The sequence below is a fragment of the Serratia sp. CY76391 genome, from assembly GCF_052166695.1.
GTDB classification, from domain to species: domain Bacteria; phylum Pseudomonadota; class Gammaproteobacteria; order Enterobacterales; family Enterobacteriaceae; genus Serratia; species Serratia nematodiphila.
On sequence record NZ_JBJNOJ010000010.1, the window covers coordinates 113,992 to 224,546 of the forward strand.

Below are 110,555 nucleotides of genomic sequence, written 5' to 3' on the forward strand. Positions count from 1 at the left end.
AGGCGCATGTGGTGACCAATGAAGAGAATTGCTACCGCCATATTAGGGAAAATGGCCCACCGCGTTTACTGGTGATCGATTTTTGGCTTTCTTCCGGTACGGCGTTGAAATTACTCAAAGAAGTAAAACAACGTTATCCGCAGGTGCGGATTTTAGTGGTCAGCGGCGACGAGAATAACGATATCTGGCAGAAAGTTAACAATGCCGGCGGGCATGGATTCGTGCTAAAAAACGAACCGCCTGAATTATTCGCCAGGGCGGTTTTTGCGCTGAATAATAATCAGGATTGGTTCCCTGACGGTAATGAAAACATCGTTAAAAGCCATCATGAGCACTTAAATAAATTCAATTTAACGCCGAGGCAAATCGACGTATTAACTATGATGCTGCGCGGCCTGCCAAATAAAAGAATTGCGACGCAACTGTCTATTTCCGAACCCACCGTCAAAGAGCATATCAGCAATATATTGAAAAAGATCGGCGTCAACAGCCGGGTGGAAGCCATCACGCTGTTGCACGGCAAACGGGATCCGTCGTCATGAGGTTTTTCCAGCATTTACAAAATGATGGCATCTCCCCACGCGCGCAGATCCGCCTGCTGGACAACACCTTCATGCGGCTGGTGTTCAGCTTTACCGCCGTGCCTTTCGTCGGCATCCCTTTCGCCATCTGGATTTATTTGCTGGGGGATGAACTTGGCCCAACCATTGCCTGGATCATGGTTTACCTGCTATGCGCCGTGGCGATCAGAATATGGCATCGGCGCTACCTGCGCGAGGCCAAAGAAAATGATGAAGACACCGTGCTGCGCCGCTGGCTACCGCGCATTAATAAGGTGGCCTTTATTCACGGCTTGGGGATCTCCTCACTCTATTTAATTACGCCGCAGACCCATAACTTTGACTTTTTTCTGCTGCTCAATATCAGCATCGCCGCGATCGTCGCCGCCAACGCAACGCACCTGACGCCGGTCATCAGCACCTTTACCCGCTTTTTCTTCGCCTCCTGGGGGCTGCTGAACCTCGGCATCATCTGGCGGCTGGAAGACGTGATGTTCATCGTGCTGATGCTGAACTTGCTGTACGGCTTCGCCATTTACCGCCACGCGTTAACCTCGCATGCGTTCTTTATTCAGCAGGCGCTGCTCGAAGAACAAAGCTCGCGCCTGGCGGAGCAGTTCCGTCAGGCCAAAGAAGAGGCGGAACAAGCGCTGCTGGACAAGAACCAGTTCCTGACCACCGCCAGCCACGACCTGCGCCAGCCGGTGCACGCCATGGGCTTTCTGATCGAGGCCATCATCCACAAAAACCGCGACGACAGCCTGACGCCGCAGCTGCTGGATCTGCAGCAGAGCGTACGTTCGGTGCATTTGATGTTCAATTCGCTGCTCGATCTCAGCAAGATCGAATCCGGCAACGTGCGCACCGCCGCCACCCATGTGGATATCGGCGCTCTGCTCGACTCGGTGGTCACCCTGTTCCGCGAAGAGGCCAACAGCCGCGCCCTGGCGCTGCGCACCTGGCGGCCCAAACGGCGCATCAGCGTGATGGGCGATCCGCTGCTGGTGCGGCAATCGCTGATCAATTTGATCCAAAACGCCCTGCGCTACACGCAACGGGGGGGCGTGCTGATCGCCATCCGCCCGCGCGGCGCTGAGTGCCTGGTGGAAGTGTGGGACACCGGCGTGGGCATCGCCGACGAAGAGAAAAGCAAAATCTTCTCCCCTTACTACCGCCCCGAGCTGGCGTGGAAAATCGACAGCGCCGGCCACGGGCTGGGGCTGGCGGTGGTGGCGCGCTGCGCCAAGCTGATGAAGGTGAAGTACGGCATGCACTCCGTCGAAGGCAAAGGCTCACGCTTCTGGATGCGCTTCACGCAATACATCGGCGAAGACAAAGCACCGGAAACCGCCGCCGCCTACGACAACACCGCCACGCCTACCCGCTATGCACCGCTGCGCGGCGCCTGCCTGGTGGTGGACGACGATCCCTTGGTGACCTCCGCCTGGGAGAGCCTGATGAGCACCTGGGGCATCACCGTGCGCTGCGCGGCCTCCGCCGAGGAAGCCTTCGCCATTGTCGACGGCGGCTTCACGCCGTTCGCCGTGCTGTGCGACCAGCGGCTGCGCTCCGGCGAGAGCGGCTTCGACATCCTGCAGGCATTGTTCGAACGCCTGCCGGACGTGAGCGGCGCGATGGTCAGCGGCGAGTTCAACTCGCAAGTTCTGCAAGAGGCCGAGCAAGAAGGCTATCTGGTGCTGCGCAAGCCGCTGGAGCCGGCCAGGCTGCATGCGCTGCTGACGCAGTGGGGGGCGGGCTAGCGCATATTGAGGGCTATCAGGCCATGATTAAACGCTTAAACAGCAGCTGCTGGATATCCGACCGATGTGACAATGGAGTCAATACAGCGCCTTACGGTACGCGTGTACTCCAAGGCCACCCGCTGTTCCATTGCAATCCCTTAATGCTGAGCACTGTAGTGCTTAAAGCCCATCCAACAGCGGTTCCTTCGAGAATACGCGCCCTTCCGCTTTATCCTTCTCTGACAGCGTCAGCAATTTCAGCAGAGCAATGGCGTTCTCTCGCTCCTGCTGCTCATAGGATTCTATAACGTAGTTGATGGTCTCTACTTTCATTATGCCCCCTGGTGCTACCAATCATACCAAGGTCCGAACATAGGCCATATTTAGACCACAAACAATAATCTGCTTTACCCATGACTGGAACCAGGCGGAAAAGATATGGCCATATAAAGAAAAACCCTCTGTAAAAACAGAGGGCTTTAGTCACTAAGGCCTGGTTACTAACAGGCTGCAGGAAGTGTCAAATCACTCCCACTCAATCGTCGCCGGCGGCTTGCCGCTGATGTCGTACACCACGCGGGAGATGCCGTCCACTTCGTTGATGATGCGGTTGGAGACGCGGCCGAGGAAGTCGTACGGCAGGTGCGCCCAGTGCGCGGTCATGAAGTCGATGGTTTCTACCGCACGCAGGGAGACCACCCAGTCGTATTTGCGGCCGTCGCCCATCACGCCGACCGAACGCACCGGCAGGAACACGGTGAACGCCTGGCTGACTTTGTTGTACAGATCGGCTTTGTGCAGCTCTTCGATGAAGATGGCGTCGGCGCGGCGCAGCAGATCGCAGTACTCTTTCTTCACTTCGCCCAGCACGCGCACGCCCAGACCCGGGCCCGGGAACGGGTGACGGTACAGCATGTCGTACGGCAGGCCCAGTTCCAGGCCAATTTTGCGCACTTCGTCTTTGAACAGCTCTTTCAGCGGCTCGACCAGGCCCAGCTTCATCTCTTTCGGCAGGCCGCCCACGTTGTGGTGCGATTTGATCACGTGCGCTTTGCCGGTGGCGGAAGCGGCGGATTCGATCACGTCCGGGTAGATGGTGCCCTGCGCCAGCCATTTCACCTGCTCTTGCTTGCAGGCTTCTTCGTCGAACACTTCAACGAACACACGGCCGATGATTTTACGCTTGGCTTCCGGTTCGTCCACGCCCGCCAGCGCGGTCAGGAAGCGGTTTTCCGCCTCGACGTGCACGATGTTCAGGCCGAAGTGGTCGCCGAACATTTCCATCACCTGCTTGGCTTCGTTCAGGCGCAGCAGGCCGTTGTCGACGAACACGCAGGTCAGACGCTTGCCGATGGCGCGGTGCAGCAGCATCGCGGTCACGGAGGAATCTACGCCGCCGGACAGGCCGAGGATCACGTGGTCTTCCCCCACCTGCTCGCGGATGCGCTCGACCGCATCTTCGATGATGGTGGCCGGCGTCCACAGGGCTTCACACTGACAGATGTCCAGTACGAAGCGCTCCAGCATGCGCTGGCCCTGACGGGTGTGGGTCACTTCCGGGTGGAACTGCACGCCGTAGAAGCGTTTTTCTTCGTTGGCCATAATGGCGAACGGGCAGGTATCGGTGCTGGCGACGGTCACGAAGTCGGACGGGATCGCGGTCACTTTGTCGCCGTGGCTCATCCACACGTCCAGCAGCGGTTTGCCGGCCGGGCTGATGGCGTCTTCGATGTCGCGCAGCAGCGCGCTCTCGTTGACGATTTCCACCTGCGCGTAGCCGAACTCGCGTTCGTTGGAGCCCTGCACATGGCCGCCCAGCTGCATCGCCATGGTCTGCATGCCGTAGCACACGCCCAGCACCGGCACGCCGGCGTTGAACACGTAGTCCGGGGCGCGCGGGCTGCCGGCTTCGGTGGTGCTTTCCGGGCCGCCGGACAGGATGATGCCGCTTGGGTTGAATTCGCGGATCTGCGCTTCGCTAACGTCCCAGGCCCACAGTTCGCAGTAAACGCCGATTTCGCGCACGCGGCGGGCGACCAGTTGGGTGTATTGCGAACCGAAGTCCAGTATCAGGATGCGATGCTTATGGATATTTTGTGTCATGTGAGGCGAATTCCAGCAACAAGAGAAAAAGAGCGAAAATGTATGTTTTCGGGATGGGGCTTGGCGCCCCACCCCGGCCTCTCACTCAGGAGAGGTTAAGGCATTAGCCCATGCGGTAGTTCGGCGACTCTTTGGTGATGGTCACGTCGTGCACGTGGCTTTCCTGAATGCCGGCGCCGCTGATGCGCACGAACTCCGCCTTGGTGCGCAGATCGTCGATGGTGGCGCAGCCGGTCAGGCCCATGCAGGAGCGCAGGCCGCCCATCTGCTGGTGCACGATGGCTTTCAGCATGCCTTTATAGGCCACGCGGCCTTCGATACCTTCCGGCACCAGTTTGTCGGCGGCGTTATCGGTTTGGAAGTAACGGTCGGAAGAGCCTTTGGACATCGCGCCCAGCGAGCCCATGCCGCGGTAAGATTTGAACGAACGACCCTGATACAGCTCGATTTCGCCCGGAGATTCTTCGGTGCCCGCCAGCATGGAGCCGACCATCACGCAAGAGGCGCCCGCGGCGATCGCTTTGGCGATGTCGCCGGAGAAGCGGATGCCGCCGTCGGCGATAACCGGAATGCCGGTGCCTTCCAGCGCTTCCACCGCGTCGGCGATGGCGGTGATCTGCGGCACGCCTACGCCGGTCACGATGCGGGTGGTGCAGATGGAGCCAGGGCCGATACCCACTTTCACCGCGCTCACGCCGGCTTCAGCCAGCGCTTTAGCGCCCGCCGCGGTCGCGACGTTGCCGCCGACGATCTGCAGATCCGGGTATTTGGCGCGGGTTTCGCGGATGCGCTGCAACACGCCTTCGGAGTGGCCGTGCGAGGAGTCGATCAGCAGAACGTCAACGCCTGCCGCCACCAGCGCGTCAACGCGCTCTTCGTTGCCGGCGCCGGCGCCGACCGCCGCGCCCACGCGCAGACGGCCGTGCTCGTCTTTACAGGCGTTCGGCTTACGTTCCGCTTTCTGGAAGTCTTTAACGGTGATCATGCCCAGCAGATGGAAGCTGTCGTCCACCACCAGCGCTTTCTCTACGCGCTTTTCGTGCATCTTCTGCAGCACCACGTCGCGCGCTTCACCTTCTTTCACGGTGACCAGGCGATCTTTCGGCGTCATGACTGCGGTGACCGGCTGGGTCAGATCGGTCACGAAACGCACGTCGCGGCCGGTGATGATGCCGACCAGCTCGTTGTCTTCGGTAACGACCGGGTAACCGGCGAAGCCGTTGCGCGCGGTCAGCTCTTTCACTTCCTGCAGCGTGGTGGCCGGAGTAACGGTCTGCGGGTCAGTGACTACGCCGCTTTCATGTTTCTTCACGCGGCTGACTTCTTCAGCCTGGCGCTCGATGGACATGTTTTTGTGGATGAAGCCCAGGCCGCCTTCCTGCGCCAGCGCGATGGCCAGGCCGGATTCGGTAACGGTATCCATGGCTGCGGACAGCATAGGGATGTTCAGGCGGATGGTTTTGGTCAGTTGAGTGCCGAGCTCTGCGGTGTTAGGCAGAACCGTGGAGTGGGCTGGAACCAGGAGGACGTCGTCAAACGTCAGAGCTTCTTTAGCGATACGTAGCATGGGCAATATCTCACCAGGGTGGGCTGTGAAAAAGATAAAATATTGCCGCGGCATTATACAGAGCGGAATCGGTTGCCTCCAGCACTTTCTTACAAAAAGTCTTGATTACCTTTTTCAGCCATGTAGTATCGACCAATTAAGTGATTGTTTTGAAATTTGATCTGGGTCACATGTCGCTACCTGTTTCGCCTTCCATTTTTACCGTAAGCCGCCTGAATCAGACGGTTCGCCAACTGCTGGAAATGGAAATGGGGCAGATTTGGCTCTCCGCCGAGATCTCCAACCTCTCCCAGCCCGCCTCCGGCCACTGGTATTTCACGCTGAAAGACGATCGCGCCCAGGTGCGCTGCGCGATGTTCCGCAACAGCAACCGCCGCGTCACCTTCCGGCCGCAAAACGGCCAACAGGTCCTGGTGCGCGCCAGCATCACGCTGTATGAACCGCGCGGCGACTACCAGCTGATCGCCGAGAGCATGCAGCCCGCCGGCGACGGCCTGCTGCAGCAACAGTTCGAGCAGTTGAAACAGCGCCTGAGCGCCGAAGGGCTGTTCGATCAGCAGTTCAAGCAGCCGCTGCCCGCGCCGGCCAAACGCGTCGGGGTGATCACCTCCGCCAGCGGCGCGGCGCTGCACGATATTCTGCAGGTCTTGCAGCGGCGCGATCCGTCGCTGCCGATCGTCATCTACCCCACCTCGGTGCAGGGCGCGGAAGCGCCGATGCAGATCGTGCGCGCCATCGAGGCCGCCAACCGCCGCGATGAATGCGACGTGCTGATCGTCGGCCGCGGCGGCGGTTCGCTGGAAGATCTGTGGAGCTTCAACGACGAACGCGTGGCGCGGGCGATCTTCGCCAGCCGCATTCCGATCGTCAGCGCCGTCGGCCATGAAACCGACGTCACCATCGCCGACTTCGTCGCCGACCTGCGGGCGCCGACCCCATCCGCCGCCGCCGAACTGGTGAGCCGCAATCAGCTTGAGCTGTTGCGCCAGCTGCAGTCGCAGCAGCAGCGGCTGGAGATGGCGATGGATTACTACCTGGCGCAGCGCCAGCAGCAGTTCACCCGCATTCACCACCGTTTACAGCAGCAGCATCCGCATCTGCGCCTGGCGCGCCAGCAGACGCTGCTGTTCAAGCTGCAGCGCCGGATGGAAGACGGCATGCAGCAGCAGCTGCGCCTGGCCGCCCGCCGCAGCGAGCGCGCCCAGCAGCGGTTGGCGCAGGTGCAGCCGCAGGGCCGCATTCACCGCTACCAACAGCGCGTGCAGCAGCAGGAATACCGCCTGCAGCAGGCGATGGAGCGCCAGCTCAACGCCTACCGCCAGCGCTTCGGCGTGGCCTGCAGCCAGCTGGAGACCGTCAGCCCGCTGGCGACGCTGGCGCGCGGCTACAGCGTGACACAAACCCCGCGCGGCGAGCTGCTGAAAACCACCAAACAGGCGCAGGTCGGCGAACTGCTGAAAACCCGCCTGCAGGATGGCTGGGTGGAAAGCGAGGTGAAAACCATCACCGTCGCCAAAAAGCCGCGCAAGAAGCGCGCGGCTGAATAACCCCTATTCCAGCGTAAAACGCTCGCCCGGTTCGCCGTTCACCCACAGCGCGCGCGTTTCGCCTTCCGGCAGGCTGAGCGTCAGCGTGCGCCAGGCCGGACGAAAACGCCCTTCCGTCGCGATGTCCAGCATGATGCGCTGATGGTCGCAGCGCATTTCCCAGCGCAGCCACAGCGCATCGCCCTGCCGCCAACCGTCGCTTTCGCCGTCGTCCTCAAACAACAGCCCGCTGCTCACGCCGCAGCCCTTGAGCGGAAACAGCCGCAGCTCGCGCCGATCGTCGGCGGCCACGTCGACATGCGCCAGCCGCTGCGACAGCGGCAGCGCCGCCCCGGCGCGCACCAGCAGCGGCAGACGCTCCAACGGCGCCGCCAGCGTCACCGTCTGGCCGCCGCCGAACCACTGGCCGCTGTAGAAGCAGTACCAGCCTTCACCGTTGTCCGGCAGATATACCGAACGCCGGCGCTGCCCCGGCTCCACCACGCTGGCCACCAGCAGATCGCGGCCGATTAGAAAATCGTCGTTCTCGCCGAAGGTGCGTGCATCCTGTTCGTGATCGAGGAAGGTCGGGCGCAGCATCGGCTCGTCGTCGGCGCAGGCCTGCCACAGCAGCGTGTAGAAATACGGCAGCAGCCGGTAACGCAGGTTGATCGCCTCGCGCACCGCCGGGGTAGCGGCAGGGTACATCCAGGGTTCGTTGACCGTGGCGTCGTCGTTCCAGGAGTGGATGGTGAAACGCGGATGCATCACGCCGTTTTGCACCCAGCGCACCAGCAGCTCCGCGTCCGGCTTGTCGCCGGAGAAGCCGCCGACGTCGTGGCCGAGGTTATACAAGCCGGACAGGCTCATGCCCAGCCCCATGCGGATGTTGTAGCGCAGCGTCTGCCAACTGGTGCGGTTGTCGCCGCTCCAGGTCTGCACGTAGCGCTGCATGCCGGCGCAGCCGGAGCGTGAGATCAGGTACGGCCGCTTCTGCGGCGCGAAGCGCTGCTGGGCCTCCATCGAGGCGCGCATCATCAGCAGCGGCATCACCGGGCGGATGTGCTTGATGGCGATCGGCCGCCCGAAGCCGTGACAGCGCGCTTCGCCATCCCACACTTCGTACTCGTTGTTGTCGTTCCAGGTGGAATCGATGCCCATCTCCAGCAACTGCTGCGTGACGCCCTGCTGCCACCAGCGCACCGTCGCCGGGTTGGTGAAGTCGAGGTGCGATCCTTCGTCGTCCCAGAAGCTGGAGCGTTCCGGCGCGTCGCTTTGCGAATCGCGGATAAACAGCCCCTGCGCCGCCACCTCTTGATACTGCGGATGATCCTGCAGCAGGCACGGCTTGATGTTGGCCGCCAGCCTGAGGCCGGCGTCGTGAAACGCCTGGCTGAGCAGCTTGGGCTGCGGCACCTTGTCGTAGTTCCAGTTGAACACGTAGCGCTTGTGGTTAATCGAGGTGTAGCCCGACGACAGCTGGAAGGAGTCGCAGGGAATGGCGTGCTGGCGGCACAGCGCAATGAACTGCTGCAGCTGCTGCTGGGCGTCCGGCGCATCGGTATAATGCATGGTCGAGCCGCTGTAGCCCAGGCTCCACTTCGGCCCGAAGTGGGTGCGGCCGGTCAGGCGCACGAAGGCCTTGGTGACGTCTAAAACCTTCGGCCCTAGGAACAGGTAGTAATCCAGATCGCCCGCTTCGGCCTGATAGCGGCGATAGGCCGCGTGGTAATTGTCGATCTCGTTGCCCAGATCCAGCCAGCAGTTGCTCAGGTTGTCGTAGAACAGACCGAAGCTCGCCTCCGGTCCGCGGGTGATGGTGAACGGAATGTGTTTGTACAGCGGATCGGTGCTGGCGGCGTTGTACCCCATGGCGTCCAGATTGCGCATCTCGAAGCGGCGGCCGGTGCGCTCCAGATCGCCGGCTTTCTCCCCCAGGCCGTAATAGCGCTCATCGGCAAAGCGGCGCTGGTAGTGCGCCACGCCGTCGCCGTGCGCATTGAGCAGGTAGGCGCTGGTCGGCCGATCCGCCGCCAGCGGCCGCCACTCGCCGGCGGCATTGCAATGCTCCCATTCCAACCACAGCGGCTGATGCACCGCCACGCGCAGCAGCGGCGTGCTGACCACCAGCCGATCGCTCTCCTGGCGCAGCTGATAGCCCGGCAGGCTGAAACCGGTGACGCTGAGCCGATCGCGCCCTTCCCAGGGCACATCCTCCTGCGGCGCGATGCTCCAGGTGCGATCCAGCGCCAGCTCACCCTCACGTTTGATCAACACGCGGAACAGGCCGTCTTCCAGCACGTACAGGCAGAAACGGTGGCGTTCATCGACCAGCAGCTCGACATGGTCGGCATGCTGCGCCGCCAGCGTCCAATTTTTCAAGGTTTTCATAAATATTCCACTTAGCTGTGTGAAGGGGTTTTCTTACCGCCGCGCTCGGCGATCAGGGCAATCAGGAACACAGCGCCGATCAGATCGAAGAAGCCCATGGCAATAAACAGCGGGTTGAAGCCGATGGTGTCGGACACCGCGCCGATCAGGAGCGTGAACAGGAAGCTGGCGATCCAGGCGCTGGAGCCGCGCATGCCGTTGACCGTCGCCATCTGGTTTTTATCGAACGACTCCACCACCAGCGCGCTGAGCATGCAGGAGATCACCTGGTGGCCGAAACCGCCGATCGAGATCAGCGCGATCGCCACATAGGGATCTTGGGTGATCGCCACGAACGCCAGCGACACCATCAGGAAAGCGCCGGTCACCGAGCTGGCGACCACCGAGTTGACGCGGCTGCAGCCGAACCATTTGCGGTACAGGGTGGTGAGATAGCCGCTGGCGACGCTGCCGATATCCGCCGCCAGGAACGGCAGCCAGGCGAACATCGCGATCTGTTTCAGATCCATGCCGCGTTCGGTGGCCAGGTACAGCGGCACCCAGAAACTGAAGACCGCCCAGGCCGGCTCGGCGAGAAAGGCCGGGATGGCGATGCCGTAAAACTTCTTGTTCTTGCACAGGCTGGCCAGCGAAGTGAGGAACGGCAGCTTCGGCAACACCGGCTCGTTGTCTTCGCGGATCAGATCCAGCTCTTGCTGGCTGAGGTTCGGGTGCTGCTGCGGCGAGTGGTAGAACAGCCACCACAGCACGACCCAGATCAGCGCCAGCCCGCCGGAGAACAGGAACGCCCCCTGCCAGCCGAAGGAGACGTGAGCGATGACGATGATCGGCGGCGCCAGCATGGCGCCGATGGAGAAACCGACGCCCGCCCAGCCGGCGGCGATCGGCCGCTCCTTTTTCGGGAACCAGTCGGAGATCGCCTTGGCGTTGGCCGGGGTAGCCGCCGCCTCCGCGCCCCCCATAAAGAAGCGCAGAATGGCCAGTTGCAGCCAGCTGCCGGCGCCGGCGTGCAGCATGCATACCACCGCCCAAATGCCGGCGCAGATCAGAAAGCCCATCTTCAGGCCGATAACGTCGATCAGCCAGCCGCAGATCGGCTGGAACACCGTGTAGGCCAGCTGGAACGACGCCACTACCCAGGCATATTGCTCGGTGCTCATGTTCAGGCTGGTTTTCAGCTCCGGCGCCAGAATGCCCAGCGAGTTACGGGTAATGTAGTTGACCGTGACGCCCAGCAAGAACAGCGCCAGCATCCACCAGCGCAGCGATTTAAACTTGCGCCGCCCGCTCTGCGCGACCGCCTGATTGATCTCCACACTCATCGGTTCTCTCCCCGCGGCCGCCGGCTATGGCGACGCGCGTTTTGGTAGGGTACGTTGTGCTAGCAAACACGGGACGGTGAAAACGGATCGGTGCCGCATCATTGGCCGACAGCCAATCACAACCCCATGATTTATTTTTTGTTTTCTTTTTCGCACACCGTTAAAATTGGACTGACAGGTCGTTAAAATTGGTGTACCAATGCAGACTACTCAGCGATAGCGCACAGCGAAACGGGGTTTTTTGCAAAGATTTTCACGAGAGGGTGAAAAAATAGCCATAATGACCGATAAGTCCGGTCAAGACGCTGAAAATCCGCAGTGAAAATATTCTCATGGACGAATTTGAAGGAGATCACAAAATGAACGGAAAGCTGAAAATCCAGGAGATCGCCCGCCAAACCGGGCTGTCGATCAGCACCGTTTCCCGCGTGCTGGCCGGCAAGGCCAACACCAGCGCCGAGGCGCGCCGCAAGGTGCTGGACTGTGCGCAGCAAAATGGCATTCTGCAGGGCATTTCCAGCGGCCGGCTGATGCTGAACAACGTGATGGTGTTCGCGCCGCAGCGCGCGTTCGACGTGCGCACCGACATCTTCTACTACAAGGTCATTCAGGGCATTGCCGCCGCGCTGATGGAGCACGAGGTGCGCATCCGCTACTGCGGGCTGGAAGAGCAGCGCAGCGACGGCGCGCTGTTTCTGGAAAAGATGAGCGATCCGCACACCGAAGCGGCGCTGATCATCGGCATCGACGACGAGCATATCCACACCCTGGCGGCCGATCTGCACAAACCTTGCGTGCTGATCAACTGCAGCGATCGGCAGATGCGGCTGGACAGCGTCTCGCCGGATCATCAGTTGATCGGCGATTACTCCGCCAGCTACCTGTTCCAGCAGGGGCACAGCCATATTCTCAACCTGCAGTGTCTGCGCCGCCACACCATGGAGCTGCGGCTGGCGGGCATCCGGCAAGCCTACGCGCGGCATCATCTGCCGTTCGACGACGGCCGCCATCTGGTCACCACCTCCGGCTTCGGCAGCGAAGAGGCCGAGCAGGCGCTGACCACCTATCTCGATGGCATCCACGGCCACGCCCCGCTGCCGACGGCGATCCTGGCCGGCGGCGACTACATGGCGGTCGGGGCGGTCAAGGCGCTCAACAAGCGAGGGCTGAACGTGCCGGGCGACGTGTCGGTGATGAGCACCGACGGCTTCAACCTGGCGGAAATCCATGACGTGCCGCTGACCTCGGTGCAGGTGCCGCGCGACGAACTGGGTTACGAGGCGATCCAACTGCTGCAGCGGCGCATGCTGCGCGCCGACGCACCGCCGTGCAATCTGCTGCTGCACGGCCGGCTGGCGGTACGCGCCTCGGTGCGGCGCATCAGCCCGCATAAGACCGCGCCGGCGGTGAGCACGCATGACCACAGGCTTTATGACGAGTAGGCTACACTTAGGCACAGTGCATTCATTCGATGAGGTAAAATTTTTTGCCTAAGGAGAGCCACTATGCCAGCCCAGCGCATGCGTTCCGTCATTCCTCCCTATATGCTGCGCCGCATCATTGAACACGGCAACGCCCCGCAGCGCGACTGCGCGCTGCACACCCTGAACCACGTGCAAAGCCTGCTCGGCAACAAGCCGCTGCGTTCACCGACCGAGAAAAACGCCCGAGCCGGCGAAGCGCTCCGCGATATCTACGACGCCCAGAACGGCACCCAACTGCCCGGCAAACAGGTGCGTAAAGAGGGCCAGCCCAGTAACCACGACGTAGCGGTGGACGAAGCCTACGACTACCTCGGCGTCACCTACGATTTCTTCTGGCAGGCCTACCGCCGCAACTCACTGGATAACCAGGGGCTGCCGCTGGTCGGCAGCGTACACTACGGCAAGGAGTACCAGAACGCTTTCTGGAACGGCCAGCAGATGGTGTTCGGCGACGGCGACGGCGAGATTTTCAACCGTTTCACCATCGCCATCGACGTGGTCGGCCACGAGCTGGCGCACGGCGTGACCGAGAGCGAAGCCGGGCTGATCTACTACCAGCAGTCCGGCGCGCTCAACGAATCGCTGTCCGACGTGTTCGGTTCGCTGGTCAAGCAGTTCCACCTGCAGCAAACCGCCGATAAAGCCGACTGGCTGATCGGCGCCGGGCTGCTCGCCAAGGGCATCAAAGGCAAAGGGTTGCGCTCGATGTCGGCGCCCGGCACCGCCTACGATGACCCGCTGCTGGGTAAAGACCCGCAGCCCGCCAGCATGAAGGATTATATCCAGACCAAGGAAGACAACGGCGGCGTGCACCTCAACTCCGGCATCCCCAACCGCGCCTTCTACCTGGCGGCGACGGCGCTGGGCGGCTTCGCCTGGGAGAAAGCCGGCTACGTCTGGTATGACACGGTATGCGACAAAGCGCTGCCGCAAAATGCCGATTTCGCCACCTTCGCCCGCGCCACGGTGAAACATGCGCAAGCGCGTTTCGACCAGAGCGTGGCGGACAAGGTGCAACAAGCCTGGCATCAGGTGGGGGTGGAATAATGAAACCGCTGCCGACGCTCAATCAGGATACGGTCATTGAGCTGGCGCGCGAGGGAGGCTTCGCCTACATTCCCAAACTGGCGGGCCAGCGCCGCATCGCGCTGGCCGATATCACGCCGGAGCAGCGGCAGCGCCTGAATCAGCTGCTGAACCAGACGCTGCCCTATGCGCAGGAAGAAGGCCAGCCCAACTCCCCCGGCTGCGGCGACCAGCGCTACTACCGCATACAGATCAACTACACCAGCCCCACCCTGAGCACCGAGATCGTGCTGTTAATCCCGGAAAGCAGCGCGCCGCAGGCGCTGGTGGATCTGTGGAAAACCGGCCAGGTGGATGAGTGAGGGCTTACAGCGGCTGATAGCTGAAATTCACCCGCTTTTTGGAGATCAGCCCGTGCCCGTACTGGCACAGGTAATCCACCGCCCCGCAGGCTTTCAATTCTTGCAGCGGCTGCCCGCACTCCGGGCAGCTCGCCAGCTGCCGATAATCGCGCTGACAGGCGGCACAATGGTAGTGACCCGCTACCCAATTCATGGTCTGACGACAGTGCGGACAGTGCGCGTCCATAACGACTCCCAGGTTAAATCGCGCCCCATGAGCGCAAAAAATAGATCCCCAACGCGGTGGTGAAGAACGATCCGACGGTGGTGATGGCAATAATGTTGGCCGCCAGCGTGGCGTTGCCGCCCATGGCGCGCGTCATCACATAGCTGCCCGAAGCGGTCGGCGTGGCGGAAAACAGGAAGATAATGCCCAGCGCCGCCCCCTGAAACCCGCACAGCCAGCCGGCCAGCGTCATCAGGCACGGCACCAGAAACAGCTTGGCCGCCGACGACAGCGCCGCCACGTTGGACGAACGGAACATGGCGCGAAAATCCAGGCTGGCGCCGGTGCACAGCAGCGCCAGCGGCAGCGACAGCGCGGAGATATAGCTGCCGGTCTGGCGGATCACGGTCGGGATGCCCAGCCCGGTTTGCGCATACAGCAACCCGCACACCAGGCCGATGATCAACGGATTGGTGACGATGCTGCGCAGCAGCGACAGGTGGCTGATTTTCTTGCCCTGCCCGCCCTGCAGGCTGCGCGTAAGGGTGATGACCGACAGTATGTTGAACAGGATCACCGTCACCGTCAGGTACAGCGAAGCGAGCGCAATGCCTTCGCTGCCGTAGGCGGTCATGGCGTAGGCCAGGCCGACGATGGCGGTATTGGCGCGGAAGCCGCCCTGCACGAATACCCCACGCTCACGCGGTTCTTTCACCAACCACCTGGCCGCCAGCTCCAAAAGCAGGAAGGTCGCCAGCGTGCCGACCGCGCCGAACAGCACCAGCGGCAGGTTGCCGAGCAGCTGCGGATGGTTGGTGGCGATGCTGAAAAACAGCAGGCACGGCAGCGCCAGATTGAACACCAGGCGGGTCGCACCGTCGACAAAGCGGTCATCCATCAGGCGCCAATGGCGCAGCAGGATCCCCAGCAGCATCATCAGCAGATTCGGCACGGTGACGTTAAACGCAAAACTCCAGGTTTCCCAGGACATGGTGTTCCTTCAGGCAGGCGAGGTAATCTTCAGATAATAAAACGATTTCGGGCCAATAAAAAAGGGCGCGGCATCACTGCCGCGCCCCTCATGAGCGATTACTTGCTCTTTTTCAGGTGGCTCATCAGGCGCTTGCGCTTACGCATCTGGGTCGGCGTCAGCAGGTTGCGTTTGCCGGCGAACGGGTTGTCACCCTCTTTGAACTGGATGCGGATCGGCGTCCCCATCACATTCAGCGAGCGGCGGAAGTAGTTCATCAAATAGCGTTTATACGAATCGGCCAGATCGCTGACCTGGTTGCCGTGGATCACCACGATCGGCGGGTTGTAACCGCCGGCATGGGCATATTTCAGCTTCACGCGGCGGCCGCGCACCAACGGCGGCTGGTGATCGTCAACCGCCATCTGCATGATTTTGGTCAGCATCGAGGTGTTTACGCGGCGGGTTGCGCACTCGTAGGCTTCCTGTACCGATTCGAACAGGTTGCCGACGCCGCTGCCGTGCAGGGCGGAAATGAAGTGCACGCGCGCGAAGTCGACGAAGCCCAGACGCAGATCGAGCATCTCTTTCACGTGCTCGCGATCTTCTTCGCTCATGCCATCCCACTTGTTGACCGCAATCACCAGTGAGCGCCCACTATTGAGGATAAAGCCGAGCAGAGAGAGATCCTGATCGGAAATGCCTTCACGCGCGTCGATCACCAGCAGCACCACGTTGGCGTCTTCAATCGCCTGCAGAGTCTTGATCACCGAGAATTTTTCGACGGTTTCGGTCACCTTGCCGCGTTTGCGCACCCCGGCGGTGTCGATCAGCACGTACTCGCGTTCGTCGCGCACCATCGGAATGTAGATGCTGTCGCGGGTGGTGCCCGGCATGTCGTACACCACCACGCGCTCCTCGCCGAGGATGCGGTTAGTGAGCGTAGACTTACCGACGTTCGGGCGGCCGACGATCGCCAGCTTGATCGGCAGATCCTGCGGATTGAACGCTTCTTCCGGCTCTTCGTCTTCTTCGCCTTCCAGCGTTTCACCGTTTTGCTCAGCCCAGTAAGCGGCGTTGGCCTCTTCCTCGGTCAGCTCGACGTCTTCCGGTTTTTCCGGCACGAACGGCACCAGCACGTGTTCGATCAGCTGGGTCACGCCGCGGCCGTGAGAAGCGGCGATAGCGAACACTTCACCCAGGCCGAGCGAATAGAAATCGGCGGTGGCGGTGTCCGGATCCAGACCGTCGGTTTTGTTGGCCACCAGGAAGGTCGCCTTCTGGCGGCTGCGCAGGTGCTGGGCAATGCCCTGATCCGCCGGCATCAGGCCGGCGCGGGCGTCGACCATGAACAGCACGATGTCCGCTTCTTCGATCGCCAGCAGCGACTGACCGGCCATGCGCGTTTCGACGCCGTCTTCGGTGCCGTCAATGCCGCCGGTATCGACGATGATGAATTCATTGCCTTCGATTTCAGCACGACCATACTTGCGGTCACGCGTCAGCCCCGGGAAATCCGCCACCAGCGCATCACGCGTATGGGTTAAACGGTTGAACAAGGTGGATTTACCCACATTCGGGCGCCCGACCAGCGCGACGACAGGTATCATTGTTGAAGCCTCATTACTTAATAATCAATGCGTTACTGCACTGTGGATAGACACCAGCGGTGCAGCTTATAAAAATACGAAACGGCCCCTGAACACTCAGGAGCCGTTTTCAAGCCATGCGACGAGCGGCGTTAGCGGGTGAAAGCGTAAACTTTCCCGCCGCGAGCCTGGATGATCAGCTTGTCGCTGGCCACCATCGGCGCAGACAGGAAGCCGGAGCTGTCCACTTCCTGCTGGGCGACAAAACGGCCATCGGTGGTGTTGATCCAGTGCAGATAACCTTCGGCGTCACCGGTCACCAGATAACCATTATACATCACCGGCGGCGTCAGGTTACGGTGCAGCAGATCGCTCTGCGTCCACACGGTCACGCCGCCTTCGGTGCTGAGCGCCACTACGCGGTCGTTCTGATCGATCAGGTAGATGCGGCCCGCGTCGACGATGAAATCATTCACCGAACCCAGCTCGCGTTTCCAGATAATCTGGCCGGAACGCAGATCCAGCGCCGTCAGGTTGCCGTTGTAACCCAGCGCGTAGACCACGCCGTCAACGATCACCGGCGTGGTGTCCACGTCGTTCAGACGATCGATTTCGGTCGCGCCGCTCGGCTGAGAAATACGCTGTTGCCAGATAATCTGGCCCTGCTGCATCAGCACCGCACTGACGCGGCCGTTGTCACCGCCGACGATGGCGGCGCCAAAAGCGACGGCCGGCGCGGATTCACCACGCAGCGACAGCGAAGGCATGTCCAGGTTAACCGTCCACTTCACCGCGCCGTCGGCTTCGTTCAGCGCCTGCAACATGCCGTTGGAGGTGTGCACCAACACCATGCCGTCGCTGACAACCGGACGGGAGATCGCTTCGCCGGCCACTTTGGTCTGCCAGGCGATGGCGCCGTCGGCGGTGTTCAATGCGTAAACCACCGCTTTTTCGCTGCCGACGTAAACCTTGTCGCCCGCGACCGTCAGGCCGCCCGACAGCAGCGCAGACAGGTTGCTGGAGAAGAAACCGGTCTTCTCGGAGAGATTGACCTTCCACTTCTCGTTACCGCTGTCGGCGTCCATCGCTTTCACGATGCCGAAGCGATCGGCGGCGTAAATGGTGCTGTCCTGATAGGCCGGACGCAGGTGGGAGTAATACTCACCGATACCGTCGCCCACCGAGGTGCTCCACGCCTTGCTCGGCGTAAACTGATTTTCAACTTTCGGCAACGGCGACATGGTAACCACGTCTTCTTCGCTGTTAAACAGCGAGCAACCACTCAGCAAGGCAGCGGAAACCAGTCCGACCAAGAGTGTTTTACGCAATTGCATGGGAATTCCCCTTAGCTGGACAAGTTATTCAATTTCATGCGCAGCAGAACCTGCAGCGCCTGAGAAGCATTGGACTCAATGCCTTTGCTGTAAGCTTCGCGCGCGCCCTTGGCGTCGCCCTTGGCCAGCAATACATCGCCGCGCACATCCTGCATCATCGCCACCCAGCCTTCGCCTTTCACGCCATCCAGCGTTTTCAGCGCTTCATCCAGCTTTTTCTCCTGCAGCTGGACGCGCGCCAGACGCAGGTTGATCATCGCCAACAGGTTGTCGTCTTTGGTCTGGCCCTGCGCCAGCGCCAGCTGCTGCTGCGCCTTGGCGAAATCATTCTGTTCGACAAAGTGCTTGGCCAACTGCAGCGCGGCCAATACGCCGTAGCTGTTGCCGTTGGCCTGGACAAATTTCTCCGCGGCAGCCACGTCATCCGGCTTGCCGGCCGCCAGACGATCGCTGGCTTCCTGATAGGATTGCGATGCCGCCATCATGTTGGAGTTTTCATGGCTCTGCCAATAACGCCAGCCAACCAGGGCACCAATTCCGAGCACCACGCCCACCGCCAGCGCTTTGCCGTTCTCGGCAAAGAACCGACGCAGTGCGTCGACTTGTTCGTTTTCAGTGGTATAGACTTCCACGGTGTCCTTCTCCTTAACCTAACATCAAAGCCAGACGCGCAGCGACTTCGCTTTGCGCCAGCGTTTCTTGTTCACCACTGCGCAGGTCTTTCACCACCACCTGCTGCGCCGCCACTTCGCTCTCACCCAGGATCAGCGCGATGCGCGCGCCCCATTTGTCCGCACGGGTGATCTGCTTCTTGAAGTTGCCGCCGCCGTAATTGGTCATCAGCTTCAGCTGCGGCGCCGCGTCGCGCACCTGTTCAGCCAGCCGCATCGCCGCACTCTGGGTGCCCGCGCCGGAAGAAATGACGTACACGTCGATAGCCGACGGCGCCTTGAATTCCGGGTTGACCGCCTGCACCAGCAGCACCAGACGCTCGAGGCCCATGGCGAAACCGACCGCCGGGGTGGCGCGGCCGCCCAGTTGCTCGACCAGGCCGTCGTAACGGCCGCCCGCGCAGACGGTGCCCTGCGCGCCCAGGCTGGTGGTCACCCACTCAAACACGGTGCGGTTGTAGTAATCCAGACCGCGCACCAGGCGCTCGTTAACGGTATATGGGATACCTGCCTGCGCCAAAAGTTCACACAGACCGGCGAAGTGAGCACGGGATTCTTCATCCAGGTACTCGGACAGGCGCGGCGCGTCGTTCAGCAGCGCCTGCACCTCAGGATTTTTGGAGTCCAGCACGCGCAGCGGGTTGCTGTACATGCGGCGTTTGCAGTCTTCGTCCAACACCTCGACGTGCTGCTCCAGGAACGCCACCAGCGCGTCGCGGTAGTTGGCGCGCGCCTCCAGCGAACCGATGGAGTTCAGCTCCAGCTTGACGTGCTCGGCGATGCCCAGCGCTTTCCACCAGCGGGCGGTCAGCAGGATCAGCTCGGCGTCGATATCCGGGCCTTGCAGGCCGAACACTTCCGCGCCCAGCTGATGGAACTGACGGTAACGCCCCTTCTGCGGGCGCTCGTAGCGGAACATCGGGCCGATGTACCACAGACGCTGTTCCTGATTGTACAGCAGACCATGTTCGATGCCGGCGCGCACGCAGCCAGCCGTCCCTTCCGGACGCAGCGTCAGGCTTTCGCCGTTGCGGTCTTCGAAGGTATACATCTCTTTTTCCACGACGTCGGTCACTTCGCCGATCGCGCGTTTGAATAACGGGGTCTGCTCTACAATCGGCAACCGGATTTCGCTGTAACCGTAGCCGCCCAGCACCTGCTTGAGGGTGCCTTCAATACGCTGCCATAATGCCGTTTCTTCCGGCAGGTAGTCGTTCATGCCGCGAATGGCTTGAATGTTCTTTGCCACGTGAGTTCTCTGTCCGTTGTCTGTAAAAATGAACCCGATTATAGGGACTTTGCCGCCCGGTATTCAACGCGGATGCGGTTTTCTGCCCTTCAGGTTCATAAACAAGCGGGCCAACAGGCCCGCCGTGTAGCGATAACGCTTATTTTTCCAGCAGGTTGACCGTGATGCGTTTGCTTTCGTCCATCATCGCGGCCTTGGCGCGAATTTTCGCTTCCAGCTGGTCGATCATCTGTTCGTTGTCGAAACGCTCTTTCTGGCGCACGCCGTCTTCATAGAAGCCGCTCTTCTTGTGGCCGCCGGTTACGCCCATGGTGGACACCAGCGCTTCGCCCGGGCCGTTCACCACGCAGCCGATGATCGAAACGTCCATCGGCGTGATGATGTCTTCCAGGCGCTGCTCCAGCGCGTTCACCGTGCCGATCACGTCGAACTCCTGACGCGAGCAGGTCGGGCAGGCGATGAAGTTGATGCCGCGCGCGCGGATGCGCAGCGACTTCAGGATGTCGAAACCGACCTTCACCTCTTCGACCGGATCCGCCGCCAGCGAGATGCGCAGGGTATCGCCGATGCCTTCAGACAGCAGCATACCCAGGCCGATGGCCGATTTGACCGACCCGCTGCGCGCGCCGCCGGCTTCGGTGATGCCCAGGTGCAGCGGCTGATCGATGCGCGACGCCAACAAGCGGTAGGATTGCACCGCCAGGAACACGTCCGACGCCTTGACGCTGACCTTGAACTGGTCGAAGTTGAGGCGATCGAGGATGTCGACGTGGCGCATGGCGGATTCCAGCAGCGCTTCCGGCGTAGGTTCGCCGTACTTTTCCTGCAGGTCTTTTTCCAGCGAGCCGCCGTTGACGCCGATGCGAATCGGGATGTTCTTGTCGCGGGCGCAGTCCACCACCGAGCGAATGCGCGATTCGTTGCCGATGTTGCCCGGGTTGATGCGCAGGCAGTCTACGCCATATTCGGCCACCTGCAGTGCGATGCGATAATCAAAGTGGATATCGGCGACCAACGGCACGTTGACCTGCTGCTTGATCAGTTTGAACGCCTCGGCGGCGTCCATGGTAGGAACCGAAACGCGGACGATGTCGACGCCCACGCGCTCCAGCGCTTTGATCTGATTAACCGTTGCTTCAACATCGGTGGTACGGGTGTTGGTCATCGACTGCACGGCAATCGGCGCGCCATCACCAATAGGCACCTTGCCGACGTAAATGCGTGTAGATTTTCGACGGTTGATGGGCGCTTGGTTATGCATTACTTACTCTCCATTGCTGCTCTGACATCACGACCGGTGCCGCGCGATTACTGCGCGGCGACGGTCAGGCGAGCAACACGGTTTGACTTAACGAACCGGCTTAAATCAACCGGTTTACCCTGATACTGGATCTGAACTGCCGCCGGCGCACCGATGGTCAGTTTGTACGGCGCAGTGCCGGTCAGGTTCAGCTTGCCGCCTTGCTTCTGGGTGCCGCTGAACAGCGTTTTACCGCTCGCGTCAGTCACCTGCAGCCAGCAGTCGGCGGAGAAATCCATCACCAGCGCGTTCGGATCGGCCGCCGGCGCAGCCACGCCCGCATCGGCGGTCGGCAACGGCGCTTGCGCCACCGGCGCGGTTTCCGGCAGGGTGGTCTGGCTTGGCGACACCACGGCAGGCTGCTGCTGAGCCGCGCTCGGCGCCTGGGCGGTCGCCGCCGGCGCCTGAGCCGCTGCGCCGGTATCAGCCGGCGCGGCGCTGTTGTCGGTCAACGGCACGTTGGTGCCGGCGTCGGCATTGCCGTCGGTCAGCGGCACGGACTGCCCTTCGTTATTCTGTGAAAGCTGCGCCGAGGATTGATCGGCCATGGTGGCGATCTCTTCCTGCTGCGCCTTGTGGTTTTGCCACCACCAGGCGCCGGTCAGGCCGATCACCACGAACACGATAAGCCAGGTGAAGCTCATCAGCCAGCCGTCGCGTTTCTTGCGACGCTTGCCCAGCGAGAAACTTTGCATCGGCGCCACTTTCGCCATCTTCAACGGCGCCTGCTTGGCCAGCATCGGCAGCAGTTCGTCTTCCGGCAGATGCACCAGCTTGGCGTAGGAACGGATGTAGCCGCGCACGAAGGTGGACGCGAGGTCAGCGGACACGCTGTCTTCCTCGATATCGCGCACGGTGGACATTTTGAGACACAGGCGTTCTGCAACGGTCTGTTGGCTCAGCCCGAGTTGCTCACGGGCCTGACGCAGGCGCTGGCCCGTCGTCATGGATACGGTTTTATCTTGGGAGGCTTCAGTATTCATTAGCTAAGAACTGCTGGTACTGTTTGGATTGTGGAAAACTTCGCGCTAGCTGCTTGCCATAGCGTTGAACGCTATCCTGGCGGCCGGCTAACGCGGCGAAACGAATCTGTAACCATAAGCTGCTGGCGCTGGCCGGCAGAACATGCTGATAAACATCCAATAAAAGTTGCGACTGGGCGCGCTTCCCTTCTCCAAATTGCTTTTCGGCCTCCGCCAGCAGCGGAGCGCCTTTGTCCGGATCGACTTTTAGCGCGCGGCTCAACAGCGTGCGCGCCTCATCGTTTTGTCCGGCCTTGAGAAAACAGTAACCTGCGTTTTCCAGGCTGTCGGCGACCTGGCCATAATCGGGCGCCAGCGCCGCAGCGCTAAACTGCTGTTGCGCCGGTACATACTGCCCTAAACCGCAAAGAAACGCACCGTAATTATTCAGTACGGTGCCATTGCCCGGCGCAAGTTTGAGCGCTTGCCGATAACGCTGTTCGGCCTCGGCGTTTTCACCGCTGCGCTGCGCGTAGAGCGCCATGCCCAACTGCGTGCGGTAATCCTGCGGGGCCGCGTCCAGCGCCTTTTCCAGGTTCTGGCGCGCGGCGTTCATGTCGCCTTGCTGCAGGTACTCCAGGCCCAGCTGCAACCGCGTCTGGCCCGCTTCAGAGACCTGTGCTTCCTTTTCCGGTGCTGAACCGGAACACCCGGCCAACAGTCCTGCCGCCAGCCACACCCCCCACAGTTTCAGCTTCATGCCCGCATTCATTTCCTTATCGGCCGCCAGCTAACGCCCATTAGCGTCAATCTTTCGCATAACAGGCTGTTAGATAACAAAAAAATGGTGCTATAGGATTCAGACCGCCCGTACGTTGATAGGTTCCCCGGCCATTTTCTTTTTCAGGGTACGCTTGGTACGGTCGATCACTTCACCCGCCAGTTGCCCGCAGGCGGCGTCGATATCGTCACCACGGGTTTTACGAACAATAGTCGTAAAGCCGTATTCCATCAACACCTTGGAGAAACGATCCACCCGGCTGTTGGAGCTGCGGCCGTACGGAGCGCCCGGGAACGGGTTCCATGGGATCAGGTTGATCTTGCACGGCGTGTCTTTCAGCACTTCCGCCAGCTGATGCGCGTCGTCGGTGCTGTCGTTGATATGATCCAGCATCACGTACTCGACGGTGACGCGGCCCTGGTTGGCGTTGGATTTCTCCAGGTAGCGACGCACCGCGGACAGGAAGGTCTCGATGTTGTACTTGCGGTTGATCGGCACGATCTCATCGCGGATGGTGTCGTTCGGCGCGTGCAGCGAAATGGCCAGCGCCACGTCGATCATGTCGCCCAGCTTGTCCAGCGCCGGCACCACGCCGGAGGTAGACAGGGTCACGCGCCGTTTGGACAAGCCAAAGCCGAAGTCGTCCAGCATGATTTCCATCGCCGGCACCACGTTGTTCAGGTTGAGCAGCGGCTCGCCCATGCCCATCATCACCACGTTGGTGATCGGGCGTTGGCCGGTCACCTTCAGCGCGCCGATGATCTTCGCCGCGCGCCACACCTGGCCGATGATTTCCGACACGCGCAGGTTGCGGTTGAAGCCCTGCTGCGCCGTCGAACAGAATTTGCACTCCAGCGCGCAGCCTACCTGCGAGGAGACGCACAGCGTCGCGCGGTCGGCTTCCGGGATATACACGGTTTCGACCTGCTGATCGCCCACCTTAATCGCCCACTTGATGGTGCCGTCGGCCGAACGCTGTTCTTCCGCCACTTCCGGCGCGCGGATCTCCGCCACGCGCTGCAGCTTGCCGCGTAGGACTTTGTTGATGTCGGTCATCTGCTCGAAATCGTCGCAGCAGTAGTGATAAATCCACTTCATCACCTGATCGGCGCGGAACGGTTTCTCGCCCATTTCGGCGAAGAACTCGCGCATTTGCTGGCGGTTCAGATCCAGCAGGTTGATTTTGGCCGCAGCCGGTTGCTCCACGTTAACGGAGGGGGTAGTCAGCGAATTATTTTCAGACACGGTGTGCTCGGACGTGATGGGTTCTAACATAATGATCTCTGGCCTCGTTATTACACGTTATGGCGCTAAAGAATGGAAAGTAAGTTGTGCATTTCAGCCCGCATGATTCGGGTGGCGGCACTAAAAACACGCCCCTGACAAGTCGTCTTATCAGGGGCGCGGCATTGTACAAATTTTAGTAGCGGGTTTCTATGGCTGAAAGGCATTCAGGGCATTTTTATTGTTTCAGCCGGTGAATGCCTGGCTATCAGCAACGGCACGATTAACGTGCGCAGATTTCGCTTTCGTTGAAGAAGTAAGCGATTTCACGCTGTGCGGATTCAACGGAGTCGGAACCGTGAACGGCGTTAGCGGTGAAGCTGTCCGCGTAGTCGGCGCGCAGGGTGCCGGCCAGTGCGTTGTCCGGGTTGGTTGCGCCCATGATGTCGCGGTTGCGCTGCACGGCGTTTTCAGATTCCAGAACCTGCACCATGATTGGGCCGGAGGTCATGAACTCAACCAGACCGTCGAAGAATGGGCGGCCTTTGTGCTCAGCGTAGAAGCCTTCAGCTTGCTCGCGAGTCAGACGCAGCATTTTAGCGGCGATGATTTTGAAACCGGCGCGCTCGAAACGCGCGTAGATAGCGCCGATGTCGTTGTTGGCTACAGCGTTTGGTTTAACGATGGAAAAGGTACGTTCTACGGTCATGATGGCCTCTGTATGACTTCCAAAACAGGCCGGTCTGCAATGTTGCCGGCCTTCTCAAGTGGCGCAGATTATATGTGCGCCGTTAACGCTTGCCTACGGGAAAATCAACATTTCATTAAAAAAATATGATCTTCATTCGCCACTTTCAGCGGCGCACCGACGTTATTGGGTCTTGTCGGTAGACGGGATCACATTGCGCAGCCAACTGCCCCAGCGGCGCTGATAAAACGGCTGCGTATGGGCGATCAGGTAGTGACTGATGCCCCGCTCTTTCTCCGATACCAGGCAGAAATCCACCGGTTCGTCATTCGGTGCCGTTTCGCTGGCGACGCTGCCGGCCTCGTTGATCAACGCCTCGATCTCCGCCGGCTCGGCATCCACTTCCAGCCCGATCAGCAGATTCGGCTTCTCGTCCGCCGCCTGGTCGTGCATCAGCGCCAGAAACGCGCGACGCACCGGCTTACGCTGGCTAAACAGCGTGGTCAGCGCATCCACCATCGCCGACGGATACTCTTCGGGCTGCCCCAACAGGATTTGGGTCTCTTTGTCGACGTAATGCTCCACCGGTTTGACGACGCCACCGGTCGCCAGCAGCATCGCCACCTCTTCCGGATAGAACTCTTTGCCGTACTCCGCCTTCGGGTTGAGGAACAGATCCGCACCCTGGGTGATTTCGAACAGCACCCGCGCCGGCATGGCGATGAACGGCTGTTCGTCCTCAACGGCCTTCTGCAACGCATCCAGCGAAGTGAAGAACGGAATGATGCTGCCGCCGTCCTGCTTTTCCCAATGCTGGATATTGACCGGCGTATCCGCGTTCAGCGTAATGTCGCCGTCCTGCTGCACCTGCTCGCTGTCGCCGAGGATCAGCACCGTGGCGTCGAGCAGTTCACGGAAGAACGCCGGACGGTGGGCCGGCTCCGTCACCGCCAGCTTCAACAGGCGTTCAAGTTCGTTCTCGCTCGGGGCGGCATCGTGATGATGGGCACTCATGGCAAACTCCAGGGATCAAATAGCGAGGCCCAGCATGCTGGGCCCCGAAGATAATGCGCATTCTAGCGCCCGACGCGGCGGGCGTTCAATTATTTGGCTTTGCTCAGCAACAGATTGGCCAGGGTGCGCACGCCCAGCCCGGTCGCGCCGGCCGACCACTGATCCACCGCGCCTTTGCGGTAGGTGGCGGAACAGTCGATGTGCAGCCAGCCCTGTTGGTAATTCTTGACGAAATGCGACAGGAAGGCCGCCGCGGTGCTGGCACCGGCGGTATAGGCCGGGCCGGCCACGTTGTTCAGCTCGGCGAAGTTGGACGGCAGCTGGCTGCGGTGGAACTCGGCCAGCGGCAGACGCCAGAACGGCTCGTGCTCGGCGGCGGCGCTGCTCAGCAGCTCCTGCGCCAGCGCGTCGTCAAAGCTGAACAGCGCGTGATAGTCGTTGCCTACCGCGGTTTTCGCCGCGCCAGTCAGGGTGGCGCAGTCGATAATCAGCTGCGGGTTCTGCTCAGAAGCGTCGATCAGGCCGTCGGCCAGCACCAGGCGCCCTTCCGCATCGGTGTTCATCACCTCGACGGTTTTGCCGTTGCGGTAGCGAATGATGTCGCCCAGTTTGAAGGCGTTGCCGCTGACCATGTTGTCGGCGCAGCATAGGTACAGCTTCACGCGCTGCTTCAGGCCGCGCGCCGCCGCCAGCGCCAGGGCGCCGGTGATGGTGGCCGCGCCGCCCATGTCGGATTTCATCGAATCCATAAAGGCGCTTTGCTTCAGGCTGTAGCCGCCGCTGTCGAAGGTGATGCCCTTGCCGACCAGGCATGCGAACACCGGCGCATCCGGGTTGCCGGTCGGGTTGAAGTCCAATGCCAGCAGCACCGGCGGGCGCTCGGAGCCGCGGCCGACGGTGTGGATGCCGGCATAGTTCTGCTCGCGCAGATCTTCGCCCTTGGTGATGCGGTAGCTGACGGCATCGCAGCCGACGTCGCACATCAGATCGACGGCGCGGGTCGCCAGTTGCTCCGGCCCCAGCTCTTCCGCCGGCATGTTGATGGTGTCGCGCACCCAGTCGACGATCTTCAGGCGCTTATCCAGTTCCTGACGCGCGGCTTCCGGCAGCTCGGCCCATTCGACGTTGCGCTGCCCTTTCGGCCCGCGATAGCCTTGCCAGAACGCCCAGCTGTTTTCCAAATCCCAACCGTCGCCGGCCAGCTTGACGTTTTTGATGCCCTGGCCGTCAATTTTGCGGCCCGCGCGCTGGATCGCGCCCAGCTTGTCGGCGCCGGTCAGGTGAATGGTCATCCCTTCGCCGTTGGTGCTCAGCAGCGCTTTTTCGCCCCAGCGGGCGTCGGCAGGTTGTTGCGACAGCGTGACCTGCATGAATTCTGTTGTCATAGCCTTCTTACTCCGGATTATTCTTTTATTAATCTTGTCGGATACAAAATAAACGGGCCGCCCATGGCAGCCCGTTACGCTATTTACTCCGCTTCATCTAACCAGACCAGCAGGATCGCTTCCAGTATTTTTTCGTTGGAAGCCTGTGGATCGTCATCGAACTCTTCCAGATCGCAGATCCACTGATGCATGTCGGTAAAACGCACGGTTTTCGGATCGGTATCCGGGTATTGGTCGTACAGGGCTTCGCCGATTTCACGGCTGTCGGTCCACTTCAGTCCCATTATGATCTCCGGGTTGACGCTGCGGCTAACAATTAATGCTCACGCGCGTGGTTGACGGTATAACGCGGCATTTCGACCACCAGATCTTCGTCGGCGACCAGCGCCTGGCAGCTCAGACGGCTTTCCGGCTCCAGCCCCCACGCTTTGTCCAGCATGTCGTCTTCCAGCTCGCTGCTCTCTTCCAGCGAATCGAAGCCTTCACGCACGATGCAGTGGCAGGTGGTGCAGGCGCAGGATTTCTCGCAGGCGTGCTCGATTTCAATGCCGTTGCGCAGCGCAACGTTGAGGATCGACTCCCCTTTTTCGGCTTCCAGAACCGCCCCTTCCGGGCAAAGATCTTGATGGGGCAGGAAAACAATTTTAGGCATGGTTAAACCTCATCCACAGAATGGCCAGCCAGCGCGCGGCGAATGGAAGCGTCCATGCGGCGCGCGGCAAAATCTTGCGTTTGTGCATCTAATGTTTTGATGGCGTCTTCGATAGCGGCGGGATCTTCACCCTGCGCCGCCTGCTGCAACGCCTGGGTCGCGGCGGCGATCGCCTGGCTTTCCGCCTCGCTCAGCAGCGCGGCGTCGGTGGCCAGCGCGCCCTGCAGGCTTTCCAGCACCCGCGCAGCTTCCACGCGTTGCTCCGCCAGCTTGCGCGCGCCCACGTCGCTTTGCGCGTTGGCCATCGAATCCTTGATCATGCCGGCGATTTCACTGTCCGACAGGCCGTACGACGGCTTGACCTGGATCGAGGCTTCAACGCCGGTGGATTTCTCCATCGCGGTGACGCTCAGCAGGCCGTCGGCATCCACCTGGAAGGTGACGCGAATGTGCGCGCCCCCGGCGGGCAGCGGCGGCAGGCCGCGCAGCGTAAAGCGCGCCAGCGAACGGCAATCCTGCACCAGCTCGCGCTCGCCCTGCAGCACGTGGATCATCATCGCGCTCTGGCCGTCTTTAAAGGTGGTGAACTCCTGCGCGCGCGCCACCGGGATAGTGGTGTTGCGCGGGATCACTTTCTCCACCAGGCCGCCCATGGTTTCGAGGCCCAGCGACAGCGGGATCACGTCCAGCAGCAGCATGTCGCTGTCCGGTTTGTTGCCCACCAGGATGTCGGCCTGGATCGCGGCGCCGATGGCGACCACTTTATCCGGATCGATCGACGTCAGCGGCGTGCGACCGAAGAAGGCGCCCACTTGCTCACGCACCAACGGCACGCGGGTGGAGCCACCAACCATCACCGTTTCCAGCACCTCGTCGGCGGCGACGCCGGCGTCTTTCAGCGCCCGGCGGCAGGCCATCAGCGTGCGTTTCACCAACGGAGCGATCAGCGCTTCAAACTGGGCGCGAGACACCTCGCCCTGCCAGCCGGCCACCTCGACGCGCACGCTGTCGGCATCGCTCAACGCGATTTTGGCGGCGATGGCAGCATCCAGCAGTTGGCGCTGCACGCCGTGGTCGCTGCGATCGGCCACGCCGGCCTGCTCGCGCAGCCAGTCGGCCAACAGATGATCGAAGTCGTCGCCGCCCAGCGCGGAATCGCCGCCGGTCGCCAGCACTTCGAACACGCCGCGGCTGAGGCGCAGAATGGAGATATCAAAGGTGCCGCCGCCCAGATCGTAAACCGCGATCACCCCTTCCTGGCCGGAATCCAGCCCATAGGCGATCGCCGCCGCAGTCGGTTCGTTCAACAGGCGCAGAACGTGCAGGCCGGCCAGACGCGCCGCGTCTTTGGTGCCCTGGCGCTGCGCGTCGTCGAAGTAAGCGGGAACGGTGATCACCACGCCGTCCAGCTCGCCTTCCAGCGCCGCTTGCGCGCGCGCGGACAGGGCCCGCAGGATATCGGCGGAGACGCCGACCGGATTAACCGGGCCGGCGGCGGTGACGATCAGCGGCAGGCCGTTGTCGCTGGCCTGAAATTGATACGGCAGGTTCGGGTAACGTTGCTGCACGTCCGCCAACGAGCGGCCCATCATGCGTTTGATGGAGCTGACGGTATTGGCCGGATCCTGCGCCGCCTGTTGGCGCGCCTCCCAGCCGACGCGCTGCGCGTCCGCCTGATAATGCACCACCGAAGGCAGCAAATGGCGCCCCTGTTCGTCGGCCAGCGTTTCCGCCTGCCCGCTGCGCACCGTGGCGACCAACGAGTTGGTGGTGCCTAAGTCGATGCCGGCGGCCAAGCGTCGCTGGTGCGGCGCGGCGCTGAGGCCAGGCTCACTAATTTGTAATAAGGCCATGTTGAAGCTTCCACAATCAGAATCAGAAGGTGTTACTCAAAACCCAGCAGTTTTTCTTCGAGTTGTTCAACCTGTTGCTGGAGTTTGTCCAAAAAGCGCAGCTTGCGCACGGTGTCGGCGGCGTCCGCCCACTGCTCACTGTCCAACTGCTGCAGCATCAGCGCGCTGCGCTGTTTGATGGAGACGGCCAGCCGCGCGCCGAAATCGGCCAGCAGGCTTTCCGCCTCCGGCTTGCGCTCAATGGCGTCGAGCTCTTCGCGCAGTTCCAGCTGTTCCATCAGGAACGCGGTGTCGCGCATCGTATGCTGTTCGTTGCCCAGATCGAAGCCGTGCAAAGATAGCATATACTCCGCGCGTTTTAACGGGTGCTTCAGCGCCTGGTAGGCTTCGTTGATGGTCGCCGCCTGCTGCAACGCCATCAGGCGTTCGCGCTCCGGTTGGTTGGCGAAACGATCGGGGTGGAATTGGCGTTGCAGATCCTGGAAGCGGGACGCAAGCAGGCTGCCGTCCACGGTGTAGCGAACTGGCAGCCCGAATAAAGTAAAGTAATCCATAGCGTGCTCTGGGCGTTAGCGGATGAAGTTCCCCCGCCGAAACGGGGGAGCACGATGGACTGTCAGACGTTGAAACTCTCGCCGCAGCCGCACTCGCTTGAGACGTTCGGGTTGTTGAACTTGAAGCCTTCGTTCAGGCCTTCCTTAACGAAATCAAGCTCGGTGCCGTCAAGGTAGACCAGGCTCTTGCCGTCGATGATCACCTTGATGCCTTTGTCTTCAAATACGATGTCGTCATCGTTGGCTTCGTCAACAAATTCCAGCACGTACGCCATCCCGGAACAGCCGGAAGTTCGCACTCCCAGACGCAGGCCGAGACCTTTGCCGCGGTTCGTCAAAAACGCCTGAACACGCTGCGCAGCGCTGTCGCTCATGGTAATAGACATCACAACCTCACACTTCACATCAAAGCCCGGCGCGGCCGGGCCGACTCAGACAAATTACTTGGCGCTATGCTTGCTCTTATAGTCGGCAATCGCTGCTTTGATGGCGTCTTCAGCCAGGATCGAGCAGTGAATTTTGACCGGCGGCAATTCCAGCTCTTCAGCGATCTGGGTATTTTTGATCGCTTCAGCCTGATCGAGCGACTTGCCTTTCATCCATTCGGTCACCAGCGAGCTGGAGGCGATGGCGGAACCGCAGCCGTAAGTTTTAAAGCGCGCGTCTTCGATGATGCCTTCATCGTTAACCTTGATTTGCAGCTTCATGACGTCGCCGCAAGCCGGCGCCCCTACCATGCCGCTGCCGACGGTAGGATCTTCGTTGTCGAAAGAACCCACGTTGCGCGGGTTTTCATAATGATCGATTACTTTTTCGCTGTAAGCCATGACCTTGCTCCTGAAACCTGAGAATTAATGATGCGCCCATTCGATGCTGTTGATGTCCACGCCCTGCTTGAACATTTCCCACAGCGGGGACAGATCGCGCAGACGGCCGATGGATTTACGCACCAGTTGAATGGTGTAGTCGATCTCTTCTTCCGTGGTGAAACGCCCCAGGGAGAAACGGATCGAGCTGTGCGCCAATTCATCGCTCATGCCCAGCGCGCGCAGCACGTAGGACGGCTCGAGGCTGGCGGAGGTACAGGCTGAACCGGAAGAAACGGCCAGGTCTTTCAGCGCCATGATCAGCGACTCGCCTTCAACATAGTTGAAGCTGACGTTCAGGATGTTCGGTGCGCCGTGCTCCAGATCGCCGTTCAGATACACTTCTTCCATATCTTTCACGCCGTTCCACAGACGGTCACGCAGGGTGCGCAGACGCGCCATCTCTTCGGTCATCTCTTCTTTGGCGATGCGATAAGCTTCACCCATGCCGACGATCTGGTGGACAGGCAGGGTACCGGAACGCATGCCGCGCTCGTGACCGCCGCCGTGTACCTGCGCTTCGATGCGGATGCGCGGCTTGCGGCGTACGTACAGCGCGCCGATGCCTTTCGGGCCATAGATTTTGTGGCCGGAGAACGACATCAGGTCGACTTTCAGCTTGCTCAGATCGATAGGCAGTTTGCCCACGCTCTGGGTAGCGTCAACGTGGTAGATGATACCGCGCGCGCGGCACATTTCGCCGATCGCTTCGATGTCCTGCACCACGCCGATTTCGTTGTTAACGTGCATGATGGAGACCAGAATGGTGTCATCGCGCATCGCCGCTTCGAGATCCTGCAGGCTGATGATGCCGTTGCTCTGCGGCGCCAGGTAGGTCACTTCAAACCCTTCGCGCTCCAGCTGACGGCAGGTGTCGAGCACGGCTTTGTGTTCGGTTTTGCTGGTGATGATGTGCTTGCCTTTTTTCTGGTAGAAATTGGCAGCGCCTTTGATCGCCAGGTTGTCGGATTCGGTCGCCCCGGAGGTGAAGACGATTTCGCGCGGGTCAGCGCCCACCAGTTCGGCGATTTGGTTACGGGCGATGTCTACCGCCTCTTCCGCCTGCCAACCGAAACGGTGGGAACGGGAAGCCGGGTTGCCGAAAGTGCCGTCCAGGGTCAAAAACTGCATCATCTTCTCAGCAACGCGCGGGTCAACCGGCGTCGTTGCTGAGTAATCCAGATAAATCGGTAATTTCATTGCTCTTGTGCTCCGTACATCACTTCCAAAAACTAAAATAATTTCGCCAGCTGCTTATGCGCGCAGATTAACGTTGATAGTTTCTTGCGGACGACCGTTGGCCGTGCGGCGCGTATCGTTGTTTTGACGATCCGCCACCACCAGCACTTCCTGGTTGTTGACCAGTTCTGCCAGCGTAATGTTGTTCAGGAACCCGCTGATGCGCTCGCTCAGATCGCGCCACAGGGCGTGGGTCAAGCAGCGATCGCCGCCCTGACAGCCTTCTTTGCCCTGGCAACGGGTTGCATCTACCGATTCATCGACAGCAGTGATGACAGCGCCAACGGCGATCTCACCCGCGTCTTTACCCAGCAGATAACCACCGCCCGGACCGCGCACGCTGGCCACCAGGCCATTCTTGCGCAGACGGGAGAATAATTGTTCCAGATAAGAGAGCGAAATACCCTGGCGTTCGGAAATGTCCGCCAGTGGCACCGGCCCTTCCTGAGAATGCAGCGCTACGTCGAGCATAGCGGTTACGGCATAACGGCCTTTGGATGTCAGTCTCATAGCTCAATGGTTACCTGTTGGTCAAATATGGCCGAAAGTCTGACATTCCCGAGTAAAACAGTCAACTATTTAACCCAGTAATTAACTCAAGTATTAGCACGTTTTGAACTTAGCAAGAACAAAGGTATATAAAATACATGTTATAACCTTTGGATAACTAATACTATTGTCGCCCACCGTGATGCCACATCAATTAATTACCTTGATGTTTATCCTGTTTCTCGATCGACGTCAGCATGCCGCGCAGGATATTCAGCTCCTGCCCTTCCGGGCGCGCGCGGGTGAACAGCCGACGCAGACGGTTCATCACCTGGCCCGGATGCGACGGGCGAATGAAACCGGTGCGCTGCAGCGTCTGCTCCAGATGCTGATAGAAACGCTCGAGGTCGTCCACCAGCGGATACGGCGTCTCTTCCAGCTGTGGCGCGCCCGCCTGTTGGCGATCGAGGTAAGCCACGCGCACTTCGTACGCCAGGATCTGCACCGCCATCGCCAGGTTCAGCGAGCTGTAGTCCGGGTTGGCCGGAATGGCGACGTGGTAGTGGCACTTTTGCAATTCATCGTTGGTCAGCCCGACGCGTTCGCGGCCGAACACCAGCGCCACCGGCGCGTGCTCGCCTTCGTGCACCGCGCGCACGCCGCATTCGCGCGGCTCCAGCATCGGCCACGGCAAGGTGCGAGAACGTGCGCTGGTGCCCACCACCAGGCTGCAGCCGGCGATGGCGTCATCGAGGGTATCGACGATAGTGGCGTTGCCGATCACGTCGCTGGCGCCGGCGGCCAGGGCGATGGCCTGAGAATCGGGTTTGATCAGCGGATTAACCAGATAAAGGTTGGTTAAACCCATGGTTTTCATGGCTCTGGCGGTCGAGCCCATGTTGCCGGTATGTGAAGTCTCTACCAGAACAATGCGGATATTGTGCAGCATACAAACTCTGAGCGTGGCGGAAAATCGCAGCATCTTAACACAGCCGTAGGCAATTTGCCGAACAGCTGCTATACTTCGCGCCGTTTCCTGTTCTTTAACATCCTAGTTGGAAGATACCCATGCATCCGATGCTGACTATCGCCGTGCGCGCTGCGCGCAAGGCCGGTAACCTGATTGCCAAAAACTACGAAACCCCGGACGCTGTAGAAGCGAGCCAGAAAGGGACCAATGACTTCGTCACCAACGTCGATCGCGATGCAGAGCATCTGATCATCGACGTCATCCGCAAGTCTTATCCGCAACACAGTATCGTGAGCGAAGAACGCGGTGAGCTGATCGGCGAAGATCGCGATGTGCAATGGGTGATCGATCCACTGGATGGCACTGCAAACTTCATCAAACGTTTCCCTCATTTCTCCGTTTCCATCGCCGTACGCATCAAAGGCCGTACCGAAGTGGCCGTGGTTTACGATCCAATGCGCAACGAACTGTTCACCGCCACGCGCGGCCAGGGCGCACAGCTCAACGGTTACCGTCTGCGCGGCACCAACGCCAAAGATCTGGATGGCACCATCCTGGCGACCGGCTTCCCGTTCAAAGTCAAACAGCACGCCACGCCTTACATCAACATCGTCGGCAAACTGTTCACCCAGTGCGCGGACTTCCGCCGCACCGGTTCCGCTGCGCTGGATCTGGCCTATGTCGCCGCCGGCCGCGTGGACGGTTTCTTCGAAATCGGCCTGAAGCCGTGGGACTTCGCCGCAGGCGAACTGCTGGTGCGTGAAGCCGGCGGCCTGGTCACCGACTTCGTCGGCGGCCACAACCACTTCAGCTCCGGCAACGTGGTCGCAGGCAACCCGCGCGTGGTGAAAGCCATGCTGGCCACCATGCGTGAAGAACTGAGCGAAGCGCTGAAGCGTTAATCGCCAGAAGCGAATCGAAAAAAAGCGCTGCCAATGCAGCGCTTTTTTTATGCCCGTTAGCGGGAGAAAGGCCGGATGCCGCCGCCGAATTCCGGCTGCGCGCTAACGTAGAGCAACAGCCCGGCGGCCAGCAGGATCAGGCCACCGGCCAGCGCCAACGCCCCCCAGGCCACTGCGCTCCAGGCGGCGGGTGCGCGCGAACGGCTGAGGCGCACCGCCAGCCGGCGGCTGTAATGCACCAGCAGCGCCAGCATGGAGATGGTCAACGAGGTGCCGAACGCCATCGCCAGCGCGGAGATCACGCCCCAGCCAAACACGCCGATCACCTTGGAAAACAGCAGCACCAAAATCGCCCCCGAACAGGGACGCATGCCCATCGCCAGCACGATGGCGGCCTGAGTGCGCCAATCGCTTCCCGCCTGCAGCTCGCTGTCGCTCGGCAGATGCCGGTGGCCGCAGCCGCAATTGGCGCTGTGGACATGATCCGCCGCCAGCGGCGTCAGGCTGTTGATGCGCAGCGCCGGCGCCGGGCGCATCGCCTTGATCGCCGCAAACAGACGTTTCAGCGCGCGCCAACTCAGCAGCACGCCAAGCAGCATCACCAGAATAAAACTGCCCTTCTCCAGCCAAAAACTGCTTTGGTGCAGCTGGCGCGAAGAGAGCTGCAACACCACCAGCATCAACGTGACCAGCGCGATCGCCACCAGCCCCTGCACCAGCGAAGCGGCGAAGGTCAGCTTCAGGCTGCTTTTCAGCCGCGCCGGGTGGGTAGCCAGATAGGTGGCGATCACTACTTTACCGTGGCCGGGCCCAAGCGCATGCAAAACGCCATAACCGAGGCTGAACAGCATCAGCGCCAGCCCAGCCTGCTGCGGCGCGGCCTTCACCTGCTGCAACAGCCCCGCCATCTGTTGATGCAGCGCTTTTTGCCATACCACACTCTGCATCAGCAACTGCGGCCAGTAGTGCCACGCCAGCAGCGCGGCGGCCGCCAGCGCCAGCGTGAACGGCAGCAGCGGCCACAGGCCGAAAGCCCAGTGGCGCCGGTTTATCGTCGGTGGCGAGAGATTCAGCGACATTGCAGCGTCACCCGCTGGGCGAACTGCTGCCCCAGCGCCAGGTCTTCGCCGGGCGAGTCGTTCTTGTCGAGCGACAGCGCATAGGCCTGCAGCGACGCATTCGGCTTCGGCGTCATCAGCTTGTAACTGCACTGCTGCGCCATCTCCGGCGGCAAATGCAGCGCATTTTGGTCTTTATAGGTCATATCCACGAAATAAGTCGGATCGTAAGTAGAAAGCTCGAACGGCTTGCCCGCCAGCGGCTGCGGCTCGGCCAACGGCAGCACGAACTCCAGCACCGCCTGGTTGCCCTGGCGCGACAGGTGATATTCGCTGGGCAAGTTCAGGTATTTCACCGGCTTGCCGTCGCGGTAAAGGTCGGTGAAATAGTGCTGCCCCAGCACGTTGGCCATCACTTCCGCCGCCAGCTTTTTCCACACTTCCGAATCGCTCTTGGCGTTTTTCGCATCGTAGAGCAGATCCGCCGAGGTGATTTCATCCATCACCCACACCATTTTCAGGCCAACCAACCGCTGGTCTTTGGCGACGAAGGTGGTGTTCATGTCGATAAAGCTGTGCGGATGAGCGGCCGCTCCAGCGCTGAACACGGTGCCGAGGGCAGCCAAAAGACGACGTAACTTCATCATTATCCTGTCTTACCTGCATTTGTTATAACGTAACACAAATAACTGCCAAACGACCCGCCTCTGCCGGCGATATTTGTGACGAAAGTTGTAAGCCGAAGTAAAAGCCACGCTGTCATCCTGACGTTACAAAGCCTTTTGCTATGCTTAGGCATAATCGCAACCTTTTATGCCGGAAGGTGATAATGAGCCTGGACACCTCTCCCGTGCCTGAGCTCTCCGGACAACAACGGCGCTGCCATCTGCTGCTGATGCTGTACACGCCGGAGCCCGAGTTACAGCTGGAGACCCTAAGCCGAATCAACGGCGTCGCCCCCCCGATAACCCGGCAAGATATAGCCGAGGTGGCCAGTGAAATCCAGCGTTTCCACCACCTGGAGATCGCCGTCGATCCCGACCATGGCTACCAACTGCGGGGCAGCGCGCTCGACCAACGCCTGTGCCTGATCCATTGGCTGCGGCGGGCCCTGCGCTGCAGCCCGCAGTTCGTCGAAAGCGACTTCGCCCCGCGCCTGCGGCTGGCGCTGACGGCCGATGCCGGGTCGGCGTCGCAGCTGGCTCAAGTGATAGATGCCTGCGAGCCGCTGCTCAACCGCCACTTCGACGCGCGCGACCGCCAATTCCTGCAGCATTATCTGCTCTACTGCGCCTGGCAAAACCGCCTGCATCACCATCCGCGTTTCGACGCCGTTCAACGCGACTGGCTGCGGAAAAAGCCGGAGCAGCAAGCCGCCGCCTGGCTGCATCAGGCCTGCAACCGGCTGTTTAACCAGCCGCCGCACGCGGACGAGCGCGATTTTTTGGCGCTGACCTTCACCCTGTTGAAAAATCACAGCTACCACAGCAATGACTCGGCGCAAGAGCAGAGATTGATGGCGGCGATCGGCAGCATGGTCGAGCGTTTCCAGCAACTTTCCGGCATGGCCTTCAGCAGCAAGGCCGAGCTGGTCAGCCAGCTGTTCGCCCACCTGGCGCCGGCGCTGGAGCGCTGCCGTTTCGCCATCGGCATCGACAATATGCTGCTGGAAGACGTGGTGCGCAAATACCCGCGGCTGATGCGCACCACACAGGAAGCGCTGATACCGCTGGAGCAGGAGTACGGCGTGCATTTTTCCAACGAGGAGGCGGGCCTGGTGGCCATCAGCTTCGGCGCCTGGCTGATGCAGGACAACGCGCTGCAGGAAAAACAGGTGCTGCTGCTGACGCTGGACAATCCGCAGCTGGAAGAGGAAGTGGAATATCAGATCCGCGAGCTCACGCTGCTGCCGCTGAACATCAAATACCTACCGCTGAGCGACTATCTGCGCGGCGGCGCGCCGCAGGGCGTCACGCTGGTGATCACCCCTTATGCGGCGGTGCACAACGATCCGCACCCGCCGTTGATCTATACCGAACTGCCGCTGGAAACCCGGCAGCGCCAGGCCATTCGCGCGCTGCTGGAAGCGCCTTAATCACCGGCTGACGCTGACCGCCGGCGGCCGGATGAACAAGGCCGGCGCCGCGACCGCCGCCATCACCCAGAATACCCCGCCCTGCCAATGTTCGAACAGGAACCCGGCAATGACCGTCATGACGGCGATACCGCCGCCCATCGCCAACGCCGAATACACCGCCTGCAGCCGGATCACCTCTTGCCCCTGGCGCGCGGCGATAAAGCGCATCGCCGCCAGATGGCACACGGTGAAGGTGCCGCAGTGCAGGATCTGGATCAGCAGCAGCCAACCCAGCTCGGTGCTGTAGGCCATCAGGCTCCAGCGCAGCACGCCGCAGCAGGCGGAAAGCAGCAGCAGGTTGCGCGCATTCCAGCGGCGGAACAGCACATTGCTGCTGGCGAAAATAATCACCTCCGCCACCACGCCCAGCGACCACAGATAGCCGATGGTCGAGGCCGAATAGCCCGCCTCCTGCCAGTAAATGGAGCCGAAGCTGTAGTAGCCGGCGTGCGCCCCCTGCAGCAGCGTGACGCACAGCAGGAAGCGCCACACCGGCCCTTCTTTCAACAGCGCCCACAGCGAACGCTCGGCTCCGCCGTGCGTGCGCGCTTCGCCCTGCGGCATGACGCTCGGCTTCAGCAGCATGCCCAGCAGCATCGCCAGCACGCTGAAGATCAGGCTGTAGAGAATGGCGTTATGGCCCCACACCGCCACCAGCTGCCCGGTCAGCGCCGAGCCGATGACGAACGCCAGCGAGCCCCACAGCCGTACCCGGCCGTAGTCCATACGGATCTGCTTTTGCCAGGTGGCGGCCAGCGCGTCGGTCAATGGCACCAGCGGCGAGAAGAACAGGTTGAACCCCGCTATCACCAGCATCAGCCAACCCCAGCCGTTGCCGAAGCAAAAGCCAACCGCGAAAGCCAGGGTCAGCAGCGCCAGCAGACGCAAGGCGGAGACCAAATGAGAGGGATCTTTAACGCGGGGAGCAATCAGTAAACTGCCGAGGAAGCGGGCCACCAAACCGGCGCCTAGCAACATGCCGATGGTTTCGGGCGCGATGCCCTCGCCTTTCAGCCACACGCCCCAGAACGGTAAGAAGATGCCGTAGGAAAAGAAGTAGGTGAAATAACTGAGCGCGAGCCAACGCGTGGATTGCAGAACCATGATCCCTCCGGTGTGAGGGCAATACTTTGACAGAGCTCACACCGGCCCGCAATCTTCATTCCACTTCAATGCGTTAGAGTGCCAGGCAGCTCACAGTTTGCCGCAAGCGGCCATAAAAAAACCCGCCGCAGCGGGTTTTGTCAGGCGAAAGCGGGATTAGGCGTAAACCGGCAGGCGGGCGCAGATATCCAGCACTTTCTTCTTGGTGCGTTCGATGGTGGCTTCATCGTTGATGTTGTCCAGCACATCACAGATCCAACCGGCCAGTTCGCGCACGTCGGCTTCTTTGAACCCGCGACGGGTCACGGCCGGGGTGCCGATACGCACGCCGGAGGTGACGAACGGGCTCTTCGGATCGTTCGGCACGCTGTTTTTGTTGACGGTGATGTTGGCGCGGCCCAGGGCGGCGTCAGCTTCTTTACCGGTCAGGTTTTTGTCGACCAGATCCAGCAGGAACAGGTGGTTATGGGTGCCGCCGGAGACCACTTTATAGCCGCGCTGCAGGAACACGTCCACCATCGCCTTGGCGTTGACCGCCACTTGCTGCTGGTAAACCTTGAACTCAGGCTCCATCGCTTCTTTCAGCGCCACCGCCTTGCCGGCAATCACGTGCATCAGCGGGCCGCCCTGGCCGCCAGGGAACACGGCGGAGTTCAGCTTCTTGTACAGCTCTTCGTCGCCGCCCTTCGCCAGGATCAGGCCGCCGCGCGGGCCCGCCAGGGTTTTGTGGGTGGTGGTGGTGACGATGTGCGCGTGCGGCACCGGGTTCGGGTACACGCCGGCGGCGATCAGGCCGGCCACGTGCGCCATGTCGACGAACAGGTAAGCGCCGATGCTGTCGGCGATTTCGCGCATTTTGGCCCAGTCAACCACGCCGGAGTAGGCGGAGAAGCCGCCGATGATCATTTTCGGCTTGTGGGTTTGCGCCTGTTTGGCCAGATCGTCATAGTCGATTTGACCTTTGTCGTCGATGCCGTAAGGCACCACGTTATACAGTTTACCGGACAGATTAACCGGGGAACCGTGGGTCAGGTGGCCGCCGTGCGCCAGGTTCATGCCCAGAATGGTGTCGCCCGGCTGCAGCAGCGCGGTGTAAACGGCGAAGTTAGCCTGGGAGCCGGAGTGCGGCTGCACGTTGGCGTAATCGGCGCCGAACAATTCTTTGGCGCGGTCGATAGCCAACTGCTCAACGATATCCACGTATTCGCAGCCGCCGTAGTAACGCTTGCCCGGATAGCCTTCAGCGTATTTGTTGGTCAGCTGGGAACCCTGAGCCTGCATTACGCGCGGGCTGGTGTAGTTCTCAGACGCGATCAGCTCGATGTGCTCTTCCTGACGCACCACTTCCTGCTCCATGGCACGCCACAGTTCCGCATCGTAATCGGCAATGTTCATTTCACGCTTTAACATCCGGCATCTCCTGACTTAAATCAGCTAACTAAAAAATCACCAAATAACTACCCGTTTGGGGTCTGGGCCACAGTGTAAACCGTTTCGCCCTACCGAAGATAGGTCTTGACAGAGGTTTTTACGCAAACGATTGGCATAAGGCAGCGCAAGGCTTTGATCCGCGAAACGCCGCCGTTTATCAACGGACATTTCCTCATGCGAACAATGCGCTTTTTTCATGTTCTGTGAGCGCGATCGACGCCCGAAGAACACCGCAACGAAAACAAGGGTATTTACAAGCGGCGTGGAACCCAATAAGATGCATTTAAAATACATCATTAAAATTCTCGTCAAGATCCCAACCCAAGGAGCGCTCCCATGCTGGATAGCCAAACCATCGCCACCGTGAAATCCACCATCCCCCTGCTGGCAGCAACCGGGCCGAAGCTGACCGCCCACTTTTACGATCGCATGTTCGCCCACAACCCGGAATTGAAAGACATTTTCAATATGAGCAATCAGCGCAACGGCGATCAGCGTCAGGCGCTGTTCGACGCCATCTGCGCCTATGCCGCCAACATCGAGAACCTAGCGGCGCTGCTGCCGGCGGTGGAACGCATCGCGCAGAAGCACACCAGCTTCAATATCCAGCCGGAGCAGTACCAAATCGTCGGCGGCCACCTGCTGGCGACGCTGGACGAAATGTTCAGCCCGGGTCAGGAAGTGTTGGACGCCTGGGGAAAAGCCTACGGCGTACTGGCCAACGTGTTTATTCAGCGTGAAGAGCAGATTTATCAGCAGAGCGAAACCGACAACGGCGGCTGGCGCGATCTGCGCGCGTTCCGCATCCTGAAGAAACAGCCGCAGAGCGACGTGATCTGCAGCTTCGTGCTGGCGCCGGTGGACGGCGGCCGGGTGGCGGACTTCAAACCGGGGCAATACCTGGCGGTCTACATCAAGCACGACAGCCTGGAGCATCAGGAAATTCGCCAGTACTCGCTGACCACCTCGCCGAACGGCGAGTTCTACCGCATCGCGGTGAAGCGTGAAGATCAGGGTAAAGTGTCCAACTACCTGCACCAGCAGGCGCAGGAAGGCGACGTGATCGACATCGCCCCGCCGCACGGCGACTTCTTCCTCGACGTGACGCCGACCACGCCGGTGGCCCTGATCTCCGCCGGCGTCGGCCAAACCCCAATGCTCGGTATGCTCAACAGCCTGCACGACAGCCAACATCAGGCACAGGTCCACTGGCTGCACGCGGCGGAAAACGGCAGCGTGCACGCCTTTGCCGAGGAAGTGGCTGATATTGCCGGGCGCATGCCGAATCTGAGCCGCCATGTGTGGTACCGCGAGCCGGGCGCCGATGACGTGGAAGGCCGCGACTACCACAGCCGCGGATTGATGGATTTAAGCGCGCTGCAAGGCAGCCTGGCCGATCCGCAGATGCACTATTACTTCTGCGGCCCGGTAGCCTTCATGCAGTTCGTGGGGAAACAGCTGCTGGAGATGGGCGTAGAGGCCGAACGCATCCACTACGAATGCTTCGGCCCGCATAAAGTGCTGTAATGCGTGCGGAGCGCGGCCGTCAGACCGCGCTCCCCCTTCATTTCTCCTGCAGTTGGCGCGCGTCCTGCACCTGCTGCACCGTCACCGGTGCCGCCTGGTTGCCCCAGCTTCCCCGCAGATAGCTCATCAGATCGGCCGCTTGACGATCGTTCAACGCCCAGCCATAAGCCGGCATGTCGAACGCCATCGCCTGCTGCGTGATCGGCGTATGCGCCCCTTCCAGCACTACCCGCAGCGCGGTCAGCGGATTATCCGCCGTTACCGTGGCATTGCCTGCCAGCGCCGGAATGGCGAAGTCGGTGCCCTCCCCCTTATTGCCGTGACAGGTCGAGCAGTACATTGCATAGGTCGCCTTGCCACCCGAATTATCCGCCTGCGCAGCAGATGAGGCAGGTTTGGCGGCGGTGTCCGGCGCCAGGCTGCGCAGGTACACCGCGATGGCGTTCAGATCGCCGTCGCTGAGGTACTGCGTGCTGTGGGTCACCACCTCGCTCATTGGCCCGGCGACCGCCGCATGGCGGCTGCGGCCGGTTTTCAGCAGCGCCGTCACCTCTTCCGGCGGCAGGCCGCGCAGATTGGAGGCGTACCAGCCGTCCAGCTCGGCGCCGCTCAGGAACGCCGGCTCCTTACCGTCCAGGCCCTTCTCCTGCATCGCCCAGCCGCGCGGCGTGTGGCAGCTGCCGCAATGGCCTGCGCCTTGCACCAGATAGGCGCCGCGGTTCCACTCGGCGCTTTGCTGCGGATCGGCCTGATACGGCTGGTCGTCGTGGAACAGCTGATTCCACACCGCCAGCGGCCAGCGCATCGACAGCGGCCAAGTGATATCGCTGTCGCGGTTGGCGACGTTCTGCGCCGGTACCTCGTTCATCAGATAGTCATACAGCGCGCGCATGTCTTCCGCGCTCATTTTGGCGTACGAGGTGTACGGCATCGCCGGATAAAGCCGGTGACCGTCTTTGGCGATCCCCTGACGCATGGCGCGATCGAACTCTTCGAATGAGTAAGCGCCGATGCCGTGCAGCTTGTCCGGCGTGATGTTGGTAGCGTAGATAGCCCCGAGCGGCGTCGGGAACTTCATGCCGCCCGCCAATTCGGCGCCGCCCGGCGCGGTATGGCAGGCGGTGCAGTCACCGGCTTTGGCGACGTATTCCCCGGCCGACATCGCCTGGGCCGAGCCGCCGGCGGCCAGCAGGCTCAACAGGTACAGCGAACGCAGACTCATGCTCCCTCCTTGGCGGCAACCTTGCCGTAGGCCAGTTCGTTAACCGCGCGCCACGCCTGATCGATCGCCGAGTTGGCGTATGGGCTCCAGTCGGCATCGGAGTTGGCAATGGCTATCTTGCCGATCGGCTGCCGCGCCGTTTCGATGATGTGCTTGGCTTCGTCTTCGTCGTCAAACAGCCCATTGAGGAAGTAGGAGTAACCGTGCGACCAGCGGTTGACGGTGATCGCCTGAATGTCGCGCTGATGATCGAAACCGGCCTCGCCCAGCATGCCCTGCAGCTGTTCGCGGATCATCTGTTCGTGCACTTCGAACGGCGTGCCCAGCAGCAGCGCGCGCCCTTTGCGCGACTGTTCGCGCGTGCTGAGGCCGCTACCCGGCAGCGTCGGCACATACACCATATGCAGGCCGATCGGCCGATCCGGATCGCGCGGGTGCTGATACCCGCCCATGCTCACCGGATAGTCCAGCTTCACGCGGCTGTACGGCGCGGCCGGCGAATAGACCTCGTGCACGCCCAGCTTGATGAACGGCTGCCAGTTGCGGATCACCACCTTGCTGTACACCAGCGGCGCCTTGACGTTCTGCTTCAGCGCCTCCTGCTGCTCGTGCGACATCTCCGGCACCAGATACGGGATCATCATGTTGTAGCCGGCCATCACCACCTGCCCGGCGCGCACTTTGGTCATCTTCTCGCCGGTCATGTAGGTGACCTCCACCTTGTCGCCGACGTTGGCCGCGTGCAGCCCGGTGCTGTTCAAACGCAGCTTTACCGGCGATTCCGGCCGATCGAGCTGGCTGTAGTCGAATTTAGCCAGCACCACATCGTTCATGTCCTTGCCGGCCGGCGCCACCGCCGGGATCAGTTGGCGCACCATCAGGCGCGCCAGCGTGGCGTTGCCGTCCGGGAAGTGGAACACGTAAGGATCGTCGAGATCCGCCTGCGACTCTTCATCCAGCGGCGGCAGATTCATGCCGTTCAGGCCCGGCAGATCGCAAATGCGTGCATCGCTGCACGAGGTGCCATCGATGCCCACCGCCTGGAAATCGTTGGTGGTCTGCTGGAAATAACGGATCGCCAGCTCACTCAGCCCAACCTTCTCGCGCAGGAACTGGGTGTAGCTGTGGGTGTCGAGCCATTCGACCTTCTGCTCCAGCGTCATCTCCGGCAGATAATCCTTCTCCACCGTGTGCAGCGCGATCAGCGCCTGGCGATCGCTTTCCGGCAGCGGGAAATCGCCGATGAACGCTTCATAAGAGCGGCCGTTGAGGCGATCGCGCGGGATGTCGTCCGCCACCGTGCGGCCCGGATCGCCGCTCACCACCTTGTCGACGCCGAAGTTCTTGCGATCGAAGTAAACGCCGCGGCTCAAATTCAAATCCGGGTAGAAGGTGGTGTCGAAAGCCTGTTCCAGTTGGTCGATATCGACGCCGAGCTTGCGCAGCAGCCCCATCGCCACCGGGCTGAAGTTGGAGCGCGGCGACTGCAGCGATTCGCTGCCGCCGTAGCCGAGCAGCATGCCGTCGTCGCTGTTGAACTCGTTGCGCTTGGCGTGGCCGCCGAAGTCGTCGTGGTTGTCGATCAAAAGAATGCGCTGCTGCTCGCCCTTCAGCTGCTGCCAGAAACAGGCGGCCGCCAGGCCGCTGATGCCGGCACCCACCACCACCAGATCGAACTCTTCAACGGCGGGCACGCTGCCGAAGTCAAAGGTTTTGCCGTCGCGCCCCAGCTGGTGCGCATGCTCGAACGAGCCCGGATGATTGCCCCGCAGCCCGGTCAGCGCCGGCGGGTAGTACAGGGTTTGATTGGCGGTTTGCGGTGACGCGCGCAGGATTTGCAGCGGCGTCAACCCGGCGGCGATGGTGATCGCCACCCCGTTGAGAAAATCGCGTCTGGTGATACCCATATAGGCTTCCTTTCAATTTTTATTATCATCGGCCGGCCGGGGCCGGCCCAAAGGCCGCGCTATTGTGCGGATAATTATTGTAAAATCAATGTTTGAACATCACATGACGAATGGCCGTGTAATCCTCCAGCCCGTACATCGACATATCCTTGCCGTAGCCGGACAGTTTCTGGCCGCCGTGCGGCATCTCGCTCACCAGCATGAAGTGGGTGTTCACCCAGGTGCAGCCGTATTGCAGGCGGGCGCTCAAGCGATGCGCGCGGCCCACGTCGCGGGTCCACACGGACGAGGCCAATCCGTAGTTGGATTCGTTCGCCCAGGCCAGTACCTGCTCTTCGTCGTCAAACGGCGTCACCGTCACCACCGGGCCGAACACTTCGCGCTGCACGATCTCATCGTCCTGGCGCGCGCCGGCCAGCAGCGTCGGCTGGAAATAGTAGCCCGGCCCCTTCACCTTCTCGCCGCCGGTCACTACCTGCACATGCGGCAACGCTTTGGCGCGCTCGACAAAACCGGCCACCCGCTCCAGATGCTGGGCGGTAATCAACGGTCCCAGCTCAGTGCTCTCGTCGTCCGGCGCGCCGATCTTCAGGCTGGCCACCGCCTCGCCCAGCCGCTTGACCAGCTCGGGATAAATGCTTTTCTGCGCGTAGATGCGGCAGGCGGCGGTGCAATCCTGGCCGGCGTTGTAGAACCCGAAACCGCGAATGCCGTCCACCACCTGCTGCAGATCGGCATCGTCGAACACCAGCACCGGTGCCTTGCCGCCCAGCTCCATATGGGTGCGCTTAATGCCGGCGGCGGTGTGGGCGATGATGTGCTCGCCGGTGGCGATCGACCCGGTCAGCGACACCATGCGCACCTTGTCATGCCCGGTCAGCCGATCGCCCACGCTGGCGCCGCGCCCGAACAGCACGTTGAGCACGCCCGGCGGGAACAGCCCGGCGGCCAGTTCGGCCAGTTTGAAGGTGGTCAGCGGCGTCTGCTCCGAAGGCTTGATCACCACGCAGTTGCCCGCCGCCAGCGCCGGCGCCAGCTTCCAGGCCGCCATCATCAGCGGATAGTTCCACGGCGCGATCGAGGCCACCACGCCGAGCGGATCGCGGCGGATCATCGAGGTGTGCCCGGCCAGATACTCACCGGCCGCCATGCCGGTCAGGCAGCGGCTGGCGCCGGCGAAGAAGCGAAACACGTCGGCCACCGCCGGCAGCTCGTCGTTCAGCACGCAGTGATAAGGCTTGCCGCAGTTGAGCGACTCCAGCCTGGCGAAGGTCTCGGCATGCTCGTCGATCAGATCCGCCAGCTTGAGCAGATGCTCGGCGCGCTCCTTCGGCGTGGTTTGCCCCCAGGCGGCGAACGCGGCGTCCGCCGCCAGCACCGCGCGATCGACCTGCTCCGGGCTGGCCTCCGCCACCTGCGCGATCACTTCGCCGGTCGCCGGGTTATACACCGGCTGGGTCGCGCCCTGGCCATTCACCAGTTGGCCGTCAATCAACAGTTGGCTTTGCATAGGGTTATCCTTTTGTCAGAGGTCGGGTAAGGAAATTATTTGCCGCTGCCGGCGACGCTTTCCCCACCCTTGGTCAGGTAGTAAGCGCCGAGGATCGGCAGCATGGTCAACAGCATCACCGACAGCGCCACCACGTTGGTGATCGGCACGTCGCGCGGGCGACCAAGCTGGTTCAGCAGCCACAGCGGCAGCGTGCGCTCGTGGCCGGCGGTAAAGGTGGTCACGATGATTTCATCGAACGACAGCGCGAACGCCAGCATGCCGCCGGCCAGCAGCGCCGAGCCGAGGTTCGGCAAGATCACGTAACGGAAGGTTTGCCAGCCGTCGGCGCCAAGATCCATCGAAGCCTCGATCAGGCTGTATGAGGTGCGGCGGAATCGGGCGATGACGTTGTTGAACACGATCACCACGCAGAACGTCGCATGGCCGACGACGATGGTCAGGATGCCCGGCTCGATGTTCAGCGCCTTGAACGCCGCCAGCAGCGCCAGGCCGGTGACGATCCCCGGCAGCGCGATCGGCAGCAGCAGCAACAGCGAAATGCTGTCTTTGCCGAAGAAATCGCGCCGATACAGCGCCGCCGCCGCCAGGGTGCCGAGCACCAGCGCGATGGCGGTCGCCAGGCAGGCGATCTGCGCCGACAGCAGCACCGCATCGAGGATGTCCTGCCGCCCGGCGGCGACGTTAAACCAGTGCAGCGTAAAGCCCTTCGGCGGGAAGCTGAAGGCCGCGTCTTCGGTGTTGAAGGCGTAGATGGCGATGATCGCCAACGGGAAATGCAGGAAGACAAGTCCGCCCCAGGCGGCCAGCTTCAGCCCTAAGGGCGCGCGTTCAGAGTGCATCGAAAGCCCCCAGACGTTTGACGATGGAAAGGTAGATGGCGATCAGGACGATCGGCACCAGCGTAAAGGCCGCGGCCATCGGCATATTGCCGATCGCGCCCTGCTGGGCGTAGACCATGCTGCCGATGAAATAGCCCGGCGGCCCCACCAGCTGCGGCACGATAAAGTCGCCCAGCGTCAGCGAAAAGGTGAAGATCGACCCGGCGGCGATGCCCGGCACCGCCAGCGGCAAAATGACGTGGCGGAAGGTCTGCGCCGGCCGGGCGCCCAGATCCGCCGAAGCGTGCAGCAGCGAGGGCGGCAGGCGCTCCAGCGCCGCCTGGATCGGCAGGATCATGAACGGCAGCCAGATATAGACGAACACCAGAAAACGCCCCAGCCCCGAGGTCGACAGCGTGTTGCCGCCGACGCCGGGCACCGTCAGCAGCGAAGCCAACAGCGGCTCCAGCCCCAGGTGCTGCAGAAACCACTGCGCCACGCCGTCTTTCGCCAGCAGCAAAGTCCAGGCATAGGCTTTGACGATATAGCTGGCCCACATCGGCATCATCACCGCGATGTAAAAGAACGCCTTGACGCGGCCGCTGGTATAACGCGCCATGTAATAGGCGATCGGGAACGCCAGTACCGCGCTGGCCAGCGACACCAGCACCGCCATGGTCAGCGTGCGCAGGATGATGTCGTAGTTGGCCGGGTTGAACAGCGCCGCCAGGTTGGCGAAGGTCAGATCCGGCGTCACCGCCATGGTGAAATCGTCGAAGGTGTAGAACCCCTGCCACAGCAGCGTCAGCAGCGAGCCGAGGTACACCGCGCCGAACCACAGCAGCGGCGGCACCAGCAGTAACAGCAGATACAGCGTCGGCCGGCGATAGAGCCAGGTCGACAGCGCGCGCACGCTACCACCGCGCGCCGAGGGGGAATCGATGCTCATGTCCATCTCACCTCTCCTCCAGCAGTGGCACCATCGCCGCGCGCGGCCAGCAGGCGACGATCGGCTGGCCGATCTGCCGCTGTTGCCCTTCGGCGATCCACTGCGGATTGGCCTGGCTGACCAGCAGCTTTTCGCCGCCGTTCAGCGCGATCTCATAGCGCGTGGCCGCGCCCTGGTAGTGGATTTCCTGCAGCGTGCCCTGCACCTGGATCTCGTCCTGCGCCGCGCCGCCTTGCTCCAGCAGGCGAATATGCTCCGGCCGGATCGAGAAGGTTCGGCTTTCGCCGAGCAGACGCTGCGCCAGCTCGCTGCGCACCACGTTGGAGGTGCCGACGAACTCGGCGACGAACGGCGTCTTCGGCCGCATGTAAAGCTCGCGCGGCGTATCCACCTGCTCGATGCGGCCGTTATTGAATACCGCCACCCGATCGGACATCGACAGCGCTTCGCTTTGATCGTGGGTGACGAAGATAAAGGTGATGCCCAGCTGGCGCTGCAGCTTCTTCAGTTCGCCCTGCATCTGCTCGCGCAGCTTGAGATCCAGCGCGCCGAGCGGTTCGTCCAGCAGCAGCACCCGTGGCCGATTGACCAGCGCGCGCGCCAGCGCCACGCGCTGCCGCTGGCCGCCCGACAGGTGCGCCGGCTTGCGTTCGGCGACGAAACCGAGCGCCACGCTCTCCAGCGCCTCTTGCGCCCGCTCCTGCCGCTCGCGTTTGGCGACGCCCTTCACCATCAGGCCGTAGGCGACGTTTTCCAGCACCGACATGTGCGGAAACAGCGCGTAATCCTGAAACACGGTATTCACGTCGCGCTGATACGGCGGCAGGTTGGCGGCTTCCTGGCCGTGAATGCGAATCGAGCCGGAAGTGAGCTGTTCAAAGCCGGCGATCAGGCGCAGGCAGGTGGTTTTGCCCGAGCCGGACGGCCCGAGCATGGAGAAGAATTCCCCGTCCTGAATGTCGATGGATACCCGATCCACGGCGCGAACATCGCCGAAAGTCCGCGAAACATCGATGAATTGCACGGCAATGGTCATTTTCTGTGCTCCATTCTGATGTAATTCGGGCGCAGCGGGCTGCGCCCCGCGGCTTAGCGGCCGCCCATGATGGCGATGTAATCCTGGGTCCAGCGGCTGTACGGCACGAACTTGCCGCCCTGCGCCTGCGGCGTTTTCCAGAAGGCGATTTTGTCAAACTGGTTGAAACCGTTGGTTTCGCAACCCTTCTCACCCAGCAGCGCGCTGGCCTTGCAGCCCGCCGGTGAGGCCGGCACCGACCCAAACCAGGCCGCCACATCGCCCTGCACCTTCGGCTCCAGCGACCAGTTCATCCACTGGTAGGCGCAGCTCGGGTGTTTGGCATCGGCATGCAGCATGGTGGTGTCCGCCCAGCCGGTCACGCCCTCTTTCGGGAACACGGTGGCGATCGGCTGCCCTTCGCCCTTCAGGGCGTTGGCCTGATACGGCCAGGCGCTGGAGGCCACCACGCCTTCGTTTTTAAAGTCGCTCATCTGCACCGAGGTATCGTGCCAGTAGCGGTGGATCAGCGCGTGCTGGCTGCGCAGCAGCTTCAGCGCCGCCTGATACTGCTCTTCGTTGAGCTGGTAAGGATCGCTGATGCCGAGCTGCGGCTGAGTGGCCTTCAGGAACAGCGCCGCGTCGGCGATGTAGATCGGGCCGTCGTAAGCCTGCACCCGGCCCTGGTTGCTCTTGCCGTCCGGCAGGTTCTGCTGCTGGAAGATCACCGCCCAGCTGTCCGGCGGCGTTGGGAAGGTTTTGGTGTTGTACATCAGCAGGTTCGGCCCCCACTGGTACGGCGTGCCGTAGGTTTTGCCGTCCACGGTGTACCAGGCGCCGTTCAGCAGGCGCGGATCTATGTTCTTCCAGTTAGGGATCAGCGCGGTATTGATCGGCTGCACCCGCTTGCCGAAGATCAGGCGCAGCGAGGCGTCGCCGGAGGCGGTCACCAGATCGTAGCCGCCCTTGGCCATCAGGCTGACCATTTCATCGGAGGTGGCGGCGGTCTTCACGTTCACCGCGCAGCCGGTTTGCTTCTCAAACTGGGTGACCCAGTCGTAGTTTTTGTCGGACTGGCCGCGTTCGATGTAGCCGGGCCAGGCGATGATGTCCAGCCGGCCTTCGCCTTTGCCCAGCGACTGCGGCAGATCGGCCGCCTGGGCCAGGCCACACAGCACGGTGAGGCAGAGCGCGGAGACGGTGGTGGTGACTGCGGTAGTTTTTCCCATCGTAATTACCCCTGTGTTGCTTATCGGTATGCGGCAGGGAACGGCTGCCGCCTGATTTTTCTTGATATAACCGTTAGAAGCCGGCTTTGAACTTCGCCATTACGTGCCTGACAACGCTGTAATCCTGCAGCGAATCGCTGGACAGATCCTTGCCGTAGCCGGAGCGTTTCAGGCCGCCGTGCGGCATTTCGCTCGCCAAGGTGAAATGGGTGTTGATCCAGGTGCTGCCGTACTGCAGATGGGCGGCAATGTGCAGCGCCCGATCGATATTTTGCGTCCACACCGACGAGGCCAGCCCGTATTCCGAGTCGTTGGCCCACGCGACCGCCTGCTCCAGGTGCTCGAAGCGCGTGACGCTGACCACCGGGCCAAACACCTCACGCTGCACGATCTCGTCGCTTTGCAGGCAACCCGCCAGCAGGGTCGGCTGGTAATAGAACCCCGGCCCGGAGTGCGCCGCGGCACCGGTGATCAATTCGATATGCGGTTGGCTGAGCGCCCGCTCGACAAAGCTGGCGACGCGATCGCGCTGGCGGGCACTTATCAACGGGCCGATCTCGTTGTCCTCATCGCGCTTGCGGGCGAAGCGCAGGCTGGCGACCGCTTCGCCCAGCGCGTCCACCAGTTTGGGATAGATGCCGGCCTGCGCGTAGATGCGGCAGGCGGCGGTGCAGTCCTGGCCGGCGTTGTAATAGCCGTAGGTGCGAATGCCGTTGACCACCTCGTCGAGATCGGCGTCGTCGCAAACGATCACCGGCGCCTTGCCCCCCAGCTCCAGATGGGTGCGCTTGACGCTTTTGGCCGCCGCCTGGAGGATTTTTTGCCCGGTGACGATATCGCCGGTGACCGACACCAGCCGCACCTGCGGGTGCCCCACCAGCTGGCTGCCGACCCCTTCACCGCCGCCGTAGACAATGTTCAGCACGCCCGGTGGCAGGATCTCTTGCAGCGCCGGCACCAACGCCAGAATGGTCAGCGGCGTGTGCTCGGACGGTTTGAACACCACGGTATTGCCCGCCGCCAACGCCGGCGCAATCTTCCAGGCCGCCATCATCAGCGGATAGTTCCAGGGGGCGATCGAGGCCACCACGCCAATGGGATCGCGGCGGATCATCGAGGTGTGGCCCGGCACATACTCACCGGCCAGCTGCCCTTGCTGCGTACGCACCGCGCCGGCAAAGAAGCGGAACACGTCGACCGCCGCCGGCAGATCGTCATTGAGCGCCTGATGCAGCGGTTTGCCGCAGTTGAGGGCTTCCAGCTGCGCCAGCTGCGGCGCCTGCCGCTCAATGGCGTCGGCGATGCGCAGCAACAGCGTGGCGCGCTGGGCCGGCGTAGTGCGCGACCAATGGCCAAACGCCTGCTGCGCGGCTTTCACCGCGCTGCCGACCTGCGCCGAAGAGGCTTCGGTAAGGGCGATCAGCGTCTCGCCGTTGGCCGGATTGACGATGCACTCCTGCTGGCCTTCGCCGTCGATAAGCTGACCGTTAATGAACTGCTGACAGGACAAACCTGAGAGAACCTGCACATCCGCCATCGCCTGACGCCCCTAAGTGACAAAAACGTTAACCAAATGTGAATAAGTTAGTTTTAATCAGCCTAAGCGAGCCTCTGGCGGGCAACAAATTCTAAATACTGAACGACGCGTTCGATTAAATCGAATGCTTAAGCCCGGCGGCATGTTTGCTGCCGTTCTCGCGCGCGATGGTGAGGAACGGCGTCACCAGCTCCGGCCGCGCGCTGCCGCGCCGCCATGCCAACCCGATATCCAGCGGCTCCAGCAGATCGTCCAGCTTGCGCGCCTCGATCATGTTGCCCTCCAGCGACCAGGCGCGGTACGCCATGTCCGGCTGGATGGAGACCCCCATCCCCGCCGCCACCAGGCTGCGCACCGCCTCGGTCGAGGCGGTCTTCATGGCGATCTCCGGCTTCAGCCCGGCGCGCGCCCAGATGCGCCGCGCGTGTACGTCCATTTCATCGGCGTTGAGCTGGATCAGCGGCTGTTTGGCCACGTCCGCCAGGCTGATGCTCTCGTGCTCCAGCAGCGGGTGCAGCGGCGGCAGCCACAGGCGATACGGCGAGTGCATCAGCACCTCAGTCTGCAGCGCGTCGCGGTCCTCGATGTTCGACAAGATCAGCACGCCGATGTCGATCTCGCCGCTGACCAGCAGATGCTCGATGTACGGGCGTTCGTCTTCAACCACCTGCACGGTGACGTTGGGATAGGCCGATTTAAAGCGCGTGAGCAGCTCCACCAGGAAGTAACCGGCCACCAGGCTGGTGACGCCGATAGTCAGCTTGCCGGTCAGGCTTTCGGTGCCGATCTGCAGGCTGCGCTTGGCGTTATCCACCGTCGCCAGGATCAGATACGACTGGCGCAAAAACTGGTGCCCCTGATGGGTCAGCGTCATGCCCTTGGCGTGGCGATCGAACAGCCGCACGCCGATCTCGGTTTCCAGCTGCTGGATCGCCAGCGTCAGCGAAGACTGGGAGACAAACACCGCCTGGGCGCCGGCGGAGATCGACCCGGTTTCCGCCACGGCGATGAAGTGGCGGATTTGGCGTAACGTCATCATGGGGGTGATTCCTCAAGCAAAAACATTGCGTTGAGTGTAGACGCCGGCCGTGAAGCGATCGGGAAAAGTGTCAAAAACGCGATAGCGTTCGCTTTTTTAGAATGCCCGCAGACAAAAATGGGGGAAACGGCGAGGCGAAGAAGTGTGATGTACGGGGAGCAGAAATGACAAGGGCGCAGCATGCTGCGCCCTGATGGCCGATGATCCTTGTGAGGATCAGATCGCTTCTTCGTCCTGCTCGCCGGTACGGATACGCACCACGCGCGCCACGTCGAAGACGAAGATTTTGCCGTCGCCGATCTTGCCGGTCTGCGCGGTTTGCATGATGGTTTCCACGCAGGTGTCGACGATGTCGTCGGCAACCACGATCTCGATCTTCACCTTAGGCAGAAAGTCAACCATGTATTCGGCGCCGCGGTACAGCTCGGTGTGGCCCTTCTGGCGGCCGAAGCCTTTGACTTCGGTGACCGTCATGCCGGTGATGCCCACTTCGGCCAGCGCTTCGCGGACGTCATCCAGTTTGAACGGCTTGATAATCGCGTCGATCTTTTTCATCTTCTTTCCTTTTACCAATTTTTGCGGCCAAAACCGGATGTGATGGGGTAGCGGCGGTCTTTGCCGAAGTTACGGGCGGTGATGCGCGGCCCGACGGCGGCCTGACGCCGCTTGTATTCGTTGATGTCCACCAGGCGGATCACCTTGCGCACGATCGCTTCATCGAAGCCTTCGGCCACCAGATCGGCGACCGACTTGTCGCGCTCGACGTAACCTTCCAGGATCGCATCCAGGATATCGTACGGCGGCAGGCTGTCCTGATCGACCTGATCCGGCGCCAGCTCGGCGGACGGCGGGCGATCGATCACCCGCTGCGGGATCACGTAGGAGACGGTGTTACGGTATTCAGACAGCTTGAACACCAGCGTTTTCGGCACGTCCTTCAGCACGTCGAAACCGCCGGCCATATCGCCGTACAGCGTGGCGTAACCCACCGCCATTTCGCTCTTGTTGCCGGTGGTCAGCACGATGCTGCGGCGCTTGTTGGACAGCGCCATCAGCACCACCCCGCGGCAACGCGCCTGCAGGTTCTCTTCGGTGGTGTCGCGCTCGGTGCCGGCGAACATCGGCGACAGCTGGCCCATAAAGGCGTCGAACATCGGTTCGATGGAGACAATATCGAACTCCACGCCGAGGATTTCCGCCTCTTCCTTGGCGTCGGCGATGCTGATATCCGCGGTGTAGCGGAATGGCATCATCAGCGCCTGCACCTTGTCTTTGCCCAACGCATCCACGGCGATCGCCAGCGTCAGCGCCGAGTCGATGCCGCCGGACAGCCCCAGCACCGCGCCTTTAAAGCCGTTTTTGGTCACGTAGTCGCGCACCGCCAGCACCAGCGCCTGGTACACCTGCGCCAGCTGCGGCAGCTCAGCGGCCGGATCGGCCATCGGCACCACATCCAGCTCGTTGAATTCCAGGCGGGTCACCTGCTCGTCGAAGGCCGCCAGACGGTGAGTCATGGTGCCGGCGGCGTCGAAGACCTTGGAGCAGCCGTCGAAGATCAGCTCATCCTGGCCGCCGACCTGGTTGAGGTACACCAGCGGTAGTTGAGTGCGCTGGCAGTGGCCGGCCATCAGCGTTTTGCGGATATACGGTTTTTCGCGATTATACGGCGAGGCGTTGATCGACAGGATAATCTCCGCGCCGGCCGCCTTGGCGGCGTCGATCGGCTCAGGGAACCACAGATCTTCGCAGATCAGCAGCCCCAGACGGTAGCCTTTCAGCGCCACCACGCAGGTGTCGTTGCCGGCGTGGAAATAGCGCTTCTCATCGAACACGCCGTAGTTCGGCAACTGCTGCTTGAAGTAGCGGGTCAGCAGGCGGCCTTCGGCGAACAGCGACAGCGCGTTGTACAGCTTGTCGCCTTCGCGCCACGGGTGGCCGACCAGGATCGCCGTCTCGGCGGAGGCCTGCTGCAGGCGCAGCAGCTGCGCATCGCAGCGCTCATAGAAATCATTGCGATACAGCAGGTCTTCCGGCGGGTAGCCGGACAGCGCCAGTTCGCTGAACATGACCAGATCGGCTCCCGCCTTCTGCTGCTCCTGCACGATTTGCAACATGCGTTCGGTGTTGCCTTCAATGTCGCCGACCAGCAGGTTCAGCTGGGCCAGGGCGATGGAAAGTGATCTGCTCATTTGTGTACGATCCCGCTTAATACGTTCCATGGTGCTCTACGCCGGGGCGCGCCGCGGCAAAGAGAACGGAGTGTAAATCATTCCGCCGGATTTGTTGAGAACCTGCGTGGCAGGCGCCGGCGGGAAACTGTCATTCTTTAAAATCGTTGGCGTCCAGCTCGTGGCGCGACAGCAATTTGTAAAACTCGGTGCGGTTGCGGCCCGCCATGCGCGCGGCCTGGGTCACGTTGCCCTTGGTGATCTGCAGCAGCTTGCGCAGGTAATGCAACTCGAACTGGTTACGCGCTTCGGCAAAGGTCGGCAGCGCGGTATTTTCCCCTTCCAGCGCCTGCTCCACCAACGCTTCGCTGATCACCGGCGCCGAGGTCAGCGCCACGCACTGCTCGATGACGTTGACCAGCTGACGCACGTTGCCCGGCCAGCTGGCGGTCATCAGCCGCTTCATGGCGTCGGTCGAGAAGCTGCGCACGAACGGCTTGTGCCGCTGAGCCGCTTCGCGCAACAGGTGATTGGCCAGCAGCGGGATATCTTCGGCGCGCTCGTTGAGCGCCGGGATCTTCAGGTTCACCACGTTGAGGCGGTAGTAGAGATCTTCGCGGAACTCGTTCTTCGCCATCGCCTTTTGCAGATCGCGGTGGGTGGCGGAGATGATGCGCACGTCGATGTCCAGATCGCGATTGCTGCCGAGCGGCCGCACCTTGCGCTCCTGCAGCACGCGCAGCAGCTTCACCTGCAGCGACAGCGGCATATCGCCGATCTCGTCGAGGAACAGCGTGCCGCCCGCCGCCGCCTGGAACAGCCCTTCGCGGCTGCTGACCGCGCCGGTAAAGGCGCCCTTGGCGTGGCCGAACAGTTCGGACTCCAGCAGTTGCTCCGGCAGCGCGCCGCAGTTGATGGCGATGAACGCCTTGCTGGCGCGCGGACTGGCCGCGTGGATCGCCTGCGCCACCACCTCTTTACCGGTGCCGCTCTGGCCGTTGATCAATACGCTGACGTCGGACTGCGCCACCATTTTCACCTGCTCCAGCAGGCGCAGCATCAACGGACTGCGGGTGACGATGTCTTCCCGCCAGGCATCGTCGCCGGCCGGGCTGGCCGACAGCGCGAGCGCCTCGTCGATGGCCTTGTACAGCGCATCGCGATCCACCGGTTTGGTGAGAAAGCTGAACACCCCCTGCTGGGTGGCGGCCACCGCATCGGGAATCGAACCGTGCGCGGTGAGAATGATCACCGGCATGCCCGGCTGATGTTTTTGGATCTCGGCGAACAGCGCCATGCCGTCCATCTCATCCATGCGCAGATCGCTGATCACCAGATCGATCTGTTCGCGCGCCAGCAGGCGCAGCGCTTCCTGGCCGCTTTCGGCGGTGGTGACGTGAAAACCTTCGCTGGTCAGGCGCATGCCCAGCAGCTTCAGCAGGCTGGGATCGTCGTCAACCAATAACAGGTTGGCCGGTTTGCGAGCGGTCATTGCGCGTGGGACTCCTTATTGGCAGGGTGCGGCGTATAGGTGTCTTCCGGTTCAACCGGCAGCGCAGTGCCCTTTTCCGGTTCGTCCTGCGGCTCAGCCCCTTTCGCGGCCGCGCCATTTTTACCGGCGGCTTCGCCCTTTTGCGAGCCTGTGCCGTTGTCCGGTATTTCCCCTTGCAACTGCTTGCGCGATGAGAGCTGGCGCTCGATGTCGGTCAGGTTTTCCAGCTTGCGCGAGGTGTCCTGCAGCTGCGATTGCAAGCGCGCCTGGCTCTGGCGCAGCGAATCGATCTGACTGTCGCTGCTTTCCTGCAGATGCTGATAACGCGCTTTCTCATCGAACAGCGTGATCTGCAGCATCTGCTGCTGGCGCCACAGCTGCGTCAGTGGACGCAGCGAACCGGGAAACTCCATCCGGTAGCTGTTGATCCTGTCGATCATCTGGCGGCGTTCGCCGGAGGTCGGCTGTGCGCTCCCCAGCAGAATGCTCTGTTTGAAAACGCCGGACCAGCTGTCGCCAGGCACCGTTTTCGCCAGCGCGCGCGCCTGGGTTGAGCCGATGCGATCGGCGCAGTCCATCGCACGCAGCCAATAGAGCGCGTTATCCAGCGCGTCCTTGTCGCCCAACTGCCACAGGGTATCGCAGGCCGCGGTGCGGTAATCGATCACCTTGGTATCCGGGATCGCTTCTTGCTGCTGAGCGCTCAGGCCGCCGCTGACCGCGCGATCGACGCAGCCCGCCAGCAACAGCGGCATAAAGAAAACGGCGCCCAACCAGCTGATCGGGCGTTTGCCGAGCGGCGCTCTGTGCACGGCACGCGGTGAACGTTCGGTCTGTGAAAGACGAAGGCGCTTAGACCATGTGTACATTATTTATTCATTCTCGGCGGTTAACGGCAGTTCAATGCGGAAGCAGACGTCTGCACCGGCGACCGTCGCCAGTTGCAGCTCACCGCGCATGCGACGGATACAGTCCTGAGCGATGCTCAACCCCAGTCCGCTTCCTTTTACCGCCCCTTTTCGCTGGTGACTACCCTGGAAAAAAGGCTCGAAAATCATGGCTCTTTCAGCCTCGGGGATCGGCGTGCCGGTATTGGCGACGTCGATTTGCACCCGTTGTCCAACCTGACGGCTGCGGATCCAAATGTTACCGGATTCCTTGCCGTAGTGCACCGCATTGGAGTAGAGATTATCCAGCACGCGCATTAATAGCGTAGGCTCTGCCCAGCAGATTTCCGCCCCCAGGGCGATTTCGGTGGAAATCATCTTCGCCCGCGCCGGCAAACTGTGCGCGGCGACCACCAAATCGACCATCTCACGCAGCTCGACGTTCTCGTGTTCCGCCGGGCCGTCGGCCAGTTTGCGGTTGTAATCCAGCAGTTGTTCAATCAGCTGTTGCAGATGACGGCTGCTGTTGTCGAGGATCGCCACCACCTCTTTTTGATCGGAGGTCAGCGGCCCCGCCACTTCGTCTGCCAGCAGTTCGGTACCTTCACGCATGCTGGCCAGCGGCGTTTTCAACTCGTGCGAGATATGGCGCAAGAACTCGTGGCGCTGCGACTCCAGCCACGCCAACCGTTCGCTCAGCCAAATGATGCGCTGCGCCAGCGAACGCAGCTCGCGCGGCCCTTTGAACGACGCGGTGCTACCCAGCGCGCGCCCTTCCCCCAGGCGATTGATCATCCGTTCCACGGCCTTGACCGGCCCGATGATCATGCGGGTAAACAGCACCACCAGCAGCACGCTGACCAGGAACAACAGCAGCGCCTGCCAGCCGAAGAACTGGCCGCGCTCGGCGATGGCCTGCTGCAGCTGCTGGCCGCGCGAGAACACCACCGCGCGCGTGGCCTGCACCATTTCGGCGTTGGAACGGGAGAACGATTCGAGCAGGGCCGAGGCCTCTTGGTCCGGCCCGCTGTTATGGCATTTGATCGCCGCCAGCTGGGTCAGCAACTGACGCAGCGTTTGGTAATAACGTTCGTCCGGCAGGATCGGCGCGTGGGCGTCCAGCATCTGCGAATACTGTTTGCGCTGGTTCTGGTACAGCTTCTGCAACGTAGGATCGACCAGCACGCAGTACTGACGATAGCTGCGCTCCATCTCCAGCGCCACGCTGGTCATCGCCTCGCTGCGCCGCGCGTCCACCAGCGTGGTGCGGTTGATGTCCGCCGCCTGCGCGCTGAGGTGATCCAGGCTCTGGTAGGCTTGATAGGCCAGCACCAACAGCGGCAGCAGCACCAACAGGAAGGCCAGCAGCACCAATTGCCGCAGCGAACGGGGGAATAAACGCCATTTTTTCAACGAAATCATCTCATTCTCTCAGCTCTGTCACGATGCTAACTGACTCGCCGGAAAGAGAAAAGCCCGGCAGGGGAGAATCCTGAACGCGCAAGGAAAAAGCCGCGGGATCGGCGAAGCGCGCCCATAGGCCTGGCCTGCCGACGGCATGCGGCCCCGGTAACATCAACCGGCGCGAAAACGAGAGTGTGGGGATAGCGTCTGCGTTCGAGGGCATAGGCAACGAAACGGGCATAAGCGCAGCGTTGAGAATTGACATCGGGGCAAGAAACTTGCCCCAACGCAAGGAAAGTGTGGATGCCCTTAAACCTCGTCCCCAGGGTGATGTAGCGCAGCGGCTGGCATCGAACAGGACGAATAGCATCCGTAAGTATCCAGGATTGATGAACCCTTCATCACAGTTGGATACAGGCGGTGCCTCACTCCACGTGTCGCCCGATGCTTGATAAAGCCGCTTGCGCGGTCTGTTATCGGTTTGGTTGGACGATAGGCACCATTTCTTTGGCATCATTCGGAGGCTTATGAGGCGATTTGCCGTCTAATTACGGCGCCGTCATAAAAAGGTGAATGAGCAGCCGCCGAGAATAATGCACGTAGCGTGCCAGTTTTGCAATAAAAATCATAAAGCAATGATTTTATTTAAAAATAAAATCACATCAGCAAATCCCCTCACCCATTACGCACTGATGAGCGATGAAAAAAACGCCGTGCTGTCGCCAAATGCAGACAACTAAAGTCAAACCTGCTCACCCACAATAAAATCAATAAGTTAAACGTCTCCATTTGGCGACAAACAAACCAGCGCTTGTCGCAAAATGCAGACACTGCCGCCAGACGGCGAACGCCGGCCATAAAAAAGGGCGCAATTACTTGCGCCCTCTGTACGGTGGTGGCCGTTTTTAGCCCAGCTGCTTACGGGCGTTGCGGAACATACGCATCCACGGGCTGTCCTCGCCCCACTCTTCCGGGTGCCAGGAGTTGCTGACGGTGCGGAACACGCGCTCCGGGTGCGGCATCATCACCGTGGCGCGCCCGTTGGCACTGGTCACGGCGGTAATGCCGTTCGGCGAGCCGTTCGGGTTGGCCGGGTAAGCTTCCGTCACCTGACCGGCGTTATTGACGAAACGCAGCGCCACCAGGCCGTGGCTTTCCAACGCCGCCAGATGCGCCGCATCACGCACTTCGACGTGCCCTTCACCGTGGGAAACGGCGATCGGCATGCGCGAACCGGTCATGCCCTGCATGAACAGCGACGGGCTGGCCGCCACTTCCACCAGGCTGAAGCGCGCCTCGAAGCGATCCGACAGGTTACGCACGAAGCGCGGCCAGTGTTCGGCGCCCGGGATCAGCTCACGCAGGTTGGACATCATCTGGCAGCCGTTGCACACGCCCAGCGCCAGCGTCTGCGGACGGTGGAAGAACGCTTCAAACTCGTCGCGCACCCGCTCGTTGAACAGGATAGACTTCGCCCAGCCTTCGCCGGCGCCCAGGACGTCGCCGTAAGAGAAGCCGCCACAGGCCACCAGCGTGTGGAAGTCCTGCAGATCGCGGCGCCCGGCCAGCAGATCGCTCATGTGCACGTCCACCGCGTCAAAGCCGGCGCGGTGGAACGCCGCCGCCATTTCAACGTGGGAGTTCACCCCCTGCTCGCGCAACACCGCCACTTTCGGGCGAGCGCCCTTGGCGATATACGGCGCGGCGATGTCTTCCTCGGGTGCGAAGGTCAGCTTCACGTTCAGGCCGGGATCTTGTTCATCCTGCTTGGCCTGATGTTCCTGATCGGCGCACGCCGGGTTGTCGCGCAGGCGCTGCATCTGCCAGGTGGTTTCCGCCCACCAGGTGCGCAGCGTATTACGGCTTTCGCTGTACAACGCCTTGCCATGTTGGTTGATGACGAAACGATCGCCGGCCTGCGCGCTGCCGATCTGATGCACGTTGTCGGTCAGCCCATGCTGAGCGAACGCCTGCTTCACCTCGTCGAGACGTTCGGCGCTCACCTGGATCACCGCGCCCAGCTCTTCGTTGAACAGCACCGCCAGCGCATCGTCGCCGAGGCCATCGAGGTTAACCTCTACGCCGCAGTGACCGGCAAAGGCCATCTCCGCCAGCGTCACCAGCAGGCCGCCGTCGGCGCGGTCGTGATAAGCCAGCAGCGCGCGATCGGCCACCAGCTGCTGCATGGCGTTGAAGAAGCCCGCCAGCTGCGCGACATCGCGCACATCGGCCGGTTTGTCGCCCAGTTGGCGATAAACCTGCGCCAGCGCGGTGGCACCCAGCGCGTTATGGCCGTTGCCCAGGTCGATCAACAGCAGCGCGCTGTCGCCCTTATCGGTGCGCAATTGCGGCGTCACGGTATGGCGCACGTCTTCCACGCGGGCAAAGGCGGTGATGACCAGCGACAGCGGCGAGGTCATTTCGCGCTGTTCGTCGCCTTCCTGCCAGCGGGTTTTCATCGACATGGAGTCTTTGCCCACCGGAATGGTGATGCCCAGCGCCGGGCACAGCTCTTCGCCCACCGCTTTCACCGCTTCGTACAGGCCGGCGTCTTCACCCGGGTGGCCGGCGGCGGCCATCCAGTTGGCGGACAGCTTCACGCGCTTCAGGCTGCCGATTTCCGTGGCAGCCAGGTTGGTCAGCGCTTCCCCGACCGCCAGGCGGCCGGAGGCGGCGAAGTCCAGCAGCGCCACCGGCGCGCGTTCGCCGATCGACATCGCCTCGCCGTAATAGCTGTCCAGGCTGGCGGTGGTGACCGCACAGTCGGCCACCGGGATCTGCCACGGGCCGACCATTTGGTCACGCGCCACCATGCCGGTGACGGTGCGGTCGCCGATGGTGATCAGGAAGGTTTTCTCCGCGACGGCCGGCAGATGCAGCACGCGCTTCACCGCGTCGGCCAGCGTGATGTCCCCACGTTGCACCGCCTGGCCCTGCGCCTGCAGACGGGTGACGTCGCGGGTCATCTTCGGCGTTTTGCCGAGCAGCACGTCCAGCGGCATGTCGATCGGTTGGTTGTCGAAGTGGCGGTCGTTCAGCGTCAGGTGCTGTTCTTCGGTCGCTTCGCCGATCACCGCATAAGGCGCGCGCTCGCGGCGGCAGATCTCGTCGAACTGCGCCATCTGCGCCGGTGCGATCGCCATCACGTAACGTTCCTGCGATTCGTTGCACCACACTTCCAGCGGGCTCATGCCCGGCTCGTCGTTGAGGATGTCGCGCAGTTCGAAACGGCCGCCGCGGCCGCCGTCGCTCACCAGCTCCGGCATGGCGTTGGACAGGCCGCCGGCGCCGACGTCATGGATAAACAGGATCGGGTTCTGGTCGCCCAGCTGCCAGCAGCGGTCGATCACTTCCTGACAGCGGCGTTCCATTTCCGGGTTGTCGCGCTGCACCGAAGCGAAGTCCAGATCGGCATCGGACTGGCCGGACGCCATCGAGGACGCCGCGCCGCCGCCCAGGCCGATATTCATCGCCGGGCCGCCCAGCACCACCAGCTTGGCGCCGACGGTGATTTCCCCTTTCTGCACGTGATCGGCGCGGATGTTGCCGATGCCGCCCGCCAGCATGATCGGTTTGTGGTAGCCGCGCAGCTCGACGCCGTTATGGCTGTTGACGCGCTCTTCATAGGTACGGAAGTAGCCCAGCAGCGCCGGGCGACCGAATTCGTTGTTGAACGCCGCGCCGCCCAGCGGGCCTTCGGTCATGATGTCCAGCGCGGTGACGATGCGTTCCGGCTTGCCGAAGTCCTGCTCCCACGGCTGTTCAAAGCCGGGAATACGCAGGTTGGACACCGAGAAGCCCACCAGGCCGGCCTTCGGCTTGGCGCCGCGGCCGGTGGCGCCCTCGTCGCGGATCTCGCCGCCGGAGCCGGTCGCGGCGCCCGGCCACGGCGAGATCGCCGTCGGGTGGTTGTGAGTTTCCACCTTCATCAGGATGTGCGCGTCTTCCTGATGGTAATCGTACGTGCCGTTGTCCGGCGCGGCGAAGAAGCGGCCGACCTGTGAGCCTTCCATCACGGCGGCGTTGTCTTTATACGCCGACAGCACGTAGTCCGGCGTCTGCTCATAGGTGTTCTTGATCATCTTGAACAGCGATTTAGGTTGCTGCTCGCCGTCGATGATCCAGTCGGCGTTGAAAATCTTGTGGCGGCAGTGCTCAGAGTTGGCCTGCGCGAACATATAGAGTTCGATATCCGTCGGGTTGCGCCCCAAACCGGTAAAGGCATTCAGCAGGTAGTCGATCTCGTCCTGCGCCAGCGCCAGGCCGAGCCGGACGTTGGCTTGCTCCAGCGCGGCGCGCCCTGCGCCCAGCACGTCGACCGACTGATACGGCGCCGGCTGATGGTGCGCGAACAGCTGTTCAGCCTGTTGCAGCTCGCTGAAGACGGTTTCCATCATGCGATCGTGCAACAACGCGGCGAGTTGGCGCCACTGGGTTTCCGTCAGCTCGGGCGCCTTGACGTAGAACGCCAGGCCGCGTTCCAGGCGCAGCACCTGTTGCAAGCCGCAGTTGTGGGCGATGTCGGTGGCTTTGGAAGACCAGGGAGAAATGGTGCCCGGACGCGGCGTAACCAGCAACAACCGGCCTTCGGGAGCGTGTTCGGCGAGAGAAGGACCGTACTTGAGCAGACGCTGAAGCTTGGCGTGTTCTTCGGCACTTAGCGGTGCGCTGACATCGGCAAAGTGGACGTACTCGGCGTAGATATCACTGACGGGCAGGTGAGCGTCCTGGCAGCGGGACAGCAGTTTGGTAATGCGAAAAGCCGATAAAGCGGGCGAACCACGCAGAATTTCCATAATCAAAGTTCTCTCGTCTTCGAAGCGAAGGATAAGACGCTTCATTGGGCGCAACAGGGGAAAACGCGCGTCATTATAGAGAATCCTCGGCGCCGACGAAACCGTTTGCGTAGGGATTATTGATAAAAGCATGCCGCACCGTCGAATTGTCATAACGTGTCAATAAAGTTGCACACTGGCGTTTTGTTGCGCAAAATGCCCCCCGCACTGGTGATTTAACCATGAGAAAAGTCGCGGTTGTCGTCGCCGGTGTACCTGTGCCACCACTGGATAACTATTTGAAACGTCTTAAAATAAACTACATCCTCATCGGCGTTGTCACTCTGCTTCTGGCTCTCGCGCTGTGGCCCAACATCACCTGGCGCAGCGGCCAGGGCGGGCAACTCCAGGAGATCATTTCCCGCGGCGAGTTGCGTATCAGCACGCTGAATTCACCGCTGACCTATTTCAACACCAAGCAAGGGCCGGGTGGGCTCGACTACGAACTGGCCAAGCGCTTCGCCAACTACCTCGGGGTGAAGCTGGTGGTGATCCCCCATCAGAACATCAATGACCTGTTCGACGATCTGGACGACGACGACGCCGACCTGCTGGCGGCGGGCCTGATCTACAATCAGGAGCGCCTCAGCCGCGCGCGCACCGGCCCGGCCTACTACTCCGTTTCCCAACAGCTGGTGTACCGGCTGGGCACCCCGCGGCCGAAAAGCTTCGCCGACATCAAAGGCAAGCTGGCGGTCGCCTCCGGTTCCGCGCACGTCAGCACGCTAAAACAGCTCAAGCAGGATAAATACCCGGATCTCGCCTGGGAGTCCTCCAGCGATCTCACCTCCAAAGAGCTGCTGGAACGGGTGGCCGACGGCAAGCTGGATTACACCCTCGGCGATTCGGTGACCATCGCGCTGCTGCAGCGCATCCATCCACAGCTGGCGGTAGCGTTCGACGTCACCGACGAAGAACCGGTCACCTGGTACCTGAAACGCGACGGCGACGACAGCCTGTACGCGGCGATGTTGGACTTCTATAGCCAGATGGTGGACGACGGCACCCTGGCGCGGCTGGAAGAGAAATACCTCGGCCACGTCGGCAGCTTCGACTATGTGGACACCAAAACCTTCCTGTCGGCCATCGATTCGGTGCTGCCCAACTTCCGCCCGCTGTTCGAGAAGTACGCCAACGAGATCGACTGGAAGCTGCTGGCTGCCATCGCCTATCAGGAATCGCACTGGAATCCGCAGGCCACCTCACCCACCGGCGTGCGCGGCCTGATGATGCTGACCCGCGCCACCGCCGACGGCCTGGGGGTCAACGATCGCCTCGATCCGGAAGAGAGCATTCAGGGCGGCGCCCTTTACCTGCAGCGGCTGATGGCCAAGGTGCCGGACAGCGTGCCGGAAGACGAGCGCATCTGGTTCTCGCTGGCGGCCTACAACATGGGCTGGGGCCATATGCTGGACGCGCGCAAGCTGACCAAGACGCAAAAAGGCAACCCGGACAGCTGGGTCGACGTCAAACAGCGCCTGCCGATGCTCAGCCAAAAGCGCTACTACCCGCAGCTGACCTACGGCTATGCGCGCGGGCGTGAAGCCTACAACTATGTAGAAAACATCCGCCGCTATCAGGTCAGCCTGGTGGGCTATCTGCAGGAAAAAGAGAGAAAGGCGGCGCAAGCGGCCGCCGAGCAGGAGGCGTTGGGGAAAGGCTACCCGACGGTGATGCCGGAACTGGCACTCAACTACTGATTATTCCGGCTTATCCGCCGCCCGCTGCGCCAGCTTGAGCGCTTTTTTCTGTTCGCGGCGCAGGCGGAAGAAATTGCTCAGGGTGGCGGCGCATTCGTCCGCCAGCACGCCTGAGACGATCTCCACCTGATGATTCATGCCCGGATGGCGCAAAATGTCCACCAGCGAACCGGCCGCGCCGGTTTTCTCGTCGGCGGCGCCATACACCAACCGGCGGATGCGGCTGTGCACCATCGCGCCGGCGCACATCACGCAGGGCTCCAGCGTGACGTACAGCGTGGCGTTCAGCAGGCGATAGTTTTGCAGCACCGCGCCGCCCTGGCGCAGCGCCATGATCTCGGCGTGTGCGGTAGGATCGTGGCGGCCGATCGGCCGGTTCCAGCCCTCGCCGATGACCTGATTGTCCAGCACCAGCAGCGCACCCACCGGCACCTCGCCCTCTTCCTGCGCGCGCAGGGCCAGCTGCAATGCCTGACGCATCCAGTACTCATCGTTATATTCAGTCATCGCATAATTCCTCGTGCGCTTTTGCGGCGGGCATTATACACACTAGCCCTCCTTTGTCGTAGCCGCCCGCCAATGGCTATACTGGCCGAATCGGCATGTGATTCAGGGACAAGAAGCATGAAACTCAGTAAAAAGAACGCCGTCGTGGTGCGCAAGGTGCTGGACGGCTGGGTTGGGGAAGGCGCCATGACGCCCGAACAACGGCAGCAACTGCTGCAGCATGTGGACGTGCAACCTTTCGACTGGCGGCGGCTGGCGCGCTATGCGTTTCTCGCCGCGCTGGCCTCGCTACTGATCGCCGTCACCAGCCTGTTCGCCGACAGCGAACTGCTTGCATGGCTGAGCGGACTGTTCCGCTTCGACGCGCCGGTGCGCATGGCGATCGCCGGCGTACTCGCGGCGCTGGCCTATGTCTGGGCGCTGCGCCGCCGCCAACGGCACCCGGAAAAACGTTACGGCAACGAGGCGGCATTGTTTGTCGCCGTGTTACTTACCGCCTGCGCCTTATGGCAGTTGGGGGTCTGGCTGGATAACGGCAGCGGCCGGGTTTCCGTACTGCTGCTGGTCGCCGCGCTGCTGTACGGCGCGATCGGCTGGCTCAGCCGCTCCGGGCTGGTGTGGTGGTTCGCCCTGCTGTCGCTCGGCAATGCCTTCGGCGCCGAGACCGGCTACCTGTCCGGCTGGGGCGCCTACTGGCTCGGCATGAGTTATCCGATTCGCTTTATCGCCTTTGGCGCGATGCTGATCGCCGCCGCATTGCTGCTGCGGCCGCTGTTGGCGCAGCGCGGCCTGCAGCGGGTGTCGCTGGCGATGGGGCTGCTGTACCTGTTCATCGCCCTGTGGCTGCTGTCTATCTTCGGCAACTACGGCGATCTCGACAGCTGGTACCGCGCGCGCCAGATCGAGCTGTTCCACTGGAGCCTGCTGTTCGGGCTGGCCGCCCTCGCCGCCATCTGGCTGGGGCTGAAGCATGACGACGCCATGCTGCGCGGTTTCGGGCTGACCTTCCTCGGCATCAACCTGTATACCCGTTTGTTCGAGTTTTTCTGGGACAGCATGCCGAAGACGATTTTCTTCGCGCTGCTCGGGCTGAGCCTGTGGGCGTTGGGGCATTATGCAGAAAAGATTTGGCAGCTGGGGCGCAAGCCGCACGACGTGAGCGACGACTGATCGCGGTACCGATAAGAGCAACAAAGGGCGGAATTCTCCGCCCTTGGTTTATTCCAGCTGCTGCAGCTCGCCCTGCTTGCTCACCCGCCAGCGGTGCTCGCAAAAGAACAGCAGCGGATTATCCTGCTTGCTGTCGCTGTAACCGCTGTACAGCTGCAGCGGCGCGCCGAGCCGCTGTTCCAGCTGCACCACTTTCTGCGCCCCCAGGCAGCGCAGGGTCAAGACCCAACCGCCGCAGCGGCGCGTGATGCGGCTGCCGATCAACCGCACCCGCGGCAGAAACGCCGAATCGTGATACACCTGCTCCACCAGCCGTTCCGGCGAGCCGGTAATCAGCCACACTTCGGCATCGTGCTCCTCCAGATACTGCCGCAGCCGCATTTGCACCACCGGAAACGCGGTCACCTTCTGGCGGAAAGCCTCGATAAACTGCCGCTCCAGCGCCTTCAGCGTCGCTTCAGAACGCCCGAAAGTAATCGCCCACAGCAGCAGGCTCATCGGCCAGCGCGCTGCGCGCCCCAGCAGCAGCAGCGCCAACCCGATCGGCGGCAGCAGCGGTATTACCAGCAGCAGGTTCAGCGGTAGGCGGCGCAGCAGAAAGCGCAAAAAACTGCCGAACATATCCTCCTGATGCAGGGTGCCGTCCAGATCGAAAAAGACCACGCGGCGCCCCTCTGCGGCCGGTTGTTGCTGCTTGTCGCTCAAACGCTACTCCTCGGGATCGTCGAACCCCATCATCCAGGTGAAGAGAAAACCGGCGATAATCGTAATCAGCATCCCCGCCAGATACAACATCACCTTACCTGAGACGATGGTCAACGCCAAAGGCAGCCCCGAAATGCCGAAGGTGATGACCGTCGCCACCTTCCAGTAGCTGATGAGCGCACCGCCGACCGCACCGCCAAGGCAGGCGCCGATAAACGGCCGGCCCAGCGGCAACGTCACCCCGAAGATCAGCGGCTCGCCGATGCCGAGAATGCCGACCGGCAACGCCCCTTTGATCACCTTCTTCAGCCGCGCGTTGCGGGTTTTCAGCAGCACCGCCAGCGCCGCCCCCACCTGACCGACACCGGCCATCGCCAGGATCGGCAAAAGCGGGTTGGAACCGTGCGCCTGCACCAGCTCGACGTGGATCGGCACCAGCCCCTGATGCAGGCCGGAGAGCACCAGCGGCAGGAACAGCCCCGAGAGCAACGCCCCCACCAGCAGCCCGCCCTTGTCGATCGCCAGATTGGCGCCGTGGGCGATGGCATCGGAAATAACCCCCCCGAGCGGCTGCAGGATCAGGATCGCCAATGAGGCGGTGACCAGCGTGGTCAGCAATGGGTTAAGGATCAGTTCGACCGACTCCGGCAACAGCGTGCGCAGGCGCTTCTCCACCCAGCACATCAACGCCACCACCAACAATACGGCGATCACCCCGCCGCGCCCCGGCTGCAGCGCCTCCCCGAACAGGGTGATCTGCGCCAGCGCCGGACTGGAGAGAATGCCGGCCATCACGCCGCCCATCGCCTGCGAACCGCCAAACACCCGCGCGGCGTTGACCCCAACCAGAATGTTCATAATGGCGAACACCGCGCTGCCGAAGATCGCCAGCAGCCCCAGCACGTTCGGGTAGTCCACCGCCAGCTGGCCGGCGATGTCGGGCCGTTTCAGCAGGTTGATGATGCCGGTGATCAGGCCCGAGGCGATAAATGCCGGGATCAGCGGAATAAAGACATCGGCCAGCTTTTTCAGCGCGCCGCTCATCGGCGCAGCGTATTTTTGCTTGGCCTGCGCCTTGGTGCGGGCGGCGTCACCGACGGCGGCAACGGGCTGCGCATCACCGCTCAACAGCCCGCGCATGGCGTCCACCACCTTGGCGGCGGCGCCCGGACCGACGATAAACTGATGCTGTTCACCCTGTTTGATATAGCCCTTCACCCCCGGCAGCTGCTTGAGGGCGGCCAGATCCAGGCGCTGCTCATCGCTGACCTCGACGCGCACCCGCGTCATGCAGTTTTCCAGTTTGAGGATATTGCCCTCGCCCCCCACGCCCGCCAGGATCTGTGTCGCCAATGCCGTTGTCTTGTCCATCGCAGCCCCCACCGTGAATTAACGCGCCAGCGCCGCGCGCAGGTAGCCATCGTGCCGCTGCAGCCGCTGCTGCGCCTCATCGGCGCTGACGCCGGCTAAAATCATCAGGATCGCCGGTTTAACCTCAAAGCCGGTCTGCGCCAGCGCCGCTTCCGCCTGAGCGCGTTCGACGCCGGTGGCCTCCATCACGATGCGGCAGGCGCGATCCACCAGTTTGACGTTGGTAGCCTTCACGTCCACCATCAGGTTCTGGTAGACCTTGCCCAGTTTGACCATCGCACCGGTCGACAGCATGTTGAGTACCAGTTTCTGCGCGGTGCCGGATTTCAGGCGCGTTGAGCCGGTCAGCGCCTCCGGCCCCACCACCGGCGAAATCGCCACCTGTGCTTCGTGCGCAATCGGCGAATCCGGGTTGCAGGAGATGGCCGCCGTCGGGCAGCCCAGCCCGCGCGCATAGCGCAGTGCGCCGATCACGTAGGGCGTACGCCCCGAGGCCGCCAGCCCCACCACCATATCGACGGCGGTGAGGTTCAGCGCCCGGAGATCGGCTTCACCCAGGGCCTCGTCATCTTCCGCCCCCTCCACCGCTTTGAGCAGCGCGCCCGGCCCGCCGGCGATTAGCCCTACCACCACGCCGTGCGGCACGCCGAAGGTCGGCGGGCACTCAGAGGCGTCCAATACGCCCAGGCGGCCGCTGGTGCCGGCGCCCAAATAAATCAACCGGCCGCCGGCCTTCAACGCCGCCGCGGCCAAATCGACCGCCTGCGCGATCGCCGGCAACACCTGTTCAATCGCCTCCGGCACCTTGCGATCTTCCTGGTTAAAGCAACGGACCATGTCCAGCGTCGACATTTCATCCAGCCCCATGGTGGCCGGGTTGCGGGTTTCCGATACCAGTGCGCCTAAGTTCATCTGTTCACCTTTGAATTTTTAATTCACAAAATTAAATCAATATTTGAATATTTTATTCAACAAAGCGAGCGCTATTTGCTATTTTAACGGTGAGCTCACAAAAATTTTCACCGCGCGTTTTCGCCCTCTGCATGGCAAAATGGCCGCTGGTTTCCAGGGAAAGAACAATGAGTACCCTTCTGCGCATTCGCCAGATGTATCCGACACTGGCGCAAAACGACCGCAAGCTGGCGGACTTTCTGCTGAATAACGCCGAGCAGGCGCGCCATCTCAGCTCGCAAAAGCTGGCTCAGTTGGCCGGCATCAGCCAGTCGAGCGTGGTGAAGTTCGCCCAAAAACTGGGCTATAAAGGTTTCCCGGCGCTGAAGCTGGCGCTGAGCGAGACGCTGGCCCTACCGCAGGCCGAGCCAGTGGTGACCGTTCACAACCACATCCTCAGCAGCGATACGCTGAAAACCGTCGGTGAAAAGCTGCTGGCGGAAAAGCAGGCGGCGCTGCGCGCGACGCTCGACATCAACAGCGAAGAGCGGCTGCACCAGGCGCTGGACATGCTGCGCCAGGCGCGCCGGGTGATGCTGATCGGCATCGGTGCCTCCGGGCTGGTGGCCAAGGATTTTTCCTTCAAGCTGCTGAAAATTGGCGTGATGGCGGTGGCCGAAGCGGATATGCACGTCCAGCTGGCGGCGGTGCAGGCGCTGGACAAACGCGATCTACTGCTGGCTATCTCCTTCAGCGGCGAGCGGCGTGAAATCAATCTGGCGGCGGAAGAAGCGCGCCAGGCCGGCGCCAGGGTGCTGGCGCTGACCAGCTTCTCGCCCAACGGCCTGCAGCAACGCGCGGACCACTGCCTCTATACCATCGCCGAAGAACCCCACACCCGCAGCGCGGCCATCTCCTCCAGCACGGCCCAGTTCGCCCTCACCGACCTGCTGTTTATGGCGCTGATCCAGCACGATCTCGATCATGCCCGCGATCGCATCAAACACAGCGAACAGTTAATGAAAAAGTTGGTTTGACGCGTATAATGGCGGCCGATAAAACGCCGCCAGTTCAATTATTTCCATTCTCTGCATTCGAAAAATAATGTGCGGGCGGTGAACAGCTCAATTGTCGAACAGTAATTGAGCGTGCATGGACGGCATTATTTGACGATATCATTATGAATACACACACTGTTATTTTAGATAAGTTACGGCATTCCGTGGCTCATCCGATTCTGCGTACCTTTTTACTCTATGTCATTACTGCATTGATTCTAATCAAGGCGATGGGATACAGCGGTGGAAAAGGCATTGATATTCTTTTTATTGCGCTTATTTTGCTATTATTATCTATTCATTCGCTTACCCGATATGGCCTGATTATTCCGTTTATTCTGCTGTGCGCGCTGTATGCGCCGGTTGGGGTTATTTACGGTGCCCCTTCCACTGCCGTGATGTCCGCCCTGTTGCAAACCAACCTAATAGAAGCAACGGAGTTTTTGCAGACTCTGCCGGCCAGCTGTTATCTGCTGCCTGCCGCCATTCTGGCTATGCTGGCCATTCTCGCCCTATTTATTTGGCGGCAAACCATTTCAAAACAAACAATACTTCCCTTGCTAGCCTTGCTGGGGGTTATCATTGTCGCCAGAGCCTTCAATGGCGGCGTGGCGAATCTTAAATTGCCTGACTTCTTTTTATCCCTCTACTCGGCTTACCATCAATACCAACAGCAGGTCGATGAATTAAGCGCCGGCGCTTCAACGCCGAACACTTGGTCAATAACCGCAGGCGCACCGACGAATGAAAACTATGTCATTATCGTCGGCGAAAGTATGCGCAGGGATCATATGTCCTTATTTGATTATCCAGTGTCCACTACGCCGTTTCTGGATAATGCCAAAGGACGGTTTTACAGCAATTATATTTCCACCGCGCCAAATACGTTCGAATCGCTCCCCCGCACGCTGGCTTTAAGCAACGGCCACAACATTGCCATCGGAGATAATATCATCACCCTGGCAAAAGCCGCCGGCCTCAAAACCCACTGGCTGTCCAATCAGGGCATGTTCGGACAATTCGATACGCCGGTATCAAAAATCGCCATGTTCAGCGATAGCCATTATTTCCTGAAGAAAGGCGACTTCCAATCGCGTAACACTGATGATGATGCGCTGCTGCCGATATTTGACCAATTATTGCGTCGCCAGGGGCAAGGCAATCTGTATGTGTTGCATCTGATGGGCTCGCACGCCGACTTTTGCGAGCGGCTTAACGGTGCAGCGCCCAGCGTCGAGTCGCCGAATAGGGAGCTGGCCTGCTATCTCTCGACCTATCGCAAGACAGACCATTTTATCGAGCAGGTTTATCACCGTCTGAAGCAGAACGGCGCGCCGTTTAAACTGTTCTATTTCTCCGATCATGGTCTTTCCCATAAGGATATCGGCGGCGAGCGTTCTTTGCGCCACAGCGGCGATACCCGGCAGAATTATCAGGTGCCGTTGCTGGTGCTGACCGATCGCGATCGACAGCACCAGATCACTGATGCTCCCTTGAGCGCATTCGATTTTATCGGGCTGTTTGCTCAAGAGGCGGGAATACGGATTGCCTATCCGGAGGTGATGCCCACCATGCGCATGGCGGATGAAGACAAGCGCTGGGTGTTTGACGGACAGAGAATGGTTGATTTCGATCAGTTGGCTGATGACCCGCCTGAGTTACCCTAAGCGGTAAGATGACGAAAAAGCGCCCGCCGCGCGGCGATTCTATGATAGATTGCGCGCCAGCCCGAGCACACCGATGGAAAGATAACTGACAATGGCACTGCTGATTACCAAGAAATGCATCAACTGCGACATGTGCGAGCCGGAATGCCCGAACCAGGCAATTTCGATGGGCGATGAGATCTACCAAATCGATACCGACCGCTGCACCGAGTGCGTTGGCCATTACGATACGCCAACCTGTCAGCAGGTCTGCCCCATCGACAACACCATCATTACCGATCCGCAGCATCGCGAGACTAATGAGCAGCTGTGGGATAAGTTCGTGGTGTTGCACCACGCCGATCGCATTTAACCCGCCGCAGGACTGACAAGGGCGCCGCAGGGCGCCCTTTCTATTTTCAGCTTTCGACGATCACCGTCGCGCAGGCATAGCGCCTTTCATCGGCCAGCGAAACGTGGATCGCGGTGACCCCCATCTCCCCCGCCAGCTCGGCAGCGCGGCCGTGCAAACGAATATTCGGTTTGCCCAACGCATCGTTGAACACCTCGAACTGGTTGAACGCCAGGCCGTTGCGAATGCCGGTGCCGAACGCCTTGGCGGCGGCCTCTTTCACCGCGAAACGTTTGGCCAGAAAGCGAATCGGCTGCTGGTGCTGCTGATACAGCGCCCACTCGGCGTCGCTCAACACCCGGCGCGCCAGACGAGCGCCGCTGCGCTCCACCACCGCTTCGATACGCGCCATCTCGACGATGTCGGTACCCAGCCCGAGCACCGCCATTACCGACGCGCTTCCCGCATCAACACTTTCATGTCGGCAACCGCGGCCGGCAGCCCGCTCATCACCGCCTGGCCGATAATCGCATGGCCGATGTTCAGCTCGTGCATTTCCGGCAGCGCGGCGATCGGCTGCACGTTATGGTAGGTCAGGCCGTGGCCGGCGTTGACCTTCAGCCCCTTCTCGGCCGCGTAGGCGGCGGCGACCGCGATGCGGCGCAGCTCGGCCTGTACCGCCAGCTCGCCCTGCGCTTCGGCGTAGGCGCCGGTGTGGATTTCGATATAAGGGGCGCCCACCGCCACCGCCGCGTCAATCTGGCGATGATCGGGATCGATGAACAGCGAGACCAGAATGCCCGCCTGCGCCAGACGCTCGACCGCCACGCTCATTTTGTCCAGCTGGCCGGCGACGTCCAGGCCGCCTTCGGTGGTCACTTCCTCGCGTTTTTCCGGCACCAGGCAGCAGAAATGCGGCTGCAGCTCAATGGCGATGTCCAGCATCTCGTCGGTCACCGCCATCTCCAGGTTCATGCGCGTCTGGATGGTCTGGCGCAGCAAGCGCACGTCGCGGTCGGTGATGTGGCGGCGATCTTCGCGCAGATGCACGGTAATGCCGTCGGCCCCCGCCTGTTCGGCAACGAATGCCGCCTGAACCGGATCCGGGTATTGGGTTCCGCGCGCGTTACGTAACGTGGCGATGTGATCGATATTGACGCCCAGCAGCAAATCAGCCATGACAACCTCTAAATACGATTTTCAGTGCCAGCAGTTTACACGCGGGCGCAGGGTGGCAAAAGGGGAAAAGGTCAGGCGTCGTCAACCGGCGTATTCGGCTGTTTGCGCACGAACTGGCGGAACAGTTCGCGGCTCTTTAACGGTTTGCCGCCGAGGTAGGGTTTCAGCGCCATGCGGGTGAAACGCTTGGCGGCGCGCAGCGTCTCGGCATCGGGAAACTGCCGCTCCGCCAGCGCGCGCAGTTCACGCCCGGTGAAGCTGTAGTGATCCACCACCAGGCTGGCGATAAAGCCTTTCTCTTCGCGGTAACGGTAGGTCATGGCGTCATCCACCGGCAGGCCGCTGCCGGCGCAGTGCAGAAAATCGAGGCCGTAGCCGAGATGATGCAACAAGGCCAGCTCGAACTGGCGCAGCGCCTGTTCCGGTGAACTGTCTTCCGCCGCCAGCGCCTGCAGGCATTGCAAGTAGTCGAAGAACAGCACCGAGTAGTTGGTTTCCTGCTCCAGCACGCGCGCCAGCAGTTCGTTCACGTACAGGCCGCTGTAAAGCATCATGCCGCTGAGGGGTAAACCGAGAGAGACCGCTTCGGCGTTGCGCAGCGTTTTCACTTCGCCGCGGCCGCCCCAGCGCACTAACAGGGGGGTAAAGGGTTGCAGGCAACCCTTCAGATTGGAGCGGCGGCTGCGCGCGCCTTTTGCCAGCAAGCGCACCCGCCCATGACCTTCGGTAAACAGATCCAGCATCAGACTGGTTTCACTGTACGGCCGCCCATGCAGGACGAAAGCGCGCTCCCAGCCGTCCACGGATCGTTACTTCAGATCGTCAACATAGCCCAGGCTGCGCAGCGCACGTTCGTCGTCCGCCCAACCGGATTTCACTTTCACCCACAGCTCGAGATGCACTTTGGCGTCGAACATTTGTTCCATGTCCTGACGCGCTTCGATGCCGATGGTTTTGATCTTGGCGCCCTTGTTGCCGATGACCATTTTCTTCTGGCCTTCGCGCTCAACCAGGATCAGGCCGTGCACATCGTAGCCGCCGCGATCGTTAGCCACGAACTGTTCGATTTCTACCGTCACCGAGTACGGCAGCTCTTCGCCCAGGAAACGCATCAGCTTCTCGCGAATGATCTCAGACGCCATAAAGCGCTGGGAGCGATCGGTGATGTAGTCTTCCGGGAAGTGGTGTTCCGCTTCCGGCAGCAGCTTGCGCACGATGCCGGCGATGGTGTCGACGTTCATCCCTTTCTCGGCGGAGATAGGCACCACGTCGAGGAAGTTCATCTGCTGGCTGAGGAACGCGATGTGCGGCAACAGCTTGGATTTGTCGGTAACGTTATCGACCTTGTTGATCGCCAGCAATACCGGGCAGCGCAGGCTGCGCAGCTTGTTGACCACCATTTCGTCGTCGGCGGTCCAGTTGGTGCCTTCGACCACGAAGATCACCAGCTCAACGTCACCGATCGAGCTGCTGGCCGCGCGGTTCATCAAACGGTTGATGGCGCGTTTTTCTTCGATGTGCAGCCCTGGGGTATCGACGTAGATCGCCTGATAGGCGCCATCGGTGTCGATGCCCATGATGCGGTGACGGGTCGTCTGCGGCTTACGCGACGTAATGGAAACCTTCTGCCCCAGCAGTTGGTTCAGCAACGTCGATTTGCCCACGTTCGGGCGGCCGACGATGGCGATAAACCCGCAGTGTTGTTTTACTTCGCTCATTCAAGCTCCAGCTTTTTCAGCGCTTGTTCCGCTGCCGCCTGCTCGGCTTTACGGCGGCTCGAGCCGGTGCCCACCACGGGCTCGCTCAAACCACTCACCTGGCAGTGGATGGTAAACTCCTGGTCGTGCGCTTCACCGCGAACCTGCACCACCAAATAAGAAGGCAACGGCAGATGACGCCCCTGCAAAAATTCCTGCAAACGGGTTTTCGGGTCTTTCTGCTTATCGCCGGGGCTGATTTCGTCCAACCGGCTGCGATACCAGTCCAAAATCAGACGCTCGACGGTCTGGATGTCGCTGTCCAGGAACACGCCGCCGATCAATGCCTCCACCGTATCCGCCAGGATTGACTCGCGGCGGAACCCACCACTTTTCAATTCGCCCGGCCCAAGCCGCAGACATTCGCCCAGGTCAAACTCGCGCGCCATCTCCGCCAGCGTGTTGCCGCGCACCAGCGTGGCGCGCATGCGGCTCATGTCGCCCTCGTCTACGCGAGGAAAACGGTGATAGAGCGCATTGGCGATGACAAAGCTCAGAATCGAGTCACCCAGAAACTCAAGACGTTCATTGTGTTTACTGCTGGCGCTGCGGTGAGTCAAAGCCTGCAGTAAAAGCTCCTGCTGTTGAAAAGTGTAGCCCAGCTTCCGCTGCAGCCTGTTTATTACGATGGGGTTCATGAGTTACCAATAGATCAAGAATGCGTCAAAAACTTGCAGCACACGGAACAGGCCTGCTTCGCCGAAAGCCGATCCAAAGCTGTTTCGTTTGCAGTGGCTCCCAGCAGGAGCCAACTTTTATCGCTCGAGAAGGTATTCTACAACGAGTGGAAACATAATGCTGTGTTTATATCCTCTTAATCTTTCACGCCGCAGTAGGCTGCGGCGTGAAATTGACAGGGAATAAATCAGCGATTAATGAATGCCGCCGATCCGGCTGAAACGCACGCCGGTAGGCCACTCGCCTTCCTGTTTTTCAAAGCTCATCCAGATGGCCGTGGCTTTGCCCACCAGATTCTTCTCCGGCACAAAGCCCCAGTAACGGCTGTCCGCGCTGTTGTCACGGTTGTCGCCCATCATGAAGTAATGCCCGGCCGGCACCACCCACTCCGCCAACGGTTTGCCCGGCTGTTGGTAGTAAGCGCCCACCCGATCCTGCGCGTCCGGCACGGTCAGGATGCGGTGCGTGACGTTGCCGAGGCTTTCCTGGCGCTCACGCATGCGAATGCCGCCCGACGGCACGTTATCGTTCAGCGGGATCTGGTAGAAGCCGTTGCTGGCCTCGCCCATGCCGCTGCGGCTGAACAGCTGCACGAAGTCGCTCGGCTGCGCATCGGCGTAGGTCACGGCCAGCGCGGTATCACAGGACTGCCCGCTGTTGCAGGACGGCTGCACCGTGACGCGCTTATTCACCGGATCGTAAGTAATACGGTCGCCCGGCAGGCCAATCACGCGCTTGATATAATCCAGTTTCGGATCCAGCGGATATTTAAATACCGCAATATCACCACGCTTCGGATGGCCGGTTTCAATGAGCGTCGTCTGGGTAATCGGATCTTTAATGCCGTAGGCATATTTCTCCACCAGAATGAAATCGCCAATCAACAGCGTCGGCATCATTGAGCCGGACGGGATCTGGAACGGTTCGTAAATAAACGAACGCACCACAAATACCAGCAGCAACACCGGGAAGACCGATGCGCCGGTCTCCACCCAGCCTGGCTGCTTCGCCACTTTCGCCAGCGTTTTATCGTCTACGGCGCCCGCGGTCTGTGCGTTGACCGCCGCGATCTTCGCGCGGCGGGCCGGCGCCCATTTAAAGCGCTCGAAGCACCAGATGATCCCGGTGACCAGGGTGGCCAACGCCAGGATCAGGGCAAACATATTCGCCATGCAAACTCCCTCGTTTCGCGAACTCGTCGCGGTTACTTGCCGTCTTTACCGACGTGCAGAATGGCCAGGAACGCTTCCTGCGGCAGCTCGACGTTGCCGACCTGCTTCATGCGTTTCTTACCGTCTTTCTGCTTCTGCAGCAGCTTTTTCTTACGGCTGACGTCACCGCCGTAGCATTTCGCCAGCACGTTTTTACGCAGCTGCTTCACGGTGGAGCGCGCGATGATGTGCGTGCCGATCGCCGCCTGAATCGCGATGTCGAACTGCTGACGCGGGATCAGATCTTTCATCTTCTCCACCAATTCACGGCCGCGGTACTGCGAGTTGTCGCGGTGAGTGATCAGCGCCAGCGCATCCACGCGCTCGTTGTTGATCAGCACGTCCACACGCACCATGTCGGAGGCCTGGAAGCGCTTGAAGTTGTAATCCAGCGACGCATAACCACGCGACGTGGACTTCAGGCGGTCGAAGAAGTCGAGCACCACTTCCGCCATCGGGATTTCATAGGTCAGCGCCACCTGGTTGCCGTGGTAGACCATGTTGGTCTGCACGCCGCGCTTCTCGACGCACAGGGTGATGACGTTGCCCAGGTATTCCTGCGGCATCAGCATGTGACATTCGGCGATCGGCTCGCGCAGTTCCTGGATGTTGTTCAACGGCGGCAGCTTGGACGGGCTGTCGACGTAGATCACTTCCTTGCCGGTGGTTTCCACTTCATAGACTACCGTCGGCGCGGTGGTGATCAGATCCAGATCGTATTCACGCTCCAGACGCTCCTGAATGATCTCCATGTGCAGCAGACCGAGGAAGCCGCAGCGGAAGCCGAAGCCCAACGCGGTGGAGCTTTCCGGCTCGTAGAACAGGGAGGCGTCGTTAAGGCTCAGCTTGCCCAGCGCATCGCGGAAAGATTCATAGTCGTCGGAGCTGATCGGGAACAGACCGGCGTACACCTGCGGCTTCACTTTCTTGAAGCCCGGCAACGCTTTATCCGCCGGCTGACGCGCCTGCGTCAGGGTATCGCCCACCGGCGCGCCGAGGATGTCTTTGATCGCACAGACCAGCCAGCCCACTTCGCCGCAGTTCAGCACGTCGCGATCGACCTGCTTCGGCGTGAAGATGCCCAAACGATCGGCGTTATACACCTGGCCGGTGCTCATGACCTTGATCTTGTCGCCCTTGCGCAGCGTGCCGTTCTTGACGCGCACCAGCGACACGACGCCCAGGTAGTTATCGAACCAGGAGTCGATGATCAGTGCCTGCAGCGGCGCATCCGGATCGCCCTGCGGCGGCGGAATGTCGCGCACCAGGCGCTCCAGCACGTCGGGCACGCCGACGCCGGTTTTGGCCGAGCAGCGCACGGCATCGGTGGCGTCGATGCCGACGATGTCTTCAATTTCCTGCGCGGCGCGATCCGGATCGGCGGCCGGCAGGTCGATTTTATTCAACACCGGCACCACTTCCAGATCCATTTCGATCGCGGTGTAGCAGTTGGCCAGCGTCTGGGCTTCTACGCCCTGGCCGGCGTCCACCACCAGCAGCGCGCCTTCGCAGGCCGCCAGCGAGCGGGAAACTTCATAGGAGAAGTCAACGTGGCCGGGAGTGTCGATAAAGTTAAGCTGATAGGTCTGCCCATCCTGCGCTTTATAATCCAGCGTCACGCTCTGCGCCTTGATGGTGATGCCGCGCTCGCGCTCCAGATCCATGGAATCGAGCACCTGCGCAGCCATTTCACGGTCGGTCAAGCCACCGCAGATTTGGATAATGCGGTCAGACAGCGTCGACTTACCGTGGTCAATATGGGCAATAATGGAGAAATTTCGTATATGCTTCATTATAAAAGTTTTTCTGCCTTGGTATTTCTGAATTACTCGCCTATAGAAACCCGCATGGACCTAAAGCGACAGTGAATGGGTTAGGCCGTCTTGCACCTGAATCGCTGCATTCTACATGCCACACCACTGAAAACCTAGCGATCGGTGCAGTGAAGGCATTCTATTATGCGCCGCTAAATGTTACAGGGCGCCCCGGCGGGTGAAAACAGATGTTAACGCGGACGATGCGGCCTGAACCCAAGGCTTGCCGGTGCTTCGTGGCCGTCAAACTTCGGCGCTAATACATAACCGGCCACAGCGCAATAAACCCTCTCCGAAATTATAAAAAAAGAATATTTGGATCAACCTCTTAGAATTCCATTTTGCCCCACTTCCTTTAGGAAAAACCCCATATACGCCACCACCGTCCCTCGGATAGAAAGGGCATGAGCTCCGCGACAAAACATTATTCAGGGCACTACATCGGCAGCCCACCGGGGTTCACCAGCATATCTGCGTACGTTGATTGGAAGGTGCATTATGATCGATAAAGGGCAAATGCTGAGCCGGCACGATTTTTCAAAGGTCAACTGGGGCATACTGGCGGCGGCGGCGCTGCTGTTTAGCGTGGGGGCAGCGCTGTTGGTGCTGCCGCTGCTGAGCAGCATTGACGAAAGCCAGGTCATCACGCTGTTGCAAGCCGGCGCGGGCACGATTTTACTCGGCTGTACGCTGCTGGCGCTGCGGCATTATCTGCGTCCGACGCTGACCTATCGTCTGTACGAGCACGGCGTGCGGGTCTTTGACAGCCACCATCACAAAGAGCGTTTCATCCCGTTTGAGAAGATCGGCGACATCTATCGCTTTCGCGGCGGCCAGGCTTTTGGCGGGCTGTTTGACGTTACGGCGTTCCGCGCCGGTGCAGATCAGCCCTGGTGCACGGTTTTCAGCAACGTCGCCCACTCGTGGCGATTGGCGGACGTGATCGTCGACCAACAGCTGCAGCAGCGCGGGCCGCTGGCGCTGAATGCGCTCTATCAGGGGGGGACGGTGTCGTTTCACACCATAGAGGGCGACGCGCGCTGGCTGTGGCAGTTGCTGCTCGGCAAGCAGCAAGGCACGCCGACCGAAACGCTGCGGCTGAGCGCCACCCTGCTGACGACGGAACGGGGAAACGTGCCTATCGAACAGATCCGCGCGTTGGAAAATCATCCGCAGCGCGGCATCCGCTTATTCGACGGCCAGGGAAATGTGCTGTTCGCGATTAACTACGATTCGCTGCTCAGCGCCGATCTATTCATCGCGCTGTTGGAGCATATGATCCACAACCGCATCCCCGCCTATCACACCCCGGCGATGACGCGGCCATCGGTTTAAATCAGCGGGGAGTTTTCCGCCTGCATGCGCATCGCGGTAGGCGGCAACCCAATTTGCAGCACCACCGGCTGGTAATCGGCCTGCTCGCCCAGACGTCGAGCCAAGCGGCGCGCCAGCATAAAGGCCGTACCGCCGCCCAACACGGCGCCGACTGCCGCCGAGGCGTCGCTGCCGAAGCCATATTGCAGCAGCGTGCCGCCCAGCATCATACCCAGCAGCGGTGTCAGGTAAACCAGCATGGCGGAGCGCAGCAGGCTGCCTTCCGCGATGCCGACCTCGACGCGCTGCCCCGGTTCGAGCGGCTGATCGATATGTACCTGCAGCTGATGCTCGGTTTCCGGCACCAGCTCGTTCAGCGCACGCGCGCCACAGCCGGAGCGCGCGGTGCAGCTGCCGCAACCGGCCTTGGGTTCACAGCGCAGCAGCGCTACGCCCTGTTGCCACGAAACCACCGTGGCCCACTCTTTCATCATTACGGCGATACCTTGAAAGAAATGCTGTCGGCGATGCGCTTGGCCGTCGCCGGCGGCAATTCGCCCACAATCGTGATTTCGTTGCCCGCGCGCACTTCGGTCTGAATGGTGCGGCGCCCCTGACGGTAGTACTGCTGCCCGGCGCCGCTGCCCGCCGGGCTGACGTTGACCGAGAAGCTGAACAGGCCATCGCTGTAGAGCCGGGATTCCACCGGCACGGCGACGTTCGGCAATTTGCGGCGATTGCGCGCCACCTCGTCCACGCCGGCCGGCAGCCAGCCGGTGCTCCAGCTGAGCTGGACATTTTCCACCGCCGGCAGCGACAGCAGCGGCGGCAGGTTGGCTTTGAGCAGCCCCTGCATCGCGCCCTGCACCTCAGCACCGACCGCGAAGGAGATCACCCGGTATTGCTCCAGCGTTTCGCCGTCGCGATCGAGCAGATCTACCCGCAGCGGCAGCTTGGTGTCTTCGTCCATCCAGACGATGTAGCTGTAGCGGGAACCGTCGCGCGCCACCACGCGCAGCACTTCACACGGCCGATCGGCGATGCGGGTGCTGCCCACGGAGATGAAGTCGTAATACTTCGCCAGACGGGTGAAATCGGCATAAACGATCGCCGGCAGCGCATCGACGATGTGATCGCCAGTGAGCGTGAACGGCTCCAGACCGGGTTCGAAGTAGCTGATCCCGCCGCCGCGCTGCAACACTTCGCGGCGCGGGCCATCCATATGCAGCAGCTGGCCGAGCGGCACGTTGCCGATCACCGCATGGCGATAGCGCAACGACTCGATTCCCTGCTTGCTGACGCTGATGTAGGCGAGCTCGTAATTGAGAGAACGGCTGGCGCTGCTCATCTGTTGCAATAACGCCCCGGACGCAGTTGGCTGCGCCGGGGCGATGCTGGAATAGAGCAGGCTGCCCGTCAATAAACAAACGGAGAACCAGATTTGCTTCATTACTGCTGTTGCATTCCTAAAGACTGAGTTCCGGGAACCTGAATGGCAGCCTGTTGCGGGTTGCCTTGCTCAAGCTGCAGCTGATCCGAATGCAGGCGACGTTGCAGTTCATAGTCCTGCAGCATGGCGTTGATACGCTTGCGCTGTTCCTGCACCTGCTGCTGTTGGCCGCTGCCGGTGGAGAAACTGTCGGCAGGAACGCCCAGGCTGACCGGCGAGGCCTGCCCCATGATCGGCAGCGTGGTGAACGCCGGCGATTCGGACGCGTTCGATGTCGCAGAAGGCTGGTTGTAGTGCTGCACGCCGACGATCACCGCCAGCGACACGCAGGCCGCCATGCCGATTTGCGTAATCTGGCTTGCCCAAGGACGCACTTTGTCCCAGAACGGCATTTTCTGCCAGGTGTGAGGCTGCGGCTGAGATTCCTGAACGGCGGAAGGCACCAGCCGGGCGGGTTCTTTCTCAAGTGCAGCGGCGACGCGATCGGCGATGTCGAGATGCATCACTTGTCCGACATCACCTCGCAGTGTGTCACGTATCAGGTGATAGCTCTGCCAGCTTTGTTGAAGCGTTCGATCTTGCGACAGAGAACTCAACAGCTCGCTGTCGAACGATTCACCATCCATCAGAGCGGAAAGCTTTTCTTTCTGCATGCCTAAGTACCCTTCCTGTGCCCGCCATTGCTAACGCTGGATCAGCGGTTGAACTTTATTATCGATAGCTTCCCGGGCGCGGAAAATACGCGAACGTACGGTTCCGACCGGGCAATCCATGATGGCGGCTATTTCTTCGTAGCTTAGACCATCCAACTCCCGCAGGGTAATCGCCATGCGAAGATCCTCAGGGAGAGACTCAATGGTACGGAAAACTATCTGTCTCAGCTCTTCTGACAACATTAAGTTCTCAGGGTTCGAAATTTCTTTCAGTGCGCCCGCACTTTCGTAATTTTCCGCATCGTTGGCGTCCACATCACTGGATGGCGGACGGCGCCCCTGAGCAACCAGATAATTCTTTGCCGTGTTCACGGCGATTCGATACAACCAGGTATAAAAAGCGCTGTCGCCACGGAACGATTCCAGTGCGCGATAGGCCTTGATAAACGACTCCTGCACCACATCGGGCACATCGCCCTGCGGCACATAGCGGGAAACGAGACTCGCCACCTTATGCTGATAGCGCACTACCAGTAGGTTAAACGACTTCTGGTCGCCCTTTTGGACCCGCTCGACCAGAACTTGATCCGTTAACTGCTCGCTCATCCGAGGTAAACTCTCCCCAAATCCGTCTCCACGCGTAAAATTGTACTGCCAGCCATACATTATTTTCCTGAGCAAGCACTCGCTTGGAGTTCATATAGAACACGAAGTTCCATATCGCCATTGTTTTTTCTGTTGATGTCACCCTATCCGTGGCTTTTGCCCGGACAGTTAGGCTAACATGAAATTCACTCTTCTTCTGCACACATCATACGTTATGCAACCATCATCTGAACATGTTAGCGATGTACTGATCGTCGGCAGCGGCGCTGCGGGCCTGTCACTGGCGCTGCGCCTGGCGCAGCATTGCAAGGTTACCGTTCTCAGCAAGGGGCCGCTCAGCGAGGGAGCCACCTTTTACGCCCAGGGCGGGATCGCCGCGGTGTTCGATGAGACGGACAGCATTGCCTCACACGTTGATGACACTTTGATTGCCGGCGCCGGCCTGTGCGACAAAGAGGCCGTCGAATTCATCGCCGGCAACGCGCGCCACTGCGTGCAATGGCTGATCGATCAGGGCGTGCTGTTCGACACCGAGGTCAACGCGCAGGGCGAGGAGCATTATCATCTCACGCGCGAAGGCGGCCACAGCCATCGCCGCATCCTGCACGCCGCAGACGCTACCGGTAAGGAAGTAGAGACCACGCTGGTAGGGAAAGCAAGCGCTCACCCCAATATTTGCGTGATGGAACGCCGCAACGCGGTCGACCTTATTACCTCGAACAAAATCGGCCTGCCGGGCACCCGCCGAGTTGTGGGCGCTTACGTCTGGAACCGCGAGCTGGAGCGGGTGGAAACCTACCGCGCCAAAACGGTGGTGCTGGCCACCGGCGGCGCGGCCAAGGTATACCAATACACCACCAACCCGGACATCTCCTCCGGCGACGGCATCGCCATGGCCTGGCGCGCCGGCTGCCGGGTCGCCAACCTGGAGTTCAACCAGTTCCACCCGACCTGCCTGTTCCACCCGCAGGCGCGCAACTTCCTGCTGACCGAAGCGCTGCGCGGTGAAGGCGCCTACCTGAAACGCCCGGACGGCAGCCGCTTTATGCCAGATTTCGACCCGCGCGGCGAACTGGCCCCGCGCGATATCGTCGCCCGCGCCATCGACCATGAAATGAAGCGCCTGGGCGCCGACTGCATGTACCTGGACATCAGCCACAAGCCGGCGGAATTCATCACCCAGCACTTCCCGATGATCCACGAAAAGCTGCTGACGCTGGGCTTCGATCTGACTCGGCAACCGATCCCTATCGTCCCGGCGGCGCACTACACCTGCGGCGGCGTGATGGTCGATCAGCACGGCCGCACCGATCTCGACGGGTTGTACGCCATCGGCGAGGTCAGCTACACCGGCCTGCACGGAGCCAATCGCATGGCGTCGAATTCGCTGCTGGAGTGCCTGGTTTACGGTTGGTCGGCCGCGGAAGACATTCTGCAGCGCCTGCCGTTCATCCAGCAGGCCAAACAGGTGCCGCACTGGGATGAAAGCCGGGTGGACGATGCGGACGAACGGGTGGTGATCCAGCACAACTGGCACGAGCTGCGGCTGTTCATGTGGGATTACGTCGGCATCGTGCGCACCACCAAGCGCCTTGAGCGCGCCCTGCGCCGCATCAATACGCTGCAGGCGGAAATCGACGAGTACTACGCTCACTTCCGCATCTCCAACAACTTGCTGGAGCTGCGCAATCTGGTGCAGGTGGCCGAGCTTATCGTGCGCAGCGCCATGGCGCGCAAAGAGAGCCGCGGCCTGCACTACACGCTGGACTACCCGGATTTGCTGCCGGAAGCGCTGCCGACCATTTTGCAGCCTTAAACAAAGCGACAGGGCGCCTTATCGGCGCCCTTTTCTTTTCAGTAGAACAGGTAGAAGTCAGCGATCAACCGACGAAAATCGTCGGTATAGCTGCCGTCGGCCTGTTTGATCGCCAGCGCCTGCTCCCGCAGCGGCGTTTCCTTACGCGTCAGCGCCAGCAGCACCCGGTGCAGCGGCGTATCGGCCCGATCGCTGACGTTCACTTTCGCCGCCGTGTGCCAGCCGCTTTGCTGCGCCAGGCGTTCAAATTCGGCGCCGATGTCGTGCGGCAGCACCACGCAAAACGTTCCTTGCTCCACCAGCAGCTGCGCCGCGCAGGCCAACAGCGCGTCGTGCGTCAGGGTTTCGGTGTAGCGCGCGTTGTGGCGCGCCTGGTCGCGGCAGGCCACCGCCGGCTCAAAATACGGCGGATTGCTGACGATCAGATCATACTCAGCGGCATGCTGCTGCGCATAATGATGAATATCCTGCGCATGCACACGGATGCGCTGCGGCCACGGCGATTCCGCCGCGTTTTCGCGCGCCTGGCCGGCGGCGGCTTCGTCCAGTTCCACCGCGTCGACGGTCACCTCGTCGCCGCTGCGCTGCGCCAGCATCAGCGCGATCAGCCCGCTGCCGCTGCCGATGTCCAGCACCCGGCGCGCCTGCCCCACCGGCGCCCAGGCGCCGAGCAACACCCCGTCGGTGCCCACTTTCATGGCGCAACGATCGTGGGCGACAAAGAATTGTTTAAAGGTAAACCCCCCGCGGCGCGGGGTAAAATCGGCTTTCGATCGCTTGCTCACACTCACCACCTGGCTATAAAACTGGCGTAGCATAAGGCAATCTGATCGGCGGGAAAAGAGCGGCTTTCCGCTTAAATAGGTGAAGATCGCGGCCAACCCGTCTATAATCGGCGCCCCAAGTAGAGGTAGACCATGACAGCAACCACTTTTTCCGAACTCGAACTCGATGATCGCCTGATCGACGCGCTGCGCGACAAAGGCTACGATCGCCCCACTGCCATTCAGGCCGCTGCGATCCCGCCGGCGATGGACGGGCGCGACGTCTTAGGTTCGGCTCCGACCGGCACCGGCAAAACCGCCGCCTTCCTGCTGCCCGTGTTGCAGCACCTGCTGGACTTTCCACGCAAGAAATCCGGCCCGCCGCGCGTGCTGATCCTGACGCCAACGCGTGAACTGGCGATGCAGGTCGCCGACCAGGCGCGTGAATTGGCTGCTCATACCTCGCTGGATATCGCCACCATCACCGGCGGCGTCGCTTACATGAACCACGCGGAAGTGTTCAGCGAAAACCAGGACGTGGTGGTCGCCACCACCGGCCGCTTGCTGCAATACATTAAAGAAGAGAACTTCGACTGCCGCGCGGTGGAAACCCTGATCCTCGACGAAGCCGACCGCATGCTCGACATGGGCTTCGCGCAGGACATCGAAACCATCTCCGCCGAAACCCGCTGGCGCAACCAGACGCTGCTGTTCTCCGCCACGCTCGAAGGCGAAGCGATCCGCGAATTCGCCGAACGCATCCTGAAAGAGCCGGTGGAAGTGGAAGCCGATCCGTCGCGCCGCGAACGCAAGAAGATCCTGCAGTGGTACTACCGCGCCGATGACGTGCAGCACAAAACCGCGCTGCTGATCCACCTGCTGAAACAGCCGGACGTGCAGAAATCGGTGATCTTCGTGCGCAAGCGCGAGCGTGTGCACGAGCTGGCCACCTGGCTGCGCGAAGCGGGCATCAACACCTGTTATCTCGAAGGCGAAATGGTGCAGGCCAAACGCAACGAAGCGGTCAAACGCATGATGGATGGCCGGGTTAACGTGCTGGTGGCCACCGACGTTGCCGCGCGCGGCCTGGATATCCTCGATATCACCCACGTGTTCAACTTCGACATGCCGCGCACGGCGGATACCTACCTGCACCGCATCGGCCGTACCGGCCGCGCCGGGCGCAAAGGCACCGCCATTTCGCTGGTGGAAGCGCACGATCATCTGCTGCTGGGCAAAGTGGGCCGTTACCTGAACGAACCGCTGAAAGCGCGCGTGATCGACGAGCTGCGGCCGAAAACCAAGGTGCCGAACGAGAAGAGCAACGGCAAGCCATCGAAGAAAGTGCTGGCCAAACGCGCGGAAGATAAAGCGAAGAACAAAGAAAAGGCCAAGGTGAAAGTGCGCCATCGCGACGCCAAAAACGTCGGCAAACGCCGTCAGGCGAAGGCCAAACCAACCGGCGACGCGCAATAACCGCCACTGTTCAAGAAAAAACCGCCTGTGCAGGCGGTTTTTTTATGGGCGTTTACTGCTGCGCGTAGTGCGTGGCCAGGCGATGCCCCTGCAGCCATTTGTCCAGCTCGCGGAACTGCGCCTTCAGCTCGTCATTCTGCAAATGCGCCGGCGTTTGCGAGAAATAAAACTGGAACGCAAAACCCTGCTGATTGCGCGCCCGGGCATCGGTACCGGCCTGCAACAGCAACAGCGCCAGGTGCGGCGCATTAATCTTCGCCGCCAGATGCAGCGGGGTATCCCCCAGCCGATCGCTCAGGGTGGTGTCCGCCCCAGCCGCCAGCAACAGCCGCAGTTGCTCCTCACGCCCGGCCAGCACCGCCGCCGCAAGCGGCGTGGCGCCGGTAACGGCATTGCGCACATTCACCTGCGCCCCTTCGGTCAGCAACAACCGCAGATACTGTGCGTCTTGCAACATCGCCGCGGTGTGCAGCGCGCTGTTGCCGTCCAGCCCCGCCGTCGCCGGGTCGGCACCGAGCTCCAGCAACGCCTGCACGCTGGCCGGCTGTTGCGAAAGTACCGCCCACTGCAACAGCGTGACCTGCCGATCGCCCCGTTCGCGCAAACGATCCTGCGTAGCCTGCGCATGGATACCCTGCGTATCGCCGCGCGCCACCGCCAGAGCCAGCGCCAGATTGCTGCGGCCGTCAAACGGTGAAATCTCCTGCCCCATCTGTTGCTCCTTAGCCATCATCAGTAAACCGGTCACCGCGACCAGCGCCAGTAAGGCTATCGCCAGCGCCCGCCGCAAGCGACGCCCTTCAGGCATTGGCCTTCGCCTCCCACGGCTTTTGTTCCGCCATCGAGCTTATCACCTTGTCGATGCCGTGCGCCGTGAGGCTGCGATCGAGATGTTTGCTCGGCCGCCAGTCATCGATGCCGGTCAGGGTATCGCTGTTGGCCAGGGTGATGTTGTGGCCAATGGCGTCCGGGATCAGCGAAGTCGACTCCTGGGTGCTGGTCAGCATGTCATATTGCTCGCTGTAACGACGGATGCCGCCGGCTTCGGCATCTTTCTTAGCCGCCGCCGGATCGATACCCAGGCGATTCAGGGTGTAATCCGACACCCCGGCCGCATTGAAGGTGACCGCAACGGTGCCGGTCGCCAGCGCCGCCGTGGCCGCCAGACCGCCGCCGAGCGAATGGCCGGCGATCACCAGCGCATCGCCGAAGGCCGCCTTGGCGCTTTTGGCGGCGGCAACCGCCTGATTGTACTGCACATCGTCATAACCCGTCGCCTGCCGCACATTGCTCAGCCAATCGCGCCAGTCGTTGGTGCCGGCGAACGCCAACACATACTGCTTGTCGTTGCTGTAAATCCCGGCCTGGAAACCGCTGCCCGCGTCGTGCAGGCTGGCGGGATCGATGCCGAACCCGAGCAGCGCGCTGTCGCTCAGACGGTTGAACCCGGCGGCGCCCTGGCCGTTCAGCGAGTAAACGTCCTTGGCCAACAGCGCCAACGCATAATCGCCCTCTTGCGATTGCTGCCCCCGGGTCACGCCCGGCACTGCCGCCGCCGCCGTCGGCGCCGCTGCGGAGAGATCGCCGACCAACGTATTCAACAGATTCTGCGCATTGAGCGTGTTCTGAGAGGGGGTGGCCACCGGCGCGGGACTTGCCGGCGCGGCTGCGGGCTGCGCCGCCGGTGCCGTCTCGGCGATGGCGCGAGGTGTAGGGATCGCGGCCACCGGAGATACTGCAGAGGTAAAACTTAAAGGCATACTCATGCCGACTCCTTGTCGATAGACTTTTTATTGAGCACCTGAATAGGTACTGACTTAGCTATCGGCAGGTCGGATGAGTTCTGTATCAGGAATGCTTAACTTTGTGCAAATTGTGATCCACGTTTGGTTTTCGGCCGCCAAACGCAAAAAGGGAGCCGAAGCTCCCTCATTAACTACGATTGCGCCGCCGATTACAGGCTTTCGGTAAAGGTGCGGGCGATAACGTCGCGCTGCTGTTCCGGCGTCAGGGAATTGAAACGCACCGCATAGCCGGACACGCGGATGGTCAGCTGCGGGTATTTTTCCGGATGCTTGACCGCGTCTTCCAGCGTTTCACGGCGCAGCACGTTGACGTTCAGGTGCTGACCGCCTTCCACGCGCACGGTCGGCTGCATTTCCAGCGGCACTTCACGGTATTCGATCTGGCCCAGATCGCTCACCGCGACAACCTGATCTTCCGCGTAGTTAGCCTTGGCGCACACGCAGCGGGCTTCCGCTTTTTCATCGTCCAGCAGCCAGAAAGAATTCACCAGCGCCTGGTCGTTCGCTTTGGTAATTTGAATACCGGTAATCATTATGTTGCCTCCGTACAAGGGCGTAAAAATTCACATCGTGAGAAAACCCAATTCTGGTTTCGGCCATTTGGTAAAACCATTGTTGTCTTGTTGTTCTGTATACCAGCCTGACCGGGCCAGTTCTTTGATTAAAGTCAATTTTTACCGGGTAGGCACAACGCGAGAATGGGCAAATTTATGTTTTATATCAATTTTCCCACTGCGCTAAAAAACAATTATTTTTGTAAATTTTCAAAAATAATTGCATTGCAAACGGCGGCGAGAAATGAAAAGCGGGTTTCGCTGCGCGGGCCGACACGGTAAGCTATAGCCCATGAATTGCTAAAGAAAACAAAGGAGAGCGTTTATGGCCACCTCCCTCACCTGGCATGACGTGATCGGCAAAGAGAAAGAGCAGCCCTATTTTGTTGAAACGCTCGCCTTTGTTGCCGCTGAGCGCCAGGCTGGTAAGACCATTTATCCACCACAGAAAGACGTGTTCAACGCGTTCCGCTTTACCGAGCTGGCGGACGTCAAAGTCGTCATCCTCGGTCAGGATCCCTACCACGGCCCCAATCAGGCGCACGGCCTCTCTTTCTCGGTGCGCCCCGGCGTGCCGGCGCCGCCGTCGCTGGTGAATATGTATAAAGAGCTGGCAACCGACATTCCCGGTTTCGAACGCCCGGATCACGGTTACCTGCAAAGCTGGGCCGAACAGGGGGTGCTGCTGCTCAACACCGTGCTGACGGTGGAAGGCGGCCGCGCGCACTCGCACGCCAATTTGGGCTGGGAAACCTTTACCGATAAAGTGATCGCCGCCCTGAACGAGAACCGCGAAGGCGTGGTGTTCCTGCTGTGGGGCTCGCACGCGCAGAAGAAAGGCAACTTTATCGACCGCAACCGCCACCACGTGCTGAAAGCGCCACACCCGTCGCCGCTTTCAGCGCACCGCGGTTTCCTCGGCTGCCGCCACTTCTCGCAGGCCAATCAGCTGCTGGAGCAGCAAGGGCTCACGCCGATCGACTGGATGCCGCGCCTGCCGCAGGCGTAGCCCAGAGACAAAAAAGGCACCCTTGGGTGCCTTTCTTTATATCGTTGCCGGGGCGATTACGCCTTGGCCTTGGAGACCGCGACCATCGCCGGGCGCAGCAGGCGGCCGTTCAGCGTATAGCCTTTCTGCATCACCATCATCACATGGTTCGGCTGGTGATCGGCGGATTCCATCATGCTCATCGCCTGATGCACTTCCGGGTTGAACGGCACGTTGACGTCACCGACGATTTCGATGCCATACTTGCGCACCACGTCCAGCAGCGATTTCAGCGTCAGCTCGATGCCTTCAATCATCGCGGCCAGTTCCGGATTGTTTTTATCCGCCAGATCCAGCGCGCGCTCCAGGTTGTCGATCACCGGCAACAGATCACCAGAGAATTTCTCCAGGGCGAACTTGTGCGCTTTCTCGACGTCCAGTTCGGCGCGGCGACGGATGTTTTCCGCTTCCGCTTTGGCGCGCAGCAGGCTGTCGCGCTCTTGCTGCTGAGCTTCCGCCAGTTGGGCTTCCAGTTCGGCGATACGCGCATCGCGCAGATCGACGCCTTCCGCCGCTTCCGGCAGCGTATCCTCGTGATGAGCGTGTTGTTCCATTTCTTCCGAGACTTGCTCGTTTGGCGTCTTCTGTTCTTTACTACTCATGAATATCTCCGCGTTTTAGCATTAATCTCGCAACTTGGCTTATTATGGGGATCAAAACCGGGGTTTCAAGTCAACCGGTCACAATGTGGGGCATAAACGGGTCCCGGTGAGGAAAATCACAGCAAATGAATAAAAAATTCGCCTGTATTGGCATTGTTGGCCACCCGCGTCACCCTTCAGCGCTGGCAACCCACGAGATGCTGTTCCACTGGCTGGTCGCCCGCGGCTATTCGGTGATGGTCGAACGCCAAATCGCCCATGATTTGGGGCTGAAAGACGCCGTGACCGGCAGCCTGGCGGATATCGGCCAGCGGGCCGACCTGGCGGTGGTGGTCGGCGGCGACGGCAACATGCTCGGCGCCGCGCGCGTGCTGGCGCGCTACGACATCAAGGTGATCGGAGTCAACCGCGGCAACCTCGGCTTCCTTACCGATCTCGATCCCGACAACGCTCTGCAGCAGCTGGCGGACGTGCTGGAAGGCGAGTACATCGACGAACAGCGTTTCCTGTTGGAAACCATCGTGCATAAAGAGCACCAGCAGTGCCGCATCAGCACCGCCATCAACGAGGTGGTGCTGCACCCCGGCAAAGTGGCGCACATGATCGAATTCGAGGTGTACATCGACGATCGCTTCGCCTTCTCACAGCGCTCCGACGGCCTGATCATCGCCACCCCGACCGGCTCCACCGCCTACTCGCTCTCCGCCGGCGGGCCGATCCTCACCCCGTCGCTGGAGGCGATCGCGCTGGTGCCGATGTTCCCGCACACCCTTTCCGCCCGGCCGCTGGTGATCAACGGCGACAGCACCATCCGCCTGAAGTTTTCGCAGATCGGCAGCGATCTGGAGATCAGCTGCGACAGCCAGATCGCGCTGCCGATCCAGGAAGGCGAAGAAGTGCTGATCCGCCGCAGCAACTTCCATCTGAACCTGATTCACCCGAAGGACTACAGCTATTTCAACACGTTAAGCACCAAGTTGGGCTGGTCGAAAAAATTGTTCTAAAATCTGCGTCGGCCACTTTACTGTATATAAAACCAGTTTATACTGTATGAAACTACAGTTATGTGTTTATACACAGGAAGGTTCCCATGCTGGCGCAATTAACCATCAGCAACTTTGCTATCGTTCGTGAGTTGGAAATCGATTTTCAACCGGGCATGACGGCGATCACCGGTGAAACCGGCGCCGGCAAATCCATCGCTATCGATGCGCTGGGGCTGTGCCTCGGCAACCGCGCCGACGGCAACGTGGTGCGCCTGGGAGCCGCCCGCGCCGACATCTGCGCCCGCTTCTCGCTGGCGGACACCCCGTCCGCGCGCGAATGGCTGGAGCAGAACCAGCTGGACGACAGCAACGAATGCCTGCTGCGGCGGGTGATCAACGCCGACGGCCGTTCGCGCGGCTTTATCAACGGCACCGCCGTGCCGCTGTCGCAGCTGCGCGAGCTGGGGCAACGCCTGATTCAAATCCACGGTCAACACGCCCATCAACTGCTGCTTAAGCCGGAGCACCAAAAAGCGCTGCTCGACGCCTACGCCGACGAACCCGCCCTGCTGGCGGCGATGAGCCAGGCCTACCAGCGCTGGCATCAGAGCTGCCGCGAGCTGGCGCACCATCAACAGCAGTCCATCGAGCGCGAAGCGCGCAAGCAGCTGCTGCAATACCAATTGAAAGAGCTGAATGAATTCGCGCCGCAGGCCGGCGAGTTCGAGCAGACCGACGCCGAGTACAAGCGCCTGGCCAACAGCGGCCAGCTGCTGACCCTCAGCCAGCAAACGTTGCAGCTGCTGGCCGACAGCGACGAGAACAACATGCTCAGCCAGCTTTACAGCGCCAAACACCTGCTGCTTGAGCTGGCCGGGTTGGACGATAAGCTCAACGGCCTGCTGGACATGCTGGAAGAGGCCTCTATCCAGATCAGCGAAGCCAGCGACGAGCTGCGCCATTACGCCGATCGCATGGATCTCGATCCCAACCGCCTGCACGAGCTGGAGCAACGCCTGTCGCGCCAAATCAGCCTGGCGCGCAAACATCAGGTCGCGCCGGAAGAGCTGCCGCAGCTGCATCAGCAGTTACTGGATGAACAGCAGCTGCTGTCACAGCAGGAAAGCGACCATGAACACCTGAACGAGGCGGTCACCCTGCATCACCAGCAGGCGCTGGCGCTGGCGGAAGAGCTGCACCAGAAACGCCTGCACTACGCCGCCGAGCTGACCACGCTCATCACCGACAGCATGCAGGCCCTCTCCATGCCGCACGGCAAATTCAACATCGACGTGCGCTTCGAACCGCAGCACCTGAGCGCCGAAGGGGCCAGCCGCACCGAGTTCTGCGTCTCCACCAACCCGGGGCAACCGCTGCAGCCGCTGGCGAAGGTCGCCTCCGGCGGCGAGCTGTCGCGCATCGCGCTGGCCATTCAGGTGATCACCGCCCGCAAGATGGAAACCCCGGCGCTAATCTTCGATGAGGTGGACGTGGGCATCAGCGGCCCAACCGCCGCCATCGTCGGCCGCCTGCTGCGCCAGCTCGGCGAATCCACCCAGGTGATGTGCGTCACCCACCTGCCGCAGGTGGCCGGATGCGGGCATCAGCACCTGTTCGTCAGCAAGCAGACCGACGGCACGGTTACCGAAACCCAGATGGCGCCGCTGGATAAACGCGCCCGGCTGCAGGAGCTGGCGCGCCTGCTCGGCGGCAGCGAAGTCACCCGCAATACGTTGGCGAACGCCAAAGAACTGCTGGCCGCATAAAAAAGCTCAACTTTTTCACTTTCCTGCGGTCTGACAGTGACGCTGTTGGCCCGAGAAATATCTAAAGTGCGGCGCGGCGGTGATCCAAAGCCATCTCAACAGCCTGAAAAAGGCCAAGCGCTTGAGGTGCTACAGGAAAGCCAATGCGTCGCAACGTGAAAGATGAAGGGTATAAAGGTTTCCAACTGCCGCAAGGTCTATTATCATCGGCATCCTATGCCCTAAAGGAATGTGATTACTATGCGCTGTAAAACGCTGACTGCCGCCGCTGTAGTTCTTGTGATGCTGACTGCAGGCTGTTCTACTTTTGAAAAGGTGGTTTATCGTCCTGACATCAACCAGGGGAACTACCTGACGTCGACCGACGTGGCGAAAATCCAGAAAGGGATGACCCAGCAACAGGTCGCTTACACATTGGGCACCCCAATGCTGCAAGACCCGTTCGGAACGCAAACGTGGTTCTATGTGTTCCGCCAGCAGCCTGGCCATGAAGACATCACCCAGCAGACGCTGACGCTGACCTTCGACAGCGCAGGCGTGTTGACCGACATCCAGAACAAACCGGCGCTGACCAAGTAATCGGTGCCGCCCGCTCTTCCGGCCCATGAGGGGGCATGATGTTCCTCATGACAGTCGCAGGCTGCAACGCGGAAGAGAAAATCAGTTTCAGATAAAAAAATAAGGCGCTATAAGCGCCTTATTTTTTTGCCTTTTCTGCCCGTTGCCGGCGCAGCTCTTTCGGATCGGCTATCAAGGGCCGGTAGATCTCCACCCGGTCGCCGTCGTTCAGCGTATCGCCCAGCTTGGCCGGGCGGCTGTAGATGCCGATTTTGTTGCTCTTGAGATCGATATCCTGGCGCAGCTCCAGCAGGCCCGAAGCCTGGATCGCCTGCTCGACGCTGCTGCCCTCGGCCAGCTTCACCTTGCGCAGGTACTGCCGCTCCGGCAAGGCGTACACCACCTCGACCTGGATGTCAGACACTGTAGACCTCTTTCGCCCGCTGGGTGAATGCCTGCACCATGCTACCCGCCAGCTCTTTGAACACCTTGCCGAACGCCAGCTCAATCAGTTTGTTGGTGAACTCGAAGTCCAGGTGCAGCTCCACCTTGCAGGCCTCTTCGCTCAGCGGCGTGAACTGCCAGCCTCCCATCAGCTTGCGGAACGGGCCATCAACCAGCTGCATATTGATGCTCTGGTTATCCAGCAGCGTATTGCGCGTGGTGAAAGTCTTGCTGATACCGGCCTTGGCGACGTCCACCGCGGCGGTCATCTCGTTGGAGGTAGCGTTAAGCACCCGGCTGCCGGTGCAGCCTGGCAGAAAATCGGGGTAAGAATGAACATCGTTAACCAACTGATACATCTGCTCGGCGCTGAACGGCACTAATGCAGACCGACTGATCTGGGGCATATCATTTCCTGTAAGACATAAAACGTACAGATAATACCATTTATCTGGCGGCAAACAAAAAATCTGCTACGGGATGAGGGGACCAAAAATGCGAAAAATTGCGCAGGTGCTGAACGGGAAAGGATTTCTTTCGCTGAAGCATCCAGTATAATGAACGCACTATGACAAAGAAAAAAGCACACAAACCCGGTTCCGCCACCATTGCCCAAAACAAGCGCGCGCGTTTCGAATACTTCATTGAAGAAGAGTTCGAGGCGGGTCTGTCGCTGCAAGGGTGGGAAGTTAAATCGCTGCGTGCAGGCAAAGCCAACCTCAGCGACAGCTACGTGACGTTCCGTGACGGTGAAGCCTATCTGTTTGGCGCCACCATCACCCCGCTTAACGTGGCTTCGTCGCATGTGGTGTGCGATCCAACGCGTACCCGTAAACTGCTGCTGAACCGGCGCGAGCTGGACACCCTGCTCGGCCGCGTCAACCGCGACGGTTACACCGTGGTGGCCTTGTCCCTGTATTGGAAAAATGCCTGGAGCAAGATCAAGATCGGCGTAGCCAAAGGCAAGAAAGAGCACGACAAACGCGATGACATCAAAGATCGCGAATGGCAGACGGCGAAAGCCCGCATCATGAAGCACGCCAATCGTTAAGCCGCTGGCTTATCGAGGTAAACTTCTGGTATACTGCACAAAGTTACTTGGGGCTGATTCTGGATTCGACGGGATTTGCGAAGCCCTAGGAGCATGCCGAGGGGCGGTTGGCCTCGTAAAAAGCCGCAAAAAAATAGTCGCAAACGACGAAAACTACGCTTTAGCAGCTTAATAACCTGCTTAGAGCCCTCTCTCCCTAGCCTCCGCTCTTAGGACGGGGATCAAGAGAGGTCAAACCCAAAAGAGATCGCGTGGACGTCCTGCCTGGGGCTGAAGCGTTAAACTCAATCAGGCTAGTCTGTCAGTAGCGTGTCCATCCGCAGCTGGCCGGCGAATGTAAAGATTGGACTAAGCATGTAGTGCCGACGGTGTAGTAATTTCGGACGCGGGTTCAACTCCCGCCAGCTCCACCAAATACGTCGCCAGTGAACCAGATAGACCCGGCGATAATAGCGAAAAAGCCCACAACTTCGGTTGCGGGCTTTTTTGTTTTTGTCACATTCAGGGAAGAAGCCCCTTGGCCCGGGTTCCCCCGGGCCGATGCAGGCTAGTGATCCAAATAAAGGTAGTGCAGCCAGCTGGTCATGCGCAGCAGCACTTTGCGCATCACGGAGACGTGCTCGAAGTGCCCGGTATAGACCGCCGCCTGGGCGCTCACGCCGTCGGGCAAGTGAGCCAGATCGGGGTTGGCTGCCAGATCGATCATCACGTACACCCCTTCCCGGCCCGGCGTGGCGCTCAGGCCCTGCAGTGCGCCGCTGGCCTGGTAGCTGCCGTCCGGTATCGCCGGCAACACCCGGCTCACGGTGCCGCCATAAACCTGTCCCGGCAAGCCGTTAAACACCACCTCAGCCTGATCCCCCTGCGCCAAGCGCAGGATGGCGTTCTGGCGGAATACCGCCACCACCTGGCGCTTTTGCTGCGGGATAAAGATCATTACCGGTTTGAACGGCAAACGAACCGCCGCCGTGCCCGGCCGTGCCAGCACCTGCGTGACATAACCATCGCTCGGCGCACGCACCACCGTTTGTTCCAGGTTGTAACGCGCTTCGGCTATTTGCGATTTCAGGCTGGCTATCGTGGCGTCTTCGCCGTCATAGCGCCCGGACAACCGAGCCTGTTCCTGTTGGAACTGGGCTTTCGCCGCCTGCAGTGCGGCGGATTGCGCCTGGTACTGCTGCTGCGCATGGCTGACGTCCTGCTCCGAGAATGGGTTGACCGGCATGGCCGCCCCTTTCGCGTAGCGCTGGTAATCCTTGCGGGCACGATCATACTCCGCGTTCGCCCGTTGCACGTTGGCGGCGGACTCGCTGAGCGCCGCCCGGCGCGTTCTGATCTCCGCCTCCGCCCCGGCCAGATCCGCCTCCAGCCTGGTGAGCCGCGCGCGGTAACGGCTGTCGTCGAGCCGGAACAGCACCTCGCCCTTGCGCAGCAGCACGTTGGTTTTCTCCGTCACCTCAACGATCATGCCCGAGACCTGCGGCACCATCGGCACCGACACGGCAATTTTCTGCGCCCGATCGCTGTACGGATGGTTGTAGTTCATCGTCAGAATCAACGCGCCGACGATAACGATCCCGCCGAGTACGGCGGTCGGCACGGTCCATTTGTTGACCGGAATGCGGAACAGTTTAAATACGCCGTAGCTCAGCGCCACGTAGCTGAGAATAATGAGCAAATCCATAGGCTACGCTCAACTTACCGTGGGGCCGGGAACCGCCGTCGGCTTTTCCTGCAGGCGTTGTAATTCGGTTTCGAGCAGCGCGATGCGCGCCTGCAGATCCGTTGAGGATTCCGTTCTTTCACTCATGCCCCAGCCGCGCTCCGGCCGATAGAGCGTCGCCCAGATCCACAGCAGCGGCCAAATGGCGTGCAGCGTAAACAGGCTGACCCAACCGGCAACGTGAATCGCATCCTGATGCGGATGGCGGCGCTTTTTCGCCAGCAAATAAGGAATGTCATGAATAATAATGACGCCGTAGAATAATATCAGGAATACCGCAATCAGTACGCCTAACGCAAAATAGTTAAGAAACATGTAAAGTCCTGGTTGAGAATAATGGAAATAAACAATCTCTATAGCGTGTTATATTGTCTGATGTCGTTGGCTATGGTATCGATGGCGTTCTTCACGTCGGTGACTTTCAGCTGTGCTTTCTCATTATTAAGATTTTCTCCCGAAGCCTTACGCACCACTTTAATCACCGGCTGGTTGGTCGCGGCATCGATAAACTCGCCTTCCATATAAACCGCGCTCTCCATGGTGCGGTGCCCGGTCACGCTTTGCGTGGCGGCGATCAGCAGCGTGATGGGCAAGACTTCATAGACCTGCAGCCCTTTCTTCTGCGTGTCGATCGCCGTGATAGCGCCGCGGAAAATCAGCGTATGCTCGCGCGGCATGTCCACCAGCGTAAAGTGGGTGCCCATCGCCTGTTTAAACTGCTGGTTGGTGTAGTTCAGAATATTGTCGAGTGCGCGCTGGCTGACCATTTCGCTCGGTTTCGGTCGCGGGAAATAGATCATCGGTTGATACACCAGATATTGATAACGGGAAAAATCGACGCTCTGATCTTTCCAATATAAAACGTCTTTACCGGACGCGGATTGGCCTTTGTTAATATCGTTATAATTGGTCAGAAAGGTCGAATATTTTTCTTTTTCGGTCACGGCGGAAGAGCACGCGGCCAGTAATAACAGCGCAGGTAAAATCACCGTTCTTGTTACTTTCATTGACGGATTTCTCTTTATTTATGTGGATAGCAAATAATCAAATCGAATGATACCCACCCGCCCGTGATAAGTCATATGACAATGCCGCCAAAGACGTATATCATTTTTGATATACATACTCATACGAGCCAGCCAGTGAAAGAGAAAGACTTCCGTATTGAAGAACTCAGGATTGTAAGCGTCATCGCCGAAACGGCGAGCGTCAGCAAAGCGGCGCAGCTGCTGGATATGCCGCAGTCCAATGTGTCGCGCGCCCTCACCGCGCTGGAGCGGCGGCTCGGGCTGGAGCTGTTCTTGCGCGGCCCGCGCACTCTGTCACTGACCGAGTTCGGCGAACAATTCTTGCGCCGCGCCTCGCAGTTGCTGAACGAGCATAGCGATCTGCTCGATATGGCCGGCACCTATAAGCGCAGTATGAGCGGCATGGTCACGCTCGGCGCGCCGATAGGCATCCACGCTTTCCTGGCCAGCTATTTGCTGCCGCCACTGCTGCACGCTGCGCCGGCGCTGACTGTCGATCTGGTGACCCGCAACCCCGACGAACGTGAGAAAAAATATGGCGCAGTATTCGACAGCGACTGCGATTTGCTGATCAGCTTTTTCCAGCCACAAAACGAAAGCCTGATCGCCAGGCCCTTTACCCGTTTTCGCGTCGGGCTGTTCGCCGCGCCGGATTACATCGCCCGCATGCCGTTGAAGGAGCTGGATGAACTGTCGCAGCATCGCTGCATTACCTTGCGTATGCTGGGCGGCATCCGCAATACCTGGAGCGGCTACAATGCGCAGGGGGAGTTGGTGCAGGTCGAGATCAACGGCGCCAGCGTCTGCGATAACATTCTGCCGGCGATCGAGCTGGCCAAACAGGGCCTGGGCATCGTCTACGCCCCGTATTATTCCGTCGCCGCCGAGCTGGATGCCGGCACACTGCAGCCTTGCCTGGCGCGCGAACGCGGCATCGATATGCAGGCCTACCTGATCTACCGCCGGCGAGGCGTGTTGCCGCACCGCGTGCAGGTGACGATGGACAGCATTATGGAAAGTGTCAAACTGCACGCGCACCGGCTGATGTAACCAAGAAAAACCCCGCCGCAGCGGGGTTGAACGCCTCATATCAGCGCAAAATACCTCAACGCCCCTCTTTCTCCCCCAGGAAGAAATACCACAGCGGAATGGAAAGCAGCAGGGTGAACACCAGCGTATACAGCAGCACCATCAGGCTCTGCATGATCACCATTTGTGCGCTCCAGTCACCGATCGGCAGCTGAAACTGTTCGACGGTGCCGCCGAGGATCGCCCGGCCCATCACGCAGCCGACCGCCACCGCCACCGTCACCACCGCCGCGCGGAACTTGCGCACCTCGGCGCGGCGGGTGGCCGCTTCCGGCGTTTCATCCCGTTGGCCTTGCCGCTGGCCGCGCCAGCGCCATACGTCCACCAGCAGCAACGCCGCGAGGCTCACGCCCATCACCGGCAGACAATAACCCAGCGCCGCTGCTACCAGCAGCGTGCCGGCGCGCGCAGGCAGGGAAAGCGCCAACCAGGCGGCAACCAGCGTATGCACCGGATGCTGCGCACCCGCCGCCGGGCGGCGCATCCACCACATGCGGTAACCCAGCACGATCGTCAGGCACAGCCCGAGGCCGAACGCCGCCAGCAGCAGCTGATTCGGCAAGCCGAACAGAATGCCCATGTGGGCGTCGATGCCCCAGCGGGTCAGCTTGGCGATGAGCGGGAAGGTGTCGAACCGCACCTGGTCGACGACGGCGAAGCTCTGCGGCGCGATGGCGGCCGCGTCCACCTGCGTTGGCCAACTGCGATCCACTTCGGTCACCGTCCAGGCTTTACCCTCGCCCTTCGGCTGGCGCAGCTCTATCTTGGCGGCATCGATCCCGGCGGCGCGCGCGGCGTGCAGCGCCCGATCCCAATCGCCGTTCAGCGCATTGGCCTGTGCGGCAGGGTTCATCTTCATGCCCGGCATCATACCGCGGTGCTCGGCGTGCGGATCGGCCGGCGTCTGCGGCGCATCGGCCTGCAGGCTGGCGTTGACCTGCGGTGTGAGCCAGCCCAGGTTGGCCCGCAGCGCGTCGATGTTGCCGCCGGCCCACTGCGACCAGGTCAGCCCGGTGGCCGAGAAGAACAGCAGCCCGGCCAGCAGCGCTACGCCCAGCGTGATATGCCACTGACGATTGGCGGCGAAACGCCCTTTTGCCCTTTTCAGCTTGCGCTTCGGCCGCGTCGCCAGCCACAGCGCCACGCCGCCCAGCGCGGCCACCCACAGCCAGGAAGCCGCCAGCTCGCTGTAATTGCGGCCCATATCGCCGAGCAGCAGGCTGCTGTGCAGCTTATCCAGCCAGGTGCGCAGCGGCAGTACGCCGGAGGTGCCGTACACCGTCATATCGCCCTTGATCGCCAGGGTGTAAGGATCGACAAACAGCGCGCGCGACTCGGAAGCGCCCAGATCGGCCCCCACGAACTGTACGCGCGTGGTATCCGTCGCGCCGGGCGCCGGGCGCACGGCGTAAATGCGCGTCTCGGCACCCGCCACGCGGCGGGCGGCGGCGATTTGGTCGGCCAGCGATCTCGCCTGTCCGTGCGGTTCGGTGAAAAGCGCATCGCGATACAGCGCCTCTTCAAGCTGCGGGGTTAGCACATACAGCGTGCCGGTCAGTGCGGCGACCAGAATAAAAGGGGCAACCAGCAGGCCGATATAAAAATGCAGCCGTCTGATCAGGTTCAGCATCGCGCCTCGCGGCGATGCGGCAGGTGGAGTTTTGGTTATTGAAGACATGGCCTTTCTCGTTTTTCAAACTGTGTGCGCAGGCAAACCGTCCGCAGCGATACGGACGGCGTGACCCATGATCAACCAATAGGGAAAAACGATTGGCCGGGTGGCCCGCGCGGGCTTGGCCGCAGAGTAAGGCGCCGAATGGGCGGGGGAACGATGCGCGGCGCGCAAGGCAGGCGTGCGATGCGCGCCATCAGCCACAGCAGCGGGACGAATGCCCACAACAGCAGCGGCACGTGGATCAGCAGCTCACAATAACCGCAGAAAATCATCTCCGCCGGATCCATGCCGTGGTGGCCGGCATGCTCGGCGGCGGGCATCGCCATCCCGTGCATGTCGTGCGGCATGGCGGCTGCCGGCTGCGCCATGCCGCCCATCATTTGATGGTGCGTCAGCGATTTCGACACCACCGGCGCCACAAACAGCAACAGCACCGCCATAATGGCGATGCAGGCGGTAAAGCGTTGCGGTAGCTGGCGTGGCACTCTCATCGCGCGGCGAATTAACCCGGTCGGTGGCGAACAAGCGGCCAGTGTAACCCGCGATGCGCGAGAAGGTGAATGAAAAGTCAGGTTTGTCTTACACGGCGGCGGCGATCACAGCACCCGCGAATAGACCCGCGAGGCCTCGCCCCAGGGGTGATAGCCGAGCCCGTTATAAACGAAACCGCTGCGCTCGTAGTAACCCTCCAGATCGGTGCACAGGTGCAGCTGCGGGAAGCCCAACCGGCAAGTTTCCGCCGCCACATGCTCAATCAGCTTGGCGCCGCAGCCCCGGCCGCGCTGCGTTTCCTCTACGTAGAGCGCACACAGCCAGGGATACAGCTCGCCGCGGCTGATAAAGTCGTTGGTAATCAGCCCCGCACAGCCGAGGATCTGGTCATTTTCCATCAGCAGGTACCACTGCGGCAGCGGGTTGGCGGCGCCGAGGCTGCGGTTGATAGCGTCTTCATACATCATCAGCGTCTCTGCCGTGGCCCAGTGCCGCTGAAAATATGCAATGGCGCGCGGCGCCAGCTCGGGCGCTTGCCTCACCGAAATCATGTCCATCGTCATTCCCGTTATTCATGTTGTCAGCGTAGAATTATGCAGCAATATGCAGAGTATGGCAGCGGCATTCCGCCGCCGTCATTCATCCCAAGGAGTCATCATGACGCAAAACATCTATGACAATCAGGCCTTCTTCGACGGCTACGCGCAGCTCAGCCGCTCGCAGCACGGCCTGGACGGCGCGCCGGAATGGCCCGCCATCCGCCGCATCCTGCCGGATTTACAGGGCAAAAGCGTGGTCGATCTTGGCTGCGGCTACGGCTGGTTTTGCCGCAGCGCGCGCGAACAGGGCGCAGCCAGCGTGCTGGGACTGGACGTCTCGGAAAAGATGCTGGCCAAGGCGCGGGAGATGACCGCCGACGCGGGCATCGAGTACCGCCGGCAAGATTTGGCGCAGCTGCAGCTGCCGCCGGAAAGTTACGATCTGGTCTACAGCTCACTGACGCTGCACTACCTCGAGGATCTGGCCGCGCTGTTCGCCACGGTTTACGCCGCGCTGAAACCCGGCGGGCAGTTCATCTTCACCGCCGAGCACCCGATCTACACCGCCCCGGCGCAGCAGGGCTGGCTGACCGACGGCAACGGGCAGAAATCCTGGCCGGTCAACGGCTACCAGCGGGAAGGCCAGCGCGTCTCCAACTGGCTGGCGGAAGGCGTCATCAAGCAGCACCGCACGCTCGGCAGCTATATCAACCCGCTGGCGCAGCAAGGATTTATCATCCAGCATTTGAACGAATGGGGCCCCAGCGCGCAGCAAATCGCCGCTACCCCGGCGCTGGACGAAGAGCAGGAACGCCCGATGATCTTCATTCTCGCCGCCCGCAAACCCGCCTGATGCTTGCCTGATTCACCTGCAGTACACCATTAACACCGCCAAATTTGGGGAGGCCGCCTCCCCCCAACATTACTCACCAATCGGCAGATATCCCTGCCACAGCGGCCGGGCCGGTTTGCCGTGCGGGTTGGCCCGCAGATGAACGTGATAACCCTGCAGCGCCTGCAGCAGCAGGCAGTCATCCACCTCGGCCAGGTCATCCTTGTGCTGCTGCGCGCTGTCGGTCAGCAGCACTCGTTTGGCTTTGTCTTTCGCCTCGTCGGCGGAGCGCGCCACGAACAGGCCGAACTGGTGCAGTTCCGCCAGCTCATCGCTGCGGTAGCCGCCCACGTTAACGAAAAACAGCTTCTCTTCCCCCTCAAACGGCGCAGGCTCCAGGCTCACGTCGTAACCGTCCGCCCAGTCGATGCGCGCATAGCCGTCGACATGCACCTTGCGCTTATCGCCGAACCACTTTTCACGCAGCAGCGGATACGCCTCTTCCGGCCGATCCGCCGCCGCGAACTGCACGTCGTGCAACTCAATATTGGCGCCCGGCGCCGTACCGCCCACATAAAACATCAATAATCCCGGCATGTTAGTCTGCTCTCCCTGGTGATAATCGCTATATAATTTAATGCATAACGAAACATCTGCCAACGGTAGCGCCATTCTGTGTTATCAATAGGTGAGGTTTAATCTGTTGTGGAGGAACGCATGGCATTCAATATCGGTGATTTTGTACAACGCACCACCGGCGGCCCAAAGATGACCGTGGTGGCGATCGACGGCGAAACCCTGGTTTGCAGCTGGAATGAACTGGGTAAAGAGCAGCGCACGGAGGTGCAGGCCAGCGAGGTGGCGCTGTACCATGAAGACGGCGATTTCGGCGTCTGCTGAACGCTCGGGGCGCGCGCCGCGCCCCGTTATCGCCTCAGGCGCGAATGTCCTGATAGGCTGGCGTGGTATCAAACTCATGCTTGGCGAACGGGCACAGCGGAATGATTTTACGCTGCTCAGCGCGCATTTTCTCCACCACCAGCGCCACCAGCTTTTTGCCGACGCCCTGCCCCTTCAATGACTCATCCACCCAGGTGTGATCGATAATGGTCAGCTTGTCACCGCTCGGCACGAAAGAGATCTCGGCGATCAGCTTGCCTTGCTCATCATTGATATAAAAACGCTTGTCGTCTGCCAAGATTTTATGATCCATACGATTTCTCCCTATATTTAAGTGCGCCGCTGGGGCAGCTGTCGATAACGCGTTTCACCTCGGCCGGCTCGGCATTGTCCGGCATAATCCACGGGCGGCGATTCAAGGTAAAAATAGCCGCGTTGCCATGCACGCAGTTGGCGGAATGGCGGCAAACTGCACTGTTAAAATAAACGTCAATCTTATCACCGGAATAACGGCGGTAACCGGCGGCGGTCAATTCCTCATCCATCACGACCTCACGTTGCCTGTTTTATTGTTTTTGATCCAGAGTCAAGTATAGGCAATACCGCCGGCTTCACCACGCATCTCGCTCAACGAAAAAAGTGGCGCAACCGCCCGTCGCCGCTAGAAAAAAACGTAAATTGTTCTAATCTTTATACAGTAAGACAACATAATTCCGACAGTGGCTAAGGAGTTCGAAATGGGTGATAGCTCAAAAGACGGCGTAATTCTGCTGTCCCGCATATTGCTGATGATTCTGTTTATCATTTTCGGTTGGATGAAACTGGTCAACTTCGGTGCGACCGTCACGGCGATGGAAGGTTACGGTACGCCGATGCCTTATTTGGCGGCGATCGTTGCCGTGGTGGTGGAGTTTATTTTCGGCATCGCGCTTATTCTCGGCCTGTTTACTCGCCCTATCGCGGTCATTTTCGCCCTCTATGTTTTGGGCACCGCGTTTATCGGCCATCCATTCTGGAAAATGACCGGTATGGAAATGATGGGCAACGAAATCAACTTCTTTAAAAACATCAGCATCATTGGTGGTTTGCTGTTGCTGGCGGTGACCGGCGCCGGCCGTTATTCGCTGGACTATAAAATATTTAATAAATAATTCATCGATGGCCGGCGTCTATCGCCGGCCATTTTATTTCGGCAATCCTTTCAACGGCTACGCTTGGCGTGGCGCTCAAAGTTTTCCGCCCTGGCCTGCGCCGATTTACGCAGCGTGACGTAGCAGGCGCCCTCGCCGCCGTCGCGCGGTAAGGCACGGCAAAACGCCTGCACCTGCTCAAACTGCGCCAGCCATTTGGCGACGTAACTGCGCACGATATTCGGATGGCTGTCGTTCTGCCGCCCGCGGCCATGCACGATCAGCAGCGAACGCAGGTTTTGCGCCTCCGCCTGCACGATGAAGCGAAACAGCGCCTGCCGGCTGGCTTCGACCGACTGACGCAGCAGGTTCAGCGACGCCTGCGGCGGGTAACGCCCGTTGCGCAGCTTGTCCAGCACGCCCTGCTGAATGCCTTCCCCTTTGAACTCCAGCGGCTGTTCGCAGGGGATCACCTCGAGAAAATCGGTGCTGAGGAAGTTTTCCTGCCGCAGCCGCTGCGCTTCGCGCCGCGCGCTTTTGTCCACCGTCTCCTGCGGCCGGAGGTGCAACGTCTGCCGCCCGTTCGCCAGCGGTACCACGTCCGCCATCGCCTGTTCAAAAAAGTCTTTTTCCTGCTCGCTCATGTTCCACCTCTCTTGAACGGCAGCCTTTACGGCCGGGAATGGGGTCGATTGTAAGACGCCTTGCCACGGTTGCAAGCCGGGAATTGTCAGCGGCATGTGTCTCATTTGTCGTCAACGGGTGAGCTTGCGAACAGTTTTCGCTATACTGCTAAGCCATCATTGAGTGCCGCAAAGGATCGAGCCCATGACAATGCGCGAGCTGGAAATCCAGTTTCAAAATGCGATGAATGAGTTGCAGAGCAGCTTCGAACGGCAACACCGCGAATGGCAGCAGAGCTACCAGGCGCTGCAGCAACTGCTGGAAGAAGCCAAACAGCGCGAAGCCGCGCTGCGGGCGCAGAATGAACAACTGGCGCGCAAACTGAGCACCGCCAGTTCGGTGCCGGAACAACATGCGCTGGTGAAGCAGATCAAAATGCTTGGCGCCCATCTCGACGCGTTGGCCAAAGACGCGGCCACCTTTAACCACCATCTGCGCCAGCAGAGCGCGGTCGGTAATTTCAGCGGCGAACAGCATTGATAGCGGGCGCTGTCGCACAGCGCCTCTCCCTCTTCTGGCGTATTGAGAGTGTAATAAAGCCTAAATGACCTGGATCATCCTCGCCGTCCTGATCGTCGTATTTATTATCGGTTACCGCATTCTGACGTCCGACACCCGCAAAGCCATCGATTCGCTGGCCCATCTGCTGAGGGTCAAACCGATGCTGATCGAATCGATGATCCAGGAAATGGGCGGCCGCCAAAGCCAGACCTTTATCCGCATGCTGAACAACGGCTACACCGAAGAGATGCACCAGGCCGCTTACCTGCTGTTCATCTATCTGACGTTCATCAAACAGGCGGACGACGAACAGATTGCCCTGTGGCGCGACGTGCTGCTGCGCGCCGGGCTGTCGCCGGAGCTGCACGCCGAGCACACCGAAGCGGCGCTGTTTTACTTCGCCGAGCTGGATATCGATGCATTTGAACTGGCGCAGTTCCGCCGCGCCTACAATGAGCGTTTCAACCGCGAAGCGTTGGCCCACGGCTGATCGCGTCCCCCGGGCGGGGGACCGATTACAGGAACATGCTGTAGAGGTAGCGCGACAGCGCTTCGCGCGAGCTGAAGCCGTGTGCGATGCCGTAACGCAGGTTCGGGGCGTCGCTGCTTAAATCCAGGGGAAACTCCAGATACTGCTCGCTGGTGCGCACCGGGGAGGTCGGCGTGGCGAAATGCACGCTTCTCTCTTTCAGCGCCGGGTGGATCACCAATGCGGTTCTGCCCATCCGCGCTTCGCGATTCACATACACATAATGCGTACCCTTGCGGTAGCCATAGGCCTGATCGGTGACATAATCACGCTCAAAGCCGGTATTCTCCAACACTTTAGCCACTTCATCCGGCCGTAAATACATCGATTCCTCCTCTCATTCTGGACCGCTGAGCGACCTTACCGTAATCATTCACCGAAACAACGATTTTCTGGGGAGGAATCCGGGTTTCGGACTATTCCTGAATCAGCGCCGGCTGCGCTGCAGCAGGCGCAGGGTGAGCAGCACCCCGAGCGCCACCAGCAGTGCCGCCGCCAGATAGATCGACGGCACGCCCGCTTGCCCAATCAGCAGCCCGGCCAGCGGGCCGGTGATGCCCAACGCCAGGTCGAGGAACGCCGAATAAGTGCCGAGCGCCGTGCCCTGGTTCTGCGGCGGCACCTGTTTCACCGCCTCAACGCCCAGCGCCGGGAACACCAGCGAAAAACCGGCGCCGGCCAGCAACGCGCCGGTTTGCACCATCCAGGGTTCGCCGGCCTGCCAGATCAACAGCAGCCCGACGATCTCCACCAGAAACGACGCCAGCGTCACCTTCAACCCGCCGTGGCGGTTGATGACGTTGCTGAAGATCAGGCGGATGCCGACGAAGGCGCAGCTGAACAGCGTCAGCGAAAACGCCGCGCCGCTCCAGCCCTTGTCGGCGTAGTAAAGGGTGATGAACGTGGCGATGACGCCGAAGCCGACGGTGCCCATCGCCAGCCCGAGACCATAGGCCCAGATGCGGCCGAACACCGCGCTGAAGGCGATACGCTGCCCGGCGGCGATCGAGACATCCGGCTTGCCGCTCGCCAACAGCAGCGCCACCGCGACAGCCAGCACGATCAGCGCCGCCACCCCGGCCAAGCCCCACTGCTGATTCAGGTACACGCCGAGCGGCGCGCCGGCCGCCATCGCCCCGTAGGTGGCGACGCCGTTCCAGGAAATCACCCGTGCGGTGTGCATCGCCCCGACCCGGCCGATGCCCCACAGCGTGGAACCGGTGCTGGCGAAGCTTTCGCCGACGCCGAGAAACACCCGCCCCACGCACAGCAACAGCAGGCTGAGCCACGGATAACCGTCAACGCCAAACGCCAGCGCGTAAAACAGCCCGCTGGCGCCGCAGCACGCCAGGCCGAACAGCACCACCTTCTTCGGCCCCAGCTGATCGGCGTAGCGCCCGGCATGCGGGCGGCTGAACAGCGTGGCGAAGTACTGCGCGCTAATGATAAGGCCCGCCAGCACCGAGTTGTAGCCTAGGTGGTCATGCACAAATCCCGGCAGCACCGCCAGCGGCAGGCCGATGGTCAGGTAGCAGACGAAGGTGAACATCACCACGGACAGAATGCGTCGGTTCAGCTGGAAGTTATTTTCTGCGGTCATCGAAGGTGGCTCGCATCGGACGGGGTAGACGAAGCCCTCCAGCATACCCCGATGAGATTTGATGATAAATGAGAGAGTAATAACGAATTATTATTTCGCTAACGATTTTGCCGCCACCCGCGCGCGCAGAAAATCGATAAACGCCCGCACCTTCTCCGGCACATGGCGGGTATTCGGGTAGAGCGCATAGATGCTCTGCTCGGGGAAACGGTGATCCGGCAGCAACCGCTGCAGCCTGCCGGCGTCGATCTCGGGCTGCGCCAGCCACGCCGGCAGCAGCGCCACGCCGCCGCCATGCAGGGCGAACGCCAGCAATGCCGCAGCGCTGTCGCCGGTGAGCATCGCGGCGTCCGCGACCTTGAAAAGCACCGCTTCGCGCTGCGGCGTGACCACCTGCCAGCTGAGGGGCGAACTGAGCCGGCTGTGGGCGATCCACTGCGCCTGCGCCAGATCCGTCAGCGAATGGATCGGCCGGTCGGCCAGATAATCCAGCGCCGCCACCGGAAAAATGGCGAAGCTGTCGATCAGCGCCGCGCGGTGGCTGGAATCCGCCAGCTGGCCCAGGCGGATCGCCACGTCGAAGCGCTCCGAAATCAGATCGGCATGATAAGAAGAAGACACATGCTGGATGCGCAGGCGCGGATGCTGG

Annotated in this window: 108 protein-coding genes, 1 other RNA gene and 1 pseudogene (2 of these 110 only partly in view); 29 read left to right on the forward strand and 81 right to left on the reverse strand. The window is 60.9% G+C overall.

The window, feature by feature from the left end:
- Both ACJ8PN_RS18945 and ACJ8PN_RS18950 read left to right on the forward strand, forming a co-directional pair.
- Positions 1–542, forward strand: the 3' portion of a protein-coding gene (locus ACJ8PN_RS18945) for a response regulator transcription factor (RefSeq protein WP_171454549.1). It extends 91 nt beyond the left edge of the window; the window shows 542 of its 633 coding nt (coding positions 92–633); its start codon lies beyond the left edge, outside the window; the stop codon is at positions 540–542.
- Positions 539–2,320 carry a hybrid sensor histidine kinase/response regulator gene (locus tag ACJ8PN_RS18950; RefSeq protein WP_171454550.1) on the forward strand — a complete coding sequence of 594 codons (1,782 nt, stop codon included), beginning with the start codon at positions 539–541 and terminating at the stop codon, positions 2,318–2,320. The genes ACJ8PN_RS18945 and ACJ8PN_RS18950 overlap by 4 nt, the downstream gene beginning before the upstream one ends.
- 162 nt (positions 2,321–2,482) lie before the next feature.
- Here ACJ8PN_RS18950 and ACJ8PN_RS18955 read toward each other — a convergent pair.
- The 3 genes and pseudogenes from ACJ8PN_RS18955 to guaB form a co-directional block, all read right to left on the reverse strand.
- Positions 2,483–2,614 (reverse strand): annotated as a pseudogene (locus ACJ8PN_RS18955) (type II toxin-antitoxin system Phd/YefM family antitoxin); the annotation flags it as partial.
- Between the two features lie 213 nt (positions 2,615–2,827).
- Positions 2,828–4,405 (reverse strand): glutamine-hydrolyzing GMP synthase, encoded by a 1,578-nt coding sequence (gene guaA / locus ACJ8PN_RS18960; RefSeq protein ID WP_015378768.1) that lies wholly within the window; start codon positions 4,403–4,405, stop codon positions 2,828–2,830.
- 103 nt (positions 4,406–4,508) lie between these two features.
- Positions 4,509–5,972: an IMP dehydrogenase gene (gene guaB, locus ACJ8PN_RS18965; RefSeq protein WP_004941460.1), complete on the reverse strand. Its 1,464-nt coding sequence runs from the start codon at positions 5,970–5,972 to the stop codon at positions 4,509–4,511.
- A 170-nt stretch (positions 5,973–6,142) separates the two neighbouring features.
- Between guaB and xseA the strand changes: the two genes are divergently transcribed.
- Complete coding sequence (gene xseA / locus ACJ8PN_RS18970) at positions 6,143–7,519, forward strand: exodeoxyribonuclease VII large subunit (RefSeq protein WP_031299944.1); 1,377 nt, start codon at positions 6,143–6,145, stop codon at positions 7,517–7,519.
- 3 nt (positions 7,520–7,522) lie between these two features.
- On the opposite strand, the gene ACJ8PN_RS18975 is transcribed toward xseA, so the two are convergent.
- Together ACJ8PN_RS18975 and ACJ8PN_RS18980 are read right to left on the reverse strand one after the other, a co-directional pair.
- Complete coding sequence (locus tag ACJ8PN_RS18975) at positions 7,523–9,889, reverse strand: glycoside hydrolase family 31 protein (RefSeq protein ID WP_442535156.1); 2,367 nt, start codon at positions 9,887–9,889, stop codon at positions 7,523–7,525.
- Positions 9,890–9,900: 11 nt separating this feature from the next.
- The gene (locus ACJ8PN_RS18980) at positions 9,901–11,211 is read right to left on the reverse strand and encodes an MFS transporter (protein ID WP_063990531.1); all 1,311 of its coding nucleotides are present in this window, start codon (positions 11,209–11,211) and stop codon (positions 9,901–9,903) included.
- Positions 11,212–11,570: 359 nt separating this feature from the next.
- On the opposite strand from ACJ8PN_RS18980, the gene ACJ8PN_RS18985 reads away from it, so the two are divergent.
- The 3 genes from ACJ8PN_RS18985 to ACJ8PN_RS18995 all read left to right on the forward strand — a co-directional run bounded on the left by ACJ8PN_RS18985 (position 11,571) and on the right by ACJ8PN_RS18995 (position 14,083).
- Entirely contained in the window at positions 11,571–12,653 is a 1,083-nt protein-coding gene (locus ACJ8PN_RS18985; RefSeq protein ID WP_004941451.1) for a LacI family DNA-binding transcriptional regulator, read from the forward strand.
- Positions 12,654–12,716: 63 nt separating this feature from the next.
- The gene (locus ACJ8PN_RS18990; protein WP_015378772.1) at positions 12,717–13,742 is read left to right on the forward strand and encodes a M4 family metallopeptidase; all 1,026 of its coding nucleotides are present in this window, start codon (positions 12,717–12,719) and stop codon (positions 13,740–13,742) included.
- Positions 13,742–14,083: a protealysin inhibitor emfourin gene (locus ACJ8PN_RS18995; protein WP_004941448.1), complete on the forward strand. Its 342-nt coding sequence runs from the start codon at positions 13,742–13,744 to the stop codon at positions 14,081–14,083. The genes ACJ8PN_RS18990 and ACJ8PN_RS18995 overlap by 1 nt, the downstream gene beginning before the upstream one ends.
- 4 nt (positions 14,084–14,087) lie before the next feature.
- Here the strand turns inward: ACJ8PN_RS18995 and ACJ8PN_RS19000 are convergent, their stop codons facing one another.
- From ACJ8PN_RS19000 to trmJ, 22 genes are all read right to left on the reverse strand, one after another.
- Complete coding sequence (locus tag ACJ8PN_RS19000) at positions 14,088–14,309, reverse strand: zinc ribbon domain-containing protein (protein ID WP_049186743.1); 222 nt, start codon at positions 14,307–14,309, stop codon at positions 14,088–14,090.
- A 13-nt stretch (positions 14,310–14,322) separates the two neighbouring features.
- Complete coding sequence (locus tag ACJ8PN_RS19005) at positions 14,323–15,279, reverse strand: AEC family transporter (RefSeq protein WP_044030671.1); 957 nt, start codon at positions 15,277–15,279, stop codon at positions 14,323–14,325.
- A 98-nt stretch (positions 15,280–15,377) separates the two neighbouring features.
- Positions 15,378–16,868 carry a ribosome biogenesis GTPase Der gene (der, locus tag ACJ8PN_RS19010; RefSeq protein WP_004941442.1) on the reverse strand — a complete coding sequence of 497 codons (1,491 nt, stop codon included), beginning with the start codon at positions 16,866–16,868 and terminating at the stop codon, positions 15,378–15,380.
- Positions 16,869–16,999: 131 nt separating this feature from the next.
- Positions 17,000–18,181: an outer membrane protein assembly factor BamB gene (gene bamB, locus ACJ8PN_RS19015; protein ID WP_004941440.1), complete on the reverse strand. Its 1,182-nt coding sequence runs from the start codon at positions 18,179–18,181 to the stop codon at positions 17,000–17,002.
- Positions 18,182–18,192: 11 nt separating this feature from the next.
- Entirely contained in the window at positions 18,193–18,813 is a 621-nt protein-coding gene (locus tag ACJ8PN_RS19020; RefSeq protein ID WP_033632329.1) for a YfgM family protein, read from the reverse strand.
- A 13-nt stretch (positions 18,814–18,826) separates the two neighbouring features.
- Complete coding sequence (hisS, locus tag ACJ8PN_RS19025) at positions 18,827–20,101, reverse strand: histidine--tRNA ligase (protein WP_049299977.1); 1,275 nt, start codon at positions 20,099–20,101, stop codon at positions 18,827–18,829.
- A gap of 139 nt (positions 20,102–20,240) precedes the next feature.
- On the reverse strand, positions 20,241–21,362 hold the full coding sequence (gene ispG / locus ACJ8PN_RS19030) for a flavodoxin-dependent (E)-4-hydroxy-3-methylbut-2-enyl-diphosphate synthase (protein ID WP_004941434.1): 1,122 nt from the start codon (positions 21,360–21,362) through the stop codon (positions 20,241–20,243).
- Positions 21,363–21,409: 47 nt separating this feature from the next.
- A complete protein-coding gene (gene rodZ / locus ACJ8PN_RS19035; RefSeq protein WP_033632328.1) occupies positions 21,410–22,384 on the reverse strand; it encodes a cytoskeleton protein RodZ in 975 nt (324 codons plus the stop codon).
- The gene (gene pilW / locus ACJ8PN_RS19040) at positions 22,374–23,123 is read right to left on the reverse strand and encodes a type IV pilus biogenesis/stability protein PilW (protein ID WP_171454554.1); all 750 of its coding nucleotides are present in this window, start codon (positions 23,121–23,123) and stop codon (positions 22,374–22,376) included. The genes rodZ and pilW overlap by 11 nt, the downstream gene beginning before the upstream one ends.
- 99 nt (positions 23,124–23,222) lie before the next feature.
- The gene (locus ACJ8PN_RS19045) at positions 23,223–24,419 is read right to left on the reverse strand and encodes a bifunctional tRNA (adenosine(37)-C2)-methyltransferase TrmG/ribosomal RNA large subunit methyltransferase RlmN (RefSeq protein WP_004941426.1); all 1,197 of its coding nucleotides are present in this window, start codon (positions 24,417–24,419) and stop codon (positions 23,223–23,225) included.
- A 232-nt stretch (positions 24,420–24,651) separates the two neighbouring features.
- Entirely contained in the window at positions 24,652–25,077 is a 426-nt protein-coding gene (gene ndk / locus ACJ8PN_RS19050; RefSeq protein ID WP_004941424.1) for a nucleoside-diphosphate kinase, read from the reverse strand.
- 162 nt (positions 25,078–25,239) lie between these two features.
- Complete coding sequence (gene sseB, locus ACJ8PN_RS19055; RefSeq protein ID WP_171454555.1) at positions 25,240–26,070, reverse strand: enhanced serine sensitivity protein SseB; 831 nt, start codon at positions 26,068–26,070, stop codon at positions 25,240–25,242.
- Positions 26,071–26,159: 89 nt separating this feature from the next.
- Positions 26,160–27,455, reverse strand: coding sequence for an aminopeptidase PepB (gene pepB, locus ACJ8PN_RS19060; protein WP_033632327.1), 1,296 nt, complete (start codon positions 27,453–27,455; stop codon positions 26,160–26,162).
- Between the two features lie 83 nt (positions 27,456–27,538).
- Positions 27,539–27,739 carry a Fe-S cluster assembly protein IscX gene (gene iscX / locus ACJ8PN_RS19065; protein ID WP_006327336.1) on the reverse strand — a complete coding sequence of 67 codons (201 nt, stop codon included), beginning with the start codon at positions 27,737–27,739 and terminating at the stop codon, positions 27,539–27,541.
- Positions 27,740–27,771: 32 nt separating this feature from the next.
- Entirely contained in the window at positions 27,772–28,107 is a 336-nt protein-coding gene (fdx, locus tag ACJ8PN_RS19070) for an ISC system 2Fe-2S type ferredoxin (RefSeq protein ID WP_004941417.1), read from the reverse strand.
- Positions 28,108–28,109: 2 nt separating this feature from the next.
- Positions 28,110–29,960, reverse strand: a complete 1,851-nt coding sequence (gene hscA / locus ACJ8PN_RS19075; RefSeq protein ID WP_171454556.1) for a Fe-S protein assembly chaperone HscA — start codon at positions 29,958–29,960, stop codon at positions 28,110–28,112.
- Between the two features lie 32 nt (positions 29,961–29,992).
- Positions 29,993–30,514: a co-chaperone HscB gene (gene hscB / locus ACJ8PN_RS19080; protein WP_004941412.1), complete on the reverse strand. Its 522-nt coding sequence runs from the start codon at positions 30,512–30,514 to the stop codon at positions 29,993–29,995.
- A gap of 62 nt (positions 30,515–30,576) precedes the next feature.
- A complete protein-coding gene (gene iscA / locus ACJ8PN_RS19085) occupies positions 30,577–30,900 on the reverse strand; it encodes an iron-sulfur cluster assembly protein IscA (protein ID WP_004941410.1) in 324 nt (107 codons plus the stop codon).
- Between the two features lie 54 nt (positions 30,901–30,954).
- Positions 30,955–31,341 carry a Fe-S cluster assembly scaffold IscU gene (gene iscU / locus ACJ8PN_RS19090; RefSeq protein WP_004941408.1) on the reverse strand — a complete coding sequence of 129 codons (387 nt, stop codon included), beginning with the start codon at positions 31,339–31,341 and terminating at the stop codon, positions 30,955–30,957.
- Between the two features lie 24 nt (positions 31,342–31,365).
- Positions 31,366–32,580 (reverse strand): cysteine desulfurase, encoded by a 1,215-nt coding sequence (gene iscS / locus ACJ8PN_RS19095; RefSeq protein WP_015378780.1) that lies wholly within the window; start codon positions 32,578–32,580, stop codon positions 31,366–31,368.
- A gap of 54 nt (positions 32,581–32,634) precedes the next feature.
- Positions 32,635–33,129, reverse strand: coding sequence for a Fe-S cluster assembly transcriptional regulator IscR (iscR, locus tag ACJ8PN_RS19100; RefSeq protein WP_004941404.1), 495 nt, complete (start codon positions 33,127–33,129; stop codon positions 32,635–32,637).
- A gap of 193 nt (positions 33,130–33,322) precedes the next feature.
- Positions 33,323–34,057 carry a tRNA (cytosine(32)/uridine(32)-2'-O)-methyltransferase TrmJ gene (trmJ, locus tag ACJ8PN_RS19105; protein ID WP_015378781.1) on the reverse strand — a complete coding sequence of 245 codons (735 nt, stop codon included), beginning with the start codon at positions 34,055–34,057 and terminating at the stop codon, positions 33,323–33,325.
- A gap of 119 nt (positions 34,058–34,176) precedes the next feature.
- Between trmJ and suhB the strand changes: the two genes are divergently transcribed.
- Positions 34,177–34,980, forward strand: coding sequence for an inositol-1-monophosphatase (suhB, locus tag ACJ8PN_RS19110; protein ID WP_004941400.1), 804 nt, complete (start codon positions 34,177–34,179; stop codon positions 34,978–34,980).
- Positions 34,981–35,036: 56 nt separating this feature from the next.
- Here the strand turns inward: suhB and ACJ8PN_RS19115 are convergent, their stop codons facing one another.
- On the reverse strand, positions 35,037–36,059 hold the full coding sequence (locus ACJ8PN_RS19115; RefSeq protein WP_442535157.1) for a nickel/cobalt transporter: 1,023 nt from the start codon (positions 36,057–36,059) through the stop codon (positions 35,037–35,039).
- Positions 36,050–36,685, reverse strand: coding sequence for a DUF1007 family protein (locus ACJ8PN_RS19120; RefSeq protein ID WP_442535158.1), 636 nt, complete (start codon positions 36,683–36,685; stop codon positions 36,050–36,052). The genes ACJ8PN_RS19115 and ACJ8PN_RS19120 overlap by 10 nt, the downstream gene beginning before the upstream one ends.
- A 182-nt stretch (positions 36,686–36,867) precedes the next feature.
- On the opposite strand from ACJ8PN_RS19120, the gene csiE reads away from it, so the two are divergent.
- Complete coding sequence (csiE, locus tag ACJ8PN_RS19125; protein ID WP_166730267.1) at positions 36,868–38,133, forward strand: stationary phase inducible protein CsiE; 1,266 nt, start codon at positions 36,868–36,870, stop codon at positions 38,131–38,133.
- Here csiE and ACJ8PN_RS19130 read toward each other — a convergent pair whose 3' ends face one another.
- Together ACJ8PN_RS19130 and glyA are read right to left on the reverse strand one after the other, a co-directional pair.
- Entirely contained in the window at positions 38,134–39,279 is a 1,146-nt protein-coding gene (locus tag ACJ8PN_RS19130; RefSeq protein ID WP_021504511.1) for a 3-phenylpropionate MFS transporter, read from the reverse strand.
- Between the two features lie 156 nt (positions 39,280–39,435).
- Positions 39,436–40,689 (reverse strand): serine hydroxymethyltransferase, encoded by a 1,254-nt coding sequence (gene glyA / locus ACJ8PN_RS19135; protein ID WP_025303922.1) that lies wholly within the window; start codon positions 40,687–40,689, stop codon positions 39,436–39,438.
- A gap of 357 nt (positions 40,690–41,046) precedes the next feature.
- Here glyA and hmpA point away from each other — a divergent pair, with 357 nt between their 5' ends.
- Positions 41,047–42,237: an NO-inducible flavohemoprotein gene (hmpA, locus tag ACJ8PN_RS19140; protein ID WP_004941387.1), complete on the forward strand. Its 1,191-nt coding sequence runs from the start codon at positions 41,047–41,049 to the stop codon at positions 42,235–42,237.
- Positions 42,238–42,274: 37 nt separating this feature from the next.
- On the opposite strand, the gene ACJ8PN_RS19145 is transcribed toward hmpA, so the two are convergent.
- The 15 genes from ACJ8PN_RS19145 to purL all read right to left on the reverse strand — a co-directional run bounded on the left by ACJ8PN_RS19145 (position 42,275) and on the right by purL (position 64,213).
- Complete coding sequence (locus tag ACJ8PN_RS19145) at positions 42,275–43,459, reverse strand: c-type cytochrome (RefSeq protein ID WP_411261591.1); 1,185 nt, start codon at positions 43,457–43,459, stop codon at positions 42,275–42,277.
- Positions 43,456–45,366 (reverse strand): NAD(P)-binding protein, encoded by a 1,911-nt coding sequence (locus ACJ8PN_RS19150; protein ID WP_442535159.1) that lies wholly within the window; start codon positions 45,364–45,366, stop codon positions 43,456–43,458. The genes ACJ8PN_RS19145 and ACJ8PN_RS19150 overlap by 4 nt, the downstream gene beginning before the upstream one ends.
- Positions 45,367–45,451: 85 nt before the next feature.
- On the reverse strand, positions 45,452–46,876 hold the full coding sequence (patD, locus tag ACJ8PN_RS19155; RefSeq protein WP_049186757.1) for an aminobutyraldehyde dehydrogenase: 1,425 nt from the start codon (positions 46,874–46,876) through the stop codon (positions 45,452–45,454).
- Positions 46,877–46,911: 35 nt separating this feature from the next.
- Positions 46,912–47,718 carry an ABC transporter permease gene (locus ACJ8PN_RS19160; protein WP_004941378.1) on the reverse strand — a complete coding sequence of 269 codons (807 nt, stop codon included), beginning with the start codon at positions 47,716–47,718 and terminating at the stop codon, positions 46,912–46,914.
- Positions 47,708–48,652: an ABC transporter permease gene (locus ACJ8PN_RS19165; protein WP_033632317.1), complete on the reverse strand. Its 945-nt coding sequence runs from the start codon at positions 48,650–48,652 to the stop codon at positions 47,708–47,710. The genes ACJ8PN_RS19160 and ACJ8PN_RS19165 overlap by 11 nt, the downstream gene beginning before the upstream one ends.
- A gap of 1 nt (position 48,653) precedes the next feature.
- Positions 48,654–49,682, reverse strand: coding sequence for an ABC transporter ATP-binding protein (locus ACJ8PN_RS19170; protein WP_351109179.1), 1,029 nt, complete (start codon positions 49,680–49,682; stop codon positions 48,654–48,656).
- Positions 49,683–49,735: 53 nt separating this feature from the next.
- On the reverse strand, positions 49,736–50,890 hold the full coding sequence (gene ydcS / locus ACJ8PN_RS19175; protein ID WP_019452335.1) for a putative ABC transporter substrate-binding protein YdcS: 1,155 nt from the start codon (positions 50,888–50,890) through the stop codon (positions 49,736–49,738).
- A gap of 73 nt (positions 50,891–50,963) precedes the next feature.
- Positions 50,964–52,427, reverse strand: a complete 1,464-nt coding sequence (locus ACJ8PN_RS19180; protein WP_351109181.1) for a gamma-aminobutyraldehyde dehydrogenase — start codon at positions 52,425–52,427, stop codon at positions 50,964–50,966.
- 115 nt (positions 52,428–52,542) lie between these two features.
- Positions 52,543–53,466, reverse strand: a complete 924-nt coding sequence (locus ACJ8PN_RS19185; RefSeq protein WP_015378793.1) for a LysR substrate-binding domain-containing protein — start codon at positions 53,464–53,466, stop codon at positions 52,543–52,545.
- A 216-nt stretch (positions 53,467–53,682) separates the two neighbouring features.
- Positions 53,683–54,021 carry a nitrogen regulatory protein P-II gene (gene glnB, locus ACJ8PN_RS19190; RefSeq protein WP_004847623.1) on the reverse strand — a complete coding sequence of 113 codons (339 nt, stop codon included), beginning with the start codon at positions 54,019–54,021 and terminating at the stop codon, positions 53,683–53,685.
- 11 nt (positions 54,022–54,032) lie between these two features.
- The gene (locus tag ACJ8PN_RS19195; protein ID WP_016929779.1) at positions 54,033–55,655 is read right to left on the reverse strand and encodes an NAD+ synthase; all 1,623 of its coding nucleotides are present in this window, start codon (positions 55,653–55,655) and stop codon (positions 54,033–54,035) included.
- A 130-nt stretch (positions 55,656–55,785) separates the two neighbouring features.
- Positions 55,786–57,126: a two-component system response regulator GlrR gene (glrR, locus tag ACJ8PN_RS19200; RefSeq protein WP_004941361.1), complete on the reverse strand. Its 1,341-nt coding sequence runs from the start codon at positions 57,124–57,126 to the stop codon at positions 55,786–55,788.
- A complete protein-coding gene (qseG, locus tag ACJ8PN_RS19205; protein ID WP_351109184.1) occupies positions 57,123–57,995 on the reverse strand; it encodes a two-component system QseEF-associated lipoprotein QseG in 873 nt (290 codons plus the stop codon). The genes glrR and qseG overlap by 4 nt, the downstream gene beginning before the upstream one ends.
- Before the next feature lie 3 nt (positions 57,996–57,998).
- Entirely contained in the window at positions 57,999–59,435 is a 1,437-nt protein-coding gene (locus tag ACJ8PN_RS19210; protein ID WP_277496969.1) for a sensor histidine kinase, read from the reverse strand.
- 887 nt (positions 59,436–60,322) lie between these two features.
- Positions 60,323–64,213, reverse strand: coding sequence for a phosphoribosylformylglycinamidine synthase (purL, locus tag ACJ8PN_RS19215; protein ID WP_171454567.1), 3,891 nt, complete (start codon positions 64,211–64,213; stop codon positions 60,323–60,325).
- Between the two features lie 278 nt (positions 64,214–64,491).
- On the opposite strand from purL, the gene mltF reads away from it, so the two are divergent.
- Positions 64,492–65,952, forward strand: a complete 1,461-nt coding sequence (gene mltF, locus ACJ8PN_RS19220) for a membrane-bound lytic murein transglycosylase MltF (RefSeq protein WP_411261597.1) — start codon at positions 64,492–64,494, stop codon at positions 65,950–65,952.
- Here mltF and tadA read toward each other — a convergent pair whose 3' ends face one another.
- Positions 65,953–66,459 carry a tRNA adenosine(34) deaminase TadA gene (gene tadA, locus ACJ8PN_RS19225; RefSeq protein ID WP_033644114.1) on the reverse strand — a complete coding sequence of 169 codons (507 nt, stop codon included), beginning with the start codon at positions 66,457–66,459 and terminating at the stop codon, positions 65,953–65,955.
- Between the two features lie 117 nt (positions 66,460–66,576).
- Between tadA and ACJ8PN_RS19230 the strand changes: the two genes are divergently transcribed.
- Entirely contained in the window at positions 66,577–67,629 is a 1,053-nt protein-coding gene (locus ACJ8PN_RS19230; RefSeq protein ID WP_171454568.1) for a DUF2157 domain-containing protein, read from the forward strand.
- A 48-nt stretch (positions 67,630–67,677) separates the two neighbouring features.
- Here the strand turns inward: ACJ8PN_RS19230 and yfhb are convergent, their stop codons facing one another.
- The 3 genes from yfhb to murQ are packed head-to-tail and all read right to left on the reverse strand — an operon-like array spanning position 67,678 to position 70,617.
- On the reverse strand, positions 67,678–68,334 hold the full coding sequence (gene yfhb, locus ACJ8PN_RS19235) for a phosphatidylglycerophosphatase C (RefSeq protein ID WP_033632312.1): 657 nt from the start codon (positions 68,332–68,334) through the stop codon (positions 67,678–67,680).
- Positions 68,335–68,337: 3 nt separating this feature from the next.
- Positions 68,338–69,705 (reverse strand): PTS transporter subunit EIIC, encoded by a 1,368-nt coding sequence (locus ACJ8PN_RS19240; RefSeq protein WP_197753804.1) that lies wholly within the window; start codon positions 69,703–69,705, stop codon positions 68,338–68,340.
- 18 nt (positions 69,706–69,723) lie between these two features.
- The gene (gene murQ / locus ACJ8PN_RS19245) at positions 69,724–70,617 is read right to left on the reverse strand and encodes an N-acetylmuramic acid 6-phosphate etherase (protein WP_437189744.1); all 894 of its coding nucleotides are present in this window, start codon (positions 70,615–70,617) and stop codon (positions 69,724–69,726) included.
- A 167-nt stretch (positions 70,618–70,784) separates the two neighbouring features.
- Here murQ and ACJ8PN_RS19250 point away from each other — a divergent pair, with 167 nt between their 5' ends.
- The 3 genes from ACJ8PN_RS19250 (at position 70,785) to ACJ8PN_RS19260 (ending at position 73,673) form a co-directional block, all read left to right on the forward strand.
- Positions 70,785–71,633, forward strand: a complete 849-nt coding sequence (locus ACJ8PN_RS19250) for a MurR/RpiR family transcriptional regulator (RefSeq protein ID WP_171454570.1) — start codon at positions 70,785–70,787, stop codon at positions 71,631–71,633.
- Between the two features lie 143 nt (positions 71,634–71,776).
- Positions 71,777–73,321, forward strand: a complete 1,545-nt coding sequence (locus ACJ8PN_RS19255; protein ID WP_351109197.1) for a phosphoethanolamine transferase — start codon at positions 71,777–71,779, stop codon at positions 73,319–73,321.
- A gap of 91 nt (positions 73,322–73,412) precedes the next feature.
- Positions 73,413–73,673: a YfhL family 4Fe-4S dicluster ferredoxin gene (locus tag ACJ8PN_RS19260; protein WP_033635622.1), complete on the forward strand. Its 261-nt coding sequence runs from the start codon at positions 73,413–73,415 to the stop codon at positions 73,671–73,673.
- 46 nt (positions 73,674–73,719) lie between these two features.
- Here ACJ8PN_RS19260 and acpS read toward each other — a convergent pair whose 3' ends face one another.
- The 7 genes from acpS to lepA all read right to left on the reverse strand — a co-directional run bounded on the left by acpS (position 73,720) and on the right by lepA (position 80,270).
- Positions 73,720–74,100 carry a holo-ACP synthase gene (acpS, locus tag ACJ8PN_RS19265; RefSeq protein WP_171454601.1) on the reverse strand — a complete coding sequence of 127 codons (381 nt, stop codon included), beginning with the start codon at positions 74,098–74,100 and terminating at the stop codon, positions 73,720–73,722.
- On the reverse strand, positions 74,100–74,831 hold the full coding sequence (gene pdxJ, locus ACJ8PN_RS19270) for a pyridoxine 5'-phosphate synthase (protein ID WP_442535160.1): 732 nt from the start codon (positions 74,829–74,831) through the stop codon (positions 74,100–74,102). Before pdxJ ends, acpS begins: the two co-directional genes overlap by 1 nt.
- Before the next feature lie 71 nt (positions 74,832–74,902).
- Positions 74,903–75,634 (reverse strand): DNA repair protein RecO, encoded by a 732-nt coding sequence (recO, locus tag ACJ8PN_RS19275; protein WP_004929165.1) that lies wholly within the window; start codon positions 75,632–75,634, stop codon positions 74,903–74,905.
- A 6-nt stretch (positions 75,635–75,640) separates the two neighbouring features.
- Positions 75,641–76,549: a GTPase Era gene (gene era, locus ACJ8PN_RS19280; protein WP_004929162.1), complete on the reverse strand. Its 909-nt coding sequence runs from the start codon at positions 76,547–76,549 to the stop codon at positions 75,641–75,643.
- Positions 76,546–77,226, reverse strand: coding sequence for a ribonuclease III (rnc, locus tag ACJ8PN_RS19285; protein ID WP_004929158.1), 681 nt, complete (start codon positions 77,224–77,226; stop codon positions 76,546–76,548). The genes era and rnc overlap by 4 nt, the downstream gene beginning before the upstream one ends.
- 234 nt (positions 77,227–77,460) lie before the next feature.
- Positions 77,461–78,438: a signal peptidase I gene (lepB, locus tag ACJ8PN_RS19290; protein WP_004929153.1), complete on the reverse strand. Its 978-nt coding sequence runs from the start codon at positions 78,436–78,438 to the stop codon at positions 77,461–77,463.
- 32 nt (positions 78,439–78,470) lie between these two features.
- Positions 78,471–80,270 (reverse strand): translation elongation factor 4, encoded by a 1,800-nt coding sequence (gene lepA, locus ACJ8PN_RS19295; RefSeq protein ID WP_004929150.1) that lies wholly within the window; start codon positions 80,268–80,270, stop codon positions 78,471–78,473.
- Between the two features lie 519 nt (positions 80,271–80,789).
- Here lepA and ACJ8PN_RS19300 point away from each other — a divergent pair.
- On the forward strand, positions 80,790–81,626 hold the full coding sequence (locus ACJ8PN_RS19300) for a hypothetical protein (RefSeq protein ID WP_411261794.1): 837 nt from the start codon (positions 80,790–80,792) through the stop codon (positions 81,624–81,626).
- Here the strand turns inward: ACJ8PN_RS19300 and rseC are convergent.
- From rseC to rpoE, 4 genes are read right to left on the reverse strand one after another with little or no spacing between them, the layout of a single operon-like run.
- Entirely contained in the window at positions 81,623–82,099 is a 477-nt protein-coding gene (gene rseC / locus ACJ8PN_RS19305) for a SoxR-reducing system protein RseC (RefSeq protein ID WP_442535161.1), read from the reverse strand. The two genes, ACJ8PN_RS19300 and rseC, sit on opposite strands and share 4 nt — an antisense overlap.
- Positions 82,099–83,055 carry a sigma-E factor regulatory protein RseB gene (rseB, locus tag ACJ8PN_RS19310; RefSeq protein ID WP_004929141.1) on the reverse strand — a complete coding sequence of 319 codons (957 nt, stop codon included), beginning with the start codon at positions 83,053–83,055 and terminating at the stop codon, positions 82,099–82,101. Before rseB ends, rseC begins: the two co-directional genes overlap by 1 nt.
- Positions 83,055–83,708, reverse strand: a complete 654-nt coding sequence (gene rseA / locus ACJ8PN_RS19315; RefSeq protein WP_015378809.1) for an anti-sigma-E factor RseA — start codon at positions 83,706–83,708, stop codon at positions 83,055–83,057. The genes rseB and rseA overlap by 1 nt, the downstream gene beginning before the upstream one ends.
- A gap of 30 nt (positions 83,709–83,738) precedes the next feature.
- On the reverse strand, positions 83,739–84,314 hold the full coding sequence (gene rpoE / locus ACJ8PN_RS19320; RefSeq protein ID WP_004929136.1) for an RNA polymerase sigma factor RpoE: 576 nt from the start codon (positions 84,312–84,314) through the stop codon (positions 83,739–83,741).
- A 214-nt stretch (positions 84,315–84,528) separates the two neighbouring features.
- On the opposite strand from rpoE, the gene nadB reads away from it, so the two are divergent.
- Entirely contained in the window at positions 84,529–86,130 is a 1,602-nt protein-coding gene (gene nadB / locus ACJ8PN_RS19325; RefSeq protein ID WP_019452310.1) for an L-aspartate oxidase, read from the forward strand.
- Between the two features lie 38 nt (positions 86,131–86,168).
- Here nadB and trmN read toward each other — a convergent pair whose 3' ends face one another.
- The gene (gene trmN / locus ACJ8PN_RS19330; RefSeq protein ID WP_410214357.1) at positions 86,169–86,915 is read right to left on the reverse strand and encodes a tRNA(1)(Val) (adenine(37)-N(6))-methyltransferase TrmN; all 747 of its coding nucleotides are present in this window, start codon (positions 86,913–86,915) and stop codon (positions 86,169–86,171) included.
- Between the two features lie 132 nt (positions 86,916–87,047).
- Between trmN and srmB the strand changes: the two genes are divergently transcribed.
- A complete protein-coding gene (gene srmB, locus ACJ8PN_RS19335) occupies positions 87,048–88,370 on the forward strand; it encodes an ATP-dependent RNA helicase SrmB (protein WP_047025578.1) in 1,323 nt (440 codons plus the stop codon).
- A 52-nt stretch (positions 88,371–88,422) separates the two neighbouring features.
- Here the strand turns inward: srmB and ACJ8PN_RS19340 are convergent, their stop codons facing one another.
- From ACJ8PN_RS19340 to grcA, 3 genes are all read right to left on the reverse strand, one after another.
- Positions 88,423–89,178: an ankyrin repeat domain-containing protein gene (locus ACJ8PN_RS19340; protein WP_442535162.1), complete on the reverse strand. Its 756-nt coding sequence runs from the start codon at positions 89,176–89,178 to the stop codon at positions 88,423–88,425.
- On the reverse strand, positions 89,171–90,136 hold the full coding sequence (locus tag ACJ8PN_RS19345; protein ID WP_415422159.1) for a phospholipase: 966 nt from the start codon (positions 90,134–90,136) through the stop codon (positions 89,171–89,173). The genes ACJ8PN_RS19340 and ACJ8PN_RS19345 overlap by 8 nt, the downstream gene beginning before the upstream one ends.
- A gap of 188 nt (positions 90,137–90,324) precedes the next feature.
- The gene (grcA, locus tag ACJ8PN_RS19350) at positions 90,325–90,708 is read right to left on the reverse strand and encodes an autonomous glycyl radical cofactor GrcA (protein ID WP_004929114.1); all 384 of its coding nucleotides are present in this window, start codon (positions 90,706–90,708) and stop codon (positions 90,325–90,327) included.
- 346 nt (positions 90,709–91,054) lie between these two features.
- On the opposite strand from grcA, the gene ung reads away from it, so the two are divergent.
- Entirely contained in the window at positions 91,055–91,738 is a 684-nt protein-coding gene (ung, locus tag ACJ8PN_RS19355; RefSeq protein ID WP_004929112.1) for a uracil-DNA glycosylase, read from the forward strand.
- A 56-nt stretch (positions 91,739–91,794) separates the two neighbouring features.
- Here the strand turns inward: ung and grpE are convergent, their stop codons facing one another.
- Positions 91,795–92,379: a nucleotide exchange factor GrpE gene (gene grpE / locus ACJ8PN_RS19360; protein ID WP_016929801.1), complete on the reverse strand. Its 585-nt coding sequence runs from the start codon at positions 92,377–92,379 to the stop codon at positions 91,795–91,797.
- A 125-nt stretch (positions 92,380–92,504) separates the two neighbouring features.
- Between grpE and nadK the strand changes: the two genes are divergently transcribed.
- The 3 genes from nadK to bamE all read left to right on the forward strand — a co-directional run bounded on the left by nadK (position 92,505) and on the right by bamE (position 95,710).
- Positions 92,505–93,383, forward strand: coding sequence for an NAD(+) kinase (gene nadK, locus ACJ8PN_RS19365; RefSeq protein ID WP_004929107.1), 879 nt, complete (start codon positions 92,505–92,507; stop codon positions 93,381–93,383).
- Positions 93,384–93,469: 86 nt separating this feature from the next.
- Positions 93,470–95,131, forward strand: coding sequence for a DNA repair protein RecN (gene recN, locus ACJ8PN_RS19370; protein WP_171454607.1), 1,662 nt, complete (start codon positions 93,470–93,472; stop codon positions 95,129–95,131).
- 240 nt (positions 95,132–95,371) lie between these two features.
- The gene (gene bamE / locus ACJ8PN_RS19375) at positions 95,372–95,710 is read left to right on the forward strand and encodes an outer membrane protein assembly factor BamE (protein WP_004929101.1); all 339 of its coding nucleotides are present in this window, start codon (positions 95,372–95,374) and stop codon (positions 95,708–95,710) included.
- Between the two features lie 118 nt (positions 95,711–95,828).
- Here the strand turns inward: bamE and ACJ8PN_RS19380 are convergent, their stop codons facing one another.
- Positions 95,829–96,113 (reverse strand): RnfH family protein, encoded by a 285-nt coding sequence (locus ACJ8PN_RS19380; RefSeq protein WP_004929098.1) that lies wholly within the window; start codon positions 96,111–96,113, stop codon positions 95,829–95,831.
- Complete coding sequence (locus ACJ8PN_RS19385) at positions 96,106–96,540, reverse strand: type II toxin-antitoxin system RatA family toxin (protein WP_004929096.1); 435 nt, start codon at positions 96,538–96,540, stop codon at positions 96,106–96,108. The genes ACJ8PN_RS19380 and ACJ8PN_RS19385 overlap by 8 nt, the downstream gene beginning before the upstream one ends.
- A gap of 161 nt (positions 96,541–96,701) precedes the next feature.
- Here ACJ8PN_RS19385 and smpB point away from each other — a divergent pair, with 161 nt between their 5' ends.
- Both smpB and ssrA read left to right on the forward strand, forming a co-directional pair.
- Complete coding sequence (smpB, locus tag ACJ8PN_RS19390; RefSeq protein ID WP_016929804.1) at positions 96,702–97,184, forward strand: SsrA-binding protein SmpB; 483 nt, start codon at positions 96,702–96,704, stop codon at positions 97,182–97,184.
- Between the two features lie 49 nt (positions 97,185–97,233).
- Positions 97,234–97,597: a transfer-messenger RNA gene (gene ssrA / locus ACJ8PN_RS19395) on the forward strand.
- A 134-nt stretch (positions 97,598–97,731) separates the two neighbouring features.
- Here ssrA and ACJ8PN_RS19400 read toward each other — a convergent pair.
- The 3 genes from ACJ8PN_RS19400 to ACJ8PN_RS19410 are packed head-to-tail and all read right to left on the reverse strand — an operon-like array spanning position 97,732 to position 99,914.
- On the reverse strand, positions 97,732–98,868 hold the full coding sequence (locus ACJ8PN_RS19400; protein ID WP_171454608.1) for an HlyD family secretion protein: 1,137 nt from the start codon (positions 98,866–98,868) through the stop codon (positions 97,732–97,734).
- Positions 98,869–98,877: 9 nt separating this feature from the next.
- Entirely contained in the window at positions 98,878–99,222 is a 345-nt protein-coding gene (locus ACJ8PN_RS19405; protein WP_015378821.1) for a DUF3302 domain-containing protein, read from the reverse strand.
- Between the two features lie 38 nt (positions 99,223–99,260).
- Positions 99,261–99,914, reverse strand: a complete 654-nt coding sequence (locus ACJ8PN_RS19410; RefSeq protein WP_004929005.1) for a DUF3313 domain-containing protein — start codon at positions 99,912–99,914, stop codon at positions 99,261–99,263.
- 135 nt (positions 99,915–100,049) lie between these two features.
- On the opposite strand from ACJ8PN_RS19410, the gene ACJ8PN_RS19415 reads away from it, so the two are divergent.
- Positions 100,050–100,985 (forward strand): LysR family transcriptional regulator, encoded by a 936-nt coding sequence (locus ACJ8PN_RS19415; RefSeq protein WP_082997558.1) that lies wholly within the window; start codon positions 100,050–100,052, stop codon positions 100,983–100,985.
- A 55-nt stretch (positions 100,986–101,040) separates the two neighbouring features.
- On the opposite strand, the gene ACJ8PN_RS19420 is transcribed toward ACJ8PN_RS19415, so the two are convergent.
- From ACJ8PN_RS19420 to ACJ8PN_RS19430, 3 genes are all read right to left on the reverse strand, one after another.
- Positions 101,041–102,654 (reverse strand): DUF2534 family protein, encoded by a 1,614-nt coding sequence (locus tag ACJ8PN_RS19420; RefSeq protein WP_253718490.1) that lies wholly within the window; start codon positions 102,652–102,654, stop codon positions 101,041–101,043.
- 119 nt (positions 102,655–102,773) lie between these two features.
- On the reverse strand, positions 102,774–103,190 hold the full coding sequence (locus tag ACJ8PN_RS19425; RefSeq protein ID WP_253718491.1) for a DUF2946 domain-containing protein: 417 nt from the start codon (positions 103,188–103,190) through the stop codon (positions 102,774–102,776).
- Positions 103,191–103,295: 105 nt separating this feature from the next.
- Positions 103,296–103,748, reverse strand: a complete 453-nt coding sequence (locus ACJ8PN_RS19430; protein ID WP_171454611.1) for a GNAT family N-acetyltransferase — start codon at positions 103,746–103,748, stop codon at positions 103,296–103,298.
- 100 nt (positions 103,749–103,848) lie between these two features.
- Between ACJ8PN_RS19430 and ACJ8PN_RS19435 the strand changes: the two genes are divergently transcribed.
- On the forward strand, positions 103,849–104,583 hold the full coding sequence (locus tag ACJ8PN_RS19435) for a class I SAM-dependent methyltransferase (protein WP_004928990.1): 735 nt from the start codon (positions 103,849–103,851) through the stop codon (positions 104,581–104,583).
- 69 nt (positions 104,584–104,652) lie between these two features.
- Here ACJ8PN_RS19435 and ACJ8PN_RS19440 read toward each other — a convergent pair whose 3' ends face one another.
- On the reverse strand, positions 104,653–105,159 hold the full coding sequence (locus ACJ8PN_RS19440; RefSeq protein ID WP_437189732.1) for a DUF1543 domain-containing protein: 507 nt from the start codon (positions 105,157–105,159) through the stop codon (positions 104,653–104,655).
- Between the two features lie 120 nt (positions 105,160–105,279).
- On the opposite strand from ACJ8PN_RS19440, the gene ACJ8PN_RS19445 reads away from it, so the two are divergent.
- The gene (locus tag ACJ8PN_RS19445) at positions 105,280–105,462 is read left to right on the forward strand and encodes a YodC family protein (RefSeq protein WP_015378856.1); all 183 of its coding nucleotides are present in this window, start codon (positions 105,280–105,282) and stop codon (positions 105,460–105,462) included.
- A 34-nt stretch (positions 105,463–105,496) separates the two neighbouring features.
- On the opposite strand, the gene ACJ8PN_RS19450 is transcribed toward ACJ8PN_RS19445, so the two are convergent.
- Both ACJ8PN_RS19450 and ACJ8PN_RS19455 read right to left on the reverse strand, forming a co-directional pair.
- The gene (locus ACJ8PN_RS19450; RefSeq protein WP_004928983.1) at positions 105,497–105,775 is read right to left on the reverse strand and encodes a GNAT family N-acetyltransferase; all 279 of its coding nucleotides are present in this window, start codon (positions 105,773–105,775) and stop codon (positions 105,497–105,499) included.
- Positions 105,765–106,007, reverse strand: a complete 243-nt coding sequence (locus tag ACJ8PN_RS19455; protein ID WP_004928981.1) for a (4Fe-4S)-binding protein — start codon at positions 106,005–106,007, stop codon at positions 105,765–105,767. The genes ACJ8PN_RS19450 and ACJ8PN_RS19455 overlap by 11 nt, the downstream gene beginning before the upstream one ends.
- A gap of 192 nt (positions 106,008–106,199) precedes the next feature.
- Here ACJ8PN_RS19455 and ACJ8PN_RS19460 point away from each other — a divergent pair, with 192 nt between their 5' ends.
- Entirely contained in the window at positions 106,200–106,613 is a 414-nt protein-coding gene (locus ACJ8PN_RS19460; RefSeq protein ID WP_004928980.1) for a DoxX family protein, read from the forward strand.
- A gap of 50 nt (positions 106,614–106,663) precedes the next feature.
- Here the strand turns inward: ACJ8PN_RS19460 and smrA are convergent, their stop codons facing one another.
- Positions 106,664–107,236: a DNA endonuclease SmrA gene (gene smrA / locus ACJ8PN_RS19465; protein WP_004928978.1), complete on the reverse strand. Its 573-nt coding sequence runs from the start codon at positions 107,234–107,236 to the stop codon at positions 106,664–106,666.
- A 184-nt stretch (positions 107,237–107,420) separates the two neighbouring features.
- Here smrA and ACJ8PN_RS19470 point away from each other — a divergent pair, with 184 nt between their 5' ends.
- Together ACJ8PN_RS19470 and ACJ8PN_RS19475 are read left to right on the forward strand one after the other, a co-directional pair.
- Positions 107,421–107,756, forward strand: coding sequence for an MbeD/MobD family mobilization/exclusion protein (locus ACJ8PN_RS19470; protein ID WP_004928976.1), 336 nt, complete (start codon positions 107,421–107,423; stop codon positions 107,754–107,756).
- Between the two features lie 64 nt (positions 107,757–107,820).
- Positions 107,821–108,267 (forward strand): DUF1198 family protein, encoded by a 447-nt coding sequence (locus ACJ8PN_RS19475; protein WP_004928974.1) that lies wholly within the window; start codon positions 107,821–107,823, stop codon positions 108,265–108,267.
- Positions 108,268–108,292: 25 nt separating this feature from the next.
- On the opposite strand, the gene ACJ8PN_RS19480 is transcribed toward ACJ8PN_RS19475, so the two are convergent.
- The 3 genes from ACJ8PN_RS19480 to ACJ8PN_RS19490 form a co-directional block, all read right to left on the reverse strand.
- Positions 108,293–108,631 (reverse strand): DUF2002 family protein, encoded by a 339-nt coding sequence (locus ACJ8PN_RS19480; RefSeq protein WP_004928971.1) that lies wholly within the window; start codon positions 108,629–108,631, stop codon positions 108,293–108,295.
- 102 nt (positions 108,632–108,733) lie between these two features.
- Entirely contained in the window at positions 108,734–109,906 is a 1,173-nt protein-coding gene (locus tag ACJ8PN_RS19485) for an MFS transporter (RefSeq protein WP_171454613.1), read from the reverse strand.
- A 90-nt stretch (positions 109,907–109,996) separates the two neighbouring features.
- Positions 109,997–110,555: the 3' portion of a LysR family transcriptional regulator gene (locus ACJ8PN_RS19490; RefSeq protein WP_351109212.1), read on the reverse strand. 347 nt of this gene lie beyond the right edge of the window; only the last 559 of its 906 coding nucleotides appear in the window; its start codon lies beyond the right edge, outside the window; the stop codon is at positions 109,997–109,999.

What these genes read in the sequence shown, in the direction of transcription:
- ACJ8PN_RS18950 (WP_171454550.1), top strand. Translation starts at nt 539, where the DNA reads ATGAGGTTTTTCCAGCATTTACAAAATGATGGCATCTCCCCACGCGCG.
- guaA (WP_015378768.1), bottom strand. Translation starts at nt 4,405, where the DNA reads ATGACACAAAATATCCATAAGCATCGCATCCTGATACTGGACTTCGGT.
- guaB (WP_004941460.1), bottom strand. Translation starts at nt 5,972, where the DNA reads ATGCTACGTATCGCTAAAGAAGCTCTGACGTTTGACGACGTCCTCCTG.
- xseA (WP_031299944.1), top strand. Translation starts at nt 6,143, where the DNA reads ATGTCGCTACCTGTTTCGCCTTCCATTTTTACCGTAAGCCGCCTGAAT.
- ACJ8PN_RS18975 (WP_442535156.1), bottom strand. Translation starts at nt 9,889, where the DNA reads ATGAAAACCTTGAAAAATTGGACGCTGGCGGCGCAGCATGCCGACCAT.
- ACJ8PN_RS18980 (WP_063990531.1), bottom strand. Translation starts at nt 11,211, where the DNA reads ATGAGTGTGGAGATCAATCAGGCGGTCGCGCAGAGCGGGCGGCGCAAG.
- ACJ8PN_RS18985 (WP_004941451.1), top strand. Translation starts at nt 11,571, where the DNA reads ATGAACGGAAAGCTGAAAATCCAGGAGATCGCCCGCCAAACCGGGCTG.
- ACJ8PN_RS18990 (WP_015378772.1), top strand. Translation starts at nt 12,717, where the DNA reads ATGCCAGCCCAGCGCATGCGTTCCGTCATTCCTCCCTATATGCTGCGC.
- ACJ8PN_RS18995 (WP_004941448.1), top strand. Translation starts at nt 13,742, where the DNA reads ATGAAACCGCTGCCGACGCTCAATCAGGATACGGTCATTGAGCTGGCG.
- ACJ8PN_RS19000 (WP_049186743.1), bottom strand. Translation starts at nt 14,309, where the DNA reads ATGGACGCGCACTGTCCGCACTGTCGTCAGACCATGAATTGGGTAGCG.
- ACJ8PN_RS19005 (WP_044030671.1), bottom strand. Translation starts at nt 15,279, where the DNA reads ATGTCCTGGGAAACCTGGAGTTTTGCGTTTAACGTCACCGTGCCGAAT.
- der (WP_004941442.1), bottom strand. Translation starts at nt 16,868, where the DNA reads ATGATACCTGTCGTCGCGCTGGTCGGGCGCCCGAATGTGGGTAAATCC.
- bamB (WP_004941440.1), bottom strand. Translation starts at nt 18,181, where the DNA reads ATGCAATTGCGTAAAACACTCTTGGTCGGACTGGTTTCCGCTGCCTTG.
- ispG (WP_004941434.1), bottom strand. Translation starts at nt 21,362, where the DNA reads ATGCATAACCAAGCGCCCATCAACCGTCGAAAATCTACACGCATTTAC.
- rodZ (WP_033632328.1), bottom strand. Translation starts at nt 22,384, where the DNA reads ATGAATACTGAAGCCTCCCAAGATAAAACCGTATCCATGACGACGGGC.
- pilW (WP_171454554.1), bottom strand. Translation starts at nt 23,123, where the DNA reads ATGAAGCTGAAACTGTGGGGGGTGTGGCTGGCGGCAGGACTGTTGGCC.
- ACJ8PN_RS19045 (WP_004941426.1), bottom strand. Translation starts at nt 24,419, where the DNA reads ATGTTAGAACCCATCACGTCCGAGCACACCGTGTCTGAAAATAATTCG.
- ndk (WP_004941424.1), bottom strand. Translation starts at nt 25,077, where the DNA reads ATGACCGTAGAACGTACCTTTTCCATCGTTAAACCAAACGCTGTAGCC.
- sseB (WP_171454555.1), bottom strand. Translation starts at nt 26,070, where the DNA reads ATGAGTGCCCATCATCACGATGCCGCCCCGAGCGAGAACGAACTTGAA.
- pepB (WP_033632327.1), bottom strand. Translation starts at nt 27,455, where the DNA reads ATGACAACAGAATTCATGCAGGTCACGCTGTCGCAACAACCTGCCGAC.
- iscX (WP_006327336.1), bottom strand. Translation starts at nt 27,739, where the DNA reads ATGGGACTGAAGTGGACCGACAGCCGTGAAATCGGCGAAGCCCTGTAC.
- fdx (WP_004941417.1), bottom strand. Translation starts at nt 28,107, where the DNA reads ATGCCTAAAATTGTTTTCCTGCCCCATCAAGATCTTTGCCCGGAAGGG.
- hscA (WP_171454556.1), bottom strand. Translation starts at nt 29,960, where the DNA reads ATGGCCTTATTACAAATTAGTGAGCCTGGCCTCAGCGCCGCGCCGCAC.
- hscB (WP_004941412.1), bottom strand. Translation starts at nt 30,514, where the DNA reads ATGGATTACTTTACTTTATTCGGGCTGCCAGTTCGCTACACCGTGGAC.
- iscA (WP_004941410.1), bottom strand. Translation starts at nt 30,900, where the DNA reads ATGTCTATTACCATGAGCGACAGCGCTGCGCAGCGTGTTCAGGCGTTT.
- iscU (WP_004941408.1), bottom strand. Translation starts at nt 31,341, where the DNA reads ATGGCTTACAGCGAAAAAGTAATCGATCATTATGAAAACCCGCGCAAC.
- iscS (WP_015378780.1), bottom strand. Translation starts at nt 32,580, where the DNA reads ATGAAATTACCGATTTATCTGGATTACTCAGCAACGACGCCGGTTGAC.
- iscR (WP_004941404.1), bottom strand. Translation starts at nt 33,129, where the DNA reads ATGAGACTGACATCCAAAGGCCGTTATGCCGTAACCGCTATGCTCGAC.
- trmJ (WP_015378781.1), bottom strand. Translation starts at nt 34,057, where the DNA reads ATGCTGCACAATATCCGCATTGTTCTGGTAGAGACTTCACATACCGGC.
- suhB (WP_004941400.1), top strand. Translation starts at nt 34,177, where the DNA reads ATGCATCCGATGCTGACTATCGCCGTGCGCGCTGCGCGCAAGGCCGGT.
- ACJ8PN_RS19115 (WP_442535157.1), bottom strand. Translation starts at nt 36,059, where the DNA reads ATGTCGCTGAATCTCTCGCCACCGACGATAAACCGGCGCCACTGGGCT.
- ACJ8PN_RS19120 (WP_442535158.1), bottom strand. Translation starts at nt 36,685, where the DNA reads ATGATGAAGTTACGTCGTCTTTTGGCTGCCCTCGGCACCGTGTTCAGC.
- csiE (WP_166730267.1), top strand. Translation starts at nt 36,868, where the DNA reads ATGAGCCTGGACACCTCTCCCGTGCCTGAGCTCTCCGGACAACAACGG.
- ACJ8PN_RS19130 (WP_021504511.1), bottom strand. Translation starts at nt 39,279, where the DNA reads ATGGTTCTGCAATCCACGCGTTGGCTCGCGCTCAGTTATTTCACCTAC.
- glyA (WP_025303922.1), bottom strand. Translation starts at nt 40,689, where the DNA reads ATGTTAAAGCGTGAAATGAACATTGCCGATTACGATGCGGAACTGTGG.
- hmpA (WP_004941387.1), top strand. Translation starts at nt 41,047, where the DNA reads ATGCTGGATAGCCAAACCATCGCCACCGTGAAATCCACCATCCCCCTG.
- ACJ8PN_RS19145 (WP_411261591.1), bottom strand. Translation starts at nt 43,459, where the DNA reads ATGAGTCTGCGTTCGCTGTACCTGTTGAGCCTGCTGGCCGCCGGCGGC.
- ACJ8PN_RS19150 (WP_442535159.1), bottom strand. Translation starts at nt 45,366, where the DNA reads ATGGGTATCACCAGACGCGATTTTCTCAACGGGGTGGCGATCACCATC.
- patD (WP_049186757.1), bottom strand. Translation starts at nt 46,876, where the DNA reads ATGCAAAGCCAACTGTTGATTGACGGCCAACTGGTGAATGGCCAGGGC.
- ACJ8PN_RS19160 (WP_004941378.1), bottom strand. Translation starts at nt 47,718, where the DNA reads ATGCACTCTGAACGCGCGCCCTTAGGGCTGAAGCTGGCCGCCTGGGGC.
- ACJ8PN_RS19165 (WP_033632317.1), bottom strand. Translation starts at nt 48,652, where the DNA reads ATGGACATGAGCATCGATTCCCCCTCGGCGCGCGGTGGTAGCGTGCGC.
- ACJ8PN_RS19170 (WP_351109179.1), bottom strand. Translation starts at nt 49,682, where the DNA reads ATGACCATTGCCGTGCAATTCATCGATGTTTCGCGGACTTTCGGCGAT.
- ydcS (WP_019452335.1), bottom strand. Translation starts at nt 50,890, where the DNA reads ATGGGAAAAACTACCGCAGTCACCACCACCGTCTCCGCGCTCTGCCTC.
- ACJ8PN_RS19180 (WP_351109181.1), bottom strand. Translation starts at nt 52,427, where the DNA reads ATGGCGGATGTGCAGGTTCTCTCAGGTTTGTCCTGTCAGCAGTTCATT.
- ACJ8PN_RS19185 (WP_015378793.1), bottom strand. Translation starts at nt 53,466, where the DNA reads ATGATGACGTTACGCCAAATCCGCCACTTCATCGCCGTGGCGGAAACC.
- glnB (WP_004847623.1), bottom strand. Translation starts at nt 54,021, where the DNA reads ATGAAAAAGATCGACGCGATTATCAAGCCGTTCAAACTGGATGACGTC.
- ACJ8PN_RS19195 (WP_016929779.1), bottom strand. Translation starts at nt 55,655, where the DNA reads ATGAGCAGATCACTTTCCATCGCCCTGGCCCAGCTGAACCTGCTGGTC.
- glrR (WP_004941361.1), bottom strand. Translation starts at nt 57,126, where the DNA reads ATGACCGCTCGCAAACCGGCCAACCTGTTATTGGTTGACGACGATCCC.
- qseG (WP_351109184.1), bottom strand. Translation starts at nt 57,995, where the DNA reads ATGTACACATGGTCTAAGCGCCTTCGTCTTTCACAGACCGAACGTTCA.
- ACJ8PN_RS19210 (WP_277496969.1), bottom strand. Translation starts at nt 59,435, where the DNA reads ATGATTTCGTTGAAAAAATGGCGTTTATTCCCCCGTTCGCTGCGGCAA.
- purL (WP_171454567.1), bottom strand. Translation starts at nt 64,213, where the DNA reads ATGGAAATTCTGCGTGGTTCGCCCGCTTTATCGGCTTTTCGCATTACC.
- tadA (WP_033644114.1), bottom strand. Translation starts at nt 66,459, where the DNA reads ATGACTGAATATAACGATGAGTACTGGATGCGTCAGGCATTGCAGCTG.
- ACJ8PN_RS19230 (WP_171454568.1), top strand. Translation starts at nt 66,577, where the DNA reads ATGAAACTCAGTAAAAAGAACGCCGTCGTGGTGCGCAAGGTGCTGGAC.
- ACJ8PN_RS19240 (WP_197753804.1), bottom strand. Translation starts at nt 69,705, where the DNA reads ATGGACAAGACAACGGCATTGGCGACACAGATCCTGGCGGGCGTGGGG.
- murQ (WP_437189744.1), bottom strand. Translation starts at nt 70,617, where the DNA reads ATGAACTTAGGCGCACTGGTATCGGAAACCCGCAACCCGGCCACCATG.
- ACJ8PN_RS19250 (WP_171454570.1), top strand. Translation starts at nt 70,785, where the DNA reads ATGAGTACCCTTCTGCGCATTCGCCAGATGTATCCGACACTGGCGCAA.
- ACJ8PN_RS19255 (WP_351109197.1), top strand. Translation starts at nt 71,777, where the DNA reads ATGAATACACACACTGTTATTTTAGATAAGTTACGGCATTCCGTGGCT.
- ACJ8PN_RS19260 (WP_033635622.1), top strand. Translation starts at nt 73,413, where the DNA reads ATGGCACTGCTGATTACCAAGAAATGCATCAACTGCGACATGTGCGAG.
- acpS (WP_171454601.1), bottom strand. Translation starts at nt 74,100, where the DNA reads ATGGCGGTGCTCGGGCTGGGTACCGACATCGTCGAGATGGCGCGTATC.
- pdxJ (WP_442535160.1), bottom strand. Translation starts at nt 74,831, where the DNA reads ATGGCTGATTTGCTGCTGGGCGTCAATATCGATCACATCGCCACGTTA.
- era (WP_004929162.1), bottom strand. Translation starts at nt 76,549, where the DNA reads ATGAGCGAAGTAAAACAACACTGCGGGTTTATCGCCATCGTCGGCCGC.
- rnc (WP_004929158.1), bottom strand. Translation starts at nt 77,226, where the DNA reads ATGAACCCCATCGTAATAAACAGGCTGCAGCGGAAGCTGGGCTACACT.
- lepB (WP_004929153.1), bottom strand. Translation starts at nt 78,438, where the DNA reads ATGGCGAATATGTTTGCCCTGATCCTGGCGTTGGCCACCCTGGTCACC.
- lepA (WP_004929150.1), bottom strand. Translation starts at nt 80,270, where the DNA reads ATGAAGCATATACGAAATTTCTCCATTATTGCCCATATTGACCACGGT.
- ACJ8PN_RS19300 (WP_411261794.1), top strand. Translation starts at nt 80,790, where the DNA reads ATGATCGATAAAGGGCAAATGCTGAGCCGGCACGATTTTTCAAAGGTC.
- rseC (WP_442535161.1), bottom strand. Translation starts at nt 82,099, where the DNA reads ATGATGAAAGAGTGGGCCACGGTGGTTTCGTGGCAACAGGGCGTAGCG.
- rseB (WP_004929141.1), bottom strand. Translation starts at nt 83,055, where the DNA reads ATGAAGCAAATCTGGTTCTCCGTTTGTTTATTGACGGGCAGCCTGCTC.
- rseA (WP_015378809.1), bottom strand. Translation starts at nt 83,708, where the DNA reads ATGCAGAAAGAAAAGCTTTCCGCTCTGATGGATGGTGAATCGTTCGAC.
- rpoE (WP_004929136.1), bottom strand. Translation starts at nt 84,314, where the DNA reads ATGAGCGAGCAGTTAACGGATCAAGTTCTGGTCGAGCGGGTCCAAAAG.
- nadB (WP_019452310.1), top strand. Translation starts at nt 84,529, where the DNA reads ATGCAACCATCATCTGAACATGTTAGCGATGTACTGATCGTCGGCAGC.
- srmB (WP_047025578.1), top strand. Translation starts at nt 87,048, where the DNA reads ATGACAGCAACCACTTTTTCCGAACTCGAACTCGATGATCGCCTGATC.
- ACJ8PN_RS19340 (WP_442535162.1), bottom strand. Translation starts at nt 89,178, where the DNA reads ATGCCTGAAGGGCGTCGCTTGCGGCGGGCGCTGGCGATAGCCTTACTG.
- ACJ8PN_RS19345 (WP_415422159.1), bottom strand. Translation starts at nt 90,136, where the DNA reads ATGAGTATGCCTTTAAGTTTTACCTCTGCAGTATCTCCGGTGGCCGCG.
- grcA (WP_004929114.1), bottom strand. Translation starts at nt 90,708, where the DNA reads ATGATTACCGGTATTCAAATTACCAAAGCGAACGACCAGGCGCTGGTG.
- ung (WP_004929112.1), top strand. Translation starts at nt 91,055, where the DNA reads ATGGCCACCTCCCTCACCTGGCATGACGTGATCGGCAAAGAGAAAGAG.
- grpE (WP_016929801.1), bottom strand. Translation starts at nt 92,379, where the DNA reads ATGAGTAGTAAAGAACAGAAGACGCCAAACGAGCAAGTCTCGGAAGAA.
- nadK (WP_004929107.1), top strand. Translation starts at nt 92,505, where the DNA reads ATGAATAAAAAATTCGCCTGTATTGGCATTGTTGGCCACCCGCGTCAC.
- recN (WP_171454607.1), top strand. Translation starts at nt 93,470, where the DNA reads ATGCTGGCGCAATTAACCATCAGCAACTTTGCTATCGTTCGTGAGTTG.
- bamE (WP_004929101.1), top strand. Translation starts at nt 95,372, where the DNA reads ATGCGCTGTAAAACGCTGACTGCCGCCGCTGTAGTTCTTGTGATGCTG.
- ACJ8PN_RS19385 (WP_004929096.1), bottom strand. Translation starts at nt 96,540, where the DNA reads ATGCCCCAGATCAGTCGGTCTGCATTAGTGCCGTTCAGCGCCGAGCAG.
- smpB (WP_016929804.1), top strand. Translation starts at nt 96,702, where the DNA reads ATGACAAAGAAAAAAGCACACAAACCCGGTTCCGCCACCATTGCCCAA.
- ACJ8PN_RS19400 (WP_171454608.1), bottom strand. Translation starts at nt 98,868, where the DNA reads ATGGATTTGCTCATTATTCTCAGCTACGTGGCGCTGAGCTACGGCGTA.
- ACJ8PN_RS19405 (WP_015378821.1), bottom strand. Translation starts at nt 99,222, where the DNA reads ATGTTTCTTAACTATTTTGCGTTAGGCGTACTGATTGCGGTATTCCTG.
- ACJ8PN_RS19410 (WP_004929005.1), bottom strand. Translation starts at nt 99,914, where the DNA reads ATGAAAGTAACAAGAACGGTGATTTTACCTGCGCTGTTATTACTGGCC.
- ACJ8PN_RS19420 (WP_253718490.1), bottom strand. Translation starts at nt 102,654, where the DNA reads ATGCTGAACCTGATCAGACGGCTGCATTTTTATATCGGCCTGCTGGTT.
- ACJ8PN_RS19425 (WP_253718491.1), bottom strand. Translation starts at nt 103,190, where the DNA reads ATGAGAGTGCCACGCCAGCTACCGCAACGCTTTACCGCCTGCATCGCC.
- ACJ8PN_RS19430 (WP_171454611.1), bottom strand. Translation starts at nt 103,748, where the DNA reads ATGGACATGATTTCGGTGAGGCAAGCGCCCGAGCTGGCGCCGCGCGCC.
- ACJ8PN_RS19435 (WP_004928990.1), top strand. Translation starts at nt 103,849, where the DNA reads ATGACGCAAAACATCTATGACAATCAGGCCTTCTTCGACGGCTACGCG.
- ACJ8PN_RS19440 (WP_437189732.1), bottom strand. Translation starts at nt 105,159, where the DNA reads ATGCCGGGATTATTGATGTTTTATGTGGGCGGTACGGCGCCGGGCGCC.
- ACJ8PN_RS19445 (WP_015378856.1), top strand. Translation starts at nt 105,280, where the DNA reads ATGGCATTCAATATCGGTGATTTTGTACAACGCACCACCGGCGGCCCA.
- ACJ8PN_RS19450 (WP_004928983.1), bottom strand. Translation starts at nt 105,775, where the DNA reads ATGGATCATAAAATCTTGGCAGACGACAAGCGTTTTTATATCAATGAT.
- ACJ8PN_RS19455 (WP_004928981.1), bottom strand. Translation starts at nt 106,007, where the DNA reads ATGGATGAGGAATTGACCGCCGCCGGTTACCGCCGTTATTCCGGTGAT.
- ACJ8PN_RS19460 (WP_004928980.1), top strand. Translation starts at nt 106,200, where the DNA reads ATGGGTGATAGCTCAAAAGACGGCGTAATTCTGCTGTCCCGCATATTG.
- smrA (WP_004928978.1), bottom strand. Translation starts at nt 107,236, where the DNA reads ATGAGCGAGCAGGAAAAAGACTTTTTTGAACAGGCGATGGCGGACGTG.
- ACJ8PN_RS19470 (WP_004928976.1), top strand. Translation starts at nt 107,421, where the DNA reads ATGACAATGCGCGAGCTGGAAATCCAGTTTCAAAATGCGATGAATGAG.
- ACJ8PN_RS19475 (WP_004928974.1), top strand. Translation starts at nt 107,821, where the DNA reads ATGACCTGGATCATCCTCGCCGTCCTGATCGTCGTATTTATTATCGGT.
- ACJ8PN_RS19480 (WP_004928971.1), bottom strand. Translation starts at nt 108,631, where the DNA reads ATGTATTTACGGCCGGATGAAGTGGCTAAAGTGTTGGAGAATACCGGC.
- ACJ8PN_RS19485 (WP_171454613.1), bottom strand. Translation starts at nt 109,906, where the DNA reads ATGACCGCAGAAAATAACTTCCAGCTGAACCGACGCATTCTGTCCGTG.